This is a genomic window from Rhizobacter sp. Root1221 (assembly GCF_001425785.1).
Taxonomy (GTDB): Bacteria; Pseudomonadota; Gammaproteobacteria; order Burkholderiales; family Burkholderiaceae_C; genus Rhizobacter.
Genome location: NZ_LMDI01000011.1, coordinates 1 through 112,987, shown reverse-complemented (window position 1 = coordinate 112,987; position 112,987 = coordinate 1). Strand labels below are relative to the sequence as shown.

The 112,987-nt window shown below is 66.8% G+C and carries 112 protein-coding genes and 2 tRNA genes (1 of these 114 cut by a window edge); 72 read left to right on the top strand and 42 right to left on the bottom strand.

All coding sequences use genetic code 11. The annotated features are described in order from the left end of the window. From ASC87_RS09720 to terL, 29 genes are all read left to right on the top strand, one after another. Window positions 1-1,247: the 3' portion of a toprim domain-containing protein gene (locus tag ASC87_RS09720; protein ID WP_056660172.1), read on the top strand. It extends 385 nt beyond the left edge of the window; the window shows 1,247 of its 1,632 coding nt (coding positions 386-1,632); the start codon falls outside the window, past its left edge; its stop codon occupies window positions 1,245-1,247. Between the two features lie 296 nt (window positions 1,248-1,543). Then, entirely contained in the window at window positions 1,544-1,741 is a 198-nt protein-coding gene (locus ASC87_RS09715; RefSeq protein ID WP_056660169.1) for a hypothetical protein, read from the top strand. Continuing rightward, the gene (locus tag ASC87_RS31735) at window positions 1,738-1,881 is read left to right on the top strand and encodes a hypothetical protein (protein ID WP_157603938.1); all 144 of its coding nucleotides are present in this window, start codon (window positions 1,738-1,740) and stop codon (window positions 1,879-1,881) included. Before ASC87_RS09715 ends, ASC87_RS31735 begins: the two co-directional genes overlap by 4 nt. 28 nt (window positions 1,882-1,909) lie before the next feature. Next, entirely contained in the window at window positions 1,910-3,793 is a 1,884-nt protein-coding gene (locus tag ASC87_RS09710; protein ID WP_056660166.1) for a DNA polymerase, read from the top strand. Window positions 3,794-3,795: 2 nt separating this feature from the next. After that, entirely contained in the window at window positions 3,796-4,074 is a 279-nt protein-coding gene (locus ASC87_RS09705; protein ID WP_056660163.1) for a hypothetical protein, read from the top strand. After that, window positions 4,071-4,343: a hypothetical protein gene (locus ASC87_RS09700; RefSeq protein WP_056660160.1), complete on the top strand. Its 273-nt coding sequence runs from the start codon at window positions 4,071-4,073 to the stop codon at window positions 4,341-4,343. Before ASC87_RS09705 ends, ASC87_RS09700 begins: the two co-directional genes overlap by 4 nt. Beyond that, entirely contained in the window at window positions 4,340-4,897 is a 558-nt protein-coding gene (locus tag ASC87_RS09695; RefSeq protein ID WP_056660157.1) for a hypothetical protein, read from the top strand. The genes ASC87_RS09700 and ASC87_RS09695 overlap by 4 nt, the downstream gene beginning before the upstream one ends. Then, window positions 4,885-5,676, top strand: a complete 792-nt coding sequence (locus ASC87_RS09690) for a hypothetical protein (RefSeq protein ID WP_056660154.1) — start codon at window positions 4,885-4,887, stop codon at window positions 5,674-5,676. The genes ASC87_RS09695 and ASC87_RS09690 overlap by 13 nt, the downstream gene beginning before the upstream one ends. Beyond that, complete coding sequence (locus tag ASC87_RS32710; RefSeq protein WP_200954336.1) at window positions 5,654-6,088, top strand: dATP/dGTP diphosphohydrolase domain-containing protein; 435 nt, start codon at window positions 5,654-5,656, stop codon at window positions 6,086-6,088. The genes ASC87_RS09690 and ASC87_RS32710 overlap by 23 nt, the downstream gene beginning before the upstream one ends. Then, window positions 6,073-6,648: a hypothetical protein gene (locus ASC87_RS31730; protein WP_157603937.1), complete on the top strand. Its 576-nt coding sequence runs from the start codon at window positions 6,073-6,075 to the stop codon at window positions 6,646-6,648. The genes ASC87_RS32710 and ASC87_RS31730 overlap by 16 nt, the downstream gene beginning before the upstream one ends. Window positions 6,649-7,469: 821 nt before the next feature. Continuing rightward, a complete protein-coding gene (locus ASC87_RS09670; protein WP_056660145.1) occupies window positions 7,470-8,996 on the top strand; it encodes a portal protein in 1,527 nt (508 codons plus the stop codon). Between the two features lie 110 nt (window positions 8,997-9,106). Further along, complete coding sequence (locus ASC87_RS09665) at window positions 9,107-9,778, top strand: hypothetical protein (RefSeq protein WP_056660142.1); 672 nt, start codon at window positions 9,107-9,109, stop codon at window positions 9,776-9,778. Between the two features lie 114 nt (window positions 9,779-9,892). Beyond that, a complete protein-coding gene (locus ASC87_RS09660) occupies window positions 9,893-10,879 on the top strand; it encodes a phage capsid protein (RefSeq protein WP_056660139.1) in 987 nt (328 codons plus the stop codon). A 62-nt stretch (window positions 10,880-10,941) separates the two neighbouring features. Continuing rightward, on the top strand, window positions 10,942-11,511 hold the full coding sequence (locus ASC87_RS09655) for a hypothetical protein (protein WP_082568515.1): 570 nt from the start codon (window positions 10,942-10,944) through the stop codon (window positions 11,509-11,511). Next, a complete protein-coding gene (locus tag ASC87_RS09650) occupies window positions 11,511-13,850 on the top strand; it encodes a hypothetical protein (protein WP_056660133.1) in 2,340 nt (779 codons plus the stop codon). Before ASC87_RS09655 ends, ASC87_RS09650 begins: the two co-directional genes overlap by 1 nt. Window positions 13,851-14,285: 435 nt before the next feature. Next, a complete protein-coding gene (locus ASC87_RS09640; protein WP_056660127.1) occupies window positions 14,286-14,801 on the top strand; it encodes a hypothetical protein in 516 nt (171 codons plus the stop codon). 3 nt (window positions 14,802-14,804) lie between these two features. Continuing rightward, window positions 14,805-17,420 (top strand): hypothetical protein, encoded by a 2,616-nt coding sequence (locus ASC87_RS09635; protein ID WP_056660124.1) that lies wholly within the window; start codon window positions 14,805-14,807, stop codon window positions 17,418-17,420. A gap of 8 nt (window positions 17,421-17,428) precedes the next feature. Next, the gene (locus ASC87_RS09630; protein WP_056660121.1) at window positions 17,429-18,283 is read left to right on the top strand and encodes a hypothetical protein; all 855 of its coding nucleotides are present in this window, start codon (window positions 17,429-17,431) and stop codon (window positions 18,281-18,283) included. A 100-nt stretch (window positions 18,284-18,383) separates the two neighbouring features. After that, window positions 18,384-22,607, top strand: a complete 4,224-nt coding sequence (locus tag ASC87_RS09625; RefSeq protein WP_056660118.1) for a hypothetical protein — start codon at window positions 18,384-18,386, stop codon at window positions 22,605-22,607. Between the two features lie 28 nt (window positions 22,608-22,635). Beyond that, entirely contained in the window at window positions 22,636-24,738 is a 2,103-nt protein-coding gene (locus ASC87_RS09620; RefSeq protein WP_056660115.1) for a phage tail fiber protein, read from the top strand. Further along, window positions 24,735-25,028 (top strand): hypothetical protein, encoded by a 294-nt coding sequence (locus ASC87_RS09615; protein WP_056660112.1) that lies wholly within the window; start codon window positions 24,735-24,737, stop codon window positions 25,026-25,028. Before ASC87_RS09620 ends, ASC87_RS09615 begins: the two co-directional genes overlap by 4 nt. Continuing rightward, a complete protein-coding gene (locus ASC87_RS09610; RefSeq protein ID WP_056660109.1) occupies window positions 25,028-25,732 on the top strand; it encodes a hypothetical protein in 705 nt (234 codons plus the stop codon). The genes ASC87_RS09615 and ASC87_RS09610 overlap by 1 nt, the downstream gene beginning before the upstream one ends. A 5-nt stretch (window positions 25,733-25,737) precedes the next feature. Continuing rightward, entirely contained in the window at window positions 25,738-26,004 is a 267-nt protein-coding gene (locus ASC87_RS09605) for a hypothetical protein (protein ID WP_056660105.1), read from the top strand. Next, window positions 26,001-28,382, top strand: coding sequence for a tail fiber domain-containing protein (locus tag ASC87_RS09600; protein WP_056660102.1), 2,382 nt, complete (start codon window positions 26,001-26,003; stop codon window positions 28,380-28,382). Before ASC87_RS09605 ends, ASC87_RS09600 begins: the two co-directional genes overlap by 4 nt. Window positions 28,383-28,411: 29 nt before the next feature. Continuing rightward, window positions 28,412-28,642 (top strand): hypothetical protein, encoded by a 231-nt coding sequence (locus ASC87_RS09595; RefSeq protein ID WP_056660099.1) that lies wholly within the window; start codon window positions 28,412-28,414, stop codon window positions 28,640-28,642. A 3-nt stretch (window positions 28,643-28,645) separates the two neighbouring features. Then, entirely contained in the window at window positions 28,646-28,933 is a 288-nt protein-coding gene (locus ASC87_RS09590; protein WP_056660097.1) for a hypothetical protein, read from the top strand. Then, window positions 28,930-29,349 (top strand): GNAT family N-acetyltransferase, encoded by a 420-nt coding sequence (locus ASC87_RS09585; RefSeq protein ID WP_056660094.1) that lies wholly within the window; start codon window positions 28,930-28,932, stop codon window positions 29,347-29,349. The genes ASC87_RS09590 and ASC87_RS09585 overlap by 4 nt, the downstream gene beginning before the upstream one ends. Then, on the top strand, window positions 29,346-29,633 hold the full coding sequence (locus ASC87_RS09580; protein WP_056660091.1) for a hypothetical protein: 288 nt from the start codon (window positions 29,346-29,348) through the stop codon (window positions 29,631-29,633). Before ASC87_RS09585 ends, ASC87_RS09580 begins: the two co-directional genes overlap by 4 nt. A gap of 56 nt (window positions 29,634-29,689) precedes the next feature. Then, entirely contained in the window at window positions 29,690-31,531 is a 1,842-nt protein-coding gene (gene terL / locus ASC87_RS09575; protein WP_235582123.1) for a phage terminase large subunit, read from the top strand. Window positions 31,532-31,536: 5 nt separating this feature from the next. Here terL and ASC87_RS09570 read toward each other — a convergent pair whose 3' ends face one another. Then, window positions 31,537-32,421, bottom strand: coding sequence for a hypothetical protein (locus ASC87_RS09570; RefSeq protein ID WP_056660084.1), 885 nt, complete (start codon window positions 32,419-32,421; stop codon window positions 31,537-31,539). 146 nt (window positions 32,422-32,567) lie between these two features. On the opposite strand from ASC87_RS09570, the gene ASC87_RS31725 reads away from it, so the two are divergent. The 5 genes from ASC87_RS31725 (at window position 32,568) to ASC87_RS31720 (ending at window position 35,551) form a co-directional block, all read left to right on the top strand. Beyond that, window positions 32,568-32,753 carry a hypothetical protein gene (locus tag ASC87_RS31725; protein ID WP_157603936.1) on the top strand — a complete coding sequence of 62 codons (186 nt, stop codon included), beginning with the start codon at window positions 32,568-32,570 and terminating at the stop codon, window positions 32,751-32,753. Window positions 32,754-33,900: 1,147 nt separating this feature from the next. Beyond that, window positions 33,901-34,128, top strand: a complete 228-nt coding sequence (locus ASC87_RS09560; RefSeq protein ID WP_056660077.1) for a hypothetical protein — start codon at window positions 33,901-33,903, stop codon at window positions 34,126-34,128. Next, on the top strand, window positions 34,125-34,361 hold the full coding sequence (locus ASC87_RS09555) for a hypothetical protein (protein WP_056660074.1): 237 nt from the start codon (window positions 34,125-34,127) through the stop codon (window positions 34,359-34,361). The genes ASC87_RS09560 and ASC87_RS09555 overlap by 4 nt, the downstream gene beginning before the upstream one ends. Before the next feature lie 44 nt (window positions 34,362-34,405). Beyond that, window positions 34,406-35,002, top strand: coding sequence for a hypothetical protein (locus ASC87_RS09550; RefSeq protein WP_056660071.1), 597 nt, complete (start codon window positions 34,406-34,408; stop codon window positions 35,000-35,002). A gap of 381 nt (window positions 35,003-35,383) precedes the next feature. Then, window positions 35,384-35,551, top strand: coding sequence for a hypothetical protein (locus ASC87_RS31720; protein WP_235582122.1), 168 nt, complete (start codon window positions 35,384-35,386; stop codon window positions 35,549-35,551). Window positions 35,552-35,593: 42 nt separating this feature from the next. Here ASC87_RS31720 and ASC87_RS09540 read toward each other — a convergent pair whose 3' ends face one another. Together ASC87_RS09540 and ASC87_RS09535 are read right to left on the bottom strand one after the other, a co-directional pair. Further along, a complete protein-coding gene (locus tag ASC87_RS09540; RefSeq protein WP_056660065.1) occupies window positions 35,594-36,211 on the bottom strand; it encodes a hypothetical protein in 618 nt (205 codons plus the stop codon). A gap of 312 nt (window positions 36,212-36,523) precedes the next feature. Continuing rightward, window positions 36,524-36,808 (bottom strand): hypothetical protein, encoded by a 285-nt coding sequence (locus ASC87_RS09535; RefSeq protein WP_056660062.1) that lies wholly within the window; start codon window positions 36,806-36,808, stop codon window positions 36,524-36,526. A gap of 430 nt (window positions 36,809-37,238) precedes the next feature. Between ASC87_RS09535 and ASC87_RS31715 the strand changes: the two genes are divergently transcribed. From ASC87_RS31715 to ASC87_RS33595, 3 genes are all read left to right on the top strand, one after another. Then, the gene (locus tag ASC87_RS31715) at window positions 37,239-37,412 is read left to right on the top strand and encodes a hypothetical protein (RefSeq protein WP_157603933.1); all 174 of its coding nucleotides are present in this window, start codon (window positions 37,239-37,241) and stop codon (window positions 37,410-37,412) included. Window positions 37,413-37,767: 355 nt separating this feature from the next. Next, the gene (locus ASC87_RS09530) at window positions 37,768-38,136 is read left to right on the top strand and encodes a helix-turn-helix domain-containing protein (protein WP_056660059.1); all 369 of its coding nucleotides are present in this window, start codon (window positions 37,768-37,770) and stop codon (window positions 38,134-38,136) included. A 498-nt stretch (window positions 38,137-38,634) separates the two neighbouring features. After that, window positions 38,635-39,903, top strand: coding sequence for a site-specific integrase (locus ASC87_RS33595; RefSeq protein WP_056660050.1), 1,269 nt, complete (start codon window positions 38,635-38,637; stop codon window positions 39,901-39,903). Window positions 39,904-39,921: 18 nt separating this feature from the next. Here ASC87_RS33595 and ASC87_RS09510 read toward each other — a convergent pair. Further along, a tRNA-Ile gene (locus ASC87_RS09510) sits at window positions 39,922-39,998 on the bottom strand. Between the two features lie 35 nt (window positions 39,999-40,033). Then, window positions 40,034-41,041 (bottom strand): heat-inducible transcriptional repressor HrcA, encoded by a 1,008-nt coding sequence (gene hrcA, locus ASC87_RS09505; RefSeq protein ID WP_056660047.1) that lies wholly within the window; start codon window positions 41,039-41,041, stop codon window positions 40,034-40,036. Window positions 41,042-41,120: 79 nt separating this feature from the next. On the opposite strand from hrcA, the gene ASC87_RS09500 reads away from it, so the two are divergent. The 4 genes from ASC87_RS09500 to ASC87_RS09485 all read left to right on the top strand — a co-directional run bounded on the left by ASC87_RS09500 (window position 41,121) and on the right by ASC87_RS09485 (window position 45,416). Continuing rightward, window positions 41,121-41,993: an NAD kinase gene (locus ASC87_RS09500; RefSeq protein ID WP_056660044.1), complete on the top strand. Its 873-nt coding sequence runs from the start codon at window positions 41,121-41,123 to the stop codon at window positions 41,991-41,993. A 158-nt stretch (window positions 41,994-42,151) separates the two neighbouring features. Continuing rightward, window positions 42,152-43,843, top strand: coding sequence for a DNA repair protein RecN (gene recN, locus ASC87_RS09495; protein WP_056660041.1), 1,692 nt, complete (start codon window positions 42,152-42,154; stop codon window positions 43,841-43,843). After that, entirely contained in the window at window positions 43,840-44,778 is a 939-nt protein-coding gene (rapZ, locus tag ASC87_RS09490) for an RNase adapter RapZ (RefSeq protein ID WP_056660038.1), read from the top strand. Before recN ends, rapZ begins: the two co-directional genes overlap by 4 nt. 17 nt (window positions 44,779-44,795) lie before the next feature. Further along, entirely contained in the window at window positions 44,796-45,416 is a 621-nt protein-coding gene (locus ASC87_RS09485) for an LON peptidase substrate-binding domain-containing protein (RefSeq protein ID WP_056660035.1), read from the top strand. A 33-nt stretch (window positions 45,417-45,449) separates the two neighbouring features. Here ASC87_RS09485 and ASC87_RS09480 read toward each other — a convergent pair whose 3' ends face one another. From ASC87_RS09480 to mutM, 4 genes are all read right to left on the bottom strand, one after another. Further along, window positions 45,450-47,024, bottom strand: a complete 1,575-nt coding sequence (locus tag ASC87_RS09480) for a carboxypeptidase regulatory-like domain-containing protein (protein WP_056660031.1) — start codon at window positions 47,022-47,024, stop codon at window positions 45,450-45,452. A gap of 127 nt (window positions 47,025-47,151) precedes the next feature. After that, complete coding sequence (gene mutY, locus ASC87_RS09475; RefSeq protein ID WP_056660261.1) at window positions 47,152-48,243, bottom strand: A/G-specific adenine glycosylase; 1,092 nt, start codon at window positions 48,241-48,243, stop codon at window positions 47,152-47,154. 29 nt (window positions 48,244-48,272) lie between these two features. Continuing rightward, on the bottom strand, window positions 48,273-50,261 hold the full coding sequence (locus ASC87_RS09470; RefSeq protein ID WP_056660029.1) for a dynamin family protein: 1,989 nt from the start codon (window positions 50,259-50,261) through the stop codon (window positions 48,273-48,275). Window positions 50,262-50,377: 116 nt separating this feature from the next. Next, window positions 50,378-51,193 carry a bifunctional DNA-formamidopyrimidine glycosylase/DNA-(apurinic or apyrimidinic site) lyase gene (mutM, locus tag ASC87_RS09465; protein ID WP_056660026.1) on the bottom strand — a complete coding sequence of 272 codons (816 nt, stop codon included), beginning with the start codon at window positions 51,191-51,193 and terminating at the stop codon, window positions 50,378-50,380. Window positions 51,194-51,282: 89 nt separating this feature from the next. Between mutM and ASC87_RS09460 the strand changes: the two genes are divergently transcribed. The 11 genes from ASC87_RS09460 (at window position 51,283) to ASC87_RS09410 (ending at window position 59,511) form a co-directional block, all read left to right on the top strand. Continuing rightward, window positions 51,283-53,109 (top strand): tetratricopeptide repeat protein, encoded by a 1,827-nt coding sequence (locus ASC87_RS09460; protein WP_056660023.1) that lies wholly within the window; start codon window positions 51,283-51,285, stop codon window positions 53,107-53,109. A gap of 29 nt (window positions 53,110-53,138) precedes the next feature. After that, complete coding sequence (locus ASC87_RS09455; RefSeq protein ID WP_235582121.1) at window positions 53,139-53,639, top strand: outer membrane lipoprotein LolB; 501 nt, start codon at window positions 53,139-53,141, stop codon at window positions 53,637-53,639. Further along, window positions 53,636-54,532 (top strand): 4-(cytidine 5'-diphospho)-2-C-methyl-D-erythritol kinase, encoded by an 897-nt coding sequence (gene ispE, locus ASC87_RS09450; RefSeq protein ID WP_082568514.1) that lies wholly within the window; start codon window positions 53,636-53,638, stop codon window positions 54,530-54,532. The genes ASC87_RS09455 and ispE overlap by 4 nt, the downstream gene beginning before the upstream one ends. 29 nt (window positions 54,533-54,561) lie before the next feature. Next, a tRNA-Gln gene (locus ASC87_RS09445) sits at window positions 54,562-54,638 on the top strand. Window positions 54,639-54,825: 187 nt separating this feature from the next. After that, window positions 54,826-55,788 carry a ribose-phosphate pyrophosphokinase gene (locus tag ASC87_RS09440; RefSeq protein WP_056660255.1) on the top strand — a complete coding sequence of 321 codons (963 nt, stop codon included), beginning with the start codon at window positions 54,826-54,828 and terminating at the stop codon, window positions 55,786-55,788. Between the two features lie 98 nt (window positions 55,789-55,886). Next, complete coding sequence (locus tag ASC87_RS09435) at window positions 55,887-56,531, top strand: 50S ribosomal protein L25/general stress protein Ctc (RefSeq protein ID WP_056660017.1); 645 nt, start codon at window positions 55,887-55,889, stop codon at window positions 56,529-56,531. A 112-nt stretch (window positions 56,532-56,643) separates the two neighbouring features. Further along, window positions 56,644-57,324, top strand: a complete 681-nt coding sequence (locus tag ASC87_RS09430; RefSeq protein ID WP_056660014.1) for a CsgG/HfaB family protein — start codon at window positions 56,644-56,646, stop codon at window positions 57,322-57,324. Then, window positions 57,321-57,710, top strand: a complete 390-nt coding sequence (locus ASC87_RS09425; protein WP_235582120.1) for a DUF4810 domain-containing protein — start codon at window positions 57,321-57,323, stop codon at window positions 57,708-57,710. Before ASC87_RS09430 ends, ASC87_RS09425 begins: the two co-directional genes overlap by 4 nt. Further along, window positions 57,707-58,381, top strand: coding sequence for a DUF799 domain-containing protein (locus ASC87_RS09420; RefSeq protein WP_056660011.1), 675 nt, complete (start codon window positions 57,707-57,709; stop codon window positions 58,379-58,381). Before ASC87_RS09425 ends, ASC87_RS09420 begins: the two co-directional genes overlap by 4 nt. Before the next feature lie 81 nt (window positions 58,382-58,462). Further along, window positions 58,463-59,080, top strand: a complete 618-nt coding sequence (gene pth, locus ASC87_RS09415) for an aminoacyl-tRNA hydrolase (protein WP_056660008.1) — start codon at window positions 58,463-58,465, stop codon at window positions 59,078-59,080. Window positions 59,081-59,151: 71 nt separating this feature from the next. Then, complete coding sequence (locus tag ASC87_RS09410) at window positions 59,152-59,511, top strand: hypothetical protein (protein ID WP_157603930.1); 360 nt, start codon at window positions 59,152-59,154, stop codon at window positions 59,509-59,511. A 66-nt stretch (window positions 59,512-59,577) separates the two neighbouring features. Here the strand turns inward: ASC87_RS09410 and ASC87_RS09405 are convergent, their stop codons facing one another. The 14 genes from ASC87_RS09405 to ASC87_RS09340 form a co-directional block, all read right to left on the bottom strand. After that, window positions 59,578-59,856, bottom strand: coding sequence for a YfhL family 4Fe-4S dicluster ferredoxin (locus ASC87_RS09405; RefSeq protein WP_056660002.1), 279 nt, complete (start codon window positions 59,854-59,856; stop codon window positions 59,578-59,580). A gap of 39 nt (window positions 59,857-59,895) precedes the next feature. Beyond that, complete coding sequence (gene coaD / locus ASC87_RS09400) at window positions 59,896-60,402, bottom strand: pantetheine-phosphate adenylyltransferase (RefSeq protein WP_082568513.1); 507 nt, start codon at window positions 60,400-60,402, stop codon at window positions 59,896-59,898. Next, a complete protein-coding gene (rsmD, locus tag ASC87_RS09395; RefSeq protein ID WP_056659999.1) occupies window positions 60,399-61,028 on the bottom strand; it encodes a 16S rRNA (guanine(966)-N(2))-methyltransferase RsmD in 630 nt (209 codons plus the stop codon). Before rsmD ends, coaD begins: the two co-directional genes overlap by 4 nt. Further along, a complete protein-coding gene (hisF, locus tag ASC87_RS09390; protein ID WP_056659996.1) occupies window positions 61,025-61,786 on the bottom strand; it encodes an imidazole glycerol phosphate synthase subunit HisF in 762 nt (253 codons plus the stop codon). The genes rsmD and hisF overlap by 4 nt, the downstream gene beginning before the upstream one ends. A gap of 59 nt (window positions 61,787-61,845) precedes the next feature. Next, the gene (hisA, locus tag ASC87_RS09385; protein WP_056659993.1) at window positions 61,846-62,589 is read right to left on the bottom strand and encodes a 1-(5-phosphoribosyl)-5-[(5-phosphoribosylamino)methylideneamino]imidazole-4-carboxamide isomerase; all 744 of its coding nucleotides are present in this window, start codon (window positions 62,587-62,589) and stop codon (window positions 61,846-61,848) included. Between the two features lie 48 nt (window positions 62,590-62,637). Next, the gene (gene hisH / locus ASC87_RS09380; protein ID WP_082568512.1) at window positions 62,638-63,285 is read right to left on the bottom strand and encodes an imidazole glycerol phosphate synthase subunit HisH; all 648 of its coding nucleotides are present in this window, start codon (window positions 63,283-63,285) and stop codon (window positions 62,638-62,640) included. Continuing rightward, window positions 63,282-63,878, bottom strand: coding sequence for an imidazoleglycerol-phosphate dehydratase HisB (gene hisB, locus ASC87_RS09375; protein WP_056659990.1), 597 nt, complete (start codon window positions 63,876-63,878; stop codon window positions 63,282-63,284). Before hisB ends, hisH begins: the two co-directional genes overlap by 4 nt. Then, entirely contained in the window at window positions 63,875-64,954 is a 1,080-nt protein-coding gene (hisC, locus tag ASC87_RS09370; RefSeq protein WP_056659987.1) for a histidinol-phosphate transaminase, read from the bottom strand. Before hisC ends, hisB begins: the two co-directional genes overlap by 4 nt. Then, window positions 64,951-66,273, bottom strand: a complete 1,323-nt coding sequence (gene hisD / locus ASC87_RS09365; RefSeq protein ID WP_056659984.1) for a histidinol dehydrogenase — start codon at window positions 66,271-66,273, stop codon at window positions 64,951-64,953. The genes hisC and hisD overlap by 4 nt, the downstream gene beginning before the upstream one ends. A gap of 4 nt (window positions 66,274-66,277) precedes the next feature. After that, window positions 66,278-66,913: an ATP phosphoribosyltransferase gene (gene hisG, locus ASC87_RS09360; protein WP_056660243.1), complete on the bottom strand. Its 636-nt coding sequence runs from the start codon at window positions 66,911-66,913 to the stop codon at window positions 66,278-66,280. Between the two features lie 2 nt (window positions 66,914-66,915). Then, complete coding sequence (murA, locus tag ASC87_RS09355) at window positions 66,916-68,175, bottom strand: UDP-N-acetylglucosamine 1-carboxyvinyltransferase (protein WP_056659981.1); 1,260 nt, start codon at window positions 68,173-68,175, stop codon at window positions 66,916-66,918. 86 nt (window positions 68,176-68,261) lie between these two features. Continuing rightward, window positions 68,262-68,531 carry a BolA family protein gene (locus ASC87_RS09350; protein WP_056659978.1) on the bottom strand — a complete coding sequence of 90 codons (270 nt, stop codon included), beginning with the start codon at window positions 68,529-68,531 and terminating at the stop codon, window positions 68,262-68,264. 33 nt (window positions 68,532-68,564) lie between these two features. Then, on the bottom strand, window positions 68,565-69,338 hold the full coding sequence (locus ASC87_RS09345) for an ABC transporter permease (RefSeq protein ID WP_056659975.1): 774 nt from the start codon (window positions 69,336-69,338) through the stop codon (window positions 68,565-68,567). Beyond that, a complete protein-coding gene (locus tag ASC87_RS09340; RefSeq protein WP_056659972.1) occupies window positions 69,335-70,252 on the bottom strand; it encodes an ABC transporter ATP-binding protein in 918 nt (305 codons plus the stop codon). The genes ASC87_RS09345 and ASC87_RS09340 overlap by 4 nt, the downstream gene beginning before the upstream one ends. Window positions 70,253-70,360: 108 nt before the next feature. Between ASC87_RS09340 and ASC87_RS09335 the strand changes: the two genes are divergently transcribed. The 4 genes from ASC87_RS09335 (at window position 70,361) to ASC87_RS09320 (ending at window position 73,928) form a co-directional block, all read left to right on the top strand. Further along, window positions 70,361-71,035, top strand: a complete 675-nt coding sequence (locus tag ASC87_RS09335; protein ID WP_056659969.1) for a TetR/AcrR family transcriptional regulator — start codon at window positions 70,361-70,363, stop codon at window positions 71,033-71,035. Between the two features lie 15 nt (window positions 71,036-71,050). Continuing rightward, complete coding sequence (locus ASC87_RS09330) at window positions 71,051-71,827, top strand: hypothetical protein (RefSeq protein WP_056659966.1); 777 nt, start codon at window positions 71,051-71,053, stop codon at window positions 71,825-71,827. A 92-nt stretch (window positions 71,828-71,919) separates the two neighbouring features. Then, window positions 71,920-72,888 (top strand): tripartite tricarboxylate transporter substrate-binding protein, encoded by a 969-nt coding sequence (locus ASC87_RS09325; protein ID WP_056659963.1) that lies wholly within the window; start codon window positions 71,920-71,922, stop codon window positions 72,886-72,888. A gap of 158 nt (window positions 72,889-73,046) precedes the next feature. Beyond that, window positions 73,047-73,928: a hypothetical protein gene (locus ASC87_RS09320; RefSeq protein ID WP_056659960.1), complete on the top strand. Its 882-nt coding sequence runs from the start codon at window positions 73,047-73,049 to the stop codon at window positions 73,926-73,928. Window positions 73,929-73,934: 6 nt separating this feature from the next. Here the strand turns inward: ASC87_RS09320 and dtd are convergent, their stop codons facing one another. Beyond that, window positions 73,935-74,378 carry a D-aminoacyl-tRNA deacylase gene (dtd, locus tag ASC87_RS09315; protein WP_056659957.1) on the bottom strand — a complete coding sequence of 148 codons (444 nt, stop codon included), beginning with the start codon at window positions 74,376-74,378 and terminating at the stop codon, window positions 73,935-73,937. 5 nt (window positions 74,379-74,383) lie between these two features. Next, a complete protein-coding gene (gene tyrS / locus ASC87_RS09310) occupies window positions 74,384-75,613 on the bottom strand; it encodes a tyrosine--tRNA ligase (protein ID WP_157603929.1) in 1,230 nt (409 codons plus the stop codon). 253 nt (window positions 75,614-75,866) lie between these two features. Between tyrS and ASC87_RS09305 the strand changes: the two genes are divergently transcribed. Continuing rightward, window positions 75,867-77,249 (top strand): M23 family metallopeptidase, encoded by a 1,383-nt coding sequence (locus ASC87_RS09305; RefSeq protein WP_056659950.1) that lies wholly within the window; start codon window positions 75,867-75,869, stop codon window positions 77,247-77,249. 57 nt (window positions 77,250-77,306) lie between these two features. Continuing rightward, window positions 77,307-78,458, top strand: a complete 1,152-nt coding sequence (locus ASC87_RS09300; RefSeq protein WP_056659947.1) for an anhydro-N-acetylmuramic acid kinase — start codon at window positions 77,307-77,309, stop codon at window positions 78,456-78,458. Between the two features lie 64 nt (window positions 78,459-78,522). Here the strand turns inward: ASC87_RS09300 and erpA are convergent, their stop codons facing one another. From erpA to rplM, 5 genes are all read right to left on the bottom strand, one after another. Next, window positions 78,523-78,900: an iron-sulfur cluster insertion protein ErpA gene (gene erpA / locus ASC87_RS09295; RefSeq protein WP_056659944.1), complete on the bottom strand. Its 378-nt coding sequence runs from the start codon at window positions 78,898-78,900 to the stop codon at window positions 78,523-78,525. Window positions 78,901-78,944: 44 nt separating this feature from the next. Continuing rightward, entirely contained in the window at window positions 78,945-79,367 is a 423-nt protein-coding gene (locus ASC87_RS09290; RefSeq protein ID WP_056659941.1) for a polymer-forming cytoskeletal protein, read from the bottom strand. Window positions 79,368-79,404: 37 nt separating this feature from the next. Further along, complete coding sequence (locus tag ASC87_RS09285) at window positions 79,405-80,067, bottom strand: DUF6776 family protein (protein ID WP_235582119.1); 663 nt, start codon at window positions 80,065-80,067, stop codon at window positions 79,405-79,407. 228 nt (window positions 80,068-80,295) lie between these two features. Further along, window positions 80,296-80,688 carry a 30S ribosomal protein S9 gene (gene rpsI / locus ASC87_RS09280; protein ID WP_056659935.1) on the bottom strand — a complete coding sequence of 131 codons (393 nt, stop codon included), beginning with the start codon at window positions 80,686-80,688 and terminating at the stop codon, window positions 80,296-80,298. A 9-nt stretch (window positions 80,689-80,697) separates the two neighbouring features. Then, the gene (gene rplM, locus ASC87_RS09275) at window positions 80,698-81,126 is read right to left on the bottom strand and encodes a 50S ribosomal protein L13 (protein WP_056660240.1); all 429 of its coding nucleotides are present in this window, start codon (window positions 81,124-81,126) and stop codon (window positions 80,698-80,700) included. 261 nt (window positions 81,127-81,387) lie between these two features. On the opposite strand from rplM, the gene ASC87_RS09270 reads away from it, so the two are divergent. The 3 genes from ASC87_RS09270 (at window position 81,388) to ASC87_RS09260 (ending at window position 84,030) form a co-directional block, all read left to right on the top strand. Then, the gene (locus ASC87_RS09270; RefSeq protein ID WP_056659932.1) at window positions 81,388-82,047 is read left to right on the top strand and encodes a GNAT family N-acetyltransferase; all 660 of its coding nucleotides are present in this window, start codon (window positions 81,388-81,390) and stop codon (window positions 82,045-82,047) included. Window positions 82,048-82,196: 149 nt separating this feature from the next. Continuing rightward, window positions 82,197-82,988, top strand: coding sequence for a DUF2726 domain-containing protein (locus tag ASC87_RS09265; RefSeq protein ID WP_157603928.1), 792 nt, complete (start codon window positions 82,197-82,199; stop codon window positions 82,986-82,988). Window positions 82,989-83,013: 25 nt separating this feature from the next. Beyond that, window positions 83,014-84,030 carry a serine/threonine protein kinase gene (locus ASC87_RS09260; RefSeq protein ID WP_056659926.1) on the top strand — a complete coding sequence of 339 codons (1,017 nt, stop codon included), beginning with the start codon at window positions 83,014-83,016 and terminating at the stop codon, window positions 84,028-84,030. Here the strand turns inward: ASC87_RS09260 and htpG are convergent. Further along, window positions 84,027-85,910, bottom strand: coding sequence for a molecular chaperone HtpG (gene htpG, locus ASC87_RS09255; protein ID WP_056659923.1), 1,884 nt, complete (start codon window positions 85,908-85,910; stop codon window positions 84,027-84,029). The genes ASC87_RS09260 and htpG overlap by 4 nt on opposite strands. Before the next feature lie 195 nt (window positions 85,911-86,105). On the opposite strand from htpG, the gene ASC87_RS09250 reads away from it, so the two are divergent. Together ASC87_RS09250 and ASC87_RS09245 are read left to right on the top strand one after the other, a co-directional pair. After that, window positions 86,106-87,389, top strand: coding sequence for a cation:proton antiporter (locus tag ASC87_RS09250; RefSeq protein ID WP_235582118.1), 1,284 nt, complete (start codon window positions 86,106-86,108; stop codon window positions 87,387-87,389). Further along, the gene (locus tag ASC87_RS09245; RefSeq protein ID WP_056659920.1) at window positions 87,389-88,501 is read left to right on the top strand and encodes a YbdK family carboxylate-amine ligase; all 1,113 of its coding nucleotides are present in this window, start codon (window positions 87,389-87,391) and stop codon (window positions 88,499-88,501) included. Before ASC87_RS09250 ends, ASC87_RS09245 begins: the two co-directional genes overlap by 1 nt. A gap of 43 nt (window positions 88,502-88,544) precedes the next feature. Here the strand turns inward: ASC87_RS09245 and ASC87_RS09240 are convergent, their stop codons facing one another. The 3 genes from ASC87_RS09240 to ASC87_RS09230 form a co-directional block, all read right to left on the bottom strand. After that, window positions 88,545-89,855 carry an NAD(P)/FAD-dependent oxidoreductase gene (locus ASC87_RS09240; protein ID WP_056660234.1) on the bottom strand — a complete coding sequence of 437 codons (1,311 nt, stop codon included), beginning with the start codon at window positions 89,853-89,855 and terminating at the stop codon, window positions 88,545-88,547. Between the two features lie 112 nt (window positions 89,856-89,967). Next, on the bottom strand, window positions 89,968-91,113 hold the full coding sequence (locus ASC87_RS09235) for an acyl-CoA dehydrogenase family protein (RefSeq protein WP_056659918.1): 1,146 nt from the start codon (window positions 91,111-91,113) through the stop codon (window positions 89,968-89,970). Between the two features lie 9 nt (window positions 91,114-91,122). Then, window positions 91,123-92,331 (bottom strand): acyl-CoA dehydrogenase family protein, encoded by a 1,209-nt coding sequence (locus ASC87_RS09230; RefSeq protein WP_056659915.1) that lies wholly within the window; start codon window positions 92,329-92,331, stop codon window positions 91,123-91,125. A gap of 310 nt (window positions 92,332-92,641) precedes the next feature. On the opposite strand from ASC87_RS09230, the gene ASC87_RS09225 reads away from it, so the two are divergent. Continuing rightward, the gene (locus ASC87_RS09225; protein WP_056659912.1) at window positions 92,642-93,439 is read left to right on the top strand and encodes an IclR family transcriptional regulator; all 798 of its coding nucleotides are present in this window, start codon (window positions 92,642-92,644) and stop codon (window positions 93,437-93,439) included. A 1-nt stretch (window position 93,440) separates the two neighbouring features. On the opposite strand, the gene ASC87_RS09220 is transcribed toward ASC87_RS09225, so the two are convergent. The 4 genes from ASC87_RS09220 to ASC87_RS09205 all read right to left on the bottom strand — a co-directional run bounded on the left by ASC87_RS09220 (window position 93,441) and on the right by ASC87_RS09205 (window position 98,497). Then, the gene (locus ASC87_RS09220) at window positions 93,441-94,229 is read right to left on the bottom strand and encodes a 2-phosphosulfolactate phosphatase (protein WP_056659909.1); all 789 of its coding nucleotides are present in this window, start codon (window positions 94,227-94,229) and stop codon (window positions 93,441-93,443) included. Window positions 94,230-94,243: 14 nt separating this feature from the next. Beyond that, entirely contained in the window at window positions 94,244-96,043 is a 1,800-nt protein-coding gene (locus ASC87_RS09215) for an acyl-CoA dehydrogenase (protein ID WP_056659906.1), read from the bottom strand. A gap of 62 nt (window positions 96,044-96,105) precedes the next feature. Beyond that, window positions 96,106-97,248 carry an acyl-CoA dehydrogenase family protein gene (locus ASC87_RS09210; protein ID WP_056659903.1) on the bottom strand — a complete coding sequence of 381 codons (1,143 nt, stop codon included), beginning with the start codon at window positions 97,246-97,248 and terminating at the stop codon, window positions 96,106-96,108. Between the two features lie 28 nt (window positions 97,249-97,276). Continuing rightward, on the bottom strand, window positions 97,277-98,497 hold the full coding sequence (locus ASC87_RS09205) for an acyl-CoA dehydrogenase family protein (RefSeq protein WP_056659900.1): 1,221 nt from the start codon (window positions 98,495-98,497) through the stop codon (window positions 97,277-97,279). Between the two features lie 320 nt (window positions 98,498-98,817). Here ASC87_RS09205 and ASC87_RS09200 point away from each other — a divergent pair, with 320 nt between their 5' ends. From ASC87_RS09200 to ASC87_RS09165, 8 genes are all read left to right on the top strand, one after another. After that, the gene (locus ASC87_RS09200) at window positions 98,818-100,917 is read left to right on the top strand and encodes a 3-hydroxyacyl-CoA dehydrogenase NAD-binding domain-containing protein (protein WP_056659897.1); all 2,100 of its coding nucleotides are present in this window, start codon (window positions 98,818-98,820) and stop codon (window positions 100,915-100,917) included. Between the two features lie 103 nt (window positions 100,918-101,020). Beyond that, window positions 101,021-102,199, top strand: coding sequence for an acetyl-CoA C-acyltransferase (locus tag ASC87_RS09195; protein WP_056659894.1), 1,179 nt, complete (start codon window positions 101,021-101,023; stop codon window positions 102,197-102,199). Window positions 102,200-102,206: 7 nt separating this feature from the next. Beyond that, the gene (locus ASC87_RS09190) at window positions 102,207-103,292 is read left to right on the top strand and encodes a phosphotransferase (RefSeq protein ID WP_056659892.1); all 1,086 of its coding nucleotides are present in this window, start codon (window positions 102,207-102,209) and stop codon (window positions 103,290-103,292) included. Window positions 103,293-103,327: 35 nt separating this feature from the next. Next, window positions 103,328-104,554, top strand: coding sequence for an acyl-CoA dehydrogenase family protein (locus ASC87_RS09185; protein WP_056659889.1), 1,227 nt, complete (start codon window positions 103,328-103,330; stop codon window positions 104,552-104,554). 149 nt (window positions 104,555-104,703) lie between these two features. Next, complete coding sequence (locus ASC87_RS09180; RefSeq protein ID WP_056659886.1) at window positions 104,704-106,383, top strand: long-chain fatty acid--CoA ligase; 1,680 nt, start codon at window positions 104,704-104,706, stop codon at window positions 106,381-106,383. Between the two features lie 198 nt (window positions 106,384-106,581). Beyond that, window positions 106,582-107,493, top strand: a complete 912-nt coding sequence (locus ASC87_RS09175) for a tripartite tricarboxylate transporter substrate binding protein (protein WP_369820748.1) — start codon at window positions 106,582-106,584, stop codon at window positions 107,491-107,493. 271 nt (window positions 107,494-107,764) lie between these two features. After that, window positions 107,765-108,967 (top strand): sulfite oxidase, encoded by a 1,203-nt coding sequence (locus ASC87_RS09170; protein WP_056659881.1) that lies wholly within the window; start codon window positions 107,765-107,767, stop codon window positions 108,965-108,967. Then, complete coding sequence (locus ASC87_RS09165; protein WP_056659877.1) at window positions 108,967-109,275, top strand: cytochrome c; 309 nt, start codon at window positions 108,967-108,969, stop codon at window positions 109,273-109,275. Before ASC87_RS09170 ends, ASC87_RS09165 begins: the two co-directional genes overlap by 1 nt. A 4-nt stretch (window positions 109,276-109,279) precedes the next feature. Here the strand turns inward: ASC87_RS09165 and ASC87_RS09160 are convergent, their stop codons facing one another. From ASC87_RS09160 to ASC87_RS09145, 4 genes are all read right to left on the bottom strand, one after another. Beyond that, window positions 109,280-110,803, bottom strand: a complete 1,524-nt coding sequence (locus tag ASC87_RS09160) for a class I adenylate-forming enzyme family protein (RefSeq protein WP_056659875.1) — start codon at window positions 110,801-110,803, stop codon at window positions 109,280-109,282. A gap of 12 nt (window positions 110,804-110,815) precedes the next feature. After that, entirely contained in the window at window positions 110,816-111,742 is a 927-nt protein-coding gene (locus ASC87_RS09155) for a glyoxylate/hydroxypyruvate reductase A (protein WP_056659872.1), read from the bottom strand. A 14-nt stretch (window positions 111,743-111,756) separates the two neighbouring features. Further along, window positions 111,757-112,527, bottom strand: coding sequence for a class II aldolase/adducin family protein (locus ASC87_RS09150; protein WP_056659869.1), 771 nt, complete (start codon window positions 112,525-112,527; stop codon window positions 111,757-111,759). A 35-nt stretch (window positions 112,528-112,562) separates the two neighbouring features. Then, the coding region (locus ASC87_RS09145) for an electron transfer flavoprotein subunit alpha/FixB family protein (RefSeq protein WP_200954334.1) at window positions 112,563-112,987 on the bottom strand (425 nt) is incomplete at its 5' end.

Here is a 112,987-nt window from a genome sequence, read left to right as displayed (position 1 = left end):
TCTACGGTCAGCACCTGTGGCGCTCGGGCGGCAACAAGGTCGTCATCACCGAGGGTGAGATCGACTGCCTCTCCGTGTCGCAGGCGATGTCCCTTAAGTGGCCGGCGGTCTCAGTGCCCAACGGGGCGCAAGGCGCAGCCAAGTCCATCGCGGCCCAACTCGAATGGCTGAACGGCTACAAGGAGATCATCCTGTGGTTCGACAACGACGAACCAGGGCAAAAGGCTACGGTCGAATGCGCCAAGCTGTTCCCCCCGGGCAAGGTCAAGATCGTGACCACTCCGCACGGCCTGAAGGACGCGAACGATCTCCTGCGTGAGCACGGAGGCCCCGCGGTTCTCCAGGCCATCTGGGACGCCCGAGAATACCGGCCTGACGGCGTGGTCTCGGGGAAGGACCTGACGGTCGAGCGCCTGAAGCAGAAGGCGTCGCCCGGCTGGCAGACCCCCTACCCGATGGTGAACCAGATGACCCGTGGCATCCGCCCGCGCCAGCTCTGGCTCCTCACCGCCGGCACCGGGGTCGGCAAGTCCACCGACGCACGCGAGTGGATGTACGCCGCGCTATGCGAGGGCAAGAAGGTCGGCGCCGTGTTCTTGGAGGAGTCCGTCGAGGACACCGCCAAGTACCTGATCGCGCTGGACAACAACGTCCTGGCCGAGGACCTGGAAGACAACCCGAACATCCTGTCGGACGCCCAGTGGGCGGTAAGCCAAGCCAAGCTGCTCGACTCGGGCACCTATCAGGCATACGACCACTTCGGCGCCACCGACTCGGACGACCTGCTGTCCAAGCTGGAGTTCATGGCGGCCAACGGGGCCGAGCTGCTGTTCCTCGACCACCTGACCATCGCGGCCACCGGGCTCGACCTGGACGGCACGGACACACTCATGGTCAAGCTGCGCTCCATGATCGAGCGGACGGGATGTTCCGTCATCGCCATCGCCCACATCCGCAAGACCTCTAACGGGGCACGCGCGGCTGAGGAAGGCGGCGACATCAGCCTGGACGACATCAAAGGCTCCGGCTCTCTGAAGCAGGTCCCCGACGTCATCATCGCCAAGAAGCGGAACCAGCAGGACACCAGCCCGGCCGGCCGCAACCGCTCGCAGCTCAAGGTCCTCAAGGTCCGCCGCGGCGGCAAGACGGGTCCGGCTGACGTGCTGATGTACGACGAGAAGACGGGACGCCTGAAGGCCGTGGATCCCACGGACTTCCCGGACTCGGATGACGACTGTCCGTTCTGACGACGTCGCCCGGACACTGCTGAAGACCTCCCGCTACCGCGCCAAGCGTGACGGCACCCGCCACACGCTGACCCTCGCTGACATCTACGTCCCCGACCGCTGCCCAGTTCTGGGCATGCGCCTCCGGCCGGCCACTGGCCGCGCCAGTCCCGCCTCCCCTTCGCTCGACCGCATCAACCCCCGCCGCGGGTACGTCCCAGGAAACGTCCTGGTCGTCTCGTGGCGTGCCAATGAACTCAAGAAGAACTCGACACCCGAGGAGCTTGAGCTGGTCGCGTCCTTCTATCGACAACTACATGACCGACCCCAACGCAATCCTGTACGTCGACCCTGAGGTGGCCTTCGCTGGTCATCGGGTCATCCGTGACGGCAACGCCGTCGAAGCGGTCCGCACCGCCTTCAACGACGCCATCACCCGCGCCACGAACCACAACCGTCGGCCCGTGATGGTCGAGGTCATCGTGCGCGTCGCCCCCACCGAGGAACCCCAATGAACGACTGCCTCCACTGCGAGGGCATGCCCGATTCCGAGGACTGCGCCTGCGACGGCGTCGAGCCCGCCGACTTCTTCAGCGACGAGCCACTCGCCTGCGGCTACGACGGCGACACGTCGGCATGCGAGTCGTGCCAGTGACAAAGCGGACACCCCGCTAAGGAAACCCATGACCCACAAGAAACTGTTCTGGGACTTGGAGACCGATGGCCTCCTCCGTGAACTCACCCGCATCTGGGTCATGGCCATCGGGGACTCCGAGACCGGTGAGATCGTCACCTACACCGATCACGACCCCAACCATCCCTCCCTCGCGGAGGGCATCTCACGAATGCATGCGCACGCCGCAGCCGGCGGCGAGTTTATCGGCCACAACACAATCGGCTTCGACCGCAAGGCCCTGTTCAAAGTCACCGGCTGGCTCATGCCGCTGAAGCTGTGCAAGGACACGATGGTCATGGCCCGCCTGCGCAACCCAGAGCGCGTCAACCACAAGCTGGAGTCCTGGGGCATCGAGCTGGGCATCCTGAAGGACCTGTACGACGGCGGCTGGGACGAATACTCCGAGGCCATGCGCAGCTACAACGCGCAGGACATCGTGGTCACCAAGGCCCTGTACGAGCGCGTCAAGGTCGTCGAGACCTGGGGCTCGTCCTGCGAGCTTGAGCACAGCGTCTGCTACCTGATCGACCTCCAGATGGAGAACGGGTTCATGCTCGACATTCGCGCGGCCATGCTGCTCGCCGCCGAGATCGAGCAGGAGCGCCAGCGCCTGGGCGCCGACCTCCAGCGCATGTTTCCCCCGATCTACGTGGGCGTCGAGACCAAGCGTCCGAAGCGCACGCAGAAGCGGAAGGTCCTGTGCGATTGGGGAACCTACGTCGCCGAGTACACGCAGGACGCCGAGTTCACCTCCATCGCCCTGCAAGAGTTCAACCCCGGCTCCGAGTACCACGTCTCCCGCCGACTGTTCGACCGCTACGGCTGGAAGGCCCCGCTAACCGATAAGGGCAACCCGAACATCACCGAGGCGGTCCTGAAGAAGCTGGACTACCCCGAGACGGAGACCCTCATCCGCTTCGGTCGCGAGGACAAGCGCTGGACCCAGCTCGCCAAGCCCAAGAAGAAGGACGGGACTGGCGGTGGCTGGATCCACCACGCCGACGACGAGGACCGCGTCCACGGCTACGTGAACTCCAACGGCGCCGTGACAGGCCGGATGACCCACAACCGACCGAACTCCGCGAACATCGACAAGGACGCCAGCATGCGTGCCCTGTGGATCTCGAAGATCGGCTGGGTGCTGGTCGGCTGCGACGCCGAAGGGCTGGAGCTGCGCATGCTCGCGCACTACCTCGCCAAGTACGACGGAGGCGAGCTGACCCGCCAGCTCCTGGAAGGCGACAAGTCCCTCGGGACCGACGCCCACTCCGTGAACCGGAAGAACACGGACCTGTTCTCCCGCGACGGCGCCAAGACCCTGCTGTACGGCTCGCTGTACGGCGCCGGGGACGAGAAGGCTGGGCTCATCTGGATCGCTGACTGGCGCAGCAGCGGGAAGCCGCTCGCCGAGTGGCCCACCTGGGCGCTCACAGCCAAGGGCAAGCTCCGGCCGGCCGCGCAGATCGGCAAGGAAGTCAAGGCCCGCCTGATCGACGGTATCAAGGGATTCGCCAAGCTCATCAAGGACGTCAAGGCGAAGGCCAAGGCGCAGGGCTGGATCCGCGGACTCGACGGCCGGAAGGTCAAGGTCCGTTCGGAACACGCGGCGCTCAACACGCTGCTCCAAAGCTCCGGCGCCATCGTCATGAAGCAGGCCCTCGTGATCTACCACGACGTCATCACGGACGAGCACGGTCTGGTTCACGGCATCGACTTCGGCTACTGCGCAAACGTGCACGACGAAGTGCAGCAGGAGGCCAAGCCTGAGCACGGCCACCTCATCGGAAAGACCTTCAAGGATGCCATCACCGCGGCCGGCGACCACTTCGGTGTGCGCTGCCGTCTCGACGGCGCTTACGACATCGGCAAGAACTGGCACGAAACACACTGACCATGAACCTCATCAACAAAGACAAGCTGTACCACCTGATCGCAGGCTTCCTCATCACTGTCGCGGGGTACGCCGTCCTGGCCGTGGCCGGGGTGCCTAGTCCCAATGCCCTGTGCCTTGCACTGGCACTCACCGCCGTCTTCGCCTTCATGAAGGAAGCGTACGACCAAGCTCACCCGGAGGCCCACACCACGGACGTCCTGGACGCCATGGTCACGCTGTGCGGCGCTGCATTGGCGGGCATCACCATCAACCTCCTCGAACTCTCGGGGGTCCTGTGAGCATCACCGCAGAGCAGATCGTCGAGCTGTTCGACGAGGACCACGAGGACCTGGAGGAGATCGAGGAGGGAGAGTGGACGTGCGAGTACAAGGACAACGAGTACCGCTCGGACATCATGAAGCACTTGCCGACCGACACGTTCTGGCGCATCGACCTCGGCCGCTCCGGTTCGTACTACACGGAGTTCTTCTACGAGGACACCGAGGCCACTCAAGTCCGGCCGGTCGAGAAGGTCGTGACCACGACGGAGTGGAAGGTGGTCAAGTGAAGCTGTCCATCGAGAAGCTCCGCGAGATCGCCGAGGACCTGAACATGCTCGCCGACTTCAAGGGCGGAAAGTTCCCCCTGGTGATCGGCGGGGGCGCCCCGCGTGACGCCTTCCTGGTCGGCGACGTCAAAGACATCGACGTGTTCTGCGACACCCGCAAGGTGGACGAGAGTGCCTGGGAGAAGTTCATCGGGGACGTCGCGGCCCACTTCGACGCCGACGGCGGTCCGGCCACGGACGTCAGCATCGACGGGCCTGTGACCTACGACCTCGTCAGCGAGAAGCTCCCGACGATCTCGCTGATCCCCGTGAACCGCTGCGTGTTCGATGACGTCCACGATTACGACTTCGGCATCTGCCAAGTGCTCGTGACACCCGGAGGGGTCCTCCGCACCGAGCGGTTTGACAGCGACCTCGCCAACAACGTCATCACTTACCTGCACCGGAGCCCTGACCCCGGCCAGCTCAAGCGGTCGAAGGCCCGACTACAGCGCATCCTGCGCAAGCACCCGAGCTTGTCGATGTTCAACTGCGAGACGCTGTGCTCGCCCTGATCGACGGCGACGAGATCATCTTCAAGGCCGCATGCGCGACGACAGTGGAGGAGGACTGGGACGACCCGTTTGGTGCAAGCCAGAAGGTCGCTGCGTCCTTCGCCGACTGTCGACGAGCGCTGCGCACGATGATGGACTCTTGGGTCGAAGCGGCCGGGTGTGACGATCTCCTCGTCTGCCTGTCGCCGCCGGACCGAAAGCTGTTCCGACGCGGACTGTTCCCGACCTACAAGGCGGGCCGCGGGTCGAAGCCCGAGCACTACTCCGCCCTCGAAGCCTACGTCCGCGAGACGTACGAGATCGAGGAGCGCCCCGGCCTGGAGGCCGATGACGTCCTGGGGATCCTGTCGGGAGACACCGCGGTCATCTGCTCGTCCGACAAGGACATGAAGACCATCCCAGGCCGGCTCTACAACCCCGGCAAGAAGACGCTCGGGGTGATCTCCGAATCCCGCGCCGACTGGCAGTGGATGTACCAGACCCTCATGGGCGACTCGACGGACGGCTTCTCCGGCTGTCTGGGCTGCGGCCCGAAGGGGGCCGAGGACACCCTGGAGCGTGGCAGCACTCTCCGCGACTGGTACCCGCTGGTCCTCGACACCTACATGCGCCCGAAGAAGGGCAAGTTCCGCGAGGTCACACAGACCGCCGACGACCTCCGGGTCCAGGCGGCCCTGGCCCGCATCCTTCGACCACAAGACATTGACGACTACGGACACGTCCGCTACTCGTTGGGTCCAATCAAGTACGACTTCAATGCAATCGAAATCGCAGCCTGACGGCTACGTGGCGCTGACGCACCACCATCCCCGAAGCATCGACGACGCATTCGACGGCCAGCCGTCCGTGCGGCAGGCGGTGCTGCGGACTCCTGCCCCGACCGACACCGCCATCAAGCACGACGACGGCAAGGTCATGGTCGAACTGCTGCCGCCCGAGGCCCTCCTGGAGATCGCCAAGGCGTTCACCTTCGGGGCCAAGAAGTACAGCGCCAACAACTGGCGCAAGGGCTTCAAGTGGATGCGCGTGACCGGCGCACTGCTCCGGCACGTCTACGCCTGGATGCGTGGCGAGAAGGCCGACCCCGAGTCTGGCTTGAGCCACCTCGCCCACGCGGGCGCCTGCCTGTGCTTCCTGCTGACCTTCGAGGCCACCGGGACTGGTGAGGATGACCGGTGGTCCCCGGCCTGACCCGCTGGGCCCTCGGCGCCGTCCTGGCGGTCGCCTCGGTCCTGGGCTTCCTAGCGTACCGCTCGTCCCTCATCACGGACGGGCGGGCCCTGGAGGTCCGGGCCGCAGCGCAACGTCAGACCGCCGCGATTACCCAGGCCAAGGAGGACGCCGACCTCGTGACCCGCACGGTCGTGGAATCTCTCAACAACAAACTCACCGAAAAGGATAAGGCCCATGACCTTCGCACCCGTGACCTGGAACTGGCGCTGGCTGTTTCTGATCTTCGTGGCCGCAGCCTGTCTACCGACATTGCACGGCTGCTCGACGACGCAGCCGGTGTACGTCCGGGAACTCCCTCCGATCCCTCCGGAGCTGGCGGCGCGGCCGGAAAAGCTGAAGCCGATCCCCCGGCTGACGCGGACCTCGCCGAATTCGTCCGAACGGTAGGCGAGAACTATGAAATCTGTCAGCGCAATTCGCTCCGCCTGGAGGGCCTGCAAAGCTGGTATCTCGCACTACTTCGGGGCCCGCTACGTCCTAGGCTGGAAACTCCTGGCGACGGCGCCGGAAGGGAATAAACCCCCGCAAAGTGACGCCGGCCCTAACTCTATATCTAAGGATTCTCAGAGATTCTCTGAGACGGACGACAGGCTCCCCCTCGGGATTCCTGGGTCCTATGAGCTGCGTGCGCTGGTCGATTACCTGAACTTCCTCACCCCCGCCGAGGACGCCCTGGCGTTGGTTCGGGCCCGTGACTACACCGCCGCACATGAACTCGCAGGATTCCATGAAGCCCTCGCTGCCATCCGCGACATCGCGGATCAAGTGGACAAGGCCAACGACGTGGAGGGAACACCTTGAGCTGTACGAGAACCTCCTCCACTGGAGCTACCCCCAAGCCTCTGAATGGTCCTCGGACCTTTTGGAGGACTGCACTGTCCACCTTCTCCGGGTGGGTGGTCGCATGCGGGGTGCTGTGTGGTTCCAGACGCTTGCCTCCCCGGTCGTCACCCTACACCTCTGCGTCTCCCCCGGCCTTCGTGGCCGCTGGGTGACCCCGAGAACTCTCAAGTACCTCGCCGCTTCAGCGCGAGCAACCGGCGCGACCCGCGTGGTCGCCCACCCCCTGCCGGAACACCGTGCCCTGGTCGAACGACTGGGGTTCGAGCACGACCCGCGCCACTGGGGGTTCACCCTGGACCTGTACACCAATGGGCTCTCCCAAGACCCCGGCACCTCCGCCGCCTCCCCAGCCGGACGCCCCGCAAGCCAAGGCGGTCTTCGGAGCTGAGGACACCCCGCAGCAAGCGGCACAGCGCCGCACTGCCAACCGTAACGCCCTTCGCGCCCAGTACCTGACCGCCCCGGCCACCTCCGTGCCGGGCGTGGGGGTGCAGCCTTGAAGCTCGTCGAACGCTACTCGCTGCTCGAACCCGACCGCCAGCCTTACCTGGACCGGGCCCGGCGCTGCGCTGCGCTCACCGTGCCCTCGGTGTGTCCCTCCGAAGGCCAAACGGCCGCCAACATCCTTCCTCAGACCTACCAGTCCTTCAACTCCCGGGCATCCCTGAACCTCGCGTCGAAGCTCTTGATGTCCCTGCTCCCGCCGGGCGTGTCGAGCTTCAACCTCAAGGTGCCCACCGAGGTCCTTATGGAACAAGGCGAACTCACGCCCCCTCCGGACATCGTGGTCGGCCTAGCCAAGTGCGAGCAGCTCGTGAACGACAAGGTCGAGTCGCTCGGCTGGCGTCGCCCCACCTACACCGCCCTGCTCCACCTGATCGTCGCCGGCAACATCGGCGAGTACATCACCCCGGCCGGCACCCTCAAGCAGTACCGCCTGGAGCAATTCGTTTGCGTCCGGGACTGGGACGGCGAAGTGATCGAGGCCGTGACCGCCGAGCAGATGCGCGTGCGTTCTCTTCCCCAACACCTTCGGATCCACACGGAGAAGAAGGAGGACGAGACCGTCACGCTGTACACCCGCTTCACCAGGAAGGCCGGGGACCGCGACGTCGACAAGAGCTACACCGTCCAGCAGGACCTCGACGACCAGACCATCACGGTCGAGACGACTCACACGGGCATCATGCCCTTCAACTGCCCGGCCTGGGAACTCGTTCCCGGCGAGCACTACGGTCGCTCGCACTGCGAGAACAACTACTCGGACCTCCAGTCCCTGGACGTCGTGTCGCAGCAGCTCCGCGAAGCGTCAGCGATGGCGTCCCGGAACCTGATCTTCGTGGCTCCCAACGCCTCCGGCGGGAACCTGCGCAAGCGGATCCAGGAAGCCCGGAACGGCGCTGTGCTGTCGGGTCGCGGCGGACAGAACGGCGACATCCAGCCCTTCCAGTTCAACAACGCCGCTGCTATGCAGACCATGGCGGCCGAGAAGCAAGACCTTCAGCGTGGTCTGGCGCAAGCCTTTCTGCTGACCGGGGACCTTCGCCGCGACGCCGAGCGCGTGACTGCCTACGAACTCCAGATGCTTGCATCGGAGATCGAGCAAGCACTCGGGGGCGTCTACTCCCTGCTCTCCGGCTTCCAGCGTTGGCGCATCCGCAAGCTCATCGCTCAGATGCAGAGCCGCGGTGAGCTGCCAGACCTGGGGGACAAGGTGAACATCGAGGTCACCACGGGTCTCGAAGCGCTCGGCAAGGACGCCCAGGTCAACAAGGCCCGCACCCTGTTCGGTCTGTTCGCAGAAGTCCCGCAAGCCTTCCAAGAGGAGGCCGCGGACTACCTGAAGCTCGACACCATCCTGGGCCCCACGGTCGCCGCCATCGGCTTCCCCGGCGCAGTCCGGTCGGGCGACGAGGTCGCTGCCAACCGCCAAGCGAAACAACAACAAGCCATGACCTCTGACATCGCCAAGGCTGTCGCCGGCCCGGTGGCAGGAGCCATGGCTCAACAAACCACTCAATGAGCGAAGCCTCCACTCAAACCGCAGTCCCGGGCGCCCCCGCGCCCACCGCGGCATCCCCGAGCCCTGCCCCCGCGGAGCCCCTCCCGGGCACCCCGGAGCATCGCGACGCGATGATCGCTGCGTATGACTCACAGTTCGCCAAGCCGGCTCCGCCGCCGGAGGCCAAGACCGACCCGGTGGTCGACCCCAACGACCCTGCCCCGAAACTCACGGACAACCCGGACGCTCCCAAAGAGGAGCCGAAGGCCGATGAACCGAAGGACGAGGCCAAGGAGTCCGAAGCTCCAGCCGTCAACGAAGCGCTCGTCGCCGAGTTCGCAGCGGGCTTCAACGCCGACAAGCTCCCGGACACCCTGGTGGACGCACTGGTCAAGCTTGGCTTCCCCAAGGACGCCATCGAGCAGCACCACGCCGCTCACCTCGCCGGCCAGCGTGCCCTGGTCGCCTCGCAGACGCAGGCGCTCTACCAAGCAGCCGGCGGCGAAGCGAACTTCAAGGAGCTGGTCGCCTGGGGTCAGAAGAACCTGACTCCCGAGCAACGCCAGTTCTACGACACCCAGCTCAACGGCTCCACGGCCAACGAAGCCATCGCCGTCCTCCAGCAACGCATGAACGCGGGTCGTGACCCGAGCATCGCGCTTGGCAACGCCACGGCGTCCGGCACCACGGTGGGTTTCAAGAGCCAAGGCGAAGTCACGCAGGCCATGAGCGACCCCCGCTACTGGACCGACGAGGCGTACCACAACTCGGTGAAGTCGCGCCTCGCGATCTCCCGCTACTGATCCTCTGAGGGGCTAGCTCCCCTCTCCTCCCCCGCGCTCCGCCCATTCCTCGCGGCCCTTTCCCCAAGGGCCCAGGCGGAGCCATTCCTCCCCTCAGAAAAGAAAGAAGCTGCAATGGCTTTTGGTGACACCAACACCGCGACGATCGCCTTCGGCACCGGCGCATCGGGCTCCGACGACCGGGCCCTGTTCCTCAAACAATTCGGTGGTGAAGTCCTCACCGCACTGACCGCTTCGACGGTCATGCAGGGCAAGACCCGCGAGAAGACCATCGGCGCCGGCAAGAGCTGGCAGTTCCCGAAGACCGGTACGTCGGTCGCCGAGTACATCACCCGCGGCCAAGAGCTGCTGGGCAACGCGTTCGCGACGGACGAAGTGACCGTGACGGTCGATGCGCCCCTGGTGGCGAGCCACGCGCTGTGGGACATGGACGTCCTGATGTCGCACTTCGACGTGCGTGCCCCGATGGTGACCGACATGGGTCAAGCCCTGGCGCGTACCTTCGACCAGAACGTGATGCGTTCGCTGATCCTGGCGGCCCGTACCGCCGCGACCGGCACGCTGCGTCTGGGCGGCAACCGCATCGTGAACGCCGGCCTGACCGGCGTCGCCGGCACGGACGGCATCGTATGGATGAACAAGATCCGCGAAGCGAAGCTGGCCCTGCAAGCGAAGAACGTCCCGGTGGGCACCACGCTGTACATGGTGGTCAACCCGACGGTGTTCGACGCGATCAAGTACGCGCAGATCAACGGCCAGTACGTCAACTTGTCGAGCATGATTCAACTGGCCTCGGTCGGCGTCGGCTCGGCTGTGACCGAAGCCATCCGCTTCGAGGGCGTGACGATCTTCACGTCGAACCTGCTGCCGTCGATCAACGAGACCGCCGTGACCTCGGTGTTCTCGAAGTACCGCGCGGACTACTCGAACACGACCGGCATCCTCTGGGCGCCGGACGCCGTCGCGACCCTGTCGCTGCTCGGCGTGACCGCTGAAGCGACCCGTGACGTCCGCCGTCAGGAGGACTTCATGCTCGCCAAGCGCATCAACGGCCACGGCACGCTCCGTGAGGAGCTGGCGGTGGAATTCGCCACGGCCTAACTAGCCACCCAAGAGGGACTCTCTGTACGCAGGGGGGTCCCTCTTTTTTCGTCCCCTATCCAATGCTCACACGACTTGAAGCCGTCAACCAGATCATGGTGGCCATCGGCGAATCCGTAATCCTCCAAGAGATCGAGGGTGCCGGCGACTACGCGAACGCGAGTGCCGTCATCGACGCCGAGACCCGGAAGGTATTGGCTAAGGGATGGTCCTTCAACACCGAGATACAAGACCTGTCCCCCGACGTGGACGGCATCGTCACGGTCGCAGACAACGTGCTCTCCATCGACCCGGTCGATCCCGGCCTGGACGCAGTCCAACGTGGCGCCCGCCTGTACGACCGCAAGACCCGCTCGTTCGTCTTCACGGCTCCCGTGGAGGTCCGGGTCATCCTGAACTTCCCCTTCGAGGACGTGCCCTACGCCGTCCAGAACCAGATCGTCGCCATGTCCGCGAAGAAGTACCAGCGCGGCTACGTGTCCTCGGACACCCTCGACAACTACGCGCGTGAGGAGTCGGCCGAGGCCGGCGCTGACGCCGCGGACGCTGAGTCCGATGTCGACGACTACAACATCCTGGACAACCCCGACCTCGCGTACCTGCGTCGTCGGTCCTACCGAGGCCCGCTGTAATGGACGGCCTCCTGCAACCACGCATCGGCGGTCTGTACCACGGCGTCAGCCGGCAGGCCCCGCTCCAGCGATCCCCGTCCCAGATGGAGGAGCTGGACAACTACCTGCCCTCCGTGGACCTCGGTGGTTTCGTCGACCGCGAGGGGACCCGGCTCATCGTCGGCGTGCCCTCAGGCGGCTACAAGCCCCAGGCTACCCACTTCTTCCGCACCACGGACGGGTCCGCCTGGAGCGTCATGCGCAAGGCCGGAGACGGCGAGCTTGAGGTGCGCAGCCTGAACACAGGGATCGCCGCGACCATCACGTACGGTCCATGGGTCCAGCAGTACCTCGGCGCCTCCTCGGCGTCTCTGCGCTTCCTGACGGTCCTCGACACGGTCTTCATCCTGAACACCGACGTCACCGCCGCGGCAGTGTCCGCTGCGAAGCCCGCGGCGACCAGCATCTACCTCGTGGTCCGCAAGCTGTCCCAGGCCGCTCAGAACTTCACGGCGACGTCCTCTGCCGGCACCGCGATCTTCAGCGTCCCCCAGAACTCAAGCATGTCACGCGACTTCGCGTGCCTCAACCTGTCAGCGAGAATCAACCAGCTCATGCCGGGCGTGGACGCGTTCCGTGTGGCGCCGAACGTCATCCGGGTCACGGCGACCGCCGAGATCCTCGACTCCTTTTCGTTCACCAACGACTGGGACGAGACCTCGTCCCTGTGCGTCAAGGGACGCGTGCAGGCGCTGTCGGACCTCCCTGGCGTCTTCGACCAGGGTGTCCCGCTCCTGGTCGACCTGGGCTCCGGCAGTGGGTCGAGCCAGTACTACGTGACCTACGACGCGGTGCTGAACGCGTGGATCGAGTCGAGCTACCTGCCGACCAAGGCGGCGACCTGTACGCTGACGCCGGGCTCCATGCCCATTCGTCTGCACCAGACCGGTCCTGCCGCGTTCGAACTTCAACCCTGCGACTGGGCGACACGTAAGGTCGGTGACGACGTCACCAACCCGGTGCCCGGCTTCATCGGCAAGCGGATCACCGCCCTGGCGAACTGGAAGGGCCGCATGTGGTTCGCGGCCGGCGACTCCGTCTACAGCTCCCGCCCGGACGACCTGTACTCCTTCTTCCGCGGCAGTGCCCGCATCGTGGCAGCAGACGACCCGGTGAAGCTGGAGACCGACGCGCCCGACGTGGCCGGCATCGACTGGCTCGTGGCCTTCCGCTCGAAGCTCATGGTCCTGTCGAGCAACGCCCAGCAGGAGGTCGCAGGCGACAAGCCGATCACGCCCACGGATGCTGTCCTGGGTGTGGCTACCCGCTACCAGATCGACCCGAAGTGTGAGCCCCGAGCCATCGGGGACTCGCTGTACTACACGGGCGAATCGCTGGGTCGCACCACGCTGTTCGAGTACCAGTACGACGAGACCACGGCCAACAACACCGCCGAGGACCTGAGCAAGCACGTCCCCAAGTACATCCAGGGACGAGCCGTGCGCCTCCGTGGGTCGGCCCTGGCCGGCCGCGTGTTCATGAGCACCGACTCCATGCCCTCCACCTTGTTCGTCCACACGGGCCACTGGAAGGACGGGCAGCGGGTACAGAACGCGTGGTCCAAGGTGACGTTCGACGTCACCCGGATCCTGTCCTTCTGGGTCGACCAGGACGTCCTGTACATCATCGGCGAGCTGGCTGGCAACACCGTCTGGCTCTCCGTCAACGTGCAGGCTGGGACCGGCACCGTGCCCGAGGATGAGTACCGCCTGGACTTCGGCAGCGTTGTCCAACTCACATGGGACGTACAGACCAATCGCAGCTGGGCCGTGCTCCCTGAAGCCTTCCGCCCGGCCGGTCTGTACGGGGCTCCGGCCCTGGAGTACGTCCTGCTCGTCGACAAGGGTGAAGGCTGGTTCCGGGAGTACCCGGTGACCACCGCCCTGAGCGGTGCGCAGTGGATCGCCTTCACGCCCCGAGACGTCCAGTCCGACCAGGGCTATCTCGGTGTCCGCTTCGAGCGGAGCGGGACGTTCTCGCCGTTCTACGCGACGGTCGGGGACAAGACCACGCCCCAAGGTCGCCTCCAGGTCTCCCAGGTCGTCCTCGACACCCTGGTGTCCGGCGACTTCCAGGCTGTCGTCACGCGTCCCGACCGTGTCCCGATGGTCAAGCCGATGTCCCCCCGGATCATCGACCAGACCCCGGTACCGCGACTCGGCGAGAACGGACAGTTCCCCGTCCCGTTCAACGCCACCGGCCACAAGGCCCGGCTCACCGTCCGCACCAAGAGCAGTGCTCCCATGTGCATCACCGGCCTGACCCTCAAGGCTCGCTACACCAACCCAACCGCCAAATGATCCTCCGACCCGCGACCCCCCACGACTGCCTCGACCTCGCCCCGCGTCTCCGTTCGTGCGACGTTGCCGAGCTGGACCTGGAAGGGACGCGGCCAGTGGACGCCCTGCGATACGGGTTGTCTCACGGCGCCCTATGTGAGGCCATCACGACCAACACAGGTCTGGTGGTCGGCGTGTGGGGCGTCGTGCCTCTCGAACCCAACGCTGCCTCCATTTGGATGGTCGGCTCCCCCGAGATCGAACGGATCTCCAGGTCCTTCATCCGTGCATGCCGCCCCGCCATCGAGCGGGCCTACGGCATCGCGCCCACGCTGTTCGCTAGCGCGTGGGCCGAGAACCACGTCCACCTCAACTGGCTGCGCTGGCTAGGCTTCAAGCCGCTGGCAAGTAAGGGCCCCTACCTCATACACCACCATGTGTAATCCCGTCGCCGTAATGGCGGTCATGGCGCTTGCTTCAGCCGCGGTCCAGAAGGACAACAGTGACAAACAGCTTGAGCAGCAAGCCGACGCCGCCAACAAGAACACCCGGCTCACCTACGCGGCCAACCAAGAGACCGCCCGTCAGCAGGCGACCCAGGCGTTCGAGCAGCAGACCGACCGGGCCCGCAAGGCCATGTCCCAGCTCTCCCTCGCCCGAGTGATCGCGGCGGAACAAGGCGGCTCCTTGAGTGCCCGTGCCATGAACATCGAAGCCAGCGCGGCCGAGGACTACTCGCGCATCGACGCGAGCCTCAAGAACGCGAACGCCTCCGTGGCGTCGGCGAACGCCGCCCAGGCGGTCATGACCGCGTCCAAGCTCGACCAGATCGACACCGGCTTCAAGGCCAACCAAATGACCTTCTTCTCCCAGGTCGCTCAAGCGGCCGGCAGCGCCTACGTGATGGACGCGAACCAGAAGTCGCAGCAGGAGCTGATGAAGAACTACCGTCAACCAACCGTGAGCGGCTAAGACATGGCAGGACAACGCGAACGCCAGTTCAACCCCAACGGCCCGGCACGGTACGACGACGTCGGTACTGCCGCCGCGGCCCCCACCGTCAACACCACGCCCTTCAAGCCCACCGCGGCTTCGGTCAGCGAGGCGCCCAATCCGCACCTCGCCCGGCTGGGCAACTCGCTGTCCTCCTTCTTCCAGACCGGCGCCCAGGTGGCACAGGGTCTCGGCGAGATTGCCCACCGCGAGGAGATGAACCGCATCCAGGTCGAGAACAAGAACCTGGAGCTGCAAGGCCAGATCGACCGAAAGGGCGGCAAGACCATGGCGCCTGAGTACGCCAACCGTGAGGCGTATGCCGGCGCGTTCGAGCGCTCAGCGGCCGACACGCAGGCGTTCGACCTCACCGAGAAGTTCAAGGTCGTCCTGGACGGTCTGCCGCGCGACGGCACCCAGGACCCCATGGCTGCGGCCGAGTCGTTCTGGAAGCAGGAGATCGGCACCGGAACCGGTGACCGCCAGTACGACGCCCAGCTCATGGGCCGCTTCACGAACAACGTGCAGGCGATGGTCTCCAAGGCGAACAACGAGAAGCTCCAGGACCAGGAAGCCACCGCCACCAACACGATCTTCCAGAACTTCACGGGCAAGCTCCAGGGCCAGAACGGCGTGACCTCCGGGGACGTCGCTGATGTCCGCGGTCAGATCATGACCGTGACCCGCGGCGATCCGATCCGTGCCGACAAGCTCATGGGGACCCTGGCCGCCCAGGTGCAGAACCAGCGGCAGGCCCTGAGCTTCCTGAACGCCCTGAACACGCCGGACGCCGAGGACGGTTCCTCGTGGGCCTCGCGCAACACCGCGACCTACGACGACCTGTCGCGCAAGGCGCTCCAACAGGTCACCCAGGTCAAGAGCATCGAGGCATACAACGAGGTCTCCCGGTGGACCCAGGACCTGTACTCGCTCCAGTCCAACCCGGCCGCCACGCTGACCGACTACGCCAAGCTCTACTCCCGCGGGGTCGACATCGACTACCGCCACGGCGTGGGCAACGAGCCCTTCGGTCATCTGTTCACCGCCATGCGGGCCGCCTCGAAGCAGAAGGCCAACGTGAACCTGCAAGTCGCAGCGATGCGTGGGACCTTCGGGTCGAACAACATGGCGCCCGGCGAGGCAGCGGTCGACCGACAGGTCACCGAGCGTGAGCGCGAGCTGGGCTACGCTGAGTACGTCAAGACGACCCCGGGATTCGAGACGCTCGCTCAGACCACCGGTCGCGACGGGCTCATCAACCCGCAGGCGTCCGACGCCGCGATGGTCTCCTTCGCCAACCTGTTCGCGGCCCAGTCCGTCCAGGCGACCCACGAAGGCTCACTGATGGCCGGCTCGCTCAAGTCGCGGGCCTTCGGGCCCCTGACCGGCAACGACCCCCAGGCCGCCGCTCGCGCGTGGGCCGGGGCGAAGCAGATGGAACGCAATGGGGTGCAGGGCTCCCTGCTGTCCAAGGTGTTCCCGAACGCCGAGGCTGAGCAGATGTACCGGTCGATGGACGCCTTCATGGCTGACGGGACCGACCCTGCATCTGCCTTCAAGGCGATGCGGGACGATCCGCTGTTCCAGAAGTTCCTGGGGTCCGGTCAGTCCACGGGCAACTACAACCTGTCCGAGGTCGTCGGGGTCTCCGGCGCCGATGCCGCCAAGCTGTCGCAGGACATCAACAAGAAGATCGTGGGCCTTGGCCGAACGGTCACGGACTCCAACGACTGGCCCGGCTTCCGCAAGGACGTCGGCATGGCGCCTGCGGTCCGCGCTGAGGTCATGGCCCTCCTCTACAAGGACGCCGTGATCCAGAAGACCAACGGGTCGAGCTACGACGTCGACAAGGCGTTCGAGAACATCGGCGCCACCATCAAGGGCCGCTACCTCGCGCTGCCGTCCAACAGTGGCGGGCTCCAGCTCGTACGCAACCCGTTCGGTGACCGCGGCCAAGCACCCCAGAGCCCGCTGAACCTCGCAGGTCCCCTGGCGACGTCGAAGGGCTTCAAGCCGATCTATGCAGGCGTCCCAATGATGAACCGCGTGGGCAAGGTCGAGGACCCGAAGGACACGATGGCCGAGGACATGAAGGCGCTGACCAAGGCGCTGCCGAACCTCGCGCCGGACACCACGCAGGCATACGTGTCTGCGCCGGACCAGAACGGTCTCATGACCTTCTTCGACCGTCGCGGTCAACAGATCCAGTTCGTCCCCGGCCAGATGGTCGACGTGCCCAAGGAGGGCGTGGAGAAGTCCTGGCTCCCCTGGACCGACCCCGCCATCGAGAAGGCCCCGGTCCCCAAGGACCCTGCGCAAGCTGTCGCCTTCTTCCAGAAGCGTCTGCCCCCGGGCTACTACGTGGACCAGAGCGGGTTCATCGACCCCGCGACCCAGCAGCCGGCCTACGTCCTGAAGTACGGCTTCCGGCTGATCGGTGACGAGGAAGCTGCCCGTCGAGCCGCCGGAACTGCCGAGCGGTCCATCGACGACCGCAACGCCGCCATCGCACGCGAGAAGCAGAACCGCACCGGCTACACCAGCGAGGGCGGTGCCGCCTTCGGCATCACGCCGTCCGCCGGCCGCCGGGGCTTCTAAGGAATCCCATGCTCCCTGACAACACCGACCCGGCCAAGCTGGAGTCGGAAGCCATCCAGACGGAGATCAACCGGCTCTACACGTCGGGCGAACTCCGCCTCCAATCCACCCTCGGAACTCCAGCGCACCAGGACGGCCGGCCCCCGGCCCCGATCCCCGGTGTGAACCAAAACTGGGACCTGGACATGTTCCGAGGCTTCCTCCAGAAAGAACGCGCAGTGTCTCCTCAATTCCTCGGCAGCAATCCTGTCGGCTACCAGAACGTCCTGGCTCAGGCCAAAGACGTCATCGGCGGCGCAGAGGGCTTCTCGGACAAGCCGTACCACGGCATCTACTCGAAGCTCCGACGCAAGGGTGACGCCAACGTCCGACCCGGCGAGTTCAAGGAGGGCGGCGAGAACGACGAGGTCTCCATCGCCTACGGCTGGAACCTGTCCGCCCACCCCGAGTCCCGCTCGCTGTTCAAGTCCATGTTCGGCATGTCCGACGAGGACGTGACGTCGGTCTTCAACGGTCAACGCGGCCTCACGCGCGAGCAGGGCGACCAGCTCCGCGACCACGCCATCATGTCCTTCAACAAGGACGTGGACCGGCTCCTGCCGGGCGTGCAGCTCCGCGACCACCAACGGGCCGCCTTGATCTCCCTGGCCTACAACATGGGCGGCGGCGGTCTCAGGAAGTCCGGCATCCCGGACCTCATCAAGTCGGGCGCCTCGGACCAGGAGGTCGCCGCAAAGATCGCGGGCTCCTTCAACTCCAAGCAGGCCGCCCTGGCGAACCGCCGAAAGCACGAGGCCGCCCTGTACATGGGCTCCAAGGCTGCGGACTTCTTCGCCAGCGTCGACACCAACCAACTCAAGTAATCCCCTGGAACCAATGGACGAACCCATAAACCCGGCCGCTCCTGCGGTTCCCCTCTCACAATCCTCGCCGGTCCTGCCGGAACGCACCCCAGAGCAGCGGATGACGGCCACGGCCGACCCGTCCGAATCCTGGAAGGGTGTCCAGTCCGACCTCGCCACCGAGGGGGCCTTCGAGGTCGCCAAGTCCAACTGGCTCCTCAACACCATCGTCGGCAACTCCGTGATGCACGCGGCGGCCAGCGCTGACGAGGAGTCGGCTCCGTTCGACCCTTCCTTCAACGCCCGCCGTCTCGCCCGCGAGAACCCTGACGTCCTGGCCGGCCTGGAGACGGAGCTGGCTCAGGGCGCGTTCGACCGCGCGATGAACCGTCAACAGTTCGACAACCTGGTTCAAGTCGCCCGCTGGCGTCAGGACCTGCGCCAGACCATCAAGGACGGCCACGAGGGCTCGGGCGTCCTGAACTTCGCCTACGAGATGCTGGACGTCACGTCGATCCTGTCGGCCGGCTCGCTCGTCGCCAACAGCGCAAAGACCCTCGGGGGTCGCGCACTGTTCGGGGCCGCCACTGGCGCCGCCGACGCGGCCATCCAGGAAGGCGGGCTCCAGGCGATGGGCGCCGGGTCGCAGACGCCGACCGAGGCGTTCCTGAACATCGGCATCGGCACGTCCCTCGGGGCTGGCCTGGGCGTCGTGTTCAAGCACGTCCCGCCGAACCACCCGATCCTCAAGCACACCCCCGAGAACCCCTTGCACCCCGAGCACCCCGGTGTTCCCATGGTGGAGCAGAAGCTGGGCTCGACGGTCGACGACTCAATCGGTGCCGCCCGTGTGGCGGAGGGCGTGGACGACCAGGGCAACCGCATCATCGCCCCGCGCCTGAACGAGGTTGACTTCGAGGCCCCCAAGGTCGGCGGAGTCGCCCAGCGGTTCCTCGACTTCCTGTCGGGCATGACGCCCACACAGCGAGCAGCCCACTACGAGGGCCCGGCCGCCGAGACCTTCGGGCGTCTCGTGGACCCCATGGGTCTCATGAACAACGCGAACACCCGAGGCGTCGCCACCGGGGCAACCGGGGAGGACCTGCGCACCCTGTACCTCCAGCGCGGCCAGATCGCCAACAACGACCTGACCGACATCTTCCGACAGGCCAACGCCGACCTGGGCCAGTCCAACGGCGCCATCAGCAACGCGGCCCGGGACCTCGCGCATACCATGACGACCGGTGCTGTCGACGTGAACCGCATCCACCGTCAGGACTTCTTCGACGCGGTGGACCGACTCAACGCGGCCCTGGCGTCCAAGGACCCCAAGGCATCCGACAACGTCCGCGAGCACCTCAAGGGTCTCTTGGGCGACGAGGGCAAGGCCGACGTGGTGCTCAAACGCGTCCAGACCGCGGTCGACCGTCAGCAGAAGTTCTACAAGGAGTTCGCCGAGGAGGGTGTCCGTCACGGCATCCTCGACCCCGACGCGCTCCAGTCCCACTACGTCCCGACCCTGTACAACAAGAAGGGGATCGACAAGGACCCGGCCGGCTTCCGTACGCTGCTCATGCAGCACGTCATGGAGAAGCCCCAAGAGGAGTGGCTGCGCGAGCGCGGGTTCATCAACGACCCGAACCGTACCCTCCCCGAGGGCGCTGCGCCGCTCCCGGAGTCTTGGGACGCCATCCTGAAGACCGACAAGGCGAAGGCCGCCGAGGTCATGACTGAGTGGGCCGGCGACGCCGAGCTTGCCCGGGGCCTCAAGCTCCAAGGCTCCGTCGAGTCGGCCCTGCGCCGTCAGGCGGATGCAATGGACTCCGCCGAGGACGTGCTCTGGTACTACCGCAAGGCGGGCCAGGAGTACAAGAAGGCAGGCATCAAGGAGCTGAAGGCAGAGGGTCGCGCCATCGAGCGCGGGGCGCACGCCAAGAACCTCGCCGCTGCCACGAACGCCGCAGAGACGGCCGAGGCCAAGGTCGTCCGGATCAACTCCAAGATCGAGGACATCGAGGGGTTCAACACCCAGCTCGACGCCGACCTGCAAGTAGGCGGCCAGCAACTCGACGCGGCCGGCCAGGAACTCCAAGCAGCCAAGGGCGCCGTCTCTGATGCCGACAAGCTGGTCGAGGGCCTGCAAGTCACCCGCTTCGAGAAGCGCGTCGAGCGTGACTCCACGAAGCTCGCGCTCAACCAAGAAGGCCGGCTGTGGTCCACGCGGACCAAGCAGCAGCAGGCCGAGCTGGACTCGCTCCAGATGCAGCGCAAGGAGGCCCAGGCCGAGGCCGAGCAGGCCCGCGTCTACCTTCGAGAAGCCGAGCAGCACTTCGACGCCACCGCGGCCCAGCAAGCCAACACGCGCGAGTGGAAGGACGCGGTCGTCCAGGACATGAACGTCCTGCTCAAGAACGGCGACGAGGCCGCCCTGGCGCCCGGCTACCGGGAGCGCTGGAACGAGGAACTCGTCCGCCTGGACGTGCTGCGCAAGAAGCTGGACGAGGCAACCGAGGCTCGGAAGCATGCGTACGAAATGAAGAAGGCGTTCCGCAAGGAGCTGACCGCGGCTGAGAAGGACGTGGGTCAGGCATCCTGGCACCTCCGGAAGCAGCAGTGGGCCCTCAATCGGGACATGCAACGGACCCCGGCCGCCGTCTGGGCCGACCGCCTGACCAACCACCTCCGCGGCAACGAGCGGGCACCGGGCGGGTTCCTCTGGGACAACCCGGGAACCTCGGGCCGCCTGAAGGCCAAGGAGATCAACTGGTCCCCCGAGGAAATGGAACAGCTCCGCGCCTCCAACTTCCGCGAGAACGACCCGCTGCACCAGCTCGACCGGTACAGCTCGGACGTTGGCGGGGCCTACGCGGCCCACCGTTCCCTGAACGGGCAGACGTGGGAGCAACTGGCCGGCGACATCCAGAGGTTCTACGACGAGAAGATCGCCGAGACCGCGGACCCCAAGGAGGTCAGCAAGCTCCAAGCGATTCGCGAGGACGCCCTGAAGACCAACAAGGGGATGCTCGACCGGGTCATGGGCAAGCACGAACTCAAGGACGACGACGGGATCTCCTGGGTCGCCGACCGCCTGCGCCAAGGGACGTTCCTCCGCTTCGGCGGCGGGTTCATCTTTGGCGCCATGGGCGACATCGCGACCGGGCTGTATGCCGCTCGTGGGTTCAACCCGCTCATGCAGTCGATGCGCCGTGACACCGCCAAGCTGGTCAAGGAAGCCCTGGCCGGCAACGAGGGGGCAGGGGAACTCCGTGTCCTCCTGGCCTCCTTCGAGCACGGCGCCCACATGGCGTTCTCCGACCGGGCCCTGGCGTCCGGCGCAGCCGAGGATCTCGCAGGCTTCGGCTCGGGCGTCACCCGCAAGGTGACCGCTAAGGTCGAGGCCGGCATGAATGCTGTCGGCGACTTCTCCAACAAGGCTTCGGGCCTCAAGGCGTTCTCGGACGGCATGCGACGCACTGCGGGTCTGGTGCAGCTCGCGAACATCGCCAAGTGGTCCAAGGGTGGCTGGGATGGTCTGAAGCCCGGCGTCCAGGCCGACCTCACGAAGATCGGAATTGGCAAGTACGAGCTGACCCACATCGGGCGCTACATCGAGAAGCACAGCGAGACGCTGGCCAACGGGCTGGTCGTCCCGAACATGCGCAAGTGGATCGCCAACGAGGCTGGGGACACCGACGTCCTGGGCTCACGGATGGCCGACGCTCTCCAGGTCGCCCTGGTGCGGACGCAGAAGCGGGCCTCGCTCGTCTCGGGCTTCGGCTCCCAGCCGCTGCTCATGAGCAAGCCGGTCGGTCGACTCGTGATGCAGTTCGCCTCCTACGGTGCGCAGTTCTACAACGCCCAGATCCGGTCCAGCATCCAGCACGGCGCCGTCACTGGCGAGTGGCAGCGCACGGCCATGGCAATCGGCATGGCCCTCGCGATGGGCGAAGTGACCGCGACGATCTCGGCGTTCCGCAAGGGCGGCGAGGAGGAGTTCGAGAAGCTGCACAACGACCCGGCCTTCTGGTCGTACCAAGTGATTCAGCGGTCCGGGATCCTGGGCATGGCGGGTTCCTACGTGGATGCCCCGATCAAGCTCCTGGCCCCGACGATCAAGAACCTCACCGGTCTCGACCTCGCGGCCGGCCAGGGCAAGTTCAGCGCCAACTCGGCAATCGCGAACCTCGCGGGCCCGTGGGCCGGAACGCTTGAGACGATCTCTCAGGCGGCCGGCGCTGCGGCCACCGGGGACTCGGAGACCCTTCGCAAGAAGGCCCAGCTCCTCATCCCTATGAACCAGCAACTGTCCATCATGCAACGCATGGCGGCAGTGGACTCCTATTGACGTAGGCGCGTGAGCGCCGGAACAACCGATGCTCACCACCTACATCACTGACGGGGTCCAGACCCGCTTTACCTTCAACTGGCCCTACCTCGACCGCGCGAACATCATCGTGACGCGCGGTGAGGTGGCGGCCCCCTTCTCGTTCATCGACGACCACACCGTTCAGGTGCGAACCATCTTCGGTGAACCGCTCCCCGAGGGGGAGACTCTCAAGATTCTCCGGACCACCCCGGACCTAGTGACGCTCGTCCAGTACAAGGACGCGACGATGCTCACCGCGGCGGACCTAAACCGCGCACGCCTCCAGTGTCTGTTCCTGATCCAGGAACGCTCAGGAGGTCTGACCGGCTCCGTGGCCCAGGCGATCCAGAACCTCACCAACGAGATCGAGACGATCTCCGGGGCCCTGGACTCCATCCAGTACACCGCCCAGCTCCTGACGGCCGGACTCCAGACGCTCGACGAACTCACATCGGATCTCGACGTCGTCAAGGACGGCGCGGCCATCCTCCAACAGCTCATCGCAGACACAGTTGCCAAGTACGACGCGAGCATCGACGCTCTCGTGGTGCGGGTCGACAGCGTCGAGTCCCGGCAGAACTCCTTCCAGTCCGCGGTGTCGCAGCAGGTCGCCACGCTTGCGTCCAACGACCTTGCGTTCGCGTCCCGTGTAGACACGGTCGAGGCGAGGATCAACGCCATCGACCAGGACGGCGACCAGGAAGACCCGCTGATCGCGGCGTCGATCATCACCGCCGCGGTCGCCCAGGCTAAGAGCCACGTCGCTCAGGCGCACCAGATCGAGACCCTCCGGGCCGAGTTCGGTGACGTGGACGCGATGATCCAGACCGAGCAGCTTGCACGGGCTTCGGCCGACGAGGCGCTGGCCCAGCAGATCACGGCGCTTCAGACCAGCATCGGGGGAAACCTCGCCCAGGTCATCGCGGAAATGCAGGCCGACGTGGATGCGGTGGACGGCAAGGTCACGAACCTGAACGCCCAGTACACCCTGAAGGTCGCCGTGCAGCGCCAAGACGGCAAGCCGGTCATGGCCGGCATCGGGATCGCCGCGACCTCCAACGGAGACATCAGCGCCTCCGAGATTGTCATGCAGGCAGACCGCCTCGTCTTCAGTCAACCGGGCGACCCGAACGCACCGCTGAAGCCGATCTTCATTGCCGGCAACGTGGACGGTTCGCCGACCATGGTTATTCCCTCGAACGTCATGGGCGACCGGACCTACCCGGGCCGCCTCCTGGTCGACGGGACCATCGAGGGCCGCAGCATCAAGGCAGACGAGATCGCAGCAGGCCACCTGAAAGCCGGGGCCATCACGGCCCGTGAGCTGGCTGTGAGTCTCGGCTCGAACCTCCTGCGCAACTCGGAATTCACCGAACGCGTCGGGACCATCCCAACGAGCTGGACCTATGGCGTGTCTTCGGACTTGGCGTCGTACTGCACCACGTTCTATGACTACCCGAACTACTCACTTCTTGGCGGCCACTCGCTCGCCATCCAGCAATCCGGTGGACCTACCACCGGAGCCATCAACACCACCCTGGCCTACTGGTACAGCGACATGATCCCCGTGGTCGCAGGAACTCGCTACGAGTTCTCGCTGTACGCCGGGGCCCATCGCTGCCTCGCGGACGTCTACCTCCAGTGGTACACCGCGGCCGGCGCAGGCGCAGGGGTCTCAGGGACTGTGGACTCGGGTGCGGCCTACGCGGTGCCAAGCGACTCCTCGTGGCCCGCGGGTCCGTCGCTGGTGCAGCACAAGCGCATCGGCGGCATTGGATTGGCCCCGGCCGGCGCGACGCAGGTTCGCATGTTCATTCGCAAGGGTGCGACCAACGCCGGCGCTGGAGACTCATGGCTCTTCCTCACCCACCCGATGATCGCTGAGGCCAACCCGAACGCCACCGCGCTGTCGCCGTACAACCCCAGCGGTCTCATGACCCTGGTGACTCCCGGCGGGATCTCCACCCCATCCCTGGCCGCCCTGAGCGCAACCATCGGGACGCTGCGGACTGCCACCACCGGGGCCCGGACCGAGATCACAGACAACGTCATCAAGGTCTACGACGCCAACAACGTAGTGCGCGTCAAGATTGGGAACCTGCTCCTATGAGTTTTCAAGTTCGCAACGACCAAGGCGTGGTGACCCTAGACATCCAGGACCGCATCACGCGCTTCAACAATGTCGTCCCGCTCACAGCGTCGGGCAGCGTGCACTCTGGATTCATCAGCGTCCCTGGGATGGTCGACGACGGCACCTGGGTTGTTGTCGGCGGCATGTCCAACGACGTCTCCTACGCGATCCCGGTGGCCTATACGACCATCGGGGTCGACGGGTTCACCTGGATACGCTTCGGGGTCGCCGGGCCTTTCGACACGTCCTTCATGGTCCTGAGGGTCTGATGGCAACCGACGCAATCCAGCTCATCAACCAGCAGGGGATCATTCAGCTCGACGGCTCCGAGCGGACGCTCCGGCGTGTCGCGTCAGGCACGGGCTCCGCCTCCTCCTGGACAGGCACGCCCAATGAGGCAGCCATTCCAACGCAGACCTACACGCCGATCATCTTCTTCCGCCCGGCCGATGACACCGTCTTCGTGACCAACAGCGGGATCCTGAACAACAAGTTCATGTACGTGTCCAACGGCGCGTTCGAGTGGACCGCCTACGGTCTGGACAACCCGGCCGCGATAGACGCCACACCCTACGGGGCTCAAGTGTTCGACTCTCTGGGCCGCGTCATTTGGGACAGCCGTCAGGACGTCATGCGAATCACGCAGGTCCTCCAGGTCAACATGCCCTTCCCTGACAACGACAGCGGCAACGGGACCGGACCGGCTCCCGCCTACCCCTACACCCTCTCCTTCACGCCCTGGGGCACACGGCCCTGGATCCTGCTGAACTCCCTGCTCCGCTTCCTCGACGACAACGACACGATGATCGCTGCGTCCACGCTCGGCACGGACCGCATCGTCCTCCAGTGCGGTCGCCGCGCCTACACGGGCGTCGCGTGGGACTGGGCAAGCAACAACGGCGGCGGCATTGGCTACACGCGCTCCTACCCCGGAGGCCGCATGACCATCCCCATCGGTCGCCGAGACACCTAAACCACATGGCAATCATCAAGACGACCGAGACCCCCCACGGGGTCCCGGCGACGTACCACCGCGTCCTGGGCGTCACCGCCCACGAAGGCGCCACCCAGGTCACCGTGGCGATCTACGCGACCCCCGAGGCCCGTGTCGCCGGCAAGCACCCGCTCTGGCACGAGCACATCGACCTTCCCCTGGACCTCCGTCCACTCATCTACTCGGCCCTGGCAGAGCACGGCCCCCTGACGGGAGGCGTGGCTGACACGGCCCCCGAAGGAACTCAATGAGCACCATCTGGTATCGGACCGGCACGGTCACCCTGACCCAGGGTTCGGACGTGCTGCTGTCCACCGGCTCGCTGTTCACGACCAACGTGAAGACGGGCGACATGTTCATCGGCCCGAACATGTCCATGTACGAGGTCAAGACCATCGTCACGGACAACCACATCGTCCTCGCCACACCCTGGGTCGGCGCGACGTACACCGGGACCGACTGGTCCATCGCCCCCACCTCGGCCCAGCTCAAGGGTCTGGCGAAGCAGATCACCGAACTGATCGCGCTGTATCAGGACCTGCCACAGCTCGCGGCCGAGGTTACGACCGGCGCAACCGCGGCGCAGGCGAGCGTCATCGCAGCGGCAGCCAGTGCGTCGACAGCCTCTCAGGCTGCGACGACCGCCCAGGGCCACCGGGACTCCGCAGCAACCAGCGCGAGCAACGCCAGCGACAGCGCGATTGCGGCGGCCACGAGCGCCACCAACGCAAACACCAGCGCCACCAACGCGTCCCAAGCTCGCACCGATGCACAGACCGCCGCGACGGCCTCTGCTGCCTCGGCGGCATCCGCGAAGGTGAAGACAGTAGCCGGACGCGAAGGCGACGTGGTTCTGACCGGGGCCGACCTGGGAAGCAACCCGACCTTCACCGGCACGCCTTCGGCCGCCGGACTGAACCTCACCGGCAAGCTCTCGGTGGCAACTGGAGGCGTGGAGGTGACTGGCGCCGCCCCGGCCATCGCCACCGGCGCTTCGCGCGTCAACGTGGGGGTGCTCAACGGTTTGCCCGCCATCCGCATGGTGGCGGCAAGCGGAGGGGCCGACGAGAAGCTCTCCGACATCCACCCGAACGTCAACAACATCCGGTTCCGTCTGGTCAACGACGCGGACAATGCCGCGCAGAACTGGCTTGTGGTGAACCGAATCGGCATGACCGTCTCGTCAATCTCCTGGCCGCAGGGGACCATGTCCATGAACGGCGCGGTATCGGTCGTTGCGCCGACAGGTATACCGCTTGATGCTCGCTCGCCGACCAACGGCTACTACGTGTACGGACGCAACACAACGACCGGCCACTACCTTGCGCTCTCCAGCGACGCCACCGGCCCTCGCCTTGAGTTCGGCAACGGTGCCGGCCTGCGATTCGGCGATGGGGCAACTGATCGGGTGTGGCTCGGCGTTGGCGGTGCAACCCTTGGCATCGGCATCTCGCCGGCTGCACCGCTTCACGCAGTTCTGACATCGAACACCACGTACAGTTCCGCGGACATGATGGCGTCCGGCGTGGTTTCGACTTTGCGGAACATGTCCACCACCAACGGCACGGCCGGTGTCATTCGCCTGGAGGCGACTGGATCGGCCAGCAATGCTGTAACGGGCATTGCTGCTGTTCACGTGGGGGACGGAGCGTCAGCGCTGACTTTCGGAACACGCGCCAACGCGGCTTCGAGCATCGCCGAGGGAATGCGTCTGAGGGGCGCCAGTTTGGGCCTGGGATACGCTCCGCCCGCATACGGCGCGGGGATCAACGTGGTTGGCGTGAGCGCAGCCATCCAGGCGGTGTTAGACGTTGCGCTCGATGGGGTGCGGCAAGGCACGTTCACGACTGACGGGACGATTGTGGGCATGGGCTCCGTCACGAACAAGCCAGTTGTTGTCTTCCAGAACGGCACTGAGCATTCTCGGTTCAATTCCAGTGGGCTAGGGATCGGCGTTGCCGCAACCTGCAAGCTCGACGTATTTGGTAACTACATCTTCGCCCGAGACGGCACATACGCTGGCTATTTTGGCAAGGGGAGTGACTTGGTTCTTGGAGCTGGAGCCGCTGACCTTGGCATCCGCACGAGCACGGGGAACATTTGCTTTGGCACTTCTACGGGCATCGAGCGGATGCGGGTACCCTCGGGTGGTGGGTTGTTCGTCGGGACCAGTACCGGCATCGGGTCCGGTGCTCATGTGAGTATCAGTTCCGGCGGCAATGCCATCCACACCAACTCCCCCATTGGCTCCATCGCGCTCGGTGTCCATGTGAACGGAACGTACGCGGGTGGCGTCGTCACCACGTCGGCGAGCACGATCTCCTTCAACACCTCGTCCGACCGGCGCCTCAAAGAGAACATTGAGGACGCCCGGTCCTCCGGCGACCTCCTGGACTCCATCCGAGTCCGCACGTTCAACTTCAAGTCCGACCCGGACAAGATCCAGCAAGTCGGCTTCGTCGCCCAGGAGCTGTTCGAGGTCTACCCAGACGCAGTGACCCCCGGCGAGATCGGCGACGCCGTGAACCGTCCGTGGGGCGTCGACTTCTCCAAACTCGTCCCCCTGCTCGTAAAGGAAGTCCAGGAGCTGCGCAAGCGCGTGGCGGTCCTGGAACCCGTACCCGCTTGACCCTTCCATAAACCAACTCCAACAACATCATGTCCAAGCACACCGCTGCCATCTTCGCCCACCAAGGCTACGTCTCCGCCATCGCCTTCAAGGGTGAGCCCCTGAACTTCAACGGCACCCTGGTCAAGGAGCTGGCCGCCGAAACGCACGAGGCACTCGCCGAACAACTCGGCGAAGTCACCCCGGTCGGCGTCGGCTCGCCCTGGCCCCCGGTCGGAGCCGTGAAGGCCGCGAAGCCGGCCAAGGCGTCCAAGGAGTAATCCATGCGTGACGAGTCCCTCGGACTCACCCAGATGCTGGCGACCCTCGCGGTCGTCGGCGTGGTGATCGCAGTCGGCAAGCTCCTCGCCTCCAACGAGAAGTTCTGCTGGCGGCTCGCCTTCGGCCGCTCCATCGTGTCCGCCGGACTCGCTGTGGCCGCCGGGGCCATCCTGGCCTTCGTGCCGGGCGTACCCCAACTGGGCGTGATCGGCCTTGCCGCCGCGTCCGCCGTCCTCGGTGAGCAGTTCCTCGAGAAGCTCATCGCCAACAAGGTCGGCACCAGCTCGTGACCTTCAAGTACCGCCGGGCCACTCCGCATGACGCGGAGACCCTGCGGGCCCTGCACGTCCTCACCTTCCCCACTGACGACCACGAGAACTACCTCGAAGGTTTCTGGTGGATCGTGGAGGACGCTGGCGAGCCCTGCGCCTTCGCCGGCATGCGTGAGTCCTTCACCCTGCCCGGTGCCCTGTACCTGAGCCGCTGCGGCGTCCTTGCCTCTCATCGAGGCAAGGGCATCCAGCGAACGCTCCTCACCCGTCGACTCGCCCACGCCAAGCGCATCTACGCGCCCGCGGCGATCTCGACCACCCTGAACAACATCCCCAGCGCGAACAACCTGATCCGCGCTGGCTTCCGCCTGTACCGACCCGAGGACCCCTGGGGCTCCGCCGGGACTCTGTACTGGCTCAAGGAACTCACATGACCGAGAAGACCAACGAGCCGGTGATCCGCGCTGCTTTCGAGCAGTGTCTGGTCGACGGGCTCAAGGGCCAACCTGTGGTCACCAAGGACGGCCCCGTGCGGGACAACGACGGCGAGCTGATGATGGGTCCCCCGGACTCCTCGTTCCTCTCCGTGGTCCGCGCCTACCTCAAGGACCTCTGCGGCATCGGCGAGCCCAAGGACAAGCCGGCGCCCATCCAGGCCGGCCAGCCCCGCGGTGCCCTCGCAGCGTTCGCCAAAGGACAGGGCTTGCCCTTCCAGTGACCTCCCGCCCCTGGTGGTGGGATCGGGACGACGCCGTCCTGGCGGACTTCCGCAACATGCTGTACCTGGTCTGGCAACACCTCGGCCTTCCACCGCCGACGCCAGCCCAGTACGACATCGCTTACTTCCTGCAATTCGGCTGGGCCGGCTACGGGATCCTCCTGGACTCCCACGGCAACGACCGCCCCGGCACCGAGTTCGACTGGCACGGGCCTGAGACCGAGGAACCCGACCGCACCGGTACACGCCGACTGCTTGAGCCGAACCCCCTGGGGCGTGAGGACATCCTGGAAGCCTTCCGCGGCATCGGGAAGTCCTACGCGACCTCCGCCTTCGCCCTGTGGCGCCTGGAGCGAGACCCGTACCGCGAGAAGATCACGGTGCTGTCCGCCTCCGGTTCCAAGGCCAAGGAGTTCGTGAGCATGACCAAGGTCCTGCTCAACACGATGGACCGCTTCGAGCACATGCGCCCGAGGCCGGACCAGCGAGACACGGCCTACGAGTTCGACGTCAACGGCGCTTCGATCTCGCAGTCCAAGTCCGTGCGGGCAGTGGGTATCACGGGCCAGATCACCGGCTCGCGCTCCACGCTCATCATCCCGGACGACATCGAGGTCGTGGACAACTCCCGGACCGTCGAGGCCCGCGAGCGTCTGCTACACAAGACCAACGAGTTCTCGGCCATCAAGGTGACCGGTGGGGCTGACGTCATCTGCCTGGGCACGCCCCAGACGGAGGAGTCGATCTACACCAAGCTCATCAAGACGCAGGGGTACCTCGCCTGGATCCTGCCGGCCCGCTACCCGGTCGCTGCCAAGCGCGAGGGCTACGTGTTCGACCGCGAGGGCAAGGAGCCCTGGGACGCCCTGTGCCCCCGGGCCCGCAAGGTGGACGGCAACTCGCTGCTCGCCTGGACGCCCACGGACCCCGAGCGGTTCAACGAACACGAGCTGCTCAACCGCGAGTCCAAGGGCCGGAGCTACTTCGCCCTCCAGTTCCAGCTCGACACGTCCCTCTCCGACGCGGAGCGCTACCCGCTCAAGCTGAACGACCTGATCGTCATGGCGCTCAACACGCTCAAGGCGCCCGCGTTCGTCACCTGGGGGCACGACTCCCAGGGCAAGAACCTGCGACCGGACCTGCCCCTCCTGGGGTTCTCCGGGGATCACTTCGTCGGCCCATTGTTCATCGACCCGGTCTGGACCGAGTACGAGCAGTCCGTCCTGTTCGTCGACCCCTCAGGCCGCGGCAAAGACGAGACGGCCTGGGCCGTGGTGAAGGTCCTGCACGGCACCATGTACTGCGTGGCTGTCGATGGACTCGCTGGGGATCCCGCGACCGCCATGGCCGCCATCGCACAGTGCGCCTACGAGCACAAGGTAAACGCCGTGGTCGTCGAGCCCAACTTCGCTGGTGGTGTGTGGGTCGCGGCCTTCGAGCCGATCCTGACCGCTGCATGGCCCCCGGCCAAGCGAGGCGACACGGCAGGCTGCACGGTCCTTGAGGCCGAGTGGTCCCGGGCCCAAAAGGAGGTCCGGATCATCGACACCCTTGAGCCAGTCATGACGTCGCACCGCCTCGTGGTGGACGATCACGTGGCCCGGGACGAAACGCTCATGTACCAGCTCACGCGCATCAGCCGTGATAAGGGCTGCCTGACTCACGATGACCGCCTGGACGCCCTCGCCGGCGCGGTGCATCACCTGTCTCAGGTGCTGCGCCAGGACCAGAAGAACGCGGCCCAGGAGTACCAGGAGTCACAGGATGACCTGGAGGTCGAACGGTTCATCGCGTCGTACGAGCGGTTCTCCGCTGGTGACGGCCGAGTGTTCGGAATTCATGCGGACGAGGAGGACTGGGATGACCGGTACGAGGTCCTGAGAGTCACCGTGCACTAGGCAAGTCAGACCCCTCCGAAGTAGGCCAGGACCAGCTTTGACACCGTGGCGGCCGCAACGCCCTGAGCCGCCTTCGCGGTGAAGCCTGCCAACCACCCGCCTGCGGAGGCGCCCAAACCATTGCTCCCGCTCTGCTTGTCTGCCTCGATGGCCCTCTTCAATTCGTCGGAGTCGGCCTGCCCTACACCGGCGCCGCGCAACGCTGCAATGAGCCCATCGAGGTCACCGGGAGCTACCGAGTACGCCGTCTGGGAGACCTGATTTCCGCCGGCAGAGTAGTTCTGCACGGCACCATTGAAGGTGCTATTGAAGTTCTGTGTCAAGGTTGCCTCCGGAGGTGTTTGAGCAAAGCCAACAAGGTTGCCGGCTTCGGGATGGGTTCGTTCTAGCGTCAGTGTGAACTCAAGGATGCGGTTTACAACCTGGTCGACTACGCCAGCCACTGCGGACAGCGAAAGTTCAGACCATGCCTTGGTGACCTGCGCACCGCGAACAATGTTCTGGGTGTGCTTGAACATGAACTCCATCGGCCACGGAATGGTCAAGGTCCCAGACTTGGAAGCATTGGTGACCAAATGCTGAAGTTCAGAGATTCCGTCGCGGAACTCGTGAATAAGCAACTTGCCTCGGATCTCTTCAGGAATTTGATAAGTTGGTAGATCAATCTGGCCGGACCAATAGCCTGCAATGAGCCCCCGGTTCACCATCGAGACGTGCCTGTAGTCGGGAACTGGAACACCAGCTGGATAACCTTTGAGTTCCCAGGTCACCCAGTCCAACAGCGGCCGATAGTCGACCCGCTGGGCGAGAACCAAACACAGCCGCAGCAGGCGAGCCACATCGGCGTCTTTAGCTATAGCAGCTTCAGTGATCTCTCGAAGAAGACTCATAGCGGGATCCTAGTTGATTGACGAGTCGTATAGGTCTTGGTGCGCCCTGGTCTCACGGGACTCGTGGCGCCTCCGTTGCGGCTTCTCCTCAATTGTTTGCATGTCACTCCCTCCTGCCGTCTGGGTACCGGTTGGTCTCGGGGCCCATGGCAAGCCTCGAATCCACCGGGCTGCTCTGGTTGCTCTTTGGTCTCAGGGAAGGCGCCGCGCCGCCATTGCGCGGCTCCGGTGGGTGCTGCGACCAGGACCAGGACCACACCGCGTGGATGCCTACCAGCGACGCGCACCCGAAGCAGAACATGAAGACGAAGAGCCTCCCGCCCGAGCGGTAACGATCAAGGCTCTCGATGAGCGCTGGGATGTATTTGAGGACTCGGAACACGGCGTCTCCTGATGGCAGAACGGACGCAATGCTGCCCGAAATGAAAGGTACCCCGCCGCCAGACTTTTCCAGCCAAAAGCCAGAATCTTCCGTAACTCATTGATTCTTCAAGCAAAAATATTTATCAAACTGGTGTCCTGCTCATTTGAGAAAGCGGCGCATCCGGCCGCCAGTTTTCTTCCAGAAAATGCGTGGCCAGTGCTGATGCACCCCCGGCCTCGCCGGGCGCCCCCGTGCCCTCCCCTCACGTTCCTTGCGGATCCGGGATTCCAGGGGTAGGGGCGGGGGTGTCAAGGCGGGCGCATATCCCCCACAGCCGGCCCCCACAGTGGGAACGGATGCGCTGCGCTGTCATAGGTAGCAGCCGGGAGCGACTAGCGGATTCGTACAACTCTGCCCAGCACCTCACCGGCTGCGCGGGTGGGCTCAGGTGAGCACAGTGGCACAGGGTGCGCGGGGTGTTTGGGATGGCCTCGGGCTGTCCTGGACACACTCGCGTGCATCTGTCAGCCACTGTTTTTTCGTTTGACCTGTGTGCGCCCTGGCTATGGCTCAGTGCGTGAGCCTGTGACCTCCTAGGCCCGCCCTTCGGGCTCGCTCCAGCGCAGGCATGGATGACGTGGGCCCACCGGGCGCACCCATGACATAGCGCGAGTTGCTTATGTCCTTTCGCTCCACTCAGGTATTGAATTGATCCGCTTGCATAGTTCGAGTTGCTCAGGCACAGTCCAACCAATCGCAGCAAACAACGGATTAATTCCCACGCAGCGATGCCGCTAAGGACCAGCGGGATAGAAGAAGGGAACCAGCCGACACACGATCCCCAGCGAAAGCGGGGCGAGGGCAAGGCCAGACCGGGATGACCTAGGCGATGCCGCGTGCCTAGCGACTGCGACGGAACAACTAGGGGCTTCGGCCCCCGGTTAACCAAAGGGTCACAGCGTTGGCCCTTCGTTTAGCCCTTCAACTAGTCCGAGTTACTGTGCAAAGAAGATCATGACCGCCTACGACATCACCCCCGACGCTGAAACCCTTGAACTGTTCGAGCAAGCCGCCTTAGAGGCTGCTGTTGCCGCCCTCGTCAATGGGGATGTGCAATGAACCGCGTACTCTGCAAAGGCTTCTCGGTCGAACGTCCTGACCGCATAGAGATTCTGTTCGCCCAGTTGCCCGACGGACGCGTGGTGCGGCATGGCCCGGTGCCCTTCTCCCACCACTTCGATGCACCCGGCCGTGTGTGTGAATCGGTGGACTACGTGCCCGGCACTGCCGAGTACATCGGCACCTATCTGGTGCCCGCCGTGATCCTCGGGGACACGCAATGAGAGCCCGCGGCATCACCACCGTCATCGGGAAGCGCACCCACCCAACTGACCGCATCGTCGACATGCTCAAGACCGTAGGCGAACCCCAAGACCGCCGGGTGTACGTGATTCGCTCGGATCACTGGGACGAGTGGCGTTCGGAACTGTGGGTCGATGGCGAGTACGTCGCACAAGCCCACAGGGCCAGCCTGCAAGCCGCGAAGGTCACTGCTGACGCACTCATGACGCCCTGAACTAGTTCTAGTTACCCACTGCAACCCGCTCACGAGACACCAACATGACCACCGAGAACCACGCCGAACAACAAGCCCGCGCCCAAGTCGCCAGTGTGTGCGCCATGGTCGCCGCCCTGGAATGCGACTGGGACCGCCTGGAAGAACTGCGGGACGACTGCGCCGAGGTGCTGGAGCTTCGCGGCGAGTGCCTGCGGCTGCGACAGGCCCAGTGCCAGGAGGGTGCATCCAAGGGCGTCACTGATGCGCTCGTCGCCTTCGAGCTGGAGCACGGCGACCGCCTGCGCGAACTGGAAGACGAAATGTCCTCGGAGGTCGAAGAACTCGCCGAGCTTGAGGAAGCCGCAGGCGACTACGACGACCGCGAAGACGCAGAACGGGCCATCGATGAAGACCCGTTGTCGGTCGAGGTGCGCAGCGGCTGGGGATCTCCTGGTGATTCCCTGGACCCCGAGGAGTACCGAATCGTCCTGTGCACTGGCGGCCCGCACGTCGAGCTTGTAGGCGACCTTGACCACCACGGCGAGCCCTGCAGCGTCCGTGTCCAGTATCGGGACTGGGGCACCTCCGGCGAGCTTTTCGACTTCGATCACGAAGCGGTTCTGACCTATTGCCGGCAGCACGGCCTCGGGAGCTACTGACCACATGCGCCGACGCCGCCGCAAACGCAGGAGAAGACGGGCCGCGAACTAGTCCGACCTGCTCACGATAGCTACAGCTACAGCGCATCCCCGGGTGTGCTGTGTCGGTCGCTGTTGACCGCTATCGCGCACCCGTGCGCCTGCTCTATGTCCCTCTACTGCGTCCGCATCAGCTACCCGCCCGGCCTGGGCGTTGCCTCCTACCTCTCCCACCGTGACCGCTCGACGTGGTCCAGAAGACAGGCCCAGCGCCACGCGGCGGACGTTCGCGCGGGGCGTACCGGCATCCGGGGTTTCCGGACGGTCGACGTGGTCCCCCACGACTAAGCGGAAGGATGCACAATGAAAGCCCCTGCCCTTCACGCCCGCGAAGCCGCCCGCATGGAAGCCGAAACCGCCAAGATCCGCGCCGAGACTGCGAAGCTGAACGCGGAGCGGCGCAAGATCATCGTTGACACCCTGCTGGCGCCCTTCGCGCTGGGTGTCGCCGTGACCGTCGGACTTTCGGGTGTCATCCTCGTGCTGTTGAAACAGTTCGGGGTGTCCTGAGCCGCCAGCGACCGGGCCTAGAAGCCGTGACGCGGCCCGGTTTCACATGGGACCCAACGCCCGCCGCAACAGGTTCCATCGTGTGCCGAGCCGAAGCCCCTTACGCATCACCCCGACGGACTGGTCGTCGTTTCTCGCTGTGAATCGGTAGTTGTACCGGTGTCTGTTGACGTCGATCAGTCTCAGTTCAAGATCTTTCCTTGCTTCCTTGAACTTCTTTAGCTGCCTAGGGAGTTCAGCGGACCTCCTGTCCGAAGCAAACACAAAGAAGTCCTCGGCATGCCGTTCCTTCGCGAGCACCATGACGGTCGCCTGTCGGCCGGACGCAATCGTCCGCTCCCGAACCATCTCCGGCCCTTCAGCGGCCAGCCACATTAGCCCCGGCCCCACGTACTCCTTTAGATCGGGGTCGTAGACCCGAGCTTCGACGATGGTGGCGGCATCGCGATTGAACGGCAATCCGAAGAACGAGGGGCGGTTATGGATCGTGAAGGAGGTAGCCATGACGTCCTTTCCGGCAACGTCAAAGCCTCCTGATCCGATCCCGCCAAGTTCTAGCTTCGGACGCTTCGCCGAGTATCCAAGCCAGAAGCTCGCAAGACCAATACCCGCCTTGCCCATCACGTCGAGCAGCCATGCGGGAATGTCAACGAAAGTCATAGCTGTCCCCTGCGTTCCTGTAGACAAGCTGAATTGTCCCGCAAGTCCCGCAGCCCTATTGGGGCCCGCTGTAGACATCGCATCCGTTAGGCACACCACGGCCGCACCGTGTGCGCTTTGAACGCGTGGCGGGCCCATTGCGCGGCTTCTAGCGCGACTCGCTCACGTCAGCTCCCACCGGAAGGCCGGGGACCACGTTCCGGGACTTCTGGTGGGCACGAGTACTCCGAACCGAAGTGCCCTTCATGACCTCCAGGACCAATCCGCGGCCGAAACCGTGGCGCGAGCGGCCCCCGAAGCCGTGACGCGAACCTAAGTTGTTCCCTTGGACGGCAGGTTCGGGCAATTCACCTTGCCGTCGCCGTCTGGATCCAGCGTGTATTCCGGCGGCAGATCCGGGCGGGCCCCAGGGTGCCGGTTGTACCACTCCTGAGCCCACTCCAGCCACACGAGGTCCCCGCACCGCCATGGGCCTGGGGAGTTCACGGCGTAGTCGTACTTCTCCTGATCGGTCTGCGGGTCCTGGCTCTCCCCGCCCCCACAGGCGGTCAGGAGGGAGAGCGCTGCGGCCATCGCCGCGGTCTTCATGTGGTGCATCCCATGAGTTTCCCCGAGCAACACACCGCCCTCCAGAGCCTCTCCGTGACAGAGGTCACACCTAACCGCGCCGGCTGTCAGTGGCTCATCCCGTGAGCCAGTGATCGGCAAACATTACTGTATAGAACAACAGCCTTCATGACTCACCTGAATCCTGCACCCATCTTTGGAGGAACTTGCCTCCTGCTGTGCGCCGCTGGCGCCGCCCTGTTGATCTGGTCCCTGTGTCGCTTCGTGCGCGAGGAGACCAAGCAATGACTAAACCCACCCCAGAACAGGAGCGGGAAGCACGTCTCCGCGAGCTTGACCAAGCCGCGACGGCTCGGATGAGGATCAACCAACGCAGGACTTTCCTCCGGTCCGGCATGTCCGAGGACGCCTATCGACAGGCGCTCGGCGAGACACGAGGACGCCGTTTCGGGAGGTCCTGATGAAGCCCCGGCTGCGTTTCGTGCGCAAGGCGGGACGATGGGTCTGCCACGAGGCCGGACTCGTCGGGTGGGGCTGGACGGCCCGGCAGGCATACGCCGACTGGTCCCTCCTGCTGCTGGGGGCCCTGGTGGAAGTCTGGGAGAACCGTGGCGCGGACGACTGGCGGGAATAAACCCCCGCAGGTTGACGGCGCTCCCTCTATGTATCTTAGGACTACACAGGACTCTCTTGATCTCTAGAGAAGTTCTGTACATCCTAAGCATCTTCAACTAGCTGAGTGAACAGCCACCTGTGAAACTCCTGCTGTGAGTCTTAGCTCTCCTAGGACTCCCAAGAGGGGTCTCGAACCTCCGAGCATCGGGCTTGTTACCCGGGCGTAACGCTACGGGCTCTCTTCGGAGGCCCGATTGGAGTAGGGAATCCACCATGTAGGGGGGAGGGATCGTTGCATCCCCCTCCATGGTTTAGCATAGGACGCTGTAAGCACAGATCAACTCATCAACCCACTTCACCCGACGGAGCTACACATGACCGTTCCTACCTCGTCTACGACCCGCGTCCTTCGCAAGCGCTTCGGCGCATGGCTTAAGGAGACTCGCGAGACGGCCGGCCTCACTCAGCTGGACTTGGCGATGAAGCTCGACTTCGCCTATCCGACGATGGTTTCTCAGATCGAACGGGGGATCTCTGCTCTCCCCACCCACGACCTCAAGGTCTGGGCCGAGGCTCTTGGCCTCTCGCAGAAGGATTTCGCGAATCAATGGCTGTACTACATGGAGCCCAACGTCTGGGCCGCACTGAATGGAAAAAACCCTCTCGACATTGAACGTCTGCCCCGAAGCGCCCCGACAATCGCCCGCCGCTCGCAGAAGGCAGGCACAAAGGCTCCTCGCTGACCTGAACCTCGCGCTCCCGACCGAGGACGTCGAGGACGCAACCGACGAGGCAATGCCTTGGTTCGCGCTCACAGGGCGCTCCAATGAGCCCGTCTGCTTCACCTGGGACGACGACTGCGTCACTGTGACCCTGTACTGCGGGATGGCCGTGCAGCGTTGGTCCCAAAGAGCCCTGGACTCCCAGGAAGTCGTGCAGTGGTACTGCAACTTCTCGATGGGCGGGTTCACCAGCAGCCCGAAGGTCCACTGATGGACTTTGAGTTCGCCCTACGCCCACGCGGCCCTGCCATGGAAGCGTTCTTCCTCACCCAGGCCCGCGCACTGGCCGCCTACATCGACCGCCGCGTTCTGGAGCACTTGCTTGCTCAGGCCAGCAGGTCCGCCGCACACACAGCGGCGCTCCATCCACAACCGCAAAGCAGCAGATGAACCCAGCCGTTCAGGGCCTGCCCGTTCCCCCGGGCCCTGACGAGTGTGTTCAACACGAAAGGAGGCCTCATGGCCGTCTACAAACGCCCCGGTTCGTCCGTGTGGCAATGCGAGTTCGAGTTCAAAGGAAAGCGCATCCGCGAGTCGACGGGGGAAACCTCAAAGACCGCAGCGCAGGCCTGGGAGGTGAAGCGCCGCGCTGAGGTCCGGGAGGACCACGAGCTGGCCCGCGCCGGCCGGGGTCGCATGGGCCTGTTCGAGGCCGCGCACGCGTGGCTCGAAGCCACCGAGGCGACCCACCGCAACCACAAGCATGACGTGAGCCGCGTACGAAAGCTGTTCGGATCCGAGCTGGTCAAAGACGGCCCGGAGTGGGTCGAGCGGCACAACGCCCGCTTTGGACTCCCGAAGGATCTGGGTGTTCATGACCTGACCCAGGCTCACCTCGTTGCCCTGAAGAAAGCGCGAGTTGCTGAAGGAAATTCCGCTGCCACCATCAACCGCGAAATGTCGCTGGTGCAGTCCATCCTGGGCTACGTGCAGGCCAGTGGCACCGTGATGCCAGCCACGCCCATCGTGTGGTCGCAGCGTCACAACAAGGCCGCCAGCCTGAAGGCACCAGAAGGAAGGGGCAAGCTGCGCTGGCTCCGCGTGCATGAAGAGGAGAAGCTGCTGGAGTCGCTCCGCGCTGCGGCCTTCCAGGCGCCCAAGGACCGCTCGGCCCTGGACGCGTGGCACTTGTCGATGCTCCTGCTCGACTCGGGGGCCCGCTACAACGAAGCAGCGACGCTTCGGTGGTCCCAAGTGAACTTCGACGAGGGCACCATCGACCTGTTCCGCTCGAAGGTTCAGAACGAGTCCCTGCTGAAGCTGCCGGCGCGGTCTCGCGCAATGCTGGCCGAGCGTCAGACCATCCTGGCGCCGCATCGACTGTCCTACGTCTTCCCGCAACTCAGCGGTAAGGCGTGGTCGGGCGAGGACGTACCCCGCGGCCACGCAACCGGCAGCATTCAACGACACATGGACGATTGCGGACTTAATGACGACCCGACGCAGGACCGTGCGACCCCGCACACGTTCCGGGACACCTTCGCGTCACGGCTCGTCCAGGCCGGTGTACCGCTCCTCACGGTACAGCACCTGCTGGGACACGCGGACGCGAGCATGACTCAGAAGTACGCCCACCTGTGCCCGGATGCGGCTGGCGCCCAGGCCGCCGCAGTGCTCGACCGACTGCACGGGAATAAACCCCCGCAAGGTGACGACCTTATCGCCACCCCACACAAAAGCCCCCGCGGTAGCGTCCCCCACACTAAGCGACTCACTCTCGTCGCCTGACCTCTCACGAGGTAAGTTTGGTAGGCCGTGTTGGACTTGAACCAACGACCAAAGGATTATGAGTCCTCTGCTCTAACCAACTGAGCTAACGGCCCGAAGGGCGCCATTGTAGGCACCGTCCAGCGGCGCCCTACTTCGTGCTCAGCGCGTTGGTGACCAACCGCGACGTGATGTCGACGATCTGGATCATCCGGTCGTAGGCCATGCGGGTAGGGCCGATGACCCCGAGGGTGCCCACGATCTGGCCGTTGACCTCGTACGGGGCGGACACGACGGACAGTTCCTCGAACGGCACGACCCGGCTTTCGCCGCCGATGTAGATGCGCACACCCTCGGCGCGGCTCGACACGTCCAGCAGGCGCATCAGCTGGGTCTTCTGCTCGAAGAGGTCGAACAGCTTGCGCAGGGAACCCATGTCGCTGGAGAAGTCCTGCACGGTGAGCAGGTTGCGCTCGCCGGAGATGACGACCTGCTCCTGGCTGTCGTCGGCCTCGCTGCCGGCGAGCACGGCGGCCTGCATCAGGGCGGCGATTTCGCCGCGCAAGGCATCCACTTCACTCTTCAGGCGCTCGCGCACCTGCTCGATGGACAGGCCGGCGTACTGAGCGGTGAGGAAGTTGCTGGCTTCCTGGAGCTGGCTCTGGGTGTAGTCCTGGGCGGTCAGGATGACGCGGTTCTGCACGTCACCCTCCGGGGTGACCAGGATGACGAGCACCCGGCGCTCGGAGAGGCGCAGGAATTCGATGTGGTGGAAAACGCTGACCTTGCGCGGTGCGGTGACCACGCCCACGAAGCTGGAGAGGCTGGACAGCAGTTGGGCGGCGCTGGCGATGACGCGCTGGGGCTGGTCGGGGTGGATCTGGGGCTGGTCGACGCTGCCCAGGTCGCGCGGCTGCGCGGTGAGCATGGTGTCGACGAACAGGCGGTAGCCGCGGGCGGTGGGGATGCGGCCCGCACTGGTGTGCGGGCTGGCGATGAGGCCCAGGTCTTCCAGGTCGGCCATCACGTTGCGGATGGTGGCCGGGGACAGGTCGAGGCCGGAGGCGCGCGACAGCGTGCGCGAGCCGACGGGTTGCCCGTCTGCGATGTAGCGCTCCACCAGCGCTTTCAACAGGGTCTTCGCACGCTCGTCCAACATGTTCCGATTGTAGGCCGCGCACCGGAAGTGACCGTTCCACGGGCTGGCGCCGTCATGTTGCTGTGGTGTAATTCTGCGCATGTCTTCACGCTTCCGTCATGCCGCTCTCGTGGGCAAATACCAGGCCCGTGGCATCCAGGGGCTGTTGGAAGAAGTTGCCCAGTTCCTGGCGCGCCAAGGGCTCGAGGTTTCGCTCGAACGCGACACCGCGCTGAACACGGGCATGACCGACTACAACGCCCTCAGCCACGAGGAAATGGGCCAGCAGTGCGACCTGGCCATCGTGGTGGGCGGCGACGGCACCATGCTCGGCAGCGCCCGCCAGCTGGCGCAGTTCGGTCTGCCGCTCGTGGGCATCAACCAGGGGCGACTCGGCTTCATCACCGACGTGCCCATCGGCCACTTCGCGGACGCGCTGGCCCCCATGATCGCCGGCGACTACGAAGAAGAACGCCGCACCATGCTCGAAGGCGGCGTGTGGCGCGACGACCGCATGATCTTCGACGGCTACGGCGTGAACGACGTGGTAGTGAGCCGCGGCCCCACCTCGTCGATGATCGAACTCAAGGTGGACATCGGCGAGGAGTTCGTGGGCAACTTCCGCGCCGACGGCCTGATCGTGGCGTCACCCACGGGCTCCACGGCCTACGCGCTGTCGGCCGGCGGCCCCATCCTGCACCCGGGCATCGCGGGCTGGGTGATGGCCCCCATCGCCCCGCACGACCTGTCGAACCGCCCCATCGTGCTGCCCGACGTGGGCCGCATCTGCATCGAACTCGTGCACGGGCGCGACGCGAGCGTCAACTTCGACATGCAGGGCATGGCCAGCCTGCTGACGGGCGACCGGATCATGGTCAGCCGGTCGTCGCACCAGGTGCGGTTCCTGCACCCGCTCGGCTGGAGTTACTACGCCACCCTGCGCCGCAAGCTTCACTGGAATACCGGAGTCTAGGATGGAGAGCCCCCACGCTCACTTCGTTCACTGCCCCCCGAGGGGGCGCTCAGCGCCCTTCGGGCGGCCGGGCGCGTGCATGAGCCCCCACGCTCACTTCGTTCACTGCCCCCCGAGGGGGCGCTCAGCGCCCTTCGGGCGGCCGGGCGGGCGCTGACATGCTGCGCCGCCTGGCCCTCAGAGACTTCGTCATCGTCACCACCCTCGAGGTCGAACTCTCGGACGGGTTTTCGGTGCTCACCGGCGAAACCGGCGCGGGCAAGTCGATCCTGGTCGACGCCGTGCAGCTCGCGCTGGGCAGCCGCGGCGACGCCGGGGTGGTGCGCGAAGGTGCCGCCCGCACCGAAATCACCGCCGAATTCGACGCCCCCGCCAGCCTGCTGGCCTGGCTCGACGCCGCCGGGTTCGAGGGTGCCGATACGCTGTTGCTGCGCCGTGTCATCGACGCGCAGGGCAAGAGCCGCGCGTGGGTGAACGGCAGCCCGGCCACGGTGGCGCAGCTGCGCGAGGCGGCCGATCACCTGGTCGACATCCACGGCCAGCACGCCTGGCAAAGCCTCACCCGGCCCGCCGCAGTGCGTGGCCTGCTCGACGCTTACGCCGGGGTCGACACCGACCCGCTCACCGCCACCTGGGGCGCCTGGAAGGCGGCGTCTGACGCGCTGGACAAAGCCCGCACGCAACAGGCCGACCTGGAACGCGAACGCGAGCGCCTGGCCTGGCAGGTCAACGAGGTGAGCAAGCTGGCGCCGGGCGCCGACGAGTGGGACGAACTCAACGCCGAACACGGCCGGCTGTCGAACGCCCAGGCCCTGATGGACGCGGCCCGCACGGCGCTCGATGCCCTGAGCGAGGCCGACACCAGCGCCGACGGCCTCACCGGCCGGGCCACCGACGCGCTGGAATCGGTGGCCGAACACGATGCCCGGCTCGCGGAAGTGGTGGAGGTGCTGCAAAGCGCCCAGGCCCAGTTGCAGGACGCCGCACACACGCTCAGCAGCTACCTGAACCACGCCGACCTCCACCCCGAGCGGCTGCAGGAACTCGACGAACGCCTGTCGGCCTGGATGAGCCTGGCCAAACGCTACCGCCGCCCACCGGCCGAACTGCCCGCCACGCTGCTGCAGTGGAAGGACGAACTGGCCGCGCTCGACGCCGCGTCCGACCTCGCCGCGCTCGAAGCCCGCGTGAAAACCACGAAGACGGCCTTCGACACCGAAGCCAAACGCATCTCCGCCACGCGGCGCGCCGCGGCACCCAAGCTGAGCCAGGCGGTGACCGCCGCGATGCAGCAGCTCGGCATGGCCGGCGGGATGTTCGAGGTGTCGCTGCTGAAGCAGGACAGCCCGCAGTCGTACGGCCTCGAATCCGCCGAGTTCCTCGTGGCCGGCCACGCGGGCAGCACGCCGCGGCCCATGGCCAAGGTGGCGTCGGGCGGGGAGTTGTCACGCATCGCGTTGGCCATCGCGGTCACCACCAGCCAGCTCGCTCCCCACGGCGAAGCCGCCGGCACGCTGATCTTCGACGAGGTGGACGCCGGGGTAGGCGGCGCCGTGGCCGACACGGTGGGCCGCCTGATGAAGCAGCTGGGCCGCGACCGCCAGGTGATGGCCGTCACCCACCTGCCGCAGGTGGCCGCCTGCGCCGACCACCACTTCGTGGTGGCGAAGGCCGCACACGAGGGCCGCACGCGCAGCGACATCACGCCCGTACACGGTGAAACCCGTGTCGCCGAAATTGCCCGTATGCTGGGGGGTGAACGCCTGTCCAGCACCAGCCTCGCCCACGCGCAGGAACTGCTGTCCGTGGCCGCCACACCCACATCCGCCCGCTCCCGCAAACGACCATGAACACGCCCGCCCCCACCGGAGCCGACAAGCCCCTGCCCAACGAGGTGGTTCTCGTGACGGGCATCTCGGGGTCCGGCAAGTCGGTGGCGTTGCATGCGCTGGAAGACGCCGGGTTCTTCTGCGTGGACAACCTCCCGCCCGAGTTGCTGCGCGAGTTCCTGCGCCTCGAACATGAGCGCTCGCAGCGCCGCGTGGCCATCGCGGTGGACGTGCGCAGTGCCGGCTCGCTGCCCCACCTGCTGCCGCTCATCGAGGAGTTGCGCGGCGAAGGGGTGGTGATCCGCTCGGTGTTCCTCGATGCAGGCACCGAGGCCCTCGTGCGCCGGTTCTCGGAATCGCGCCGCCCTCACCCGCTGTCGCAGCAGACCACGTCCACCAGCCCCAACCGCCGCAAGGAAGACCGCGAGACGGAAGGGCACCGCGCGCTGTACGACGCGATCGAACTGGAACGCGAACTGCTGGCCGAGTTGCGCGAAGTCTCCACCGTGGTGGACACGAGCCAGTTGCGCCCGGCCCAGTTGCGCCTGTGGATCCGCGATCTGGTGCAAGCCGGCAGCCTCGGGCTCACGCTGGTGTTCGAGTCGTTCGCGTTCAAGCACGGTGTGCCGCTCGACGCCGACTTCGTGTTCGACGTGCGCATCCTGCCCAACCCGTACTACATCCGCGAACTGCGGGCGCTGACGGGCCGCGACGACGGTGTCATCCAGTACCTCGAGGCCCAACCCGAGGTGGCCGAGATGATGACCCAGATCGAGACCTTCATCGCCCGCTGGCTGCCCGCGTTCGAGAACGACCAGCGCAGCTACCTGACGGTGGCCATCGGTTGCACCGGGGGCCAGCACCGCTCCGTCTACCTCACCGAAACCCTGGCACGCCGGTTCTCCGCGCGCAGCGTCTCGCTGATCCGCCACCGCGAACTCGACGCACGCGATTGACGTTCTCCCTCCCGCGAATGCGCCCTCGTTCCCCCACCCAGAAGTTGCCGCTCCTTCCGCTGCAGGCCGTGCTGTTCCCCGGTGGACTGCTCAGCCTGAAGGTGTTCGAGGCCCGTTACCTCGACCTGGTCAGCAGCGCGATGCGCGAGCACACGCCGTTCGGCGTGATCGCGGTGCGCCAGGTCGTCGAAGGCGGCAAGGCGTCCGATCCGAACGTGTTCGAGGCCGTGGGGGTGATGGCCGAACTGCTGGAGGTGGACTCGCCCCAGGCCGGCATCCTGCAAGTGCGTGCGCGCGGCCTGCACCGCTTCGAACTGGTAGGGCAGACCCACCTCGCCGACGGGTTGTGGGAAGGCCAGACCCGTGCGCTGGACGAGGACGAGGTGGTGGCACCCGACACCCACCAACTCGAGACGGTGCGCGGGCTTGCCAATGCGATCGGCACGCTGAAACAGCAAGGTTCCGAGCCGTTCCTGAAGCCGTTCCGCTTCGAGGAGGCCGGCTGGGTGGCCAACCGCTGGTGCGAGATCCTGCCCATTTCGGTGGCCGCCAAGCAGCGGCTGATGGAACTGCAGGACCCGGCCAGCCGCCTGCAGCTGGTGGACGACTTCTTGCGCAGCAAGGGCGTGGTGCGCTGACGTCCCGACGCCGGAACGGCGGGACGCCGCGGGTCACGGTGCCGTGCAGTACACCGGTGTGGCCGCCGGCGACAGCGCCGGATCGGATGCCGACCAGCTGTTGACCGGCGTCACGGTGATGCGGCACTGGGCGTCCACCGTGAAGCTGAACACATTCCACCAGACGGTGGTCGGCGTCTCGCCGGCCGACGGTGCAAACACCGAGACCTCGCCGTTGCGGTTGAGTTCGACACGGGCGGGCGAATCGGTGAGGCCCGGTGCGCTGGTGCCGCTGTAGTTGTTCACGGCGTAGCGGTACGTGCCCACCATCAGGCGGCGCACCGTGACCACTTCGGGTCCGAAGCTGCTCGTGTCATCCACGTCGAGTGCCGCGTACGGTGCGGCGGCCAGGTTGCCCTTGGATCCGAAGTACACCGCTTCGCCGTCCGGCGTGAGCAGGTACGAGTCGACGTCGGACGGTGCGCTGCCCCAGCTCAGCTTGATGGTCAGGCCTTCACTCACGCTGCCGAGGACCAGGCATTCCCCTGCCGGCAATGCCGCGAAGTCGACGTCGCTCGGGCCCACGGACAACGTGTTGGAAAAGCGGGTGCCACTTTGGCCGGTCAGCGTGCCTTTGCCGTTGCGCTTCATGGCCACGCTGAAATTGCCATTGGCATCGGTGAGGGCCGAGGCCGTGCCCGAATAGTCGATGCCGTCGGAGTAGACCTGCGCGCCGGCCACGAGGGCCCCCGCCGCGTCCTTCACGCAACCCGAGACCAGGACGGTGTTGTAGTACTGGTCGGCGTTCCAGGTGGTGAAGTGGGTGACCGTGCCTTCGTAGTACTGGTTGGGTGCCGTACCGGTCAGCGCCGCCGTCCCCTCCTCGATCCACACCCCCGTGCCGGTGTCGAACCAGAACAGCGGGATGGTGGGCGTGGGCACGCCGCGGGTGGCCAGCGGGATGCGGATGGTGGCGCTCTTGCCGGCCGCGAGGTTCACCTTCGACCCGGTGGCGTCGGCCAGCGTCACGGTCATCGCGCCGTAGCTTTCGATGCGGGACACGGTGGTGCCCGTGGCCGTTCTCGCCCGGAAGTCACCCGGCATGTAGGCTGGGTTCAAGGCCGGATCGATCGGCGTGACCGACACGGTGACGGCGCCCGAGATCGGCAGGCCGTCGGCGCGAACGAGCGACGCGGGTGGCAGCACGACCTGCGCGACCGACCCTGGCACCGTCACGGTACCACCGGCCACGGCGTCGATCGGCGAGGCCACGGCCACCGGCAACAGCTGGGCGGTGATGTTGGTGGTCTGCTGGTTGACGGCGTTCGCGATGACGACGTTCTCGGCGTAATCGGCTTTCGACACCTTCACCGCGGCCTGCGCGTTGGCCACCGTGAGGAGGCTGAACTTGCCGTTGCTGTCGGTGGTGGCGGTTTGATTGCCGGTGGCCACCGTGGCCCCGACAACCGGGGCGCCGGTGTCCGCGTCCAGGACCGTGCCCGCGACGGTGGCTTGCGGGGCATCGGCAGGTGGCGCGTCACCGCCGCCGCCGCCACAGGCTGTCAACAGGAGGGCGAGGGCCAGCGCGGGTGCGGCTGTCCAGGATGGGAGTGTGATGGGTTGGCGCATGGCTTCCTGCGGATGGAGAGAAGGGATCGCCTCCCCGGCCTGGCGGGCCGAGTCCGATGGGCAATCCATTCCCGAAGCGTGCCAAATGTCACACTTTCCGCCTTCCCCTCTGAGGAGGGGAGGAGTCTCAGGCCCCCGCCCTTCCGGGGGAGCGCAACACCAGCTTGCGCAACGCCGACGGGACACCCATGGCCAGCGCCTGGTCGAGCGTGACCCAGCGGCCCGGGGGCAAGTGGGCCGTGACGGCGGCGACGGTGTCGGGAGGGCAGCGCGCCGGCAGCGTCCACACCACAGGGTGCAGGGTCCAGTCGAGGTGCGTCAACACGTGCTTGAACGACGCGAGCGCGGCGCCCCCGCCCGGCCACGCCGCGGCTGCGGCGTTCAGCGCGTCCAGCGAGTCGTACTCGGGGAAGCTCCACAATCCCGCCCAGATGCCCGTGTCGGGCCGCTGCACGAGCCACAGCTGGTCGTCCCACACGAGCCACAGCCAGGCGTTGTCACGCTGGCTGCGCTTGAGCTTGCGGGTCTTGACGGGGTAGCGCTCCGGCGAACCTTCGCGCCGGCCCTGGCAATCGGGCTGCACGGGACACAGCAGGCACTGGGGCGACCGCGTGGTGCACAGCGTGGCACCCAGGTCCATGATGCCCTGGGTATACGACTCGATGCCGACCCCGTCGGCCGGCAGCATCTCGGTGGCGGTGACCCACAGCGCGCGCTCGTTGGCGGCCACGGCGAGGTCGGCGTTGTACGCGAGGAAGCGGGTCAGCACCCGCTTGACGTTGCCGTCGAGGATGGCCACCCGCTCGCCGAAACAGAAGGCGGCGATGGCCGCCGCGGTAGAGCGGCCGATGCCAGGCAAGGTCTGCAGCAGCTCGCTGCTGCGCGGAAATTCACCGCCAAACAAGGCCACCACCGCTTTCGCGCACGCATGCATGTTGCGCGCGCGGCTGTAGTAGCCGAGACCGCTCCACAAGGCGAGCACGTCGTCCTGTTCGGCGGCCGCCAGCGCCCGCACGTCGGGGAACCGCTGCAGGAAGCGCGCGTAGTAGCCCAACACGGTGGCGACCTGCGTCTGCTGCAGCATGATCTCGGACAACCAGACGCGGTACGGGTCGGTGGTCTGCTGCCACGGCAGCGTGTGGCGCCCGTGGGTGCGCTGCCACGCGATCAGTGGCGTGGCGAACCTGGCGGCGGGAACAGGGGTGCTTGACTCGGACAACGACAACGACAGCGACAAAAGAGCGGCGATCAGGCCTGGATGGCGATGCGCGTCTCGGTGTCCTGCAGTTGGCCATGGCCCGATTCGCCGAAGGTGGCGGGGTCGAGCTGGGCGTGCTGCTTGAGCTTGGTGACGAGGTCGGCACAGCGCCCCACCTGCAGTTGCAGCTGGGCGTCTTGTGCTTCGAGTTCGCTCAGGCGGTGCTCGAGTTCACCGGACGCGGCCTGGATGCGTTCGAGCGCTTCACGGCGGCGGCGGAAACCGCGGCGGCGTTCGCGCAACTGCGAATCCACCTGCGACGAAGCCATCTTGTTCCACAGCTCGAGTTCGCCGCTGGCGTTTTCGAACACCACCCGCAGCTTGGACATCAGCATGCGGCGGAACTGTTCCATGAACTTGGTCTGCGACAGGCGCAGTGCCTGCGTGAGCCCCAGGTACTGGACGTAGTTGCGCTGGATGAGCGCGAGTTCCTGGACGAAGCGGCCCAGGTCGGGCATCGGGTTGACCGACAGCGAAAACCCGAATTCGGCGTTGAGCTTCCCGAACGAGGCGGTCAGCATGGCGTGGATCTCGACGCCGCGTGTCTGCGTGGCTTCGAGCAACTCGCGCAGGCGGCTGCACAGGCCCATGAAGGCCTTCTTGGCCCCGAGGTTCAGCAGCGACGCGTGCATGGCCGTCTGCATCTCGGTGACTTCCTCGCGCAGGCGGTCGCTGGTGAGGTCGACCAGCGCGTTTTTCAGCATGCGGCTGTGCACCATGCGCATGGCTTGCAGGCGCGCGGTGCATTGTTCGAATTCGCGGGTTTCGGCGTCGACCCGCTCGATCATCAGGCGGGTTTTTGCCCCGCTCTTGCCACGCAGGCCACGCAGTTCGAGCAGCTGTTCGGCCAACTGGCGGCGGCGGTCGCCGAGGCGGCGGCTCACCAGCGATTCGGTGCGCATGACGGCATCGACCACGGTGGCCTGCAACACGTCGCGGCGCTGCGGCAGCAGTTGGGCGCCCAGTGCGGCTTCCAGGTCGAGCACGCGGCTTTCCGCCAGGGCGCCGGCTTCGCCGTCGACGCGGGCGGCCAGCGCCTGGCGGGCCGACAGGGGGAAAACGCGGTCGGGTGCCACGCCCAGCGTGCGGGCGGTGTTGTTGCGCTGCGTCTCGATCTGGGCGTGCACCTGTGCCGGCGTGGCCAGCGGGTCGCGGAGCGCGTCGATCTTGTTGAGCACCACGAAACTCGTGGTGGTGGGCGAACCGAGGTGGTCACGCCAGATGGTGAGGTCGGACTTCGTGACCCCGGTGTCGGCACCGAGGATGAACACCATGGCATGCGCGGACGGCAGCAGGCTCAGCGTCAGCTCGGGTTCGGCGCCGATGGCGTTCAGGCCCGGGGTGTCGAGCACAACCAGCCCGCGCTTGAGCAGCGCGTGCGGGTAGTTGATCATCGCGTGGCGCCACGCGGGCACCTCGACGCGGCCCTGGTCGTCGACCGGGGGGTTGTCTTCCGTGTTGTCGTCGTGCCAGAAGCCGAGCGCGCGGGCGTCGTCCTGGGTGACCCACTGCGTGCGCATCACTTCCTGCAACGACTCGGACAGCTTTTCGGGCTGGCTCACGTCGAGCGGGAGGTGCGTCCAGGCGCGGGGCTGCTGCCGCAGGTCCGACAGCGGGAGGCCTTCCAGGCGGGTGCCGATGGGCAGCAGCGCGAGGGCGGGTTCCTCTTCGGCGTCGTAGCCGAGTTCCACCGGGCACATGGTGGTGCGCCCCGGCGTGGCCGGCAGCACACGGCGGCCGGTGTCGGCGAAGAAGATGGCGTTGATCAGCTCGGACTTGCCGCGCGAGAACTCGGCGACGAAGGCGACGATGAGCTTTTCGTTGACCAGGCCACGGCGGAGCGTGTCGAGTGCTTCGGCGGCGGCGGGGTCGGCGAGGTCGTGTTCCGCGAGAAAGTGACCGAAATCGTCGAGGCGACGCCCCAGGCCGGCTCGCCAGAGGCCAAGAGCATCAAGACTGCTTGCGAAGGAAGAAGCCATGGAGTTGAACGGGGCCCGACAGATTTGCGCGTCGGTCATGGTATCGCAAGGGGGTGCCCGCCGGCTCCAAGGAAACACTTCGTCACCCAAGTTCATCCCAACTTGTGTGGATTTGCTCAACGGCGCTGGCAAACGTGGCAATAGAACGTCGACCGGGCACCCTGCACGAGGCGGCGGATGGGCGTGGCGCAAATGCGACACGGCTCGCCTTCGCGGCCGTAGACCCGCGCCTGGTTCTGGAATTCGCCGGCCATGCCGTGGGTGTCCCGGAAATCGCGCAGCGTGGTGCCACCCAGCGCCAGCGCCCGCGCGAGGATGGTGCGCACCGCCTCCGCCAGGCGCTCGGCACGCGGCCGGCTGACCTTGTTGGCCGGTATGCGGGGATCGATGCCCGCGGCAAACAAGGCCTCGCACGCGTAGATGTTGCCCGCGCCCACGACGATGTCGCCCGCCAGCAGCGCGAGCTTGACCGCGATGCGCCGGCGTTGCAGCGCCGCATGCAGGTAGGTGCCCGTGAAGGCGGGGTCGAAGGGTTCCAGGCCCAGGCCGGACAGCAGCTTGAGCGCCGGATCGGCGTCGAGCGCGCTCGACCACACCACGGCGCCAAAACGCCTCGGGTCGGTCAGGCGAAGGGTGCCGAGCGTGGTGCGCAGGTCGAAGTGGTCGTGTGCGGCGGGCTCGGGCACGTCTTCCCGAAACGCGAGGGAACCCGACATGCCCAAGTGCATCAATAAACCACCACCGGTCAACGGCAGCCACAAGTATTTGCCGCGGCGGGTGGTGTCGCCCACCGTGCGGTCGAGCAGGCTGCCGGGGTCGCAGCCCAGCGGCCAGCGCAACGGCTTGCCCAACCGCACGCCGGTGACCACCGCACCGGCGATGCGGGGCGCCAGGCTCTGGCGGGTGGTCTCGACTTCGGGCAGTTCCGGCATGGCCGGATTATCGCGAGCGCCGCCGCCGGGCGGCGTCACTGCGGATTTGTGGGCGGTGGCTAGAATCGTTCACGCTTACAGGAGCATCCATGCGGGCCCATTCCCATCTTTCTCGTGCAGCGCTCGCGGTGGCCTGTGCACTGGCGCTCGCCCCGGCGGTCGGGGCGCCCGCGCCCGACCCCAAGGCAGTCAGCAAGGCAGACAGCGCGCCCGCGGTCGTCAACAACTCGCCGTTGAACGCCCGGATGTTCGCGCAGCTGCTCGTCGCCGAATTCGAAGCCCGCAACGGCAACAAGCCCGTGGCCTACCAACTGATGCTGGAAGCGGCCAACGCCTCGCTCGATGAAGCGCTGTTCAACCGCGCCGTCGAGATCGCATCCGAAACGGGTGACGGCAATGCCGCGCTGTCGGCGGTGAAGGCCTGGCGCAACGCCGTGCCCACGTCAGTGCTGGCCTCCCGCACCGAGGTGCGCCTGCTGTTGATGCTCGATCGTTTCCCGGAAGCCGCCAACGCCACGCGCACGATGCTCGACCTGACCCCGGTCACCGATCGCGCCGCCACGTTCTCGTCGCTTCCCCGCCTCTTCGCGCGCAACCGCGACCGCAAGAAAAACGCCGAGATGCTCGAACCCGTGCTCAAGCCCTGGATCGCGCAGTCGGACACGCGGGTGGCCGCCAGCATTTCGCTCGCCCGCAGCCAGGCCGCCGCAGGCAACATCGACCGCGCGCTCGACCTGACCCGCACCGCCCACGCGCACGAGCCCGACGCCCAACTGCCCGCGCTGCTGGCGCTCGAGTTGCTGACCAGCACGCCCGACGCCGACGCCATCGTCATCGACCACCTGAAAGCCAAGCCCGACGCCTCGGCCATGCGGGTGCTGTACGCCCGGGTGCTGAGCTCGATGCAGCGCTACGCCGATGCCGCCGTCCAGCTCGATGCCGTGACCCGCCAGAACCCGCAGCTTCCGGCCCCCTGGCTCACGCTGGCCGCGTTGCAGCTCGAACTGAAGAAACCGGCCGAGGCCACCGCCACGGTCAACAAGTACCTGGCGGGCGTGCGCAACGGCACCATCACCGCGCCGGAGTCCGCCGCCAGCGCAGCCGCGGCAGACGACGAGGACGGGGACGACGACGCGGACGACACCAACCAGGGCAACGCACAGGCGTATTTCCTGCTGGCCCGTGCGGCCGAGCAGCAGCGCGACTTCCGCGGCGCCGAGGCCTGGCTGGCCAAGGTCACCGAACCGCAACGCGCGCTCGACGTGGCCGCGCGCCGGGCCGAGCTGCTGGCCAAGCAGGGCAAGTTGAAGCAGGCAGTGGAGACCGTGCGCAAGGCGCCCGAGAACACGCCCGACGCCCCCCGCACGAAACTCGTGCTGGAGGCCCAGTTGTACAGCGACGCCAAGCAGTGGTCCGCCGCCGAGGCCGTGTTCGCCGATGCCACCCGCAAGTTCCCGAAGGACGCCGAGCTGCTGTACCAGCAGGCCATGATGGCCGAGAAGCTCAACCGCCTGGAGGACATGGAACGCATGCTACGCCGTGTCATCGAGATCCGCCCCGACCACCACCATGCCTACAACGCCCTCGGTTATTCGCTCGCCGAACGCAACCTGCGGCTGCCCGAGGCGCGTGAACTGATCGTCAAGGCGCTCGAACTGTCCCCGGGGGAACCGTTCATCACCGACAGCCTCGGCTGGGTGGAGTACCGCCTCGGCAACTCGCAGGAAGCCCTGCGCCTGCTGAAGGAGGCGTACCGCCTGCGCCCGGACGTCGAGATCGGCGTCCACCTGGGTGAACTGCTGTGGGTCACCGGCGACCGCGACGAGGCCCGCCGCATCCTGCGCGAAGTGCAACTGCGCGACGCCACCAATGACGTACTGCGCGACACGCTCGCCCGCCTGAAGGTCACGCTGTGAGCCGTCGGCGATTGCTCCTGGCGGGGGCCGTGGCTGCCGCGCTGGCGGCCTGCACCACCGTCACGCCGCCGGGCCCGGCTGGCGACACATTGTCCGGGCGCCTGGCGGTCAAGGTGGATGCCGACGGCGCCCAGCCCGCGCGTTCGGTGAGCGCCGGGTTCGAGCTCACCGGCAGCAGCACCGCCGGCCGGCTGAACCTCACGTCACCGCTGGGCACCGTGGTGGCACGGGCCGACTGGTCGCCGTCCGACGTGCGCCTCGTCACGTCGGACGGCGAGACCCGCTACGGCGACCTCGACACCCTCACCCGTGAAATGCTGGGCGAAAGCCTGCCCGTGGCCGCCCTCTTCGACTGGCTGCGCGGCCGCCCGTGGCCAGGCGCGCCGAGCGAACCCACCGCCCCGCCGGTCGAGGCCGGCTTCGACCAGCTGGGCTGGTCCGTGCGGCTGGGCCGCCTGAGCGATGGCTGGGTGACCGCACAACGCGCCCGCTTGCCGAAGGTGACCGTGCGGGCCCAGGTGGAACCATGAGCCTGGCCGCCCTGACCGGCGTGGCCGCCCCGGCCAAGCTGAACCTGTTCCTGCACATCGTGGGCCGCCGCCCCGACGGCTATCACCTGCTGCAGTCCGTGTTCGTGCTGATCGACTGGAGCGACACGCTGCACTTCGAGCGCCGGGCCGACGGCCGCCTCGCCCGCCACGACCTCACCGCCACGCTGCCGGCGGATGATTTGTGCCTGCGTGCCGCCCGTGCGCTGCAGGCGGCGTCCGGCACCTCGTTCGGGGCCGACATCGCCATCGACAAGCAGGTGCCGTGGGGCGCCGGCATGGGTGGCGGCAGCTCCGACGCGGCCAGCACGTTGCTCGCGCTGAACCGCCTGTGGGGACTGGGCTGGACCCGGTCCCGCCTGATGGCGTTGGGGTTGTCGCTGGGCGCCGATGTGCCGTTTTTCATCGGCGGACAGAATGCATTCGTGGAAGGCATCGGCGAGAAAATGACGCCGCTCGCGCTGCCCCGCCAGTGGTTGGCGGTGGTGAAACCCGCGGCCGGCATCGAAACCCGTGCAATTTTTGCGAGTCCCCTCTTGGCGCGCGACCACGAAGCTGATAAAGTAGCGGGCTTCCTTGCTGATGAAGGCATTCAACAGCTTCTGAACGGGTACGGCAGCAATGTGATGCAGCCCCCCGCCGAGGCAGAATGCCCCGACGTGACGAAAGTCGCCCGGGTGCTGGCGGAACGGTTCGGCAACAGCCGCATGACCGGTTCCGGCAGCGCAGTGTTCGCAAGGGCAGGCACAGGCGACCAACCCGCGGCGTCGCTGCCTTCGGATTTGCCCGAAGGCTGGGTTGGAAGAATGTGCCGCAGTCTGGCGCAACATCCCTTGCGGGATTGGCAGGATGAGGCAAAGGACGAACAGGTTTAAGGTGGTCTGCGCAAGCAGGTCACCGGTGTAGGGGAGTCGCCAAGTTGGTTAAGGCATCGGATTTTGATTCCGACATGCGAAGGTTCGAATCCTTCTTCCCCTGCCATCACTTTAAAAAGAGCTTCAGCAAGCGGCCCTGACGGGCCGGGCCCTCGGGTCCCGTGGGTCCCTTTCTCCCGCGGGTCTTGCTCTGGTTTCTTGAGTTCCCGTGCCGGCCCCGGCACACCGCAGCTGAAATGAAAGGGCGCGCTGTGCCCGTGAATGCGCCCACAAACAGCCTCGACGGAGGGAATGTGCTTTTCAACACCGTTCTGTTCACCGGCAATGCCAACCCCGCCCTCGCGCAGGAAATGGCATCGCACCTCGGCATCGAACTCGGGAAGGCCTCCGTGGGCCGCTTCTCCGATGGCGAAGTCGCCATCGAGATCCAGCAGAACGTTCGCGCCCGCGACATCTTCGTGGTGCAGCCCACCTGCGCGCCCACGAACGAGAACCTGATGGAACTCTGCATCATGGTCGACGCGCTGAAACGGGCCTCCGCCCGCCGCGTCACGGCCGTGATCCCCTACTTCGGCTATGCCCGCCAGGACCGCCGCCCGCGTTCCACCCGCGTGCCCATCAGCGCGAAGGTCGTGGCCAACATGCTGGAAGCCGTCGGTGTCGAGCGCCTGCTCACGATGGACCTGCACGCCGACCAGATCCAGGGCTTCTTCAACATCCCGGTCGACAACATCTACGCATCGCCGGTGTTGCTGTCCGACGTGCAGAGCAAGCGTTACCCCGACCTCGTGGTCGTGTCTCCCGACGTGGGTGGCGTGGTGCGTGCCCGCGCGCTGGCCAAGCAGCTCGGCTGCGACCTGGCCATCATCGACAAGCGCCGCCCGAAGGCCAACGTGTCCGAAGTGATGCACGTCATCGGCGACATCGAGAACCGCAACTGCGTGATCATGGATGACATGATCGACACCGCGGGCACCCTCGTGAAGGCCGCCGAGGTGCTGAAGGAACGCGGCGCGAAGAGCGTGTACGCCTACTGCACCCACGCCGTGTTCTCCGGCCCGGCCATCGAACGCATCAAGGGCTCGCAGCTCGACGAAGTGGTGATCACCAACACCATTCCGCTGAGCCAGGACGGCAAGGCGTGCGCGAAAGTGCGCCAGCTGTCGGTGGCCTTCCTGTTCGCCGAAACCATCCGTCGCATCTCCGACGGCGAGTCGGTGACTTCCCTGTTCGCGGAGCAGAACAACAACTTCTGATCCGCAGCGGCAACGTCGACAGGCGCTGCCTCCTCAGCGGGCCGCAAGGCCCACCTTGACGCCTGGTCGCGGGCGTCTTTCCATTTTTGGAGCAAACCATGAAATTTGTTGCTTTCGAGCGCAAGCTGCAGGGGACCGGAGCGAGCCGCCGCCTGCGCATTGCCGCCAAGGTGCCTGGCATCGTCTACGGTGGCGCCGCCACCCCGTCGCTGATCGAACTCGATCACAACGCGCTGTTCCACGCCCTGAAGAAGGAAGCGTTCCACTCGTCGATCCTCGACATGGAACTGAACGGCAAGTCCGAGCAAGTGCTGCTCCGTGACTACCAGCTGCACCCCTTCCGCCAGATCGTGCTGCACATCGACTTCCAGCGCGTCGACGCCACCACGACGATCACGAAGAAGGTGCCCCTGCACTTCGTGAACGAAGAAAACTCGCCGGCCGTCAAGACCGACAAGTGCCTCGTGAACCACGTCGTCACCGAAGTCCGCATCACCTGCCTGGCGCAAGCCCTGCCGGAGTTCCTGACGGTCGACCTGGAAAACCTGGCCAAGGGCCAGGCCCTGCACGTCAGCGACCTGAAGCTGCCCGCCGGCATCAAGGTCGTGACCCAAGGCAAGCCGAACCCGGTGATCGTGTCCACCTCGGTGCCGGTCGAAGAAGCCGAGATCGCCCCGGTCGTGACGGCTCCGGCCGCTCCGGCTGCCAAGGGCAAGAAGAACGAAAAGCAAAACAAGAAATAAGAAGAGCCTTCGGGCATCTGACAAGCCCCGCTTCGGCGGGGCTTTTTTACGCCCAGGGCAGTCACGTTCCGTGCCACGCTCCGGCGATTCGCACATCCTTTGGGGAGATCTCATGATTCGAAACCACCTTCAGGCCGTGTTCGCAGCCACCTGCCTCCTGGCCATCGCCGGCTGCGCCACCGAAAGCTCGCGCACCGTGGCCGTGGAAAAAGTCCAGGGCGCAGCGGCTCCCTACGCCGGCGCCCGGGTGCCGGTGTCCGTAGGCAAGTTCGACAACCGCTCCAGCTTCATGCGTGGTGTCTTCTCCGACGGCGTCGACCGCCTCGGCGGCCAGGCAAAGACGACGTTGATCGCCCACCTCCAGCAATCACAGCGGTTCTCGGTGCTCGACCGCGACAACCTGGCCGAGACGGGCCAGGAAGCCAAGCTGCAAGGCACGGCCCAGACGCTGCGCGGCGCCGCCTTCGTCGTCACCGGCGACATCTCCGAGTTCGGGCGCAAGGAAGTCGGCGACCAGCAGTTGTTCGGCCTCCTCGGGCGCGGCAAGTCGCAGGTCGCCTACGCCAAGATCACGCTCAACATCGTCAACAGCCTGACCTCCGAGGTCGTGTTCTCGGCGCGGGGCGCTGGCGAGTCCGAGCTGTCGAACCGGGAAGTCCTCGGGTTCGGCGGCACGGCCAGCTACGACGCCACGCTCAACGGGAAGGTGCTGGACCTGGCCATGCGCGAAGCGGTCAACACGCTGGTGGCCGCCAAGGACGCCGGCCAATGGGGCCAGGAGCCGCGCCGGTGAATCCGGGCACGATGTTCGTCCGCCTGCTGTTGCTTGGCGGTATCGCGGCGGGCGCCGGCTGCGCCCAGCCCGTGGCCCCGCTCTATGGCTGGGACACCTTTCCCCGGCAACAGTACGACACGCTGCTGAGCCCCGGTGCTGCACCCATCGCCCAGATCGGCCCGATGGAGGCGCATGCGGAACGCGCACGCGCGAAGGGCGTCGCGCTGCCGCCGGGCTTCCGCGCACACCTGGGCCTGCTGAAACTTTCCGCAGGCGACGCTGATGCGGCGCGCCAGCTCTGGTTGGCCGAAAAGGCGGCCTTCCCCGAGGCGACCGCCTACATGGACATGCTGCTCAAGCGGCTCGACCCCGCCTCGTCCGCCAGGAAGGACACCCCCACATGACCTGCCGCCGACTCCTGCTGGTGTGTTTTGCCAGCGCCCTGGCATTCCTCACCGGCTGCGCGACCGCCCCTCAGGGGTACGACTACACCGCGTTCATCAAGGCCCGGCCCGCCTCCTTGCTGGTGCTGCCGCCCCTGAACGACTCGCCATCGGTGACCGCAACGGCCGGCATGTGGTCCCACGCCACGCTGCCGCTGGCCGAGGCCGGCTACTACGTGCTGCCGGTCACCCTGGTCGACGAGACGTTGCGCCAGAACGGCGTGACCACCGCCCATGACGCCCACGCCATCCCGGGACCCAAGCTGCGCGAGGTCTTTGGCGCCGATGCCGCGGTCTACCTGACGGTGAAGAAGTACGGCACCACCTACGCGCTGTTGTCCAGCGAAACGCGCGTGACGGTGGAAGGGCGCATCGTCGACCTGCGCTCCGGCGACGTGCTGTGGCAAGGACAGGCCACCGCCAGTTCCGAAGAGCAGCAACAACAGTCGCAGGGCGGCCTGGTCGGGATGCTGGTGACCGCCGTGGTCAAGCAGATCGTGGGCACCGCCACCGATGCGGCATACAAGTACGCGGGCGTCGCCGGCCAGCGCATGCTCGGCGCGCCGCGCTTCAACGGCGTGCTGGCCGGCCCCAGGTCACCGCAGTACGGCGCCCCGCCCCCTCAGCGGTGAACACCGTCTCCCCTCGCCGGTCGCACCATTCACGCACCGGTCGACGGGGAGGTTGACTGCGCCTGAACGGATAATGTCCCCATGATTCGACTGCTGGTAGGCCTCGGCAACCCCGGGGCGGAATACGAAGGCACCAACCACAACGCCGGGTTCTGGTGGGTGGACGCCGTCGCGCGGGAACTCAAGGCCAACCTGGTGCCCGAACGCAGCTATTTCGGCCTCGTCGCCCGGGTCAACCGCCAAGAGGGCCCGCTGTGGCTGCTCGAGCCGCAGACCTACATGAACCTGTCCGGCAAGTCCGTTGCCGCCCTCGCCCGCTTCTTCAAGATCGCGCCCAACGAGGTGCTGGTGGCCCACGACGAACTCGACCTGCTGCCCGGCCAGGCCAAGATCAAGTTCGGCGGCGGCCACGCGGGCCACAACGGCCTGCGCGACATCCACGCCCAGCTCGGCACCCCCGACTATTGGCGCCTCCGCCTCGGCATCGGCCACCCCGGCGTGAAGGCCGAGGTGGTGGACTACGTGTTGCGCAAGCCCAAGCCCGACGCGCGTGACGCCATCCACGACACCATCCAGCGCACGCTGCACGCCCTTGACCTGCTGCTCGCGGCCGACATGGAACGCGCCATGATGAAGATCAACGCCAAACCGCCCCGCCCGAAACCCCCGCGGCCGGAGCCGGCCAAACCGGACGCCTGATGGCACCGCGCGCCGTCCGCCGGTGGGCCGGGTGGGCGTGCGCGTTGGTGCTGCCGTGGGTTGACCACGCGGTGGCACAACCGGTTTACCGCTGCGGGCCCGACGGCAGCACCTACACCCAGGCACCGTGCCCCGACGGCACGGGCCACGAGGTCGATGTCGCGGATCCGCGCAACGCTGCGCAGTGGTCCGAAGCGGCCGACGTGGCCCAGCGCGCGGCGGAGGCCGGGCAGCGGATGGAACGGGAGCGGTTGCACAACGAGGCGGCGCGGGCGCAGGTGGGGGCCGCACGGCTGGACGCCCGAAGCCCGGCCAAGCTCACCCCGCTCGCCCAGGGGGAAACACGCCGCAAGGTACGCCGTGCCGTGGTGCCCAAGGCAGCTTGTGCGAAGGCGCGTGGGAATGCAGCACGGGATTGCCGGCCGCGATGATCGTGCCGGCCCGGGTGACGGCGCAGGCCCGGTTGATGGCGCAGGCCCGGGGATGGCGCAGGCCCCTCAGGACCCGCTGCCCGCCCCCGGTTCCGCCGGCAGCCCCTGCAGCCGCCGGTACTTGGCCCACAGCGATTCCTGCGACTCGATGTGGTCGGGGTGGATGGGAATGCAACTCACCGGGCACACCTGCACGCACTGGGGCTCATCGAAATGGCCCACACACTCGGTGCATTTGGACGGGTTGATCTCGTAGATGGCCTCGCCCATCGAAATGGCCTGGTTGGGGCACTCGGGCTCGCACACATCGCAGTTGATGCACTCGTCGGTGATCGTCAATGCCATCGGGGGTCACGCTCCACAGTCAGCCTGGTCAACAGCCTCTCAGGCCTTCTTGTCCACCTTCACGCGCTGGTGAAGGCGGCTCAGCACGGAGGGTGACACAAACTTGGAAACATCACCGCCGAGGTTGGCAATTTCGCGCACGAACGTGCCGGAGACGAACTGGTACTGGTCGCTCGGGGTCAGGAACACCGTTTCCACGTTGGGCATCAGGTGGCGGTTCATGCCGGCCATCTGGAACTCGTACTCGAAGTCGCTGACGGCGCGCAGGCCACGCACCACCACCTTGCCGCCATGTTCGAGCACGAAATCGCTCAGCAGGCCGTCGAACGCGATCACCTCCACGTTCGGGTGCTTGACCGCCAATTCCTGGGCGATTTCCAGCCGCTCGGCCAGCGTGAACATGGTGCGCTTGTGGTGGCCAGCGGCCACCGCGAGGATCAGGCGCTCGAACAGGCGGCCGGCACGGCGCATCAGGTCCTCATGCCCCAGGGTCATCGGGTCGAAGGTGCCGGGGTAGACGGCGGTGAGGCGGGTCACGGAAGTCAAGCGGGCTCCTTCGGGGCGGCGGACGATTCGGGCGCAGTGTAGCCGGGCTCCGCGCGTTGAAACAGATGGAAATGAACCGCCCCGGCGCGTCCGTGGCGGTAGCGCGTGAGGTGTTCGCCGGGGAAGTCGGCGGCCTGGAATTCGCGGTCGGCCTCGAGGTAGACCAGCCCGCCGGGCACCACCAGCCGGCACGCCGCCTTCACCGCGGGCGCGAACAGGTCGGCACCGAACGGGGGGTCGAGGAAGACCAGCTCGAACGTCTCGGGGGCCTGGCGTGCCATCCACGCCGACGCGTCACCCGCGACGATGCGCACCGACGGGCCGGCCTTCAGCCGCGCATGTACGTCGTGCAGGTTGCGCAGCAGCCGGCTTTCGCGTTCGATGAGGGTCACCTCCGACGCCCCGCGCGAAGCGGCCTCGAAACCGAGCCCGCCCGCGCCGGCAAAGGCGTCGAGGCAACGCCAGCCGTCCAGGTCGTTGCCGAGCCAGTTGAAGACGGTTTCACGCACGCGGTCGGGCGTGGGGCGCAGGCCGGGCACGTCGGCCACCGGCAGTTTGCTGCGTTTCCACTGGCCGCCGATGATGCGCAGCTCGCGGGGAAGCCCCGCGCGCGCAGGCGCCGTCATGGGCGCACCGGGATGCCGCGGCTTGCCATCAACGCCTTGGCTTCGCCAACGGTGTGTTCGCCGTAGTGGAAGATGCTGGCGGCCAGCACCGCGTCGGCGTGGCCCTGCTGGATGCCCTCCACCAGGTGCTCCAGCGTGCCCACGCCACCCGAGGCGATGACCGGCACGCTCACCGCATCGCTCACGGCACGGGTGAGCGGCAGGTTGAAGCCGATCTTCGTGCCGTCGCGGTCCATGCTGGTGAGCAGGATCTCGCCGGCGCCGTACTCGGCCATCTGGCGGGCCCACTGCACCGCGTCGAGGCCGGTGTTCTTGCGGCCGCCATGGGTGTAGACGTCCCAGCCGGAGCCATCGGCCCGGCCCTTGGCGTCGATGGCCACCACGATGCACTGGGCTCCGTACTTGGCGGACGCGTCGCGGATCACCTGCGGGTTGGCCACGGCGGCCGAGTTGAAGCTGACCTTGTCGGCCCCGGCGTTGAGCAGCCGGCGCACATCTTCCACCGTGCGCACGCCCCCCCCCACCGTCAGCGGAATGAACACCTGCGAGGCCACGGCCTCGATGATGGGCAGGATCAGGTCGCGGCCGTCGCTGGTGGCCGTGATGTCGAGGAACGTCAGTTCGTCGGCACCCTGGTCGTTGTAGCGGGCCGCGATCTCGACCGGGTCACCCGCGTCGCGGAGTTCGACGAAGTTGACGCCTTTGACGACACGACCACCGGTCACGTCGAGGCAGGGGATGATGCGTTTGGCAAGCATGGCGGTGGGTTCTGACGCGGCCGCCAGAACGAACCACGCGGGAGCAGGTGGAGCGCCGGTCAGGCGCCGTTGAGTTCGTCGGCGCGGCGCTGGGCCAGTTCGAAATCGAGGTCGCCGCTGTAGATGGCACGGCCGCAGATCACGCCTTCGACGCCTTCGTTCTCGACGGCACACAGCTTGTCGATGTCGGCGAGGTTGGACAGGCCGCCCGAGGCGATGACCGGGATGGTGAGTGCTTGCGCCAGTTTCACGGTGGCGTCGACGTTGATGCCCGACAGCATGCCGTCGCGGCCGATGTCGGTGTAGATCACGCCTTCGACGCCATAGTCTTCGAACTTCTTGGCGAGGTCGATGACTTCGTGGCCGGTGAGCTTGCTCCAGCCGTCGGTGGCGACCTTGCCGTCCTTGGCGTCGAGGCCCACGATGATGTGGCCGCCGAACGCGCTGCAGGCATCGCGCAGGAACCCGGGGTTCTTGACCGCCGCGGTGCCGATGATGATGTAGCTCAGGCCGTCGTCGAGGTAGCGCTCGATGGTGTCGAGGTCGCGGATGCCGCCCCCGAGTTGCACCGGGATCTCTTCGCCCACCTCGGCGAGGATGGCCTTGATGGCCGCCTCGTTGACCGGCTTGCCGGCGAAGGCACCGTTCAAGTCGACGAGGTGCAATCGGCGTGCGCCCGCATCGACCCAGCGCCTGGCCATCTTGGCCGGGTCTTCGCCGAAGGTCGTGGAAGCGTTCATGTCACCTTGCTTGAGGCGCACACAGTGGCCGTCTTTGAGGTCAATCGCGGGGATCAGCAGCATGGCCGAGGTCAGGGGTGGTGAGGGGGGAAGGGCGCCTTCACGAGGCGGTCAGGGGTTCCAGTGGAGGAAGTTCCGGTAAAGGGCAAGCCCGTGTTCGGCACTTTTCTCGGGATGGAACTGGGTCGCGAAAATATTATCGCGGGCCAGCGCGCAGGTAAAGCGGATGCCGTACTCCGTTTCCCCCGCACTGTGCACCGCATTGGCCGGCTTCGCATGGAAGCTGTGCACGAAATAAAAATAGGAGCCGTCGGGCACACCGGCCCAGACCGGGTGCGGACGAGGCTGGAACACGCGATTCCATCCCATCTGCGGCACCTTGAAGCGGCTGCCGTCGGGTTGGAGCTGGCCTTCGAGCTGGAAACGCACCACGTCGCCGGGGAACAGGTCGAGACCGTCGGTGGGGCCCTCGTCGCTTCGGGACAACAACATCTGCATGCCCACGCACACGCCCATCAGCGGTTTGTTGGCGGCGGCGTGCAGGACGGCGTCCTTGAGGCCGGAGTCGCGCAGCTCGCGCATGCAGTCGGGCATGGCGCCCTGCCCTGGCAGCACGATGCGCTCGGCGGCGTACACCTCGTCGGGGTTGGACGTCACCACCACGTCGAAACCGGTGCCGTCGGCCACGTGCTTGACCGCCTGCGACACGGAACGCAGGTTGCCCATGCCGTAGTCGACGACGGCGACGGTGCGGCTCACAACGACCCCTTCGTGGACGGGATGGTGTTGCCCATGCGCGGGTCGACCTCCAGCGCCATGCGGACGGCGCGGGCGAAGGCCTTGAACACCGTCTCGCACTGGTGGTGGGCGTTGTCGCCGTGCAGGTTGTCGATATGCAGCGTCACGAGGGCGTGGTTCGCGAACCCCTGGAAGAATTCGAACGCGAGCTGCGTGTCGAATGCACCGACCATGCCACTCTTGAACGGCACGCGCATGTGCAGGCCCGGGCGGCCCGAGAAATCGATGACCACGCGCGACAGCGCTTCGTCGAGCGGCACGTAGGCGTGGCCGTAGCGGCGCAGGCCCCGCTTGTCGCCCACGGCCTTGGCCACGGCCTGGCCGAGCGTGATGCCCACGTCTTCCACCGTGTGGTGGCCGTCGATGTGCAGGTCGCCCTTGCAGTCGATGTCGAGGTCGATCAGCCCGTGGCGGGCGATCTGGTCGAGCATGTGGTCGAAGAACCCGATGCCGGTGGAGAGTTTCGACGTGCCGGTGCCGTCGAGGTTGATCCGGACGCGGATCTGCGTCTCGGCCGTGTTGCGGGTGACGTCGGCAATGCGTTCGGCTGTCATTTCAAACTCGCTTCGAGGGCTTCGATCATCAGGGTGTTCTCGTCCGGCGTGCCCACGGTGAGGCGCAGGCAGTTCACCAGCAGCGGGTGCAGCCCGGAGACGTTTTTCACGAGCACTTTACGGGCCTTCAGCGCGGCGAACAGCGCAGCCGCATCGGGCACGCGCGTGAGCACCATGTTGGCCTCGCTCGGGTACGGGCGCAAGCCCGGCAGGCGTTGCAGCGCGGCGATCAGGCGTGTGCGCTCGCTGCGCAGCACGGCGGCCTGCCGCGCGAACTCGTCGGCGTGTTCGAGGGCAAACAGCGCCGCCTCGGCGTTGAGCACGCTCACGTTGTAGGGCGGGCGCACCTTGTCGATCTCGGCAATCAGCGCCTTCGGGCCCACCATGTAGCCGATGCGCACGCCGGCCAGGCCGAACTTGCTCAACGTGCGCATCACGAGCACGTGCGGATGCCGCGTGGCACGCTGCAGCCAGTCGCGCGACGCGAACGGCTGGTACGCCTCGTCGATCACCACCAGGCCCGGGGCGGCGGCCACGATGCGTTCCATGGCCCCGTCGTCGAACAGGTTCGCGGTGGGGTTGTTCGGGTAAGCCAGGTAGACGATGGCCGGCTGGTGTTCGGCGATGGCCGCCAGCATCGCGGCTTCGTCCAACTCGAAATCGGCGGTGAGCGGCACGCCCACGAACGTGAGCCCCTGCAGACGGGCCGACACGTCGTACATCACGAACGCCGGCACCGGCGCCAGCACCTTGGCGCCGGGCACGTCGCAGGCCATGCTCAGCATGGTGATGAGTTCGTCGGAGCCGTTGCCGAGCATCAGGTCGAAACCGTCGGGCAGGTTCACGTAGCGGGCGAGCGCGGCGCGCAGGTCGTCGATGCGGCCCGCCGGGTAGCGGTTCATCGCCACCTCGCCCAGGCGGCGGCCGAGTTCGGCACGCAGCGGCTCGGGCAGCCGGAACGGGTTTTCCATGGCGTCGAGCTTGACCATGCCGGCACTCGGCTGCACGGCGTAGCCGTGCATCGACTGCACGTCCTGGCGGATGAAACGGGCCTTGCGGGTGTCGAGCTCGCTCATGCCTTGGGCTCCTTCAGGCGCAGTTCGGCGGCACGGGCGTGGGCCTGCAGGCCTTCGCTGTAGGCCAGTTCGGCGGCGATGGTGCCGAGCTTCTGGGCGCCCGCCTCGCTCACCTCGATCAAGCTGCTGCGCTTCTGGAAGTCGTACACCCCGAGCGGCGACGAGAAGCGTGCGGTGCCCGCCGTGGGCAGCACGTGGTTCGGGCCGGCGCAGTAGTCGCCGAGGCTTTCGCTGGTGAACGCGCCGAGGAAGATGGCCCCGGCGTGGCGCAGCAGCGGCTCCCAGCGGTGCGGGTCGTCGGAGCTGACTTCCAGGTGTTCAGGGGCGATGCGGTTGCTGATCTCGCAGGCTTCTTCCATGCTGCGCGTGTGGATCAGCGCACCGCGGCCTTCGAGCGACGCCCGGATGACGTCGCGGCGCGGCATGTCCGGCAGCAGCCGCTCGATGGCCTCGGCCACCCTCGCGATGTAGGCGGCATCGGGGCACAGCAGGATGCTCTGCGCCATCTCGTCGTGTTCGGCCTGGCTGAAGAGGTCCATGGCCACCCAGTCGGGTGGCGTGGTGCCGTCGGCCAGCACGAGGATTTCGCTCGGGCCGGCGATCATGTCGATGCCCACCTTGCCGAAGACGCGGCGCTTGGCACTGGCCACGTAGGCGTTGCCCGGGCCGGTGATCTTGTCCACCGACGGCACGGTGGCCGTGCCGTAGGCGAGCGCGCCCACGGCCTGTGCGCCACCGATGGTGAACGCGCGGTCCACGCCGGCCACCGCCGCGGCTGCCAACACCATCGCGTTGCGCTCCCCGCCGGGGGTGGGCACCACCATGATGATCTCACCCACGCCGGCCACCTTGGCCGGCAGCGCGTTCATCAGCACGCTGGACGGGTACTGCGCCTTGCCACCGGGCACGTAGATGCCCACGCGGTCGAGCGGCGTGACCTTCTGGCCGAGCAGCGTGCCATCGGCATCGCGGTAGGACCAGGAGCGGCCACTCACCTCGAGCTGGCGCTCGTGGTAGTCGCGCACCCGTTCGGCGGCGGCTTCCAGCGCGTGGCGGCGCACCGCCGGCAGGCTCGCGAGCGCCGCCTGCAGTTCGCCACGGGGAATCTCGAACTCGGTGGCCGACTGGGCCGTGAGGCCGTCGAACCGGTTCGTGTACTCGAGCACCGCCGCATCACCGCGCGTGCGCACGTCGGCGAGGATGTCGGTCACCCGCTGCTCGATCGCATGGTCCGTTTCCTCGGACCAATGCAGCACACGCTGGAATTGGGCTTCGAAGTCGGCGGCGTGCGTGGCGAGCTGGCGGATCTGGACGGTCATGGTGTCACTGGATGGCTGACGCAAAGGCGTCGATGATGGCGCGAAGGGGTTCGCGCTTCGTTTTCAACGCGGCCTGGTTCACCACCAGGCGCGAAGAGATCTGCATGATTTCCTCGACTTCGACGAGGTGGTTGGCCCGCAGCGTGCTGCCGGTGGACACCAGGTCGACGATGGCGTCGGCCAGGCCCGTCAGCGGCGCGAGTTCCATCGAACCGTAGAGCTTGATCAGGTCGACGTGCACGCCCTTGTTCGCGAAGTGTTCGCGCGCGCAGTTCGTGTACTTCGTGGCCACCGCGATGCGCGAACCCTGCTTGACGGCCGCGGCGTAGTCGAAGTCGTCGCGCACGGCCACGCTCAGGCGGCACTTGGCGATCTGCAGGTCGAGCGGCTGGTACAGGCCCTGGCCACCGTGTTCGAGCAGGATGTCCTTGCCGGCCACGCCGATGTCGGCGCCACCGTACTGCACGTAGGTGGGCACGTCGGTGGCACGCACGAGCACCACGCGCACGTCGGGGTGGGTGGTGGGAAGGATCAGCTTGCGCGATTTTTCAGGGTCTTCGGTGACCTCGATGCCGGCGGCCTTCAGCAGCGGCAGGGTCTCGTCGAAGATGCGTCCCTTGGACAGGGCGAGGGTGATCATCGTCATTTGGTCCGTTCGATGTCGGCACCGATGCCGCGCAGCTTGGCTTCCATGCGGTCGTAGCCGCGGTCCAGGTGGTAGATGCGGTCCACCACGGTTTCGCCCTCGGCCACGAGGCCCGCGATCACGAGGCTGGCCGACGCCCGCAGGTCGGTGGCCATCACGGTGGCACCCGACAGCTTCGGCACGCCGCGGAGGGTGGCGGTGTGGCCGTGGATGTCGATCTGGGCGCCCAGGCGCACCAGCTCGTTGACGTGCATGAACCGGTTCTCGAAGATGGTCTCCGACACGACCGACGGGCCCTCGGCGATGCAGTTGAGCGCCATGAACTGGGCCTGCATGTCGGTGGGAAACGCCGGGTACTCGCTGGTGGTGAAGCTCACCGCACGCGGGCGCTGGCTGTTCTTCACGCGCAGGCCGCCGTCCACCGATTCCACCGACACACCCGCTTCGCGCAGCTTGTCGATCACGGCACCCAGGTGTTCGGCCCGGGCGTACTTCAGGAAGGCGTCGCCACCGGTGGCCGCCACCGCGCAGAGGAACGTGCCGGCCTCGATGCGGTCGGGCACGATGCGGTGCGTGGTGCCGTGCAGGCGCTCCACGCCCTGGATGCGGATCTGGCGCGTGCCGTGGCCTTCGATCCTGGCGCCCATCGAGATCAGCATCTCGGCGAGGTCGGGGATCTCGGGTTCCTGGGCGGCGTTTTCGAGCACCGTTTCGCCGTCGGCGAGCGTGGCGGCCATCAGCAGGTTCTCGGTGCCGGTGACCGTCACCATGTCGGTGGTGATGCGCGCGCCCTTCAGGCGCCTGGCCTTGGCGACGATGTAGCCGTGTTCCACCAGGATCTCGGCGCCCATGGCCTGCAGGCCCTTGATGTGCTGGTCGACCGGGCGCGAGCCGATGGCGCAGCCGCCGGGCAGCGACACCCGCGCCTGGCCGAAGCGGGCCAGCAGCGGGCCCAGCACCAGGATGGACGCGCGCATGGTCTTGACCAGCTCGTACGGGGCTTCCGCCGCGGTGATGGGCTCGGCGGTGAGCGACACCACGTCGGGCGACGATTCATCGCGCCGGGCCGTGACGCCCATGTTGCGCAGCAGCTTCAGCGTGGTGCCCACGTCCTGGAGCTGGGGCACGTTCTGGAGCGTGACCGTGTCGGCGGTGAGGAGCGCGGCGCACAGTTCCGGCAGCGCCGCGTTCTTGGCACCGGAGATGACGACTTCGCCAGCCAATGAGCGGCCGCCGCGGATGAGGAGTTTGTCCATGGGGGTTCGGGGACCCAGGGAATCACACGACCATCAAGCCCGCGAAGGTGCAGGCCTGCCGGCCGCAGTGAATCCTGCGGCCGCTTTTAATGGTGGTGGGTGGAGGCCGACGGGGCGGACGAGGCCCATTCGGCAGGGGTGAGCGTCTTCATGGACAGGGCGTGGATTTGCTCACGCATTCTATCGCCCAGCGCCTTGTACACGCGCTGGTGGCGCGCCACGCGATTCGCGCCGTCGAACTCCGCGGACACGATGGTGGCGAAAAAATGGCGGCCATCGCCCTCCACCTGCAGGTGCTCGCAGTTCAGCCCTTGCGCAATGTAGCGCTCGACTTCGGCGGGGGTGGGATCGGCCATGGCCGCATTATCGCCCATGCGGGAAAGCCCGCATCAGTGGCGGATCTTGTAACCGATGCGCAGCAGGTGCAGGCACAGCGCGCACACCACGACGAGGCTGCCGCCGGCCACTGCGAGGCTGGTCCACGGGGAGACGTCGCTCGCGCCGAAAAACCCGCGGCGAAAGCCGTCGATCATGTAGAAGAACGGGTTCAGGTGGCTCGCGCCGTACCAGAAGCCCGGCAGCGACTTCACCGAGTAGAAGACGCCCGACAGGAACGTCATCGGCATGATGATGAAATTCTGGAACGCGGCGATCTGGTCGAACTTCTCGGCCCACAGGCCGGCCAGCAGACCGAGCGCGCCCATCATGGCCGCCCCCACCACCGCGAACACCACCGCCCACGCCGGCTCGGCCAGCGACAGCGGCGCGAACCAGATGGTGACCAGCATCACGCCCGCGCCCACCACCACACCACGCACCACCGACGCGCCCACGTAGGCGACGAACCACGCCCAGTGCGACAGCGGCGACACCAGCAGGAACACGAGGTTGCCGCTGATCTTGCTCTGGATGAGCGAGCTGCTGCTGTTCGCGAACGCGTTCTGCAAGACGCTCATCATCACGAGGCCGGGGATCAGGAAGCTCGTGTAGCCCACGTTGTCGTAGACCTTCACGTGGTTCTCGAGCACGTGGCCGAAGATCAGCAGGTACAGCACCGCGGTGAGCACCGGTGCGGCCACGGTCTGGAAGCTCACCTTCCAGAACCGGAGCATCTCCTTGTAGAGCAGCGTGCGGGTGCCCGACAGCAGGCCGTGGTCGCTCATCGCGCGGCTCCCGGTTCGGACTGCATGATCTCGAGGAACACATCCTCCAGGTCGGCCCGGCCGATCTCGAGGTCTTCCGGCTGGAGCCCGGCGCTGCGCAACGCGGCGAGCACCTGCTCCACGCCGGCGGCGTCGTGGGCCTTCAGCTGCACGATGCGGCCCGTGACCCGCGCCTGGGCGGCCAGGGCTGGCGGCAAGGGGGCATCGAGCTTGAAGCGCAGCATGGTGCTGGCCGTGCCCGCGAGCAGCGCGGACGTGCGGTCGAGCGCCACGATGCGCCCCTGCTTGAGCATCGCGATGCGGCCGCACAGCGCCTCGGCTTCCTCGAGGTAGTGGGTGGTCAGCAGCACCGTGTGGCCTTCCTTGTTCAACCGGGCGACGAACTGCCACAGCGTCTGGCGCAACTCCACGTCGACGCCGGCGGTGGGCTCGTCGAGCACGATGACCGGCGGGCGGTGCACCAGCGCCTGCGCCACCAGCACGCGGCGCTTCATGCCCCCCGAGAGCTGGCGCATGTTCGCGTGGGCCTTGTCGGCCAGGCCCAGGCCGGCGAGCAGCTCGTCGATCCAGGCGCCGTTGTTGCGCACGCCGAAGTAGCCGCTCTGGATGACCAGCGTCTCGCGCACGCTGAAGAACGGGTCGAACACCAGTTCCTGCGGCACGATGCCGAGGCTGCGGCGCGCGGCGGCGTAGTCGGTGACGACGTCATGCCCCTGCACCAGCACCCGCCCCCCCGAGGCAGCCGACAACCCTGCGAGGATACTGATCAGCGAGGTCTTGCCGGCGCCGTTGGGGCCGAGCAGGCCGAAGAACTCGCCCGGTTCGATGTCGAAGGAGACCCCGTCGAGGGCACGCACGTGGCGGCCGGCGGCGCTGTAGGTCTTGCTGACGTTCTGGAACGAGATGGCTGGCATGGAGGGCGCGATTGTAGGCAGTCGCCGCGAATCCTGCTGGCGCAAGGACCATGGGCTCCTGGGGCTAACGCGAAGACGCCCCCGACACCCACGCTGCTAGATTGGGCCATGCCCTCTCCGATGAAGAAGCCCCGCCGCACCGCCGAGCGCATCCTCGAGGCCGCGCTCGGGTTGTTCAACCGCTTTGGCGAACCCAACGTCTCCACCACCGCCATCTCGGCCGAGCTGAACATCAGCCCGGGCAACCTGTACTACCACTACCCGGCCAAGGACACGCTGATCAACGCGCTGTTCGACCGCTATGCCGAATCGCTCGAAGCGCTGCTCGACGCCGCCGGGGGCGCGCAGAACGTGGAGGACGCCTGGCTGTTCTTCCACATGCTGTTCGAGTTGCTGTGGCAGTACCGCTTCCTCTACCGCGACCTGAACGACCTGCTGTCGAAGAACCGCCACCTGGAGACCCGCTTCCAGGCCCTGCTCGAGCACAAGGCCCGTGCCGTGCGCGAATTGCTCGAAGGCCTGGGCCGCGGGGGCACGTTGCGGGCCGGGCCGAGCGACCTGGAGCCGGTGGCCACGTCGATGGTGGTGGTGCTCACATACTGGCTCAGCTACGAGTACGTGCGCGACCCGCGCCACGCCCTGGAGCCCGAAACCGCCGGAGCCGCCCTGCTGCGCGGGGCCTTCCACGTGCTCAGCCTGGTCATGCCCTATCTCCAGGATGCCGAACGGGATCATCTGTTCGCGCTCGCGGGCCGTTACCATGCCGCTTCGCCGACAACCTGAGCGAAGGAGATCGACATGGCCCGTTGGATCCCATTCCCGTACGAAGCCACCCCGTACCGCTACGACAAGGTGTCGCTTCGCCAGTCCTGGGGCCGCCTGCACGCCGGTGACGCCGAACCCTGCCCGGACGACGACGACGTGCTGGCCGCCTGGGCGTTGTTCCACGCGGGCGACTTCGAAGGGGCGGTCGACGCCGGGCTGCGCACCGCCTCCACCGCCGGGGTCAACGTCGCGAACAAGGCGCAGGCCATGCAGGCGAACTACCTCGAACGCAGCGAGAGCCGGCGCTTCGCGCTGTTCCTCGACGTGGTGGCGCGCGCCGAAACCCTCACCGAGGAATCGCCCGGCAACCCGAACGCCCACTACCTGATGGCATACGCCCTCGGCCGCTACAGCCAGGGCATCAGCGTCGCGAAGGCGCTGCAGCAAGGTCTCGGCACCCGCATCCGCACCGCGTTGGAGACGGCCATCCGCCTGCAGCCGAACCATGCCGACGCCCACACCGCGCTCGGGGCCTTCCATGCCGAGGTGATCGACACCATGGGCGCGCTGCTCGGCCGCACCCAGGGGGCGAGCAAGGACGAAGGAATATCGATGTTCCGCACCGGCCTGCGCCTGAACCCGATGTCCGCCATCGCGCGGCTCGAGTACGCGAACGGCCTCGTGATGCTCGAAGGCGAGACCCGCGTGAAGGAGGCCGAGAAGCTCTACAACGAGGCGGCGGAATGCGTGCCGCTCGATGCGGCGGAGCGGCTGCACGTCGAGGTGGCGCGGGCAGAATTGGCACTCTGACGGACGCTACGTAGTTTCCGGCATGCGGCCGGCGAATGGCTTTCGTAGCATCGGCTCTGTCGACCTCCTGCTCGACCTACGAAGGACTTCCCATGAAGAAACTGTTGCTGGCTGCAGTCGCCGCATTGACCGCGACGGCCGCCTTGGCCGAGTACCCCGAAAAGCCCATCACGATCATCGTGCCGTTTGCGGCCGGCGGCCCCACCGACAAGGTGGCGCGCGATTTCTCGGAAGGCCTGCGCAAGCAACTGGGCAAGCCGGTCATCATCGAGAACGCCGGCGGTGCCGGCGGCACGCTCGGTGCCACGAAGGTGGCCAAGGCCGCCGCCGACGGCTACACGCTGCTGCTGACCCACATCAGCATGGCCACGTCGCCCGCGCTGTACCGCAACCTGCAGTACAAGACCCTCGAAGACTTCGAGTACCTCGGCATGATCAACGAGGTGCCGATGACCCTCGTGGGCCGCTCCACGCTGCCGGCCACCAGCTACAGCGAACTCAACACCTGGATCCAGGCGAACCAGGGCAAGATCAACCTCGCCCACGCTGGCGTGGGCTCGGCGTCGCACCTGTGCGGCCTGCTGTACCAGAGCACGCTGAAGGTCGACATGGTGGCCGTGCCGTACAAGGGCACCGGCCCCGCCATGACCGACCTGCTGGGCGGCCAGGTCGACATCATGTGCGACCAGACCACCAACACGATGGGCCAGATGGAAGGCGGCAAGATCAAGTTCTTCGCCGTGTCCACCACCAAGCGCCTGCCCATGCCCGCGCTCGCCAAGCTGCCCACGCTCGACGAAGTTGGCCTCAAGGGCTTCAACGTGACCATCTGGCACGGCCTGTACGCCCCGAAGGGCACGCCGAAGCCGGTGGCTGACAAGATCAACGCGGCACTGAAGAAGGTGCTGAAGGACGCCGACTTCGTCAAGTCCGAAGAAAGCATGGCCGCCGTGATCGTCAACGATGCCCGCACCAACGGCCCGGAACACAAGAAGTTCGTGGAATCCGAGATCAACAAGTGGGGCCCGGTGATCCGCGCGAACGTCCAGTACGCCGACTGATCCACCTCCCGCCCGGCAACAAGGCCACCTTCGGGTGGCCTTTTTGTTGTCCGGCGTGACAGGATGAAACAACCCGGCAAAGCGCCCATTGATGCCGCGTTGCCAGTCCCCCGGGGACCCGACAATCAGGCCCTGTTCCTCCGTGACATTTCCGGTTCATGCCGCTCCCTCCTGCCCCGTTCAAGACGCCGCTCGGCCTCGACGAACTCCGTCACCGCACGCGCGGTCTGGGGCAGCGCCATCGCACCGTGTTGCTGCTCGTCGACGGCAACCGCCCGCTGGGCGAGGTGCTGGGCATGGCCCACCGGGCCGGCGCGAGCACCAGCCACTTCGAGGAACTGGTACGGCTCGGGCTCGTGGAGATGCCGGTGGAACCTGCCCCGGAGGCGCAGGAAACCGCACCAGGCGCGCTCGACCTGCCGAAGCTCACCAGCGTGGAAGTGGAGGTGCCCGCCGAACCCGACTATCCGGTGCTGCACCTTGAAGCCATCCCCGGGCCGGTAGCCGCGGCTCACGACGACGGGCCGGACACCGTGGGCAACCCCGACGTGGAACCCATTCCGGAACTTGTCACCGCAATGGCATCGCCCCCCGAGCCCGAGCCCGAGCCCGTGCCTGCACCCGCACCGGCTCCCCGCGTGGCAGCGCCACCGCCCGCGCCCAGGCGCCCGCCGCCGGCGCGTCCGCCCAAGATCCAGTTCCGCGACACCCCGGACGAACTGGCCGACCACGCCCGCCCGCGCCCGGCCGCCTCCGAAGAGCTGCTTCGTCACCAGGTGCGCAGCCTGCTGGTGGGTGCCATGGGCGCCGAGGCCACGCTGTTCTCACCGCTCACGCTCAGCCGCATCCGCGCCGCCCAGACCTCGCGTGACCTCATCACCCTCGTCTGGGAAATCGAACGGCAGCGCAACCACGTGCGGCGCAACCGCGCGCAGCTGCTCAGCCTGGAAAAGGCGCGCGAACTGCTCGGCATGGGCAACACGCTGGTCGCAGGCGACAGCCAGGCGGGCGCCGTGTGGCCCGACACCCACGGGAACTGACGCGCGTCAGTTGCGCAGCGTGATGGGGATCGTGACGGGGCCGTCGTTGACGAGGGCCACCTGCATGTCCGCACCGAACTCACCGGTGGCCACCACCGGGTGCGATGTTCGCGCCGAGGCCACCACCCGCTCGTAGAGGTGGCGGCCCAGTTCCGCGGGCGCCGCGCCGGTGAAGCTGGGGCGATTGCCACCCCGGGTGTCGGCCGCGAGGGTGAACTGGCTGACGATCAACAGGCCGCCAGCCACGCCCGCCACGTCGAGGTTCATCTTGCCGGCCGCATCAGAGAAGATGCGCAGCTTCAGCAGCTTGGCCACCAGCTTGTCGGCCAGCGCCTCGGTGTCGCCCGGTTCGGCGCACACCAGCACCAGCAGCCCGCGCCCGATGGCACCCACCGTGGCGCCGGCGATGTCCACCCGGGCCTCGGCGACCCGCTGCACCAGTGCGAGCATTGGGGTCAGGCCGTCAGCGTCACGCGAGCGAACTTGCGCTTGCCCACCTGCACGACGTACGTGCCGGGTTGGAGCTTCAGGCCCTTGTCGCTGACCACCGCGCCGTCCACCCGCACGCCGCCGCCATCCACCAGGCGCAGGCCCTCGCCGGACGAAGCCGTGAGGTTCGCCTGGCGCAGCAGCACACCGATGCCCATCGGGGCGCCGGCGAGCGCCACCTCGGGGATCTCGTCGGGCACCCCGCCCTTCGAGCGGTTGTTGAAATCAGCCTCGGCTGCTTCGGCCGCCGCGGCGCTGTGGAAACGTGCGGTGATCTCCTTCGCGAGCAGCACCTTGGCGTCCTTCGGGTTGCGCCCGCCGCCCACCTCGGCCTTCAGCCGGGCGATCTCGGCCTCGCTCAGGAAACTGAGCAGCGTGAAGTAGCGCCACATCATCACGTCGCTGATGGACAGCAGCTTGGCGAACATGGTGTTCGCCGGTTCGGTGATGCCGATGTAGTTGCCCTTGCTCTTGGACATCTTCTCGACACCGTCGAGGCCTTCGAGCAGCGGCATGGTGAGCACGCACTGCGGCTCCTGCCCGTATTCGCTCTGCAGCGCCCGGCCCACGAGGAGGTTGAACTTCTGGTCGGTGCCACCCAGCTCCAGGTCGCTCTTCAAGGCCACCGAGTCGTAGCCCTGCATCAGCGGGTACAGGAACTCGTGCACGCTGATGGGCGTGCCGGCCTTGAAGCGTTTCGTGAAATCGTCGCGCTCCATCATGCGGGCCACCGTGTAGCGGGAGGCCAGCTGGATCATGCCGCGCGCGCCCAGCGCATCGCACCACTCGGAGTTGTAGCGCACCTCGGTGCGTGCCGGGTCCAGCACGAGGTTCGCCTGCTTCAGGTAGGTGGCGGCATTGACCTCGATCTGCTCGCGGCTGAGCGGCGGCCGGGTGGTGTTGCGGCCCGACGGGTCGCCGATCGTGGACGTGAAGTCGCCGATCAGGAAGATCACGTTGTGCCCCAGGTCCTGCAGCTGGCGCATCTTGTTCAGCACGACCGTGTGGCCGAGGTGAATGTCGGGGGCCGTGGGGTCGAGGCCCAGCTTGATGCGCAGTGGCACGCCCGTTGCTTCCGAACGGGACAACTTGGTCAACCACTCGGATTCAGGTAACAGTTCGTCAACACCCCGCCGCGTCACGTCGAGCGCATGGCGCACCCGGTCGGTCACCGGGAACTTGTGGGCAGAAACCATGTCTGTGACTTCGGTTGCGGAAATTTCTGACGCGGGCATGAGTGGGGGCTCGAATTGAGGGGATATCCGGGAGAGGGGAACCGAGGGGCTCGCTATACTGCGGCACCCCGATGGTTCTCCACTGCAACAAGTTGGGATCTGCCCGGCGTCCGCGATTCTAGTGGACACCCCGGGTAGCGATATAAACCAGAGCGCGCCGCCCCCGGCTGTCGCTTGCAGATGGGCCCCGTGCCCCGCATCAAAATTGAGCTCGTTGAAAAATCTTGATCGCGCGGTCGCCACCACCGGCTCACGCACCCGCCAGTTCATCCACAACCACCCGCGCAGCCTGGCCTCGGCCGTCGTCGTGGCGTTGATGGGCTTTGGAGTCACCGCGTTCGGTATCGCGCCCATGGCGCCCGACGCATCCGACCTTCCGCGCCGCCTGGTGACCGAAATCGTCACCCCGGACGACACCTCCGTGCAGCTGGAAGCCCTGGCCAATCACCCGCTGCAGCTCTACCGCAGCGACGTCACGCGCAGCGCCGACACGGTCGACAGCGTGATGCGCCGCCTGAACGTGGCCGATGCCGCTGCCGCCTCGTTCCTGCGCACCGACAAAACCGCGCGCAAGCTGCTCGAGGGCCGGGTGGGCAAGATGCTGCAGGTCCGCACCGGTGAAACCGGCTTGCTCGAGGAGTTGGTGGCCCGCTACCCGGCCGAAAACGCCGACCAGGCCGGCACCCACTTCTCTCGCCTGCGTGTCACCCGCTTCAAGGACGGCTTCATCGCCATGGTGGAAACCGCGCCGCTGTCATCCCAGGTGCGCCTGGGCAGCGGCACCATCCGCAGCTCGCTGTTCGCGGCCACCGACGAATCCCGCATCCCCGACCCGGTGGCCACCCAGCTGGCCGAGATGTTCTCCACCGACATCGACTTCCACCGCGAACTGCGCAAGGGCGACACCTTCAGCGTCGTCTACGAAGCCCTGACGGCCGACGGCGAACCCGTCAGCTGGAACCAGTCGTCCGGCCGCGTGCTGGCTGCCGAGTTCGTCAACAACGGCAAGGCCCATGCCGCCGTGTGGTTCCAGGACGGCACGCAAAAGGGCGGCTACTACGGCTTCGACGGCCAGAGCAAGCGCCGGTCGTTCCTCTCGAGCCCGATGGAATTCTCGCGGGTCACCTCGGGGTTCTCGATGCGCTTCCACCCCATCCTGCAGAAGTGGCGCGCCCACCTCGGTGTGGACTACGGCGCCCCCACCGGCACCGCGGTGCGCAACGTGGGTGACGGCACCGTCACCTTCGCCGGCTGGCAGAACGGCTACGGCAACGTGATCCAGATCCAGCACGCCAACGACCGCACCACGCTGTACGGCCACCTGAGCCGCATCGGCGTGCGCGTGGGCCAGCATGTCGAACAGGGCGCCGTGATCGGCAACGTGGGCGCCACGGGCTGGGCCACCGGGCCGCACCTGCACTTCGAACTGAAAGTGAAAGGGCAGCACCAGGATCCGCTGCTGATCGCAAAGGCCTCCGAAGCCGTGACGCTGTCGGCCGCTTCGCAAGCCAAGTTCACCACCGTGGCCAAGGAATTCCGCCAGCAGTTGCAGGCAGCGGTCGCCGCGGAAAGCCACACGGTCGCCCTGCTCGACTGAGCACGCGCTCACCACCGCTCACAGCCACACGGCACGTTGCCCGGGCACAATCGACCCATGGCTGAATTGTTCGTGGGTCTGATGTCGGGCACGTCGCTGGACGGCGTGGATGGGGTGCTCGTGGACTTTGCCGCCGAGGACCCCAGCGGCCGCGCGGCCCCGTCCGGGCTCGGGTCGATGAAAGTGCTCGCGCACTCGCACCACCCGTTCCCCGAAGCGCTCCGCACGGAACTCCTGGCACTCAACACCGCGGGCGGCGCCGACGAGCTCCACCGGGCCCAGCTGGCCGGCAACGCCCTCGCCCACTTGTATGCGCGGGTCGTCAGCGAACTGTGCGCCACCGGCCCCTGGGAACCTGCGCAGGTCGTGGCCATCGGCGCCCATGGGCAGACGGTGCGCCACCAGCCGCGCATCGACAACCAACCCGGCTACACGCTGCAGATCAACAACCCGGCGCTGCTCGCAGAGTTGACCGGGGTGGCGGTCATCGCCGACTTCCGCAGCCGCGACATCGCCGCCGGCGGGCAAGGGGCTCCGCTCGTGCCGGCATTCCACCGCGCCTTGTTCGGACGCCCCGGCGAAGCCGGCGCGGTGCTGAACCTGGGTGGCATCAGCAACCTCACCGTTCTGTCGGCCGACGGGCAGACCCGCGGCTTCGACTGCGGCCCGGCCAACGTGCTGATGGACCTCTGGTGCGAGCAGAACACCGGGCGCCCGTTCGACGCCAACGGCGACTGGGCCGCCAGCGGCCAGGTGCAGCCGCGCCTGCTCGACCTGCTGCTCGACGAACCGTTCTTCGCGCTGCCGCCCCCGAAAAGCACGGGCCGCGACCTCTTCAACGCCGAATGGCTGGCCAGCCGCCTGCGCCAGATCGATGGCAGCATGCGCGCCGACAACGTGCAGGCCACGTTGTGCGAACTCACCGTGATCACCTGCGCCAACGCCGTGCTCACGCAGGCGGCCACGGCAAAGAAACTGCTCGTGTGTGGCGGAGGTGCATTGAACCGCCACCTGTTGCAGCGGCTGGCCCAGCACCTGCCCCGCGTGGCCGTGCAAAGCACCGACGTGCGGGGCCTGCCGGCCATGCAGGTGGAAGCCACGGCCTTCGCGTGGCTGGCGTGGGCCCACACGCACCAGCTGCCGGGCAACCTGCCGTCGGTCACCGGGGCATCAGGCCCGCGTGTGCTGGGCGCCCGTTACCCGGCTTGAGCCCGACACCGGGCCACATGAAGGAAAGGCCGCCCGCAGGCGGCCATCGCACGGTTCCGAAGGATCAGACCGAGAAGCTCGAACCGCAACCGCAGGTGGTGGTGGCGTTCGGGTTCTTGATCACGAACTGGGCGCCTTGCAGGTCGTCCTTGTAGTCGATCTCGGCGCCGGCCAGGTACTGCAGGCTCATGGCATCGATCAGCAGCGTGACGCCGTTCTTGTTCATCTGCGTGTCGTCTTCGTTGACGATTTCGTCGAACGTGAAGCCGTACTGGAAGCCCGAGCAGCCGCCACCTTGCACGAACACGCGCAGCTTGAGGTCGGGGTTGCCTTCCTCGTCGACCAGTTCCTTGACCTTGCCGGCGGCACTGTCGGTGAAGACCAGGGGCACCGGGGGCGCCTCGTCGGCAGGGGTCGAAACGTGTTCAGCAACGGCGCTCATGGCGTCTCCTGGAAAAGCGGGTCAATCAAAACGGATGGTTGCCATTATCCCACTGCGGCCGTAGGCGTGCTGCCTGCATTGGTTGTGGCCAACTTGATCAGCGGGGCCTTTTCGTCGGCCTTGAGGGGCTGCAACTCACCATTGATGGTGGCGCCCTGGTGCATTTCAAGGGATTGGTACCGCACATCGCCCACGATGCTGGCCTTCGGCTGCAGCTCGAGCAGTTCGTCGGACTGGACCGGGCCTTCGACACTGCCGTTGATGATCACGTGGCCCGCCTTCACACGGCCGATCACACGGGCCTTTTCGCTGATCACGAGGATGCTGTGGCTGCCTTCGGTGGCGATCACGTCGCCCTGCACCTCGCCGTCGATGCGCAGGCCCTCTGTGAACCGCAACTCACCAACGATGACGGTGCCTTCGCCGATCAGCGTGCGGATCGGCGGCTGTTTTTTCTTTGTGAACATGAGGTTCTCCGGTGATCGGGCCAACGACGCCCAAGGTTTACAGCTTGACCGTCTGGGTGACCCGGACGGTGCCCTGCTTGTCGGTCACCTTGATCTGCAAGGTTTTTACCACGGCCGTTTCAGGGTGGTCGATCAACCCTTCCAGACGAAGTGACTGCTTGATCTGCAGGAGGCGCGGACCGCCCGGCTGCGGGTACACCCACGGCTTGCCGTCGAGTGAACCACTCAGTTGGATCTCGTAACGCCCCACGAATTCGGGTTGGTTCTTGCCGATCTGCATCAGCAACGCCTGGAACTTGGTCTGGGTGGCCGACTGCGCGTGGGCCTGCAGCGCACGCACGCTGAGCCCCTCGGCGCCGGTGGACGGCAGCAGCCGCTCGAAGAAGCCGAGGTCGGCCTTCAGCCCGAGGTTTTCGGTCTCGACCTGCTTGAGCTGCTGGGCCAGCCTCTCCTGCGCCACCTTCTCGGTACGCAGCAGGCTCTCCGCCGTGTTGGCGATGGACTGGGCCCCTTCACGCTCGGACCGCAGCTTCTCCACCTCGACCCGCAGCGCCGCGAGTTCGGCCTTGGCACTGCGGTCGAGCCCCGCGATGCTCTTGCCGAACTCGAAGGCCCACAAGCCGAGGGCTGCGGAAAAACCGAGCATCAGCGCGAAGGCGATCCAGCGCAGCGGCCACGGCAGGTGGCTGCGGACGATCATGCGCGGGGCGCTGATCGACAAACGGCGACGGAGCAACTTCCAGCGCATACAAAGGAGAGTGAGGACAGCCGGCGATTGTAGGAGTCGCCTCGTCACGGGGCTGTGACCAAACCTTGCGGATGTGTCCGCAAACGGGGTCAAAAAACACAAAGGCCGCCCGGAGGCGGCCTTTGTGGTGAAACCCGTGAGAAACCGCACACTGTGCGGCCGCCGGGGTTTCGGGGTCGATCAGCGCTTGCTGAACTGCTTGCGGCGACGAGCGCCGTGCAGACCGACCTTCTTCCGTTCGACTTCACGCGCGTCGCGGGTCACGAACCCGGCTTGCTTGAGGGCCGGCTTGAGGCCCGCGTCGTAGTCGATCAGGGCACGGGTGATGCCGTGGCGAACCGCGCCAGCTTGGCCGGACTCACCACCACCACGCACGTTGACCTTCACGTCGAAGGCTGCATCGTTGGCCGTCAGCACCAGGGGCTGGCGAACGACCATGATGGAGGTCTGGCGACCGAAATACTCGTTGACGGCCTTGCCGTTCACGAGAATCTGGCCGGTGCCCTTCTTGATGAAGACCCGAGCGACCGACGACTTGCGACGGCCGGTACCGTAGTTCCAATTTCCGATCATCACCGCTCCTTAGATTTCCAGCGCCTTGGGCTGCTGGGCGGTGTGCGGGTGCGTGGCACCTGCGTACACCTTCAGCTTCTTCACCATCGCGAAGCCGAGCGGGCCCTTGGGCAGCATGCCCTTGACGGCCTTTTCCAGCGCGCGGCCGGGGTGCTTGGCTTGCATGTCCTTGAACTTGGTGCCGTAGATACCGCCCGGGAAACCCGTGTGGCGGTAGTACACCTTGTCCGTGGCCTTGTTGCCGGTGACGCGGATCTTGTCGGCGTTGACGATGACGATGAAATCGCCGGTATCGACGTGAGGCGTGTAAATGGCCTTGTGCTTGCCGCGCAAACGGAGAGCCACTTCGCTGGCAACTCGTCCGAGCACCTTGTCGGTGGCGTCAATCACATACCACTCGTGCGTCACTTCCGCCGGCTTGGCGCTGAAGGTCTTCATGAGGATCTTTCGAAACAGGCTCAAAACAGGAACGGGCCGGGGCGTTCGGTGCTGCTCATGTGATGCGGCAGCCTCTCACTTCCAGGACCGTTGTTGCAGGGGACTCCCCCGCCTTCTTTCCCAGAGCCCAAGCGGGAAAGCCTTCAAGTGTATCCCATGTTCAGGTCAGCCACCACTTCGACGCCCCGCCCGGCGCATCGCCGACCATTTTGCTGCGCCGCACAATGAATGCTAGAGTGCCTTCCAGTCTTCCCCAACATCATGAAAACCGCCGACACCGCGCTGTTCCAATGGGTGCCCATCCGCTCCCTGGCGCCCCGCCACCGGGAGCGCGCCGCGCTGCACTTGCTGGCGCTGGAACCCCACGACCGCTACCTGAGGTTCGGCTTTGCCGCGACCGACGAGCAGGTGCGCCGCTATGTGGACGGTCTCGATTTCGACCGCGACGAACTGTTCGGCATCTTCAACCGCAACCTCGTGCTGATCGCGATGGCCCACCTGGCCTATTCGCCCGATGCCAAGTCCGCCGAGCAGCGGGCCACCGCCGAGTTCGGCGTGTCGGTGCTGAAACAGGCCCGCGGCCGGGGCTACGGTGCCCGCCTGTTCGACCGCGCCATGCTGCACGCGCGCAACCGGGGCTGCACCCGCCTGTTCATCCACGCGCTGAGCGAAAATGCCGCCATGCTGAAGATCGCGGCCAACGCAGGCGCCACCGTCGAACGCGATGGCTCGGAATCGGCCGCGTGGCTCAAGTTGCCGCCCGACGACCTGGTGTCCCGGGTCGATGAGCTGGTGGGCCAACACGCGGCTGAACTCGATTTCCGTTTCAAAGTTCACGCTCGGCGCATGGGTGAACTGATGGGGCTCGTCCGCGATGTTGGCGACCACATTGCCGAGAAGGCCCGGATCGCTTCGGAGTGACCGTTGCCAGCTCCGGAATCCGTCGATTGGGGGTGTTTCAGCACACCCAAGTCGGGGATGTAACACACGGCTCAGCGGGGGGTAGCATTCCATGAAGCATTTGTCCATCGGACCATCCCTCCCGGGTGGCCGGGCCCCGAGTCTGTATTGTGAATAATCAATTCCTGCCCTGGATCGTCGTTGTCGCCGTGGCCATCGTCATGCCACTGCTGACCATCCTGATCCTCCGGGGCCGCAAGCCGGCGGCGCCGAAGCCGTTGCCCGAAACCTGGGACCTCACCGGCCGCCCTGTATTCACCGCAGACGAACGACGCATCTACCGCCTGCTCCGCGAAGCCCTGCCGCACCACATCATCCTGTCGAAGCTGCCGCTCGTGCGCTTTTGCCAGCCCACCGACGCAACCAAGGTGCGCTACTGGTTCGAACTGCTCGGCTCCAACCACGTGACCTTTGCCGTGTGCAGTGCCAATGGCCGCGTGCTCGCCGCGATCGACCTGGAGGCCGAACGCGGCCACTCCAACCGCGTGCACAAGATCAAGCAATCGGTGCTCGACGCATGCCGGGTTCGGTACCTCGTGTGCCCGGCGGACCACCTGCCGTCCGTCGGTGAACTGCAGTTGCTCGTGCCGCACAGCGGCGCGGCCACCCGAGCCCCGCTGCCCGTGCCGTCGCTCAACCAGGCCCGCGACAGCCTCGCGAGCACGGTGGCCAACCGCCGTGCCGAACGCACGGCCCTCTGGCAGGACTCCACGCTGTTCCAGGATTCGTTCTTTGCGATGGACAGCCGCTTCGATTCGGCGTTTGCCGGCAGCGATTTCAGCGTGCTGTCCGACCGGCCCGAAGGCCAGTCGGCCGGGGCCCGGTCGTCCGGCTTCGGCCAGGACATCGGCGGCATCGTCGACGACGAAGACCCCCGCATCGGCTCCGGCAGCCGGCGCTGACCGCTGCGCGTCGTACGATGCGCGCATGTCCTCGCCCCTCCTCCCTGACTCCGACACCCCGTACGCGGGCCTCACCCCCGAGGCGGTGCTCGACGCCCTCGACACCGTGGGCCTGCGCGGTGACGGCCGGCTGATCCAGCTCAACTCCTACGAAAACCGCGTCTTCCAGGTGTTCCTGGAGGACGGGTCGGTGGTCGTGCCCAAGTTCTACCGCCCGGGCCGCTGGACCGACGCACAGATCCACGAGGAACACGCCTTCGCGCTCGAATTGCAAGAGGCCGAGATCCCGGTGGCCGCGCCCCTCGTGCTGGATGGCGGCGGCACCCTCGCCCGTTTCGACGTCTCCGGCCAGACCTACCGCTTCGCCGTGGCCGCCCGCCGGTCGGGCCGGGCCGCGGAACTGGAAGACCCGGCGGTGCTGGAGTGGATCGGCCGGTTCATCGGGCGCATCCATGCGGTGGGCGCGAAAAAGCCGTTCGAGCACCGGCTGTCGCTCGACATCGCCACACATGGCACCGCCCCACGTGATTGGCTGCTGGCATCCGAACTGATCCCGCTCGACGCCGAATCGGGCTGGAAACAGGCAGTGGATGCCGCGCTGGACGCCGTGCGCGAATGCTTCGACCGGGTGGGACCGTGCCGCACATTGCGCCTGCATGGCGACTGCCATACCGGCAACGTGCTGTGGACCGAGGCCGGCCCGCACTTCGTGGACCTCGACGACGCGCTCAACGGCCCGGCCGTGCAGGACTTCTGGATGCTGCTGTCCGGCGAGCCCGTGGCCATGCGCCGCCAGCTCAACGACCTGCTGTCAGGGTACGAGGACTTCATGGAATTCGACTGGCGCGAGTTGCGCCTGATCGAAGCGCTGCGCACGTTGCGCATGATCCACTACAGCGCCTGGATCGCCCGCCGCTGGAACGACCCGGCCTTCCCGGTGGCGTTCCCGTGGTTCGGCGGGCGAGGCTACTGGAACGAGCAGGCCACTCGCCTGCTCGACCAGGTGGAGGCACTTCGCGAAGCGCCTCCGTCCTACCCCTAGACCGACGTCAGCAGCGCGTTCACACGGCGCACGTAGGTGGCCGGGTCTTCGAGCTGGCCGCCTTCGGCGAGCAGCGCCTGGTCGAACAGGATGTGCGCCAGGTCGTCGAAGTGCGCGTTGCCGTCCAGGCGCTTGACCAGCACATGCTCGGCATTCACCTCGAGCGTGGGCAACGACTTGGGTGCCGTCTGGCCGGCCTGCTTCAGCATGCGGGACAGGTGGGCGCTGACGTCACCCTCTTCCACCACGAGGCAGGCGGGTGAATCGACCAGGCGGGTGGTCACGCGCACGTCCTTCGCGCGGTCCTTCAAGGCCTCCTTCAGGCGCTCGAGCACCGGCTTGAACGCCTCGGCGGCTTCCTCGGCCTGCTTCTTCTCGGCCTCGTCCTGCAGCGAACCGAGGTCCACCGCACCCTTGGCCACGCTCTGCAGCGACTTGCCGTCGAACTCGTACAGGTGGCTCAGCATCCACTCGTCAACGCGGTCGATCAGCAGCAGCACCTCGATGCCCTTCTTGCGGAAGATCTCGAGCTGCGGGCTGTTCTTCGCGGCGGCCAGGCTGTCGGCCGTGATGTAGTAGATGACCTCCTGGCCTTCCTTCATGCGGCCCACGTAGTCGGCCAGCGAAACGCCCTCCTCCGCATGCGTGGATGCGAAACGCACCAGCTTCGTCAGGCGCTCGTGGTTGGTGTGGTCTTCGCCGATGCCTTCCTTGAGCACCGTGCCGAAGTCCTTCCAGAAGGCGGCGTACTTGGCGCGCTCGGCCTCGTCCTCGTGGTTGGCCAACGACTCGAGCATGCCCAGCACGCGCTTCGTGCAGCCTTCGCGGATGGCCTTCACGTCGCGGCTTTCCTGCAGCAGCTCGCGCGACACGTTCAGCGGCAGGTCGGCGCTGTCGATCACGCCCTTGACGAAGCGCAGGTACACCGGCATCAGCGCCTCGGCGTCGTCCATGATGAACACACGCTTGACGTACAGCTTCACGCCACCGCGCTTGTCGCGGTTCCACAGGTCGAACGGGGCCTTCGCCGGCACGTACAGCAGCTGCGTGTACTCGCTGCGGCCTTCCACGCGGTTGTGCGTGTAGGCGAGCGGCGCCTCGGTGTCGTAGCTGATCTGCTTGTAGAACTCGGCGTACTGCTCGGGCGTGATGTCGCTCTTGCTGCGCGTCCACAGTGCGGCCGCCTTGTTGACGGGGGCCCACTCGTCCTTCGTGACCTGCTTCTGGGCCTCGGCGTCCCACTCGTCCTTCTGCATCAGGATGGGCAGCGAGATGTGGTCGGAGTACTTGCCGATGATGGATTTGAGCTTCCACGCGCTGAGGAATTCATCTTCCTCGGCACGCAGGTGCAGGATCACGTCGGTGCCACGTTCGGCACGGGTGATGGATTCCACCTCGAAGTCACCGCTGCCCTCGGACGTCCAGCGCACCCCGTCTTCCGGCTTGGTGCCGGCGCGGCGGGTTTCCACCGTGATGCGGTCGGCCACGATGAAGCCCGAGTAGAAGCCCACGCCGAACTGGCCGATCAGCTGCGCGTCCTTCTTCTGGTCGCCTTCGAGCTTGCTCATGAACTCGCGGGTGCCACTCTTGGCGATGGTGCCGAGGTGGGACACCGCTTCCTCGGCGTTCATGCCGATGCCGTTGTCGCGGATGGTGATGGTGCGGGCGTCCTTGTCGAAGCTCACGCGCACCTCGAGGTTGGGCGCGTCCTCGTACAGCTCGGCGTGGTTCAGCGCCTCGAATCGGAGCTTGTCGCAGGCGTCTGATGCATTCGACACCAGCTCGCGCAGGAAGATTTCCTTGTTCGAGTACAGGGAATGGGTAACGAGGTGCAGGATCTGCTTGACCTCGGCCTGGAAGGAAAGGGTTTGTTTGTCCATGGTCGTCTTGTGAAGCGATTGACTGGCGCCGAAGCGGGAACTACACAGCGCGGGCCCCGGAGATATAGGGGCGCCACGCGCGTCTTTCAAGGGCCGCCATCATAAAGACCTCCGAAGCCCCCAGGCCCCGCTCGGGCGCCCGGATCGTCGGCTACGATGCCCCGCTCCTCCAGTTCAACGGACGTCCTCCTGCCCATGCCCCTCACCGCTGCCATCGACACCTGGCTCGCGCCGGCCTCGGCGCCGTCCTCGGCGTTGTGGACGCTCGACGGCCTGCGTGGCGCCGACCCGGTGCTCGGTTTTGCGATCGTGCTGCTGCTCGCCGTCGTGATCGGCGAAGCGCTGCACCGCCGCCTGCACCTGCCGCGCATGCTCGGCCACATGATCACCGGCGCGCTCGCCAGCCCGCTGGCATTCCGCCTGCTCGAGCGCACCGACCTCGACCCGTGGAAGCCGCTGATCGACCTCGCCATCGGCGTGCTCGTGTTCGAACTCGGCAGCCGCATCCGGCCCCGCTGGCTCATCGACAACCCGTCGCTCGCGCTCACCTGCGTGCTCGAAGGGGCGTTCGCGGGCATCGCCGTCACGGTGGTGATGCACGCGATGGGGGTACCCCTCGTGTCCGCCGTGCTGGCCGGGGCGGTGGCCATGTCCACGTCCCCGGTGATCACGCTCGGCCTCGTGCACGAGATGCGCCCGCGTGGCCAGGTCACCGAGCGCCTGCTGATCACCACGGCCATCAATTGCGTGCTGACGATGGTGGCCATCAAGGCGTGGCGCGTGCTGGCCGCGGCCGACGCCCCCACCTGGAGCGACGACCTGCTCAACGCCGCCACCAGTGCGGTGTTTGTCGTCAGTGGATCGCTGCTGCTGGGCATGGCCGCCGGCTGGCTGCTGGCCAAGCTGAGCGAGGCCATCCGTGGCGTGGCCGCCGCCCCGGTGCTGCAGATCGCCGTCGTGATCCTTGCGGCCATGCTGGCGGCGCAATGGAAACTCTCCCCGCTGCTCGCGCTGCTGGTGGCGGGCATGGCCGCCCGCCGCAAGATGGGCCACATGCTGACGGTCGAACCCCACCTCGGTTCGGCCGGGGCGGCGCTCGGCGTGATGCTGTTCATCTCGCTCGGCATGCTGTTCACGCTCGACGGCATCGCCACGCTGTGGCCATGGGTGCTGGCCCTCGTGGCCGCGCGCCTGGCGGGCAAGGCGTTTGCCGTGGCCGTGCTCGCACGGCCCAGCGGCTTGAGCGGCCGCCAGGCGTTCGCATTGATCCTCGCGCTGCAGCCCATGAGCAGCCTGGCCGTGCTGCTGACGGCCGACACCCTCGGCTGGACTGCCGAGCTGCCGGGCGTCGAAGGCCGCATGCTGCAGGCGCTGCTGATCGCCACCACGCTGCTGCACCTCGTGGGCCCGGTGCTCGCGCAATGGGCGCTGAAGTCGCTGGCCGACGAGTGCCCGCACGCCAACACGAAGGAGCACTGATGCCGCTGGCCGAGTTCACCCCGTCCGAGCCGCTGACCCTCGGTGTCGAGCTGGAACTGCAGCTCGTCAGCAACCACGACTTCGACCTGTCGCCCCACGCGCAGGACCTGCTGCGCCTGCTCGAGAAACACCCGGGCGCCTGGGACGTGAAGCCCGAGATCACCCGCAGCATGATCGAGATCGGCAGCTCCGTGCAGCGCGAACATGCGCCGCTTCGTGCCGAACTGAACGACCTGCGCGAGCAGCTGTCGCAGGCCGCGCGCCGGCTCAACATCGGCATTGCCGGTGGGGGCACCCACGCGTACCAGCACTGGAGCGACCAGCAGATCTTCCCCACCGAACGTTTCGAGTACCTCAACGACCTGTACGGCTACCTCGCCAAGCAGTTCACGGTGTTCGGCCAGCACGTGCACGTGGGTTGCGAGGACGGCGACAAGGCCTTGTGGCTGCTGCACGCGCTGTCGCGCTACGTGCCGCACTTCATCGCGCTCAGCGCGTCATCGCCGTTCGTGCAGGGGGTGGACACCGGTTTCGATTCGGCGCGGCTCAACTCGGTGTTCGCGTTCCCGCTGTCGGGCCGTGCCCCGTTCGTGCAGGGCTGGGACGAGTTCGGGCAGTACTTCGACAAGATGGCCAGCACCGGCGTCGTCAAGTCGATGAAGGACTTCTACTGGGACATCCGCCCGAAGCCCGAGTTCGGCACCATCGAGCTGCGGGTGTGCGACACCCCGCTCACCGTGGACAAGGCCGCCGCCCTCGCCTGCTACCTGCAGTGCCTGTGCAGCTACCTGCGCAACGAAAGGCCCTTCGAGCCCACGGAAGACGACTACCTCGTCTACACGTTCAACCGCTTCCAGGCCTGCCGCTTCGGCCTCGACGGCGAGATCGTGGACCCGAAGACCAAGCAACGCTCGAAGCTGCGCGACGACATCATCCGCACGCTGGCCCGCATCGACGAACATGCGCTGGACCTGAAAGCCCTCGACGCCAGCAACCTGCTGCGCGACAGCCTGTTCGAAGGCAACGACGCCAGCTGGTTGCGCAAGCAGCGGCAGGCGGGGTTGCCGCTCTCCGCGGTGGTCGAAGCGGCCACTGCCCGCTGGATGGGCTAGCTTGTCGTCCCGGCTTTCGCCAATGGGATGACAAGCCGTGCGTTCAATGCAACTTGATGCGCGGGCGGTGGGTGCGGTCCAGCATTTCGGACAAGGTGATCAGGATCATCTTCTTCCACCCGCCCAGCGCGAGCTGATGCTGCTTGTGCAATGACCAGTACATGAACTGGGCCGCGCGGCCTTCGATGAACAGGCTGCCGCGCGTGAGGCTGCCCATCAGGCTGCCCACCGACGAGTACTCCGACAGCGACACCAGCGACCCCTGGTCCTTGAACTGGAACGGCGTGGCCGCGTCGCCGCGGATCAGGCGGGGCAGCGCTCGGGCAAGGTACATGGCCTGCTGGTAGGCGGCCTGCGCGCGCGGGGGCACCCAGGTGCCGTTGGGCTGCGGGCACGCCGCGCAGTCGCCGAACGCGTAGATGGACGGGTCGAGCGTGGTCTGCAGGTTGCCGTTGACCATCAGCTGGTTCAGGCGGTTCGTCTCGAGCGGCTGGTCGCCGCCGAGCGTCTTGAGGAAGTCGGCCGCCTTCACGCCAGCCGCCCACACGGTGAGGGACGACCCCACCACGCGGCCGCTGGCCATCTTCAGGCTGTCGGCGGTCACCTCCACCACCTTCTCGTTGGTGTGCACCTCGATGGCAAGCTTGCGCAGCTCCCGCACCGCGGCCTCGCTCAAGCGTTCGGGCAGCTGCGACAGCAGGCGCGGCGCGGCCTCCACGAGCACGATCTGCAGGTCCTTCTCGGGGTGGATGTGCTCGAAGCCGAAGTTCGCGAGCACCCGGGCGGCGGCGTGCAGTTCGGCCGCGAGTTCGACGCCGGTGGCACCGCCCCCCACGATGGCCACCGTGAGGCGGCCGCTGCCGGCCGACCGCGGCACGCTCTGCGCGCGGATGCACGCATTGATCAGGCGGTCGTTGAAGTGCTTGGCGGCCTGCGGGGTGTCGAGCTTGATGGTGTGCTGGGCAGCACCCAACGTGCCGAAGTCGTTGGTCTGGCTGCCCACCGAGATGACCAGCGTGTCGTAGGGGAACTGCGTCGCGGGGGTGATTTCCTCGCCGGCTTCGTCGTAGCTGGCGGACAGCTGCACGGTCTTGGCGGCCCGGTCCACGCCCACGAGGGTGCCGAGGCGGAACTTGAAGTGGTTCCAGCGGGCCTGCGCGAGGTATTCGATCTCCTCGGCGTGGGTGTCGAAGCTGCCGGCGGCCAGCTGGTGCAGCAGCGGTTTCCAGACGTGGGTGCGCGCCGAGTCGATCAGCGTGATTTCGGCGAGGCCCTTGCGGCCCAGCCGTTTGCCCAACTGGGTGGCCAGCGCCAGCCCACCCGCACCACCACCCACGATCACGATGCGCTGCATCTGCACCTGCCCTTGATTCTTGTTGCCGGACGGCCCGGAGGAGCCGGACCGCACTTTCAACGGATTATCAAGGATGAGCGTGCAGTTCCCGGGTCATCCCGGCGCCGGGGGCTCAGGCGGCCTGCAAGGCGGCTCGTTGGCTCAGCTTGGCGAACCGCTCGAGGTGCAGGTCGGTATCGCCGAAACTCAATTCGATGGCCAGCAGCCGCTTGAACCAGTGGCTCACGTTCAGCTCGTCGGTCATGCCCATGCCCCCGTGCAGCTGCACCGACTGCTGCGCGATGAAACGGCACGCCTGGCCAATGGTGACCTTGGCGGCCGACAGCGTCTGGCGCCGGGCGTCATCGTCGGTGTTCTCGCAGTCCATCGCGGCCAGGTAGCTCATCGAACGGGCCTGCTCCAGGTGCAGCAGCATGTCTGCCATGCGGTGCTGCAGGGCCTGGAAGCGGCCGATGGGCTGGCCGAACTGCTGGCGGGTCTTCAGGTACTCGCCGGTGGCGCTGACGGTGGCTTCCATGATGCCCACCGCCTCGGCGGTCACCGCGGCCAACCCGATGTCGAGCGCACGTTCCACGGCGAGCAGGCCCTGGCCGGCGGCGCCGAGCCGCGCAGACGCCGGCAGCGTCGCGTTCGTGAGGGTCACCTCGGCGGCACGCTGGCCATCGATGGTGGCGTACGGCCGCAGGTCGAGCCCCGCGGTGCCCTTCGGCACGCGGAACAACGACACGCCGGCGCCTTCCCGGGCCGACACGATGAGCTCATCGGCCGCCGCGGCGTGGTAGATCACCGACTTGGCGCCGTTCAGCACGACACCGCCGCCGGAGGCCGTGGCCGTGGCCGTGGTGTCCACCACCGACACATCACCGCGTGCGGCCGCTTCCTGGTGGGCCACCACGAGGATGCGCTCACCCGTGGCCAGCTGGCCCAGCAGTTCGGAGCGGACCGGCTCCTCGGCGAAGTCGCGCACCAGCGCCGTGGCGATGATGCCGCTCGTGAGCAACGGTTCAGCCAGCAGCGCCGGACCCGTGGACTGCAACGCCAGTTGCGTTTCGATGGGGCCATAGCCGAGACCGCCCTGGTCTTCGGGGACGATCATCGCGAGTACACCCAGGTCGGCCAGGCCCTTCCACACATCGCGGCTCCAGCCTTGCGGCGTGGCGAGCACGGCGCGGCGGTGTTCGAAGCTGTAGTCGCCCTGGACGAAGCGGGTGACCGCTTCCTGCAGTTGCAGTTGCTCTTCGCTGAAATTGAAGTCCATGAGCGTTCCTTACAGGCCCAGCAGCTGCTGGGAAATGATGTTCTTCTGGATCTCGTTGGAGCCACCGTAGATCGACAGCTTGCGCATGTTGCAGTAGTGCGCGGCGAGCGACGCGGCGTATTGAGGACCCACCGGGGCGGCCGCATACCCCGCGGCCAGCGCCTCGGGGATGTACGGCAACGCGTACGGGCCCACGGCCTGCAGCAGCAGCTCGGTGATGGCCTGCTGGATCTCGGTGCCCTTGATCTTCAGGATGGATGCGGCCGGACCTGGCGCCCGCTTGTCCTTCTCGGCCGACAGCACGCGCAGGTTGGTCATCTCGAGCGCGGTGAGGTCCACTTCGACCTGGGCCACCTTGGCGGAGAACAACGGATCCTCGAGCAGCGGGCGGCCGTTTTTCTTCTCGGCCGCGGCCACGCGTTTCAGGCGGGCCAGCTCGCGCTTGGCAATGCCGATGCCGGCGATGTTGGTGCGCTCGTGGCCCAGCAGGAACTTGGCGTATGTCCAGCCCTTGTTCTCTTCACCGACGAGGTTGCCCGCGGGCACCCGCACATCCTCGAACCACACCTCGTTCACCTCGTGTGCGCCGTCCAGCGTGATGATGGGGCGCACCGTGATGCCGGGGCTTTTCATGTCGATCAGCAGGAAGCTGATGCCCCGCTGGGCCTTGGCCTGCGGGTCGGTGCGCACCAGGCAGAAGATCCAGTCGGCGTACTGGCCGAGCGTGGTCCAGGTCTTCTGGCCGTTGACGACGTAGTGATCGCCCTGGGCGTCCACACCGCGCACCGCGCGCATCTTCAGCGAGGCCAGGTCGGAACCGGAACCCGGCTCGGAGTAGCCCTGGCACCACCATTCCTCGGCACTGCTGAGTTTCGGCAGGAAGCGTTGCTGCTGTTCGGGCGACCCGAAGGCCATGATCACCGGCGCCACCATCTTGATGCCGAACGGGATCAGGCGCGGCGCGCCGCCGGCGGCACATTCTTCCTCGAAGATGTACTGCTCCACGGCATTCCAGCCGGGGCCGCCGAACTCCCTGGCCCAACCCGGGCCGCCCCAGCCGCGCTCATGCAGCGTGCGCTGCCACAGCACGTGGTCGTCTCGCGTGAGGTGCAGGCTGTTCGTCACCTTGTGGCGGATGCGCTCGGGGAGCTTCGTGCGCACGAACGAGCGCACCTCTTCGCGGAAGGCTTGTTCTTCGGGGGTAAAGGTCAGGTCCATGAGGGTCCCCAGCAGGTCAGGATTCTTCGGTGAGCGCCGTGCGTCCTGATGACAGAACTGCATTGCAGAACAACATTCCGATTACGAGAACGGATCGTGATTGTTGATGCTGGGAATCCCGGTGTCAACTTTCACCCGTGCTGAACGGCCATACCGTGCTTTCGAGTGCCCGAAAACGAGGATGACGGCACACGGCAGTGCCCCCACCCGGGATTGCCATCACCCACGATTTGCAGATTTGTGTTCCACTTTTGATCCATTGGCGGCCTTCGATTCCCAAGAGGCCGCGCTGTGCAGGACCCCTGACCCGATGAATCCCACCGCCACCCCCGGCAAACCCGCCGCAAAAGAAGACCGCCACTTCGTCACCGCCCTGGCCCGGGGCCTCGAGGTGCTCGCCTGTTTCCGCTCCGGCGACAAGGCGCTCGGCAACCAGGAGATCGCGCAGCGCTGCAAGCTGCCCAAGTCCACGGTGTCGCGCCTCACGTCCACGCTCACCAAGCTCGACTACCTGATCCAGATCGAGGAAAGTGGCAAGTACCGCCTCGGCACCGCCACGCTGTCGCTCGGCAGCGCCATGCTCGCCCGCCTGGACGTGCGCCAGATCGCCCGCCCGCTGATGCAGGAACTGGCCGATGCGTCGCGGTCCATGGTGTCGCTCGGCACCCGCGACCGGCTGTCAATGATCTACGTCGAGAACTGCCGCAGCTCGGCGGCCCTCACGCTGAGCCTCGACGTGGGCTCGCGCATTCCGGTGGCATCGTCGGCCATCGGCCGTGCCTACCTCGCCGCCATCCCCGACCGCGAGCGCCTCGATTTCATGGAACGGGTGCAGGAACTCGACGAGGTGGCCTGGCCCGACATCCGCGACGGCATCGAACGTGCGGTGGAGGACTACCGCACCCTCGGGGTCACATGTTCGTTCGGTGACTGGCAGAAGGACGTCAACGGCATCGCTCGCGCGTTCCAGCCCGGCAACGGCCTGCCCCCCATGGCCATCAACTGCGGCGGCCCGTCGTTCAACCTGTCGAAGGACTTCCTGCTCAACGAGGTGCGGCCTCGGCTGATCGAGACCGTGTCGCGCCTCGAAGCCTCGTTGCTGCGCTGAATCAGGCCGGCACCACCCGCTCGCCGTCGAAACACGGCACCACGTCGAGCCAGCTCTTGCGGGCGGCGTACCGTACCTCGCTTTCGAGCCCCTTCGACAGCATGCGCTGACCCACGCGGGCGAGCCAGAGCGCGTGCCGTTCTTCCGGCTGGCCTTCGCCCTGCGCATGCAGCAGGTCGGCGGCCAGCGCCGCGTCGGTGTACTCGCGCTGCCCTGCGGCCGCGCGGAACAGCGATACGAGGTACCCCGCGCCGTAGAAGTCCTCGAGGTTGAAACGGCCGGCCGACCCGGCACACACCAGCAGCACCGTGCGGTCCGGGTGGTGCCGCACCACGTGGTCCACCACCGCCCGGGCGTTGGTCAGCGCGGCCACGAACACCGCATGGGCCGACCGCGCAGCCAGCACCGCTGGCGTGCCGTTGGTGGTGGCGTAGACCAGCGCGCGGCCCTTCACCCCTTCGGCCAGCAGGTTCGCCGGCGTGGCACTCAGGAAACCCGGCAGCGTCTCGGCGTTGAGTTCACCCGCCAGCAGGCAGCTGCCGGCCGGGTGGCGGGCCACCTCGGCCAACGCGGCATCCCCATCGGGCATGGGCAACACCGCCGTGGCACCGTCGGCCAGCACACCGACCATGGTGGTGGTGGCAAACAGGATGTCGAGGACGATCACCACCTTGCTGTCGAGGCGTTCCCCGTCCAGCTCTTCCTTCTTCAACAAGACATGGATCTTCTGCATGGTCAGCCGTCGTTGGGCACCGGCGGGCCGGGTGGGGTGATCGTCGGAGTCGGACATGAAGGCAGGCCGGTTCAGAACCAGGACGGAGACATCGTCAGCGTCGAGTCGTCGAGGCTGCGCAACAGCGCGTGTTGCGGGCCGTTGCGAGGCAGCTCCCAGTGGAAGAACCACTGGCACGCACGCAGCTTGCCGAGGTAGAAGTCACGCTCCTCGCCGTTGGCCGCAGATGGCAGGCCACGTGCGGCCACCAGCGCCTGGCGCAGCCAGGTCCACGCCATCACGGTGTGGCCGAACGCCTCGAGGAACACGGTGGCATTGGCCAGCGCGCGATCGCCGTCCTGTGCCAGCACGGCACCGATCTGCCGCACGGTTTCGGTGACGTCGTTCCATGCGGCGGCCAGTGATTCACCAAACGCCCGCAGCCCGTCGTGGCCCGCGGCGGCCTGCACCGTCTTGCGCACCTCGCGGCCCAGCAGCTCGAGCGCGGCGCCCTGCTGCATCATCACCTTGCGGCCCAGCAGGTCGAGCGCCTGGATGCCGTGGGTGCCCTCGTGGATCATGTTGAGGCGGTTGTCGCGGTAGTACTGCTCCACCGGGTACTCGCGGGTGTAGCCGTAGCCCCCGAGGACCTGGATGGCCAGGCTGTTGGCCTCCAGGCACCACTGCGACGGCCACGATTTCACGACGGGCGTGAGCAGGTCGAGCAGCAGGCCGGCTTCGGTGCGTTGCGCCTCGGTCTCGCCGGTGCGCTGATCATCCACCAGGCGGGCGGCATACAGGCCGAGCGACAGCGCGCCCTCCACGTACGCCTTCTGCGCGAGCAGCATGCGGCGAATGTCGGCGTGCTGGATCAGCGGCACCTGCGGGTCGAGCGGGTTCTTGTTGCCAGGCAGCCGGCCCTGCGGCCGCTCGCGGGCGTACTGCAGCGACGCGAGATAGCCGCGGTAGCCGTACATCACCGCGCCCATGCCCACGCCGATGCGCGCCTCGTTCATCATCTGGAACATGCACGCGAGGCCCTGGTGTTCCACCCCCACGAGCTCGCCGGTGCACTGGCCCTTTTCACCGAACGACAGCATCGTGGACGTGGTGCCGCGCCAACCCATCTTGTGGATCAGGCCAGCGAGGGCCACGTCGTTGCGGGCACCCACCTGGCCGCGCTCGTCGGTGTGGTACTTCGGCACCGTGAACAGCGAGATGCCCTTCACACCCGCGGGCGCACCGGGGATGCGCGCGAGCACCAGGTGCACGATGTTCTCGGTCATCTCGTGGTCGCCGCCCGAGATGAAGATCTTGTTGCCCTTGATGGCATACGTGCCGTCGCCGTTGGGCGTGGCCCGGGTCGTCAGGTCGGACAGGCTGGACCCGGCCTGGGGTTCCGTGAGCGCCATCGTGCCGAAGAAGCGGCCCGACAGCAGCGCAGCCAGGTACTTCTTCTTCTGGCGCTCGGTGCCGAAGTTCTGGATGACGTTGGCGTTGCCCGACGTGAGGCCGGCGTACGACAGCGTGGGGCCGTTGGCGCTCTTGAACAGCGCCGATGCGGCCTGGGCCACGAGCACCGGCAGCTGCATGCCGCCGAGGTCGTAGTCCTTCGTGGGGGACATCATGCCGGCGGCGCAGTAGGCGTCCAGGGCCTCCTTGACGGCCGGGATGATCGTGATCTTCTGGCCATCGAACTGCGGCTCGTGTTCGTCGGACTCGCGGTTGTGCGGCGCGAACTTGTCGGTGGCGATGGCCTGGGCGGTGTCGAGCGTGGCGGCGAAGGTTTCTCGGCTGTGGTCGGCATGGCGCTCGCGGCGTGTCAGCGATTCGGCGTCGTGCACCTCGAACACCTGGAAGTCCAGGTCGCGGCGGTTGATGATGTCACTCACTGGGGCGGTTCCTTGCAAAGGGCGGAACGGGCCCGAGCGGGGCTCGTTCCGCGGGCGGCCGCTCAGGCGGCCAGCAGCGTGTCGCTGAAGCGGGCCAGGTGGTGGTCCGCGTCACCGAAGGTGGCGTTGATCATCGTCAGCCGCTTGAAGTAGTGCGCGGCCATCAGCTCGTCGGTCACGCCCATGCCGCCGTGCATCTGCACGGCATCCTGCCCCACCTTGCGCAGGGCCTGGCCGACGTAGGCCTTGGCACCCGACACCGCACGGCTGCGTTCAGCCGGGTCTTCCGCGTCGGCCTTCAGCGCGGCCAGCGTGGCCATCGACCGCGCCTGCTCGGCCGCGATGGCCATGTCGGCCATGCGGTGCTGCAGCGCCTGGAACTTGCCGATGGGCACGCCGAACTGCTTGCGCTGCTTCAGGTAGTCGAGCGTGGTGGCGTTGAGCGCGGTCATGATGCCCACGGCCTCGGCGCACAGGCCCGCGATGCCGCGGTCGATGGCCCGTTCGATGGCCGGCAGCGCGCCGTCCACCGGGCCGAGCACGGCGTCGGCCCCCACCGTCACGTTCGACAGCTTCACCTCGCCGGCACGCTGCGCATCCTGGTTCGTGTAGGCCACGACGGTGACACCAGCCGCCTTCGGGTCGACCAGGAACACCGTGACCCCGGTGGCGTCACCGGCCGCACCCGACGTGCGGGCCGACACGAGCAGCTGGTCGGCCGACGGCGCGCCCAGCACCACGGCCTTGTGGCCATTCAGCACGTAGCCGGCGCCATCGCGATGCGCGGTGGTGGCGACGCGCTGGCGGTTGTAGCGCGCACCCGGCTCCTGGTGCGCGAGCGCCGCCAGCAGCGAGCCGCCCGTGATGCCACCGAGCAGCTTGTCGCGCTGGACGTCGGACCCGAGGTCGGCGATGACGCTGCCGGCCACGACCACGGTGCCCAGGTACGGCTCGAGCGCGAGGTTCACGCCGAGCGTTTCCATCACGACCATCGTGTCGACGGCGTTGCCACCGAGGCCGCCGTTCGCTTCCGAGAACGGCAGCATCAGCAGGCCGAGTTCGGCGTACGTGGCCCAGGCCTCGCGGCTGAAACCGTCGGCCGACCTGGCGATGGTGCGGCGTTGTTCGAACCCGTAGTCCTTCGTCAGGTAGCGGCGCAGGCTGTCCTGGATGGCGATCTGTTCTTCGCTGAGGTTGAAATCCATGTGTGTTCTCCGTGCGCTTCCAGGGGGGTCAGAGGCCGAGGATCATCTGCGCGATGATGTTCTTCTGCACTTCGCTCGAACCACCGTAGATGGTGGTCTTGCGGAGGTTGAAGTAGTGGCCGGTACTGCCCACGTCGCGTTGTTCGAACGTGGGGGACAGCGGTTCACCTTGCCAGTCAACCGACAGCCTCTCCGGCGTGTACGGCAGCGCGTACCACCCGAGCGCCTGCATCGTCAGCTCGCCCAGTGTCTGCTGGATCTCCGAGCCCTTGATCTTCAGCATCGAGGCTTCCGGGCCCGGGGGCAGGTGCTTGTCCTCGTTCGAGATGACCTTCAGGTTGGTGATCTCGAGCGCCATCAGCTCCAGTTCGACCTGGGCGATGCGGTCGCGGAAGCGGGCGTCCTCGATGAGGGGGCGACCGTTGTCGCCGGGTTGGCGGCGGGCAAGCGCCTTCAGGCGTTTCAGGGCCGCCTTGGAGCGGCCCACGCCGGCGATGCCGGTGCGCTCGTGGCCCAGCAGGAACTTGGCGTACGTCCAGCCCTTGTTCTCCTCGCCCACGCGGTTCTCGACCGGCACGCGCACATTCTCGAACCAGACCTCGTTCACCTCGTGTTCACCGTCGAGCATGATGATGGGCCGCACGGTGATGCCCGGCGTCTTCATGTCGATCAGCAGGAACGAGATGCCTTCTTGCTGGCGGCCTTCGGTGCTGGTGCGCACGAGGCAGAAGATCCAGTCGGCATGCTGGCCGAGCGTGGTCCAGGTCTTCTGGCCATCGACGATGTAGTGCTCGCCGCCGGCATCGGTGCCGCGCACCGCGCGGGTCTTCAGCGAGGCCAGGTCGGAGCCGGCGCCCGGCTCGGAGTAGCCCTGGCACCACCAATCCTCGGCCGACAGGATGCGGGGCAGGAAGTGGGCCTTCTGTGCCTCGTTCGCGAACTTCATGATCACCGGGGCCACCATCTTCAGGCCGAACGGCAGCTGCATGGGCGTGCCCACGTCGGCGCACTCTTCATCGAAGATGTGGCGCTGCACCGAATTCCACCCCGTGCCGCCGTACTGCTCCGGCCAGCTGCTGCAGCCCCAGCCCTTCGCATGGAGGATCTTCTGCCAGCGTGTGATGTCGGCCGCCTCCAGGCGCTTGCCGAGAGCCTGCCGTTCGCGGATGTCGACCGGCAGCGCCGACTCCAGGAAGCTGCGGACTTCCTTCCGGAACGCCTGCTGTTCGGGGGTGTATTCGAAGTTCATGCGGGTTGTCTCCTCGGCACGTGACGTGGGCAGTTTCATATTCTGCATTGCAAAACACAAAAGTTGAAATCGGAACTTTCCCGATTCCCTAATTCAGCGGTTGTGTCGCCTGGGTGATTGCGCGCCGCGCCATTCTGCAACCTACTCCGAAGTTCCGTGTGGTCCGGCCCGGGATTCGCCTTGTTTACAAGCCTCGGGGGTCTGGCTACGATGGTTCGATTTTCGAGATAAAGGCCTGCACAGCGGAACACGAGACATTCCGCGGCATGTTGTTTCAGGCCCGTTCCATTCCACGTCTGCTGCCAAGAGGAACCCCGAACATGACCCAACAACCATCCACCCGGTACGACGTGCGCGGCACCGTCGCGGTCGTCACGCTGTCGAATCCGCCAGTCAACGGCCTCGGCCACGCGCTGCGTGTCGGCATCGTGAACAGCCTGGACCGCGCACTGGCCGACCCGAAGGTCTCGGCCATCGTCATCACGGGTTCCGACCGGGCGTTTTCGGGTGGTGCCGACGTGCGCGAGTTCGGCACGCCCAAATCCGGCTTCGAACCCAACCTGGGGACGGTGATCAAGGCAGTCGAGAGCTCGACCAAGCCGGTGGTGGCCGCCATTGCCGGCGTGGCGCTGGGGGGCGGGCTGGAGCTGGCCCTCGGCGCGCACTTCCGCGTGGCCAGGCCCGACGCCCAGCTGGGCCTGCCCGAAGTGAAGCTCGGCCTGCTGCCCGGCGCTGGCGGCACGCAGCGCCTGCCGCGCCTCGTGGGCCTGGAGGCCGCGCTCAACATGATCCTGTCGGGTGCACCGGTGCCTGCCGCGACGTTCGCGGGCACCCCGCTGCTCGACGCCATCATCGAAGGCGACCTGGTGGACGGCGCGGTCCAGTTCGCCGAAAAGGCCGTGGCCGACAAGCTGCCGCTCAAGCGTGTGCGCGACCTGAAGGTCAAGCAACCCGACGCCGACGCGTTCCTCCAATTCGCCCGCAACACCGTGGGCGCGGCCTCGAAGAACTTCCCGGCCCCGCTGAAGTGCGTGGAGGCCGTGGCCGCGTCGGTGGGCAAGTCGTTCGACGAAGGCCTGAAGATCGAACGCGAGTTGTTCCTCGGCCTCATGCAGACCCCGGAGTCGCGTGCGCTGCGCCACATCTTCCAGGCTGAACGGGCCGCCTCGAAGGTCGCCGACGTCGGCGACGACACCCCGGTGCGCGCGATCGAGTCGGTGGGCATCATCGGTGCGGGCACCATGGGCGGTGGCATCGCGATGAGCTTCGTCAACGCCGGCATCCCGGTCGTGCTGCTCGAAGCCAGGCAGGAAGCGCTCGACAAGGGCCTCGCCACCATCCGCAAGAACTACGAGAACTCGCTCAAGAAGGGCAAGCTTACGCAGGCCAAGCTCGATGAACGCATGGGGCTCATCACCCCCACGCTGAGCTACGACGGCTTTCGCAACGTGGACCTCGCCATCGAGGCCGTGTTCGAAAGCATCGAGGTCAAGGAGACCGTGTTCAAGACGCTCGACGAGGTGATGAAGCCGGGTTCGATCCTGGCCTCCAACACGTCGGCGCTGAACCTCGACCAGATCGCCGCGTTCACGAAACGCCCGCAGGACGTGATCGGCCTGCACTTCTTCAGCCCGGCCAACGTGATGCGCCTGCTCGAGGTGGTGCGCGGCGCCAAGACCGGCAAGGACGTGCTCGCCACGTCGATGCAGCTCGCGAAGAAGATCAAGAAGATCGCCGTGGTGTCAGGCGTGTGCGACGGGTTCATCGGCAACCGCATCGTGGCCCGCTACGGCATGGCCGCGAACGACCTGATCAACGCAGGCGCCCTGCCGCAGCAGGTGGACGCCGCGCTGCAGAAGTTCGGCCTCGCGATGGGCATCTTCCGCATGGGTGACCTGGCCGGCCTCGACATCGGCTACGCCGGCCGCAAGCGCCGCCGGGAAGCCAACCCCGCAGCCTACACCCCCATCGTGGCCGACCGCCTGGCCGAAGCCGGCCGCTTCGGCCAGAAGACCGGCGCGGGCTGGTACCGCTACGAAGCCGGCAAGCGCGACCCCATCCCGGACCCCGTGGTCGAGCAGATGATCACCGACTTCCGCAAGGAACGTGGCATCACCCCGCGCAAGATCAGCGACGAGGACATCATCGAGCGCACCATCTTCGCGATGGTCAACGAAGGTGCCCGCATCGTCGAAGAGGGCATCGCGCAACGCGCGTCCGACATCGACATCGTGTACCTGAACGGCTACGGCTTCCCGGCCCACCGCGGCGGCCCCATGCTGTATGCCGACCAGGTGGGTCTCGCGAACGTGGTGCGTGCGCTCAAGCGCATCGCTGCCGAACCGGGTGTCGACGTGAAGTTCTGGACGCCGGCGCCGCTGCTGGTGAAGCTGGCCGAAGAAGGCAAGAACTTCAACTGACGCCCCGCAGGCGCGAAACGCGCGCCGCCCGGCGTCACCCCGGCGAAGGCCGGGGTCCCCACCTTCCCACGGCGAACCGCCGACAAATTCCAAGGACATCCCCATGACCGACGCCGTCATCGTCTCCACCGCCCGCACCGGCCTCGCCAAGAGCTGGAAGGGTGCCTTCAACATGACCTACGGCGCCACCCTCGGCGCCCATTCTGTACAACACGCCGTGGCGCGCGCCGGCATCGACCCGGCCGAGGTCGAGGACGTGTTTTTCGGCGGCTCGCTGTCCGAAGGCACCACCGGCGGCAACGTGGCCCGTGCCATCGCGCTGCGCGCGGGCCTGCCGGTCACCACGGCCGGGGTCACCATCAACCGCTTCTGCTCGTCGGGCCTGCAGGCCATCGCGATGGCCGCGCACAGCGTGATCGTCGACGGCGCGCAGGTGGTGGTGGGCGGTGGTGTCGAGTCCATCTCGTGTGTGCAGAACGAGGTCAATCGCCACATGCGCGCCGACCCGTGGCTCGTCGAACACAAGCCCGAAATCTACTGGAGCATGTTGCAGACGGCCGAACAGGTGGCGTCGCGCTACAAGATCTCCAAGGAACTGCAGGACGAGTACGGCGTGCGCAGCCAGTTGCGTGCGGCCGCCGCGCAGGCCGCCGGCAAGTTCAACGACGAGATCGTGCCCATGACCACCGTGATGGGCGTGGCCGACAAGGAAACCGGCCGCCTGGCCACGAAGGAAGTGACGATCTCGTCGGACGAAGGCATCCGCGCCGACACCACGATCGAAGGCGTCTCGAAGATCCGTTCGGCGCTGCCGGGCGGCGTGATCACCGCCGGCAACGCGAGCCAGTTCTCCGACGGTTCGTCGGCCGTGGTCGTGATGAACGGCAAGCTCGCCGAGCAGCGTGGCATCCAGCCGCTGGGCATCTTCCGCGGGTTCGCGGTGGCCGGCTGCGAGCCGGACGAGATGGGCATCGGCCCGGTGTTCGCCATCCCCAAGCTGTTGAAGCAGACCGGCCTGAAGGTCTCCGACATCGGCTTGTGGGAGCTGAACGAGGCCTTTGCCGTGCAGGTCATCTACTGCCGCGACAAGCTGGGCATCCCCGACGACCGCCTGAACGTCAACGGCGGCGCCATCGCGGTGGGCCACCCGTACGGTGTCACCGGCGCCCGCCTGACCGGCCACGCGCTGATCGAAGGCAAGCGCCGCGGCGCCAGGTACGTCGTCGTGACGATGTGCATCGGCGGCGGCCAGGGCGCCGCCGGCCTCTTCGAAGTGGTGTGACACACCCATGAGCGACACGGACAAGTTCGTCGGCACCCGCCCCGTTTCAGAAGCCCAGGCCTTCGACGTCGAACGCCTGGCGGGCTACATGCGCCAGCATGTAGCCGGCTTCCGTGGCGACCTGGTGGTCGAGCAGTTCAAGGGCGGGCAGTCGAACCCCACGTTCCGCCTCAGCGCCGGCGGCAAACGCTACGTGATGCGCCGCAAGCCGAAGGGCGTGCTGCTCCCGTCCGCCCACGCGGTGGACCGCGAGTTCCGTGTCATCAGCGCACTCGCGAAGACGGACGTGCCGGTGGCCAAGGCCTACGCGCTGTGCGAGGACACCGAGGTCATCGGCACCATGTTCTACATCATGGACTGCGTGGACGGCCGCATCATGTGGGACCCCACGGTGCCCGAGGCACGCGACAACGCCGAGCGCACCGCCATCTTCGACGAGATGAACCGCGTGATCGCCGCGTTGCACTCGGTGGACCCGGTGGCCGTGGGCCTGGGCGACTACGGCAAGCCCGGCAACTACATCGAGCGCCAGGTGGCCCGCTGGACGAAGCAATACCGTGCGGCCGAAACCGAAAAGATCGATGCGGTGGACAGCCTGATCGACTGGCTGCCGCAGCACATCCCGGCCGGCGACGAGACCCGCATCGTCCACGGCGACTACCGCCTGGACAACATGGTCTTTCACCCCACCGAACCCCGCGTGCTCGCGGTGCTCGACTGGGAACTCTCCACGCTCGGCCACCCACTCGTCGACTTCGCGTACCACTGCATGACGTGGCGCATGCCCGCCAACGTGGCGCGCGGCCTGGCCGGGGCCGACCTGAAGCAACTGGGCATCCCGTCCGAATCCGAGTACGTCCAGGCGTACATGAAACGCACAGGTCGTGGCACCTCGGCGACTGTCACGCCCGATCAGTGGTCTTACTATCTGGTGTTCAACATGTTCCGCCTGGTAGGCATCCTGCAGGGCATCACCGCCCGAGCGTTGCAGGGCAATGCCTCCAGCACCGAAGCATTGGCCGCCGGCAAGCGCACCCGGCCCCTCGCCGAGCAGGCGTGGGAACTCGCGCAAACCATCGTCAGCACCCGCTGACGACCGCGGACCGTTCACCACGACGAGGAGATACGATGGATTTCGAATACACCGACAAGGTCAAGGGCCTGCAGAAGCGCGTCACCGAGTTCATGGAAGACCACGTGTATCCCGCCGAGGCCGTGTTCGAGCACCAGCTCGAAGGCTTCCGCCGGGCCGGCAACGCGTGGCAGCCCACCCCCATCATCGAGGAACTGAAAGGCAAGGCGAAGGCCGCCGGCCTCTGGAACCTGTTCTTGCCCGAGTCGAAGCTGGGCGCAGGCCTCACGAACCTCGAGTACGCCCCACTCGCCGAGATCATGGGCCGCTCCGGCATCGGCCCCGAGCCGTTCAACTGCTCGGCGCCCGACACCGGCAACATGGAAACCATCGTGCGCTATGGCACGCCGGAGCAGCAGGAACAATGGCTCAAGCCGCTGCTGGACGGCACCATCCGCTCCGCGTTTGCGATGACCGAACCGGCCGTGGCCTCGTCCGACGCCACCAACATCGAATCGAGCATCCAGCGTGATGGCGACCACTACGTGCTGAACGGCCGCAAGTGGTGGACGTCCGGCGCGAACGACCCGCGCTGCAAGGTCATGATTTTCATGGGCAAGTCGGATCCCACCCACCAGAACCGCCACCAGCAGCAGTCGATGATCCTGGTGCCCATGGACACCCCGGGGGTCAAGGTGCTGCGCCACCTGCCGGTGTTCGGTTTCGACGACGCCCCCCACGGTCACGCCGAGATCGACTTCGAGAACGTGCGCGTGCCGGCGTCCAACATGCTGCTGGGTGAAGGCCGCGGCTTCGAGATCGCCCAGGGCCGCCTCGGCCCGGGCCGCATCCACCATTGCATGCGCCTCATCGGCCGCGCCGAACGCGCGCTCGAGATGATGTGCAAGCGGGCCCTGAGCCGCACCGCGTTCGGCCGCAAGATCGCCGACCAGGGCGTGACCCGTGAACGCATCGCCAACTCGCGCATCCTGATCGACCAGGCAAGGTTCCTCGTGCTGAATGCCGCCTTCAAGATGGACAAGGTGGGCAACAAGCACGCCCGCCAGGAAATCGCGATGATCAAGGTGGCCGCACCGGCCATGGCGTGCCAGGTGATCGACTGGGCCATGCAGGTGCACGGCGGCGGCGCCATGAGCGACGAGTTCGGCCTGGCCCACGCCTACGCCAGCGCCCGCTCGCTGCGGTTCGCCGACGGTCCGGACGAAGTGCACCGCAACGCCATCGCCAAGGAAGAACTGAGCCGCTACCTGCAGAAGCCCTGACCGCGTGACGCCCGCGGGCCTCCGGGCCCGCGGACCATCGAACCGACACCGCTTGCTCGACCTGGGGTTTCCGTGCGCTCTGCTTGCAGTACTTTTCTCTGCCGTTGTTCTATCGTTCAACCTTCTCGCGACCTCGTGAAAGCAGCCTGATGTCAGACCGCCACCGCCCCCACTGGCCGCCGGGGTTGCCGGCCCACCTGACGCTGCCCGAGACCAACGTCTGGTTCAACGCCGAAGTCTCCGCCGCGCGGTTCCCCGACAAGCCGTACATCGTCTTCTACGACACGGCCATCACGTTCCGCGAGTTCAAGGCGGAAGCCGAGCGCATCGCCGGGTTCCTGCAACAGGAATGCCACGTCAAGGCCGGTGACCGCGTGCTGCTGTACATGCAGAACAGCCCGCAATGGATGCTGGCGTACTACGGCATCCTGCGGGCCAACGCGGTGGTGGTGCCGGTCAACCCGATGAACCGCACCGCCGAGCTCGGGCACTACGTGCACAACAGCGGGGCCACCACGGCCCTCGTGCCACAAGACCTCTTCGACCAGATCGAACCGCTGCTGGGCGATGGTGCCGGACAGGGGCTGAAGCACCTGGTCGTCGCCACCTACAGCGACTACCTGAAGAACCCCACCGACCTGCCCGTGCCCGACTTCGTGCGCGCGCCGCGCCAGCCGCTCACACGCCCGGGCGTCACGCCGTGGACCGACGTGCTTGCCCGCGACCTGGCACCGGGGCCGCTCACCGCCGGCCCCGACGACGTGTGCGTGATGCCGTACACGTCGGGCACCACCGGCAACCCGAAGGGTTGCGTGCACACGCACCGCAGCGTGATGTGCACGCTGCTGGGCGGCCTGCAGTGGTTCAACCGCACGCAAGACACCGTGTACCTCTCGGTGCTGCCGTTCTTCCACGTGACCGGCATGGCCGGCGGCCTGAACGGCCCGCTGTTCTCGGGCGGCACGGTGGTGGTGTTGCCACGCTGGGACCGCGTCGCGGCGGCCCGCCTGATCGAGCGCTACCGCGTGTCGTCGTGGCAGGTGATCTCCACGATGATGATCGACTTCCTGTCGAACGACGACGTGCTGCCGTACGACATCTCGAGCCTCGACGGCGTGCGCGGCGGCGGCGCGGCGATGCCCGAGGCCATCGCCCACAAGCTCCACGAGCGCACCGGGCTGTTCTACGTGGAAGGCTACGGCATGTCGGAGACGATGGCCGCCACCCACATCAACCCGCCGCACCGCCCCAAGGCGCAGTGCCTGGGCATCCCGGTGTACGACGTGGATGCACGTGTCGTGGATCCGGCCACGATGACCGAGGTGGGCGTGGGCGAAACCGGCGAGATCGTCGTGCACGGCCCGCAGGTGATGCAGGGCTACTGGAACAATCCCGAGGCCACGCGGGCCGCGTTCGTCGAGATCGGCGGCAAGCGGTTCCTGCGCACCGGCGACCTGGCCCGGATCGACGAGGACGGCTACTTCTTCATGGTGGATCGCCTGAAACGCATGATCAATGCGTCGGGCTTCAAGGTATGGCCAGCGGAAGTGGAAAGCCTGATGTACCGCCACCCGGCCATCCAGGAAGTGTGCGTGATCGCGGCCAGCGACGTGAAACGCGGCGAGACCGTCAAGGCGCTCGTGGTGTTGCGCCCCTCCCACGTGGGCCAGGTCACCGAACAGGACATCGTGGCCTGGGCGCACGAGCACATGGCGGTCTACAAGAGCCCGCGTCTCGTCGAGTTCGTCCCCTCGCTGCCCAAATCCGGCTCCGGCAAGGTGATGTGGCGGGAACTGCAGGAACAAGAGGCGGCCAAGCGATCCGGGTAAATCCCGGAAGCGGCCCCTGACCCTGCGGCGCAGACTCGGGCGCGCGGGCCAGAAGACAACCACCAGAGCGCAGGCTCCCTCTCTTCGGGCAATCCCCTCGCCCGCCCAGCGTCCACTTTCAGGAGACCGTCCGTGAAACCACGCGTTCATCGCCGCAGCGTGCTGCTCGGCGCGATCGGCACCGCCCTCCTCCCGGCCATGGGCACCGCCCAGCCCCAGGCATTCCCCAACAAGCCCATCACCATCATCGTGCCGTGGCCCGCCGGCGGCTCCACCGACCGCCACCACCGCGCGCTCGCGGAGATCGCCGGCAAGTACCTGGGCCAGCAGATCATCATCGAGAACAAGCCCGGTGCCGGCGGCACGCTGGGCCCGGGTGCGATGGCCCTGACGGCCAAGCCCGATGGCTACACGATCTCCCAGTTCCCGATGGGCATGCTGCGGGTGCCCCACATGCAGAAGGTGCCGTGGAACCCCATCACCGACTTCACGTTCATCATCGGCATCTCTGGCTACACGTTCGGCTTCACGGTGCGCGCCGACTCGCCGTACAAGACCTTCAACGAGTACATCGACGCGGCCCGCAAGAACCCCGGCAAGATCGACTACGGCTCCACCGGCATCGGCACGTCGCCGCACCTGCTGATGGAAGAAGTCTCGGCGAATGCGAAGGTGCAGTTGAACCACATCCCGTTCAAGGGCAACGCCGACCTGATGCAGGCGCTGCTGGGCGGCCACGTGATGGCGCAGAGCGACGCCTCGGGCTGGGACAAGTTCGTCGACAACGGCCAGATGCGCCTGCTGGTGACCTTCGGCGACAAGCGCACGAAACGCTGGCCGCAGGTGCCCACCGCGAAGGACCTGGGCTACAACGTGGTCTCCACGTCGCCGTATGGCCTCGTGGGCCCGAAGGGCATGGACCCGGCCGTGGTGAATGTGTTGCACGACGCCTTCAAGAAGGCGCTCGACGACCCCAAGCATGCCGAGATCATGGCGCAACTGAACCAGGATGTCTGGTACCGCAGCGGGGAGGACTATGCGCGATGGGCGCGGGAGACGTACGTGAAGGACAAGCGCCTGATCGAGCGCCTGGGACTGGCCATGAAATAGGGCCCCCCGTCGCTTCGCTCCTGCCCCCGAGGGGCGCCCGCGGTCGCCCGGGGGACCCGGGCTCGGCGGTAGCTTGATCTGGCGCTTCGCTTTGCTCGCTTGTTCTTGGTGTGGCTCCGGTCGGGGTGTGGGTCCCTGCCTGATCACGTGGCGGCTTGCACTCCCTAGAACCCGCTGAAGGGTTGCGGGATGTATCGCATCCGGCGTCACCGGCGCGATGCTGCAATACTCGCCCGCGCAAAAACCGAGCCCCCCCTTTTCCGGAGACCCCATGACTGCCACGACCACCTCGATCCCACGCCGCCATCTGCTCGCCGGCTCCGCCGGTGCCCTTGCCGCCGCCGGCCTGGGCTCATGGTCGGGTGCTGCGACCGCGCAGGCGAAGGCCCTGCCCGAGTACGCTGCCTGGAAGGACGCGGCCAGCCTCATCGTTCACAGCAGCACCACCATCGAGACCAAACGCAGCGCGTTCGGCAGCAGCGTGATCACACCGGCCGAGCAGCTCTACATCCGCAACAACCTGCCCACGCCACCCGCGTCCATCGTGGCGGACCGCGACGCGTGGGCCGTGTCGATCGAGGGTGTGCGCAACCCGCGCACGCTGACCGTCGCCGAGCTCAAGACCCTCGGCCTCGATTCGGTGGCCACCGTGCTGCAGTGTTCGGGCAATGGCCGCGGGTTCTTCCCGCACAAGCCGAGCGGCACGCCATGGACGGTGGGTGCGGCCGGGTGTGTCGTGTGGAGCGGCGTGCCGCTGCGCGCCGTGGTGGAGGCCCTCGGGGGCCTGGCCGATGCCTCGCTCGGGTACCTGACGGGCACTGGCGGCGAGAAGCTGCCCGAGGGCGTGGACCCGCAAAGCGTGGTGGTGGAACGCTCGCTGCCCATCAAGGCGCTGGGCGATGCCCTGCTGGCGTGGGAGATGAACGGCGCCCCGCTGCCGCTCGCGCACGGCGGCCCGCTGCGCCTCGTGGTGCCGGGGTACCAAGGCGTCAACAACATCAAGTACGTCAAGCGCGTGGCCTTCACCGCGAAGGAGTCCGACGCGAAGATCATGCAGCACGGCTACCGCATCACCCCGCTCGGCGCAAAGGCCGACCCGAGCCAGGCGTCGGTGCTCGAGGTGAACGTGAAGTCGTGGATCAACGCGCCGCACCCGGACACCGGCACGGTCAAGGCCGGCTTGCTGCAGGTGCACGGCGTGGCGTTCAGCGGCACGAGCCCTGTGACGAAGGTGGAGATCTCGGTGGACGGCGGCAAGGTGTGGCACACCGCCGGTTTCGTGGGCCCCGACCTCGGCCGTTTCGCGTGGCGCCAGTTCGCGTCGCAGCTCAAGATCCCTGCCGGCAAGTACACGATGGTGAGCCGCGCCACGGATGCTGCCGGCAACGTGCAGCCCGAGCAGCGCCTCGAGAACGTCAGCGGCTACGGCAACAACAGCTGGGCCGACCACGCGGTGCAGGTCACGGTGGCCTGATGCGGCACACGCTGTGGCTGCTGGCCCTGGCGGCCGCACCGGTACTGGCGGCCGGCGACGACCTCGCCGTGGGCAAGGCCCTGTTCGTGAACGGTGCGGTGCCGGCCTGCGCCGTGTGCCACACCCTGAAGGACGCGGGCACCACCGGCGAGGTGGGTCCGGTGCTCGACGAACTGAAACCGTCGGCCGACCGCGTGGCGGCCGCGTTGCGCAACGGCGTGGGGTTGATGCCGTCGTACAAGGACTCGCTCACCGACGCCCAGATCCGCGCCATCGCGCGCTACGTGGCCAGCGTCAGCGGCCGGTGACGGATCACCGGTCCACGTAGCGATCGCGCAGCTCGCGCTTGAGCACCTTGCCGATCGCGCTGCGCGGCAGTTCGTCGATCCATTGCAGGCCGGCCAGCCGCTGGGTCTTGCCCACCTGCTGGTTCACCCACTGCAGCACCACGTCGGCCTCGGCCGCCGAGCCGGGCCGCCGCACGGCAAAGGCCACCGGCGTTTCGCCCCACTGCACCGACGGCACACCCACCACGGCCGCATCGGCCACGGCCTCGTGCTGCCGCAACACGGCCTCGAGGTCGCTCGGGTAGATGTTGAAGCCGCCGCTGATCACCATGTCCTTCTTGCGGTCGAACAGCGTCAGGAACCCGTCGGCATCGAAGCGGCCCACGTCACCGGTGCGGATGAACCGCTTGCCATCGGGTGCGAACCACTCGGCCTCGCGTGTCTTCTCGGGCTGGCCGTGATAGCCGCTCATCATGCCCGGTGAATGGCCCACCACCTCGCCCGCCTCGCCGGGGGCCACTTCCACGCCCGCGTCGTCGATGAGCCGGATGTCGTGGCCCTCCGCGGGGCGGCCCACGGTGTGCAGCTTGGTGGGGTTCAGGTGGGCTTCGAGGATGCAGGTGCCACCGCCCTCGGTCATGCCGTAGAACTCGACGAGACCGCCAGGCCAGCGCTTCAGCACGTCCGCCTTGAGCGCAGCGCCGAAGGGCGCGCTGGTGCAGAACTTGAACTTGAACGACGACAGGTCGTGGCGGTCGAAGTCGGGGTGGGCCATCAGGCGCTGGTACTGCACGGGCACCAGCATCGTGTGGGTCACGCGATGCCGCTCGGCAAGCGCCAGGTACGCCCCCGCATCGAACTTCGGCATCAGCACCACGGTGCCGCCCCACGCGATGGTGGGGAAGAACACCACGAGCGTGGTGTTGGAGTACAGCGGGGTGGACAGCAGCGTCACGCCGTCGGGTCCGCCGTACTGGTACGTGGCCGCACGCCGAACGTGCGCCCAGCGCATGCTGTGAGGTTGAACGATGCCCTTCGGGGCACCCGTGGTGCCCGATGAATAGATGATGTTGAACGGCCACGACGGCTCGGGATGCACCGGCGCAGGCCGCGTGCCCTCGGCCACCAGCCAGCTGTCGAGCCCGCCGTCGAGCCGCACGCGGCGCGTGCTGGCCAACGCCACGGTGCCGGTGGCGCTGGCATCGGTGAACAGCAGCTTCGCATCGGCGTCGGCCAGCATCCTGACGATGCTCGCCGGGGTCGATCCCGGGGCCAGCGGCGCCACCACGGCGCCTGCGCGCAGCGCCCCGAGGAACACGGCCGCGTACGGCACCGTCATCGTGCCGCAGATCGCGATGGTGTCACCGGGCTCGAGTCCGTCGCGCTGCAGGCTCGCGGCGATGCGGTCCATCAGTGCGTCGAGTGCGGCGTATGACAGGGTCTGGTCCGGGTCCACCAGCGCGGCGCGCGCCGGGGTGTGTCCGGCGTGGTGGCGGACGAGGTCGGCGATCACGCCGAAGTCGCGGATGAACAGGTCTTGCAGGGCCATGGGGTTCAGTGCTCAGTAACCCGCGGTGCGGTCCACCGCGAGGGCCGGTGTGTGCCCCGCGCAGGCACTCCGCCACGCGTCCACGCACTGCTGGGCCACCACGTCGAACGACGCCTGGGCGGCGATGTGGGGCGTGGCCGACACCTTCGGGTGCGACCACACCCAGTTGTCGGCCGGTGGTGGCTCGCGGTCGAACACGTCGAGCGCGGCACCGGCAAGGTGCTCGTCGTCGAGCAGCGCGCGCAGGTCGGTTTCATCGAGCTGTTCACCCCGGCCCACGTTCACCACGAACGCGCCACGCGGCAACTGCCCGAGGGTGTGGCGGTTCATCAGGTGGCGGGTCTCGGGCGTGAGCGGCAGCGCGCACACGAGGATGTCGGTGTGCGCGAGGAAGCGGTGCAGCGCGTCGTGGCCGGCGTGGCACTGGATGCCCGGCAGCACACGCGGGCTGCGGCTCCAGCCGGCCACCGGATAGCCGAGCGGTGCAAACGCCCGCGCGATGGCCTGGCCCACGGCACCCAGGCCCATCACCCCCACGCGGCATTGCGACGCCAGGCGCACCGGGTGGCGGCGCCACTGTGCGGCGGCCTGCTGCCGCGCATACAACGGCAGGTCGCGCGTGAACGCGAGCGTCTGGGCCACCACGTACTGCGCGATCTCGACCCCCTGCGCGGGATCGACCACCCGCGTGAGCGGCACGGTGGCCGGGAGGTCTTCGACGAGCAGCTTGTCGACGCCCGCACCGGTGGAACACAGCACCTTGAGGTTCGGGTACTTCGGCACGATGCCTGCCTTCATGCGCCACGCGAGGATGGCCTCCACCTGGCCGGGCGGCGGGTCATCGGTTTCGGTCCACACGGCCACATCGGGCGCGGCGCGGCGCAGGGCTTCGGCGAATGGGGCCGACGGCAACGGGTTCGACAGGACGAGGATGGCCATGGCGCGCGGGCCTCTCAGGCGTCGTAGCCGGGATTGCGGCGGTCGAGCCGGCGCAGCAGGCCGGGCCACACGAGGTTCGCGCCCAGGCCCTTGCTGACCTCACGTGCCTGCTGGCCCATGGTGTCGATGATGGACTGCGGCACGAGCGTGAGCGGTGTGCCTCCCGACTGCGCGAGGATCTGGATGCGGCACGCCGTCTCCAGTGTGTACATCGCCTGGAACGCCTCGGCCACCGAACGGCCGCACGTCAGCAACCCGTGGTTGCGCAGCACCATGCTGTTGGCGGTGCCGAGGTCAGCCACGAGCCGCGCCTTTTCCTCGTCGCGCAACGCCACCCCTTCGTAGGCGTGGTACGCGAGGTTGGTGAGGGGGAAACCCGACTGTTGAGAGATGGGCAACAGCCCGCCGGCCTGTGCCGACACCGCCACGCCATGCAATGTGTGGGTGTGCAGCACGCAATTGACCGTGGGGCGGGCCTCGTGCACGGCGCTGTGGATGACAAAGCCGGCCGGGTTCACCGGGTACGGCGACGGCATCAGCGGCTTGCCATGGTGATCGACCTTGATCAGGCTCGACGCCGTGATCTCCTCGAAGAACAACCCGTACGGGTTGATCAGGAACTGGTGCTCTTCTCCCGGCACACGCACCGAGATGTGCGTGAAGACCAGGTCGTCCCACCCGAAGAGCGCCACCAGGCGGTAGGCGGCGGCCAGGTCGACCCGGGCGCGCCACTCCTCGGGTGACACCAGGTCGCGAACAGAAGGAATGTCGGACGGGTTGTTCATTCGGTTCGCTCCGGGTGGGTGCTGCTTCGATCGGGTCAGAGAGCTTGCACGAACTCCGGTACCGCAGTGAACAGGTCGGCCTCCAGGCCGTAGTCGGCCACGCTGAAGATGGGCGCCTCGGGGTCCTTGTTGATGGCCACGATGACCTTGGAGTCCTTCATGCCGGCCAGGTGCTGGATGGCCCCCGAGATGCCCGCGGCGATGTACAGCTGCGGGGCCACGATCTTGCCGGTCTGGCCCACTTGCCAGTCGTTCGGTGCGTAGCCTGCGTCCACCGCCGCGCGGCTGGCGCCCAGGGCCGCGCCGAGCTTGTCGGCCAGCGGCGTGAGCACCTCGTTGAACTTGTCGCTGCTGCCCAGCGCCCGGCCGCCCGAGACGATGATCTTCGCGGCGGTGAGTTCCGGGCGCGCCTGCTGGGCAACCGACTCCCGCATTCCCTTGCTCGCCGTGTCGTTCGCCC

Coding starts and splice junctions, on each gene's coding strand:
- rpsI (WP_056659935.1), bottom strand. CDS start 80,688: ATGATCGGAAATTGGAACTACGGTACCGGCCGTCGCAAGTCGTCGGTC.
- ASC87_RS09350 (WP_056659978.1), bottom strand. CDS start 68,531: ATGGCCGATCCCACCCCCGCCGAAGTCGAGCGCTACATTGCGCAAGGG.
- ASC87_RS09230 (WP_056659915.1), bottom strand. CDS start 92,331: ATGGACCTGACCTTTACCCCCGAAGAACAAGCCTTCCGCGAAGAGGTG.
- hrcA (WP_056660047.1), bottom strand. CDS start 41,041: ATGTTGGACGAGCGTGCGAAGACCCTGTTGAAAGCGCTGGTGGAGCGC.
- ASC87_RS09340 (WP_056659972.1), bottom strand. CDS start 70,252: ATGCCAGCCATCTCGTTCCAGAACGTCAGCAAGACCTACAGCGCCGCC.
- ASC87_RS09710 (WP_056660166.1), top strand. CDS start 1,910: ATGACCCACAAGAAACTGTTCTGGGACTTGGAGACCGATGGCCTCCTC.
- ASC87_RS09625 (WP_056660118.1), top strand. CDS start 18,384: ATGACGGCCACGGCCGACCCGTCCGAATCCTGGAAGGGTGTCCAGTCC.
- ASC87_RS09480 (WP_056660031.1), bottom strand. CDS start 47,024: ATGCGCCAACCCATCACACTCCCATCCTGGACAGCCGCACCCGCGCTG.
- ASC87_RS09260 (WP_056659926.1), top strand. CDS start 83,014: ATGTCCTCGCCCCTCCTCCCTGACTCCGACACCCCGTACGCGGGCCTC.
- ASC87_RS09630 (WP_056660121.1), top strand. CDS start 17,429: ATGCTCCCTGACAACACCGACCCGGCCAAGCTGGAGTCGGAAGCCATC.
- ASC87_RS09195 (WP_056659894.1), top strand. CDS start 101,021: ATGACCGACGCCGTCATCGTCTCCACCGCCCGCACCGGCCTCGCCAAG.
- ASC87_RS09595 (WP_056660099.1), top strand. CDS start 28,412: ATGTCCAAGCACACCGCTGCCATCTTCGCCCACCAAGGCTACGTCTCC.
- ASC87_RS09250 (WP_235582118.1), top strand. CDS start 86,106: ATGCCCCTCACCGCTGCCATCGACACCTGGCTCGCGCCGGCCTCGGCG.
- ASC87_RS31715 (WP_157603933.1), top strand. CDS start 37,239: ATGAAGCCCCGGCTGCGTTTCGTGCGCAAGGCGGGACGATGGGTCTGC.
- ASC87_RS09240 (WP_056660234.1), bottom strand. CDS start 89,855: ATGCAGCGCATCGTGATCGTGGGTGGTGGTGCGGGTGGGCTGGCGCTG.
- ASC87_RS09345 (WP_056659975.1), bottom strand. CDS start 69,338: ATGAGCGACCACGGCCTGCTGTCGGGCACCCGCACGCTGCTCTACAAG.
- ASC87_RS09185 (WP_056659889.1), top strand. CDS start 103,328: ATGGATTTCGAATACACCGACAAGGTCAAGGGCCTGCAGAAGCGCGTC.
- ASC87_RS09220 (WP_056659909.1), bottom strand. CDS start 94,229: ATGTCCGACTCCGACGATCACCCCACCCGGCCCGCCGGTGCCCAACGA.
- rplM (WP_056660240.1), bottom strand. CDS start 81,126: ATGAAGACCTTCAGCGCCAAGCCGGCGGAAGTGACGCACGAGTGGTAT.
- rapZ (WP_056660038.1), top strand. CDS start 43,840: ATGAACACGCCCGCCCCCACCGGAGCCGACAAGCCCCTGCCCAACGAG.
- ASC87_RS09460 (WP_056660023.1), top strand. CDS start 51,283: ATGCGGGCCCATTCCCATCTTTCTCGTGCAGCGCTCGCGGTGGCCTGT.
- ASC87_RS09435 (WP_056660017.1), top strand. CDS start 55,887: ATGAAATTTGTTGCTTTCGAGCGCAAGCTGCAGGGGACCGGAGCGAGC.
- ASC87_RS09405 (WP_056660002.1), bottom strand. CDS start 59,856: ATGGCATTGACGATCACCGACGAGTGCATCAACTGCGATGTGTGCGAG.
- ASC87_RS09605 (WP_056660105.1), top strand. CDS start 25,738: ATGGCAATCATCAAGACGACCGAGACCCCCCACGGGGTCCCGGCGACG.
- ASC87_RS09285 (WP_235582119.1), bottom strand. CDS start 80,067: ATGATCGTCCGCAGCCACCTGCCGTGGCCGCTGCGCTGGATCGCCTTC.
- ASC87_RS09200 (WP_056659897.1), top strand. CDS start 98,818: ATGACCCAACAACCATCCACCCGGTACGACGTGCGCGGCACCGTCGCG.
- ASC87_RS09300 (WP_056659947.1), top strand. CDS start 77,307: ATGGCTGAATTGTTCGTGGGTCTGATGTCGGGCACGTCGCTGGACGGC.
- ASC87_RS09245 (WP_056659920.1), top strand. CDS start 87,389: ATGCCGCTGGCCGAGTTCACCCCGTCCGAGCCGCTGACCCTCGGTGTC.
- recN (WP_056660041.1), top strand. CDS start 42,152: ATGCTGCGCCGCCTGGCCCTCAGAGACTTCGTCATCGTCACCACCCTC.
- ASC87_RS09650 (WP_056660133.1), top strand. CDS start 11,511: ATGGACGGCCTCCTGCAACCACGCATCGGCGGTCTGTACCACGGCGTC.
- hisD (WP_056659984.1), bottom strand. CDS start 66,273: ATGACCGTCCAGATCCGCCAGCTCGCCACGCACGCCGCCGACTTCGAA.
- ASC87_RS09235 (WP_056659918.1), bottom strand. CDS start 91,113: ATGGACTTCAATTTCAGCGAAGAGCAACTGCAACTGCAGGAAGCGGTC.
- hisC (WP_056659987.1), bottom strand. CDS start 64,954: ATGAGCGAGCTCGACACCCGCAAGGCCCGTTTCATCCGCCAGGACGTG.
- ASC87_RS09330 (WP_056659966.1), top strand. CDS start 71,051: ATGGCCCGTTGGATCCCATTCCCGTACGAAGCCACCCCGTACCGCTAC.
- ASC87_RS31725 (WP_157603936.1), top strand. CDS start 32,568: ATGGCAAGCCTCGAATCCACCGGGCTGCTCTGGTTGCTCTTTGGTCTC.
- ASC87_RS09580 (WP_056660091.1), top strand. CDS start 29,346: ATGACCGAGAAGACCAACGAGCCGGTGATCCGCGCTGCTTTCGAGCAG.
- ASC87_RS09325 (WP_056659963.1), top strand. CDS start 71,920: ATGAAGAAACTGTTGCTGGCTGCAGTCGCCGCATTGACCGCGACGGCC.
- ASC87_RS09225 (WP_056659912.1), top strand. CDS start 92,642: ATGAATCCCACCGCCACCCCCGGCAAACCCGCCGCAAAAGAAGACCGC.
- ASC87_RS31735 (WP_157603938.1), top strand. CDS start 1,738: ATGAACGACTGCCTCCACTGCGAGGGCATGCCCGATTCCGAGGACTGC.
- ASC87_RS09555 (WP_056660074.1), top strand. CDS start 34,125: ATGAGAGCCCGCGGCATCACCACCGTCATCGGGAAGCGCACCCACCCA.
- ASC87_RS09600 (WP_056660102.1), top strand. CDS start 26,001: ATGAGCACCATCTGGTATCGGACCGGCACGGTCACCCTGACCCAGGGT.
- ASC87_RS09640 (WP_056660127.1), top strand. CDS start 14,286: ATGGCGGTCATGGCGCTTGCTTCAGCCGCGGTCCAGAAGGACAACAGT.
- ASC87_RS09590 (WP_056660097.1), top strand. CDS start 28,646: ATGCGTGACGAGTCCCTCGGACTCACCCAGATGCTGGCGACCCTCGCG.
- dtd (WP_056659957.1), bottom strand. CDS start 74,378: ATGCTCGCACTGGTGCAGCGGGTCGCCGAGGCCCGGGTGGACATCGCC.
- hisF (WP_056659996.1), bottom strand. CDS start 61,786: ATGCTTGCCAAACGCATCATCCCCTGCCTCGACGTGACCGGTGGTCGT.
- rsmD (WP_056659999.1), bottom strand. CDS start 61,028: ATGACGGCGCCTGCGCGCGCGGGGCTTCCCCGCGAGCTGCGCATCATC.
- ASC87_RS09610 (WP_056660109.1), top strand. CDS start 25,028: ATGGCAACCGACGCAATCCAGCTCATCAACCAGCAGGGGATCATTCAG.
- ASC87_RS09175 (WP_369820748.1), top strand. CDS start 106,582: ATGGGCACCGCCCAGCCCCAGGCATTCCCCAACAAGCCCATCACCATC.
- ASC87_RS09530 (WP_056660059.1), top strand. CDS start 37,768: ATGACCGTTCCTACCTCGTCTACGACCCGCGTCCTTCGCAAGCGCTTC.
- ASC87_RS09705 (WP_056660163.1), top strand. CDS start 3,796: ATGAACCTCATCAACAAAGACAAGCTGTACCACCTGATCGCAGGCTTC.
- ASC87_RS09665 (WP_056660142.1), top strand. CDS start 9,107: ATGATCGCTGCGTATGACTCACAGTTCGCCAAGCCGGCTCCGCCGCCG.
- erpA (WP_056659944.1), bottom strand. CDS start 78,900: ATGAGCGCCGTTGCTGAACACGTTTCGACCCCTGCCGACGAGGCGCCC.
- ASC87_RS09160 (WP_056659875.1), bottom strand. CDS start 110,803: ATGGCCCTGCAAGACCTGTTCATCCGCGACTTCGGCGTGATCGCCGAC.
- murA (WP_056659981.1), bottom strand. CDS start 68,175: ATGGACAAACTCCTCATCCGCGGCGGCCGCTCATTGGCTGGCGAAGTC.
- pth (WP_056660008.1), top strand. CDS start 58,463: ATGATTCGACTGCTGGTAGGCCTCGGCAACCCCGGGGCGGAATACGAA.
- ASC87_RS09485 (WP_056660035.1), top strand. CDS start 44,796: ATGCGCCCTCGTTCCCCCACCCAGAAGTTGCCGCTCCTTCCGCTGCAG.
- ASC87_RS09570 (WP_056660084.1), bottom strand. CDS start 32,421: ATGAGTCTTCTTCGAGAGATCACTGAAGCTGCTATAGCTAAAGACGCC.
- terL (WP_235582123.1), top strand. CDS start 29,690: ATGCTGTACCTGGTCTGGCAACACCTCGGCCTTCCACCGCCGACGCCA.
- ASC87_RS09270 (WP_056659932.1), top strand. CDS start 81,388: ATGAAAACCGCCGACACCGCGCTGTTCCAATGGGTGCCCATCCGCTCC.
- ASC87_RS09535 (WP_056660062.1), bottom strand. CDS start 36,808: ATGCACCACATGAAGACCGCGGCGATGGCCGCAGCGCTCTCCCTCCTG.
- ASC87_RS32710 (WP_200954336.1), top strand. CDS start 5,654: ATGCAATCGAAATCGCAGCCTGACGGCTACGTGGCGCTGACGCACCAC.
- ASC87_RS09655 (WP_082568515.1), top strand. CDS start 10,942: ATGCTCACACGACTTGAAGCCGTCAACCAGATCATGGTGGCCATCGGC.
- ASC87_RS09190 (WP_056659892.1), top strand. CDS start 102,207: ATGAGCGACACGGACAAGTTCGTCGGCACCCGCCCCGTTTCAGAAGCC.
- ASC87_RS09660 (WP_056660139.1), top strand. CDS start 9,893: ATGGCTTTTGGTGACACCAACACCGCGACGATCGCCTTCGGCACCGGC.
- ASC87_RS09205 (WP_056659900.1), bottom strand. CDS start 98,497: ATGAACTTCGAATACACCCCCGAACAGCAGGCGTTCCGGAAGGAAGTC.
- ASC87_RS09170 (WP_056659881.1), top strand. CDS start 107,765: ATGACTGCCACGACCACCTCGATCCCACGCCGCCATCTGCTCGCCGGC.
- ASC87_RS09165 (WP_056659877.1), top strand. CDS start 108,967: ATGCGGCACACGCTGTGGCTGCTGGCCCTGGCGGCCGCACCGGTACTG.
- ASC87_RS09615 (WP_056660112.1), top strand. CDS start 24,735: ATGAGTTTTCAAGTTCGCAACGACCAAGGCGTGGTGACCCTAGACATC.
- ASC87_RS09420 (WP_056660011.1), top strand. CDS start 57,707: ATGACCTGCCGCCGACTCCTGCTGGTGTGTTTTGCCAGCGCCCTGGCA.
- ASC87_RS09150 (WP_056659869.1), bottom strand. CDS start 112,527: ATGAACAACCCGTCCGACATTCCTTCTGTTCGCGACCTGGTGTCACCC.
- ASC87_RS09500 (WP_056660044.1), top strand. CDS start 41,121: ATGTCTTCACGCTTCCGTCATGCCGCTCTCGTGGGCAAATACCAGGCC.
- ASC87_RS09470 (WP_056660029.1), bottom strand. CDS start 50,261: ATGGCTTCTTCCTTCGCAAGCAGTCTTGATGCTCTTGGCCTCTGGCGA.
- hisA (WP_056659993.1), bottom strand. CDS start 62,589: ATGCTGCTGATCCCCGCGATTGACCTCAAAGACGGCCACTGTGTGCGC.
- ASC87_RS09540 (WP_056660065.1), bottom strand. CDS start 36,211: ATGACTTTCGTTGACATTCCCGCATGGCTGCTCGACGTGATGGGCAAG.
- tyrS (WP_157603929.1), bottom strand. CDS start 75,613: ATGGTTTCTGCCCACAAGTTCCCGGTGACCGACCGGGTGCGCCATGCG.
- ASC87_RS09320 (WP_056659960.1), top strand. CDS start 73,047: ATGCCGCTCCCTCCTGCCCCGTTCAAGACGCCGCTCGGCCTCGACGAA.
- ispE (WP_082568514.1), top strand. CDS start 53,636: ATGAGCCTGGCCGCCCTGACCGGCGTGGCCGCCCCGGCCAAGCTGAAC.
- ASC87_RS09620 (WP_056660115.1), top strand. CDS start 22,636: ATGCTCACCACCTACATCACTGACGGGGTCCAGACCCGCTTTACCTTC.
- ASC87_RS09210 (WP_056659903.1), bottom strand. CDS start 97,248: ATGGATTTCAACCTCAGCGAAGAACAGATCGCCATCCAGGACAGCCTG.
- hisG (WP_056660243.1), bottom strand. CDS start 66,913: ATGATCACCCTCGCCCTGTCCAAGGGACGCATCTTCGACGAGACCCTG.
- ASC87_RS33595 (WP_056660050.1), top strand. CDS start 38,635: ATGGCCGTCTACAAACGCCCCGGTTCGTCCGTGTGGCAATGCGAGTTC.
- ASC87_RS09180 (WP_056659886.1), top strand. CDS start 104,704: ATGTCAGACCGCCACCGCCCCCACTGGCCGCCGGGGTTGCCGGCCCAC.
- mutM (WP_056660026.1), bottom strand. CDS start 51,193: ATGCCGGAACTGCCCGAAGTCGAGACCACCCGCCAGAGCCTGGCGCCC.
- ASC87_RS31720 (WP_235582122.1), top strand. CDS start 35,384: ATGGAAGCCGAAACCGCCAAGATCCGCGCCGAGACTGCGAAGCTGAAC.
- hisB (WP_056659990.1), bottom strand. CDS start 63,878: ATGACAGCCGAACGCATTGCCGACGTCACCCGCAACACGGCCGAGACG.
- ASC87_RS09335 (WP_056659969.1), top strand. CDS start 70,361: ATGCCCTCTCCGATGAAGAAGCCCCGCCGCACCGCCGAGCGCATCCTC.
- ASC87_RS09715 (WP_056660169.1), top strand. CDS start 1,544: ATGACCGACCCCAACGCAATCCTGTACGTCGACCCTGAGGTGGCCTTC.
- htpG (WP_056659923.1), bottom strand. CDS start 85,910: ATGGACAAACAAACCCTTTCCTTCCAGGCCGAGGTCAAGCAGATCCTG.
- ASC87_RS09290 (WP_056659941.1), bottom strand. CDS start 79,367: ATGTTCACAAAGAAAAAACAGCCGCCGATCCGCACGCTGATCGGCGAA.
- ASC87_RS09155 (WP_056659872.1), bottom strand. CDS start 111,742: ATGGCCATCCTCGTCCTGTCGAACCCGTTGCCGTCGGCCCCATTCGCC.
- ASC87_RS09635 (WP_056660124.1), top strand. CDS start 14,805: ATGGCAGGACAACGCGAACGCCAGTTCAACCCCAACGGCCCGGCACGG.
- ASC87_RS09560 (WP_056660077.1), top strand. CDS start 33,901: ATGAACCGCGTACTCTGCAAAGGCTTCTCGGTCGAACGTCCTGACCGC.
- ASC87_RS09430 (WP_056660014.1), top strand. CDS start 56,644: ATGATTCGAAACCACCTTCAGGCCGTGTTCGCAGCCACCTGCCTCCTG.
- ASC87_RS09550 (WP_056660071.1), top strand. CDS start 34,406: ATGACCACCGAGAACCACGCCGAACAACAAGCCCGCGCCCAAGTCGCC.